The sequence below is a fragment of the Methylobacterium sp. Leaf88 genome, from assembly GCF_001422795.1.
Taxonomy (GTDB): Bacteria; Pseudomonadota; Alphaproteobacteria; order Rhizobiales; family Beijerinckiaceae; genus Methylobacterium.
Genome location: NZ_LMMK01000024.1, coordinates 1 through 111,406, shown reverse-complemented (window position 1 = coordinate 111,406; position 111,406 = coordinate 1). Strand labels below are relative to the sequence as shown.

At 69.6% G+C, this 111,406-nt stretch carries 113 protein-coding genes and 1 tRNA gene; 50 read left to right on the top strand and 64 right to left on the bottom strand.

The features are described 5' to 3' along the window. Positions 1–110: 110 nt before the first annotated feature. The 18 genes from ASF20_RS14865 to ASF20_RS14780 form a co-directional block, all read right to left on the bottom strand. Positions 111–455 (bottom strand): DUF1467 family protein, encoded by a 345-nt coding sequence (locus tag ASF20_RS14865; RefSeq protein ID WP_056214639.1) that lies wholly within the window; start codon positions 453–455, stop codon positions 111–113. Continuing rightward, the gene (mce, locus tag ASF20_RS14860) at positions 452–856 is read right to left on the bottom strand and encodes a methylmalonyl-CoA epimerase (RefSeq protein WP_056214637.1); all 405 of its coding nucleotides are present in this window, start codon (positions 854–856) and stop codon (positions 452–454) included. Before mce ends, ASF20_RS14865 begins: the two co-directional genes overlap by 4 nt. A gap of 274 nt (positions 857–1,130) precedes the next feature. Beyond that, positions 1,131–2,804, bottom strand: a complete 1,674-nt coding sequence (locus ASF20_RS14855; RefSeq protein ID WP_056214634.1) for a ribonuclease J — start codon at positions 2,802–2,804, stop codon at positions 1,131–1,133. A 14-nt stretch (positions 2,805–2,818) separates the two neighbouring features. Then, positions 2,819–3,598 (bottom strand): biotin--[acetyl-CoA-carboxylase] ligase, encoded by a 780-nt coding sequence (locus tag ASF20_RS14850; protein ID WP_056275252.1) that lies wholly within the window; start codon positions 3,596–3,598, stop codon positions 2,819–2,821. Between the two features lie 4 nt (positions 3,599–3,602). Beyond that, positions 3,603–5,045, bottom strand: a complete 1,443-nt coding sequence (gene nuoN / locus ASF20_RS14845) for an NADH-quinone oxidoreductase subunit NuoN (protein WP_056275249.1) — start codon at positions 5,043–5,045, stop codon at positions 3,603–3,605. Between the two features lie 12 nt (positions 5,046–5,057). Continuing rightward, complete coding sequence (locus ASF20_RS14840) at positions 5,058–6,581, bottom strand: NADH-quinone oxidoreductase subunit M (RefSeq protein WP_056214623.1); 1,524 nt, start codon at positions 6,579–6,581, stop codon at positions 5,058–5,060. Between the two features lie 31 nt (positions 6,582–6,612). Continuing rightward, positions 6,613–8,706 (bottom strand): NADH-quinone oxidoreductase subunit L, encoded by a 2,094-nt coding sequence (gene nuoL / locus ASF20_RS14835; RefSeq protein ID WP_056275247.1) that lies wholly within the window; start codon positions 8,704–8,706, stop codon positions 6,613–6,615. A gap of 148 nt (positions 8,707–8,854) precedes the next feature. Further along, positions 8,855–9,160 (bottom strand): NADH-quinone oxidoreductase subunit NuoK, encoded by a 306-nt coding sequence (gene nuoK / locus ASF20_RS14830; RefSeq protein ID WP_055947368.1) that lies wholly within the window; start codon positions 9,158–9,160, stop codon positions 8,855–8,857. Positions 9,161–9,203: 43 nt separating this feature from the next. After that, positions 9,204–9,824, bottom strand: coding sequence for an NADH-quinone oxidoreductase subunit J (locus tag ASF20_RS14825; protein ID WP_056214617.1), 621 nt, complete (start codon positions 9,822–9,824; stop codon positions 9,204–9,206). A gap of 217 nt (positions 9,825–10,041) precedes the next feature. Then, positions 10,042–10,530 carry an NADH-quinone oxidoreductase subunit NuoI gene (nuoI, locus tag ASF20_RS14820; RefSeq protein WP_056275243.1) on the bottom strand — a complete coding sequence of 163 codons (489 nt, stop codon included), beginning with the start codon at positions 10,528–10,530 and terminating at the stop codon, positions 10,042–10,044. 24 nt (positions 10,531–10,554) lie between these two features. Next, complete coding sequence (nuoH, locus tag ASF20_RS14815; RefSeq protein ID WP_056275240.1) at positions 10,555–11,577, bottom strand: NADH-quinone oxidoreductase subunit NuoH; 1,023 nt, start codon at positions 11,575–11,577, stop codon at positions 10,555–10,557. 12 nt (positions 11,578–11,589) lie between these two features. Then, complete coding sequence (gene nuoG / locus ASF20_RS14810; RefSeq protein ID WP_056275237.1) at positions 11,590–13,671, bottom strand: NADH-quinone oxidoreductase subunit NuoG; 2,082 nt, start codon at positions 13,669–13,671, stop codon at positions 11,590–11,592. 45 nt (positions 13,672–13,716) lie between these two features. Next, complete coding sequence (nuoF, locus tag ASF20_RS14805; RefSeq protein WP_056275233.1) at positions 13,717–15,018, bottom strand: NADH-quinone oxidoreductase subunit NuoF; 1,302 nt, start codon at positions 15,016–15,018, stop codon at positions 13,717–13,719. A gap of 1 nt (position 15,019) precedes the next feature. Beyond that, the gene (nuoE, locus tag ASF20_RS14800) at positions 15,020–16,123 is read right to left on the bottom strand and encodes an NADH-quinone oxidoreductase subunit NuoE (RefSeq protein WP_056275230.1); all 1,104 of its coding nucleotides are present in this window, start codon (positions 16,121–16,123) and stop codon (positions 15,020–15,022) included. Positions 16,124–16,142: 19 nt separating this feature from the next. Beyond that, positions 16,143–17,333, bottom strand: a complete 1,191-nt coding sequence (locus tag ASF20_RS14795; protein ID WP_056275227.1) for an NADH-quinone oxidoreductase subunit D — start codon at positions 17,331–17,333, stop codon at positions 16,143–16,145. Between the two features lie 16 nt (positions 17,334–17,349). Continuing rightward, positions 17,350–17,997 carry an NADH-quinone oxidoreductase subunit C gene (locus ASF20_RS14790; protein WP_056275226.1) on the bottom strand — a complete coding sequence of 216 codons (648 nt, stop codon included), beginning with the start codon at positions 17,995–17,997 and terminating at the stop codon, positions 17,350–17,352. Between the two features lie 15 nt (positions 17,998–18,012). Next, positions 18,013–18,600: an NADH-quinone oxidoreductase subunit B gene (locus ASF20_RS14785; protein WP_056214588.1), complete on the bottom strand. Its 588-nt coding sequence runs from the start codon at positions 18,598–18,600 to the stop codon at positions 18,013–18,015. A gap of 60 nt (positions 18,601–18,660) precedes the next feature. Beyond that, complete coding sequence (locus ASF20_RS14780) at positions 18,661–19,026, bottom strand: NADH-quinone oxidoreductase subunit A (protein ID WP_056275223.1); 366 nt, start codon at positions 19,024–19,026, stop codon at positions 18,661–18,663. A 425-nt stretch (positions 19,027–19,451) separates the two neighbouring features. Between ASF20_RS14780 and ASF20_RS14775 the strand changes: the two genes are divergently transcribed. Next, on the top strand, positions 19,452–20,585 hold the full coding sequence (locus tag ASF20_RS14775) for a glycosyltransferase family 4 protein (RefSeq protein ID WP_056275220.1): 1,134 nt from the start codon (positions 19,452–19,454) through the stop codon (positions 20,583–20,585). Between the two features lie 160 nt (positions 20,586–20,745). Continuing rightward, positions 20,746–23,076: a glycogen debranching N-terminal domain-containing protein gene (locus ASF20_RS14770; protein WP_056275218.1), complete on the top strand. Its 2,331-nt coding sequence runs from the start codon at positions 20,746–20,748 to the stop codon at positions 23,074–23,076. A 189-nt stretch (positions 23,077–23,265) separates the two neighbouring features. Here ASF20_RS14770 and infC read toward each other — a convergent pair whose 3' ends face one another. Together infC and ASF20_RS14760 are read right to left on the bottom strand one after the other, a co-directional pair. Further along, positions 23,266–23,787, bottom strand: a complete 522-nt coding sequence (infC, locus tag ASF20_RS14765; RefSeq protein WP_238280755.1) for a translation initiation factor IF-3 — start codon at positions 23,785–23,787, stop codon at positions 23,266–23,268. Between the two features lie 186 nt (positions 23,788–23,973). Continuing rightward, the gene (locus tag ASF20_RS14760) at positions 23,974–25,206 is read right to left on the bottom strand and encodes a glycosyltransferase family 4 protein (protein WP_056275217.1); all 1,233 of its coding nucleotides are present in this window, start codon (positions 25,204–25,206) and stop codon (positions 23,974–23,976) included. Positions 25,207–25,389: 183 nt separating this feature from the next. Here ASF20_RS14760 and ASF20_RS14755 point away from each other — a divergent pair, with 183 nt between their 5' ends. Continuing rightward, positions 25,390–26,181: an alpha/beta hydrolase gene (locus tag ASF20_RS14755; protein ID WP_056275215.1), complete on the top strand. Its 792-nt coding sequence runs from the start codon at positions 25,390–25,392 to the stop codon at positions 26,179–26,181. Here ASF20_RS14755 and ASF20_RS14750 read toward each other — a convergent pair. Further along, the gene (locus ASF20_RS14750; protein ID WP_056214573.1) at positions 26,168–26,452 is read right to left on the bottom strand and encodes a DUF1150 domain-containing protein; all 285 of its coding nucleotides are present in this window, start codon (positions 26,450–26,452) and stop codon (positions 26,168–26,170) included. The genes ASF20_RS14755 and ASF20_RS14750 overlap by 14 nt on opposite strands. Positions 26,453–26,526: 74 nt before the next feature. Then, a complete protein-coding gene (locus ASF20_RS14745; protein ID WP_056214570.1) occupies positions 26,527–26,964 on the bottom strand; it encodes an Hsp20 family protein in 438 nt (145 codons plus the stop codon). Positions 26,965–27,546: 582 nt separating this feature from the next. Here ASF20_RS14745 and ASF20_RS14740 point away from each other — a divergent pair. The 7 genes from ASF20_RS14740 (at position 27,547) to ASF20_RS24645 (ending at position 31,667) form a co-directional block, all read left to right on the top strand. Continuing rightward, a complete protein-coding gene (locus ASF20_RS14740; RefSeq protein ID WP_244472724.1) occupies positions 27,547–27,948 on the top strand; it encodes a Tat pathway signal protein in 402 nt (133 codons plus the stop codon). Between the two features lie 60 nt (positions 27,949–28,008). After that, complete coding sequence (locus ASF20_RS14735; protein WP_056214567.1) at positions 28,009–28,698, top strand: MotA/TolQ/ExbB proton channel family protein; 690 nt, start codon at positions 28,009–28,011, stop codon at positions 28,696–28,698. A 118-nt stretch (positions 28,699–28,816) separates the two neighbouring features. Further along, complete coding sequence (gene tolR, locus ASF20_RS14730) at positions 28,817–29,311, top strand: protein TolR (protein ID WP_056275214.1); 495 nt, start codon at positions 28,817–28,819, stop codon at positions 29,309–29,311. A gap of 3 nt (positions 29,312–29,314) precedes the next feature. Then, entirely contained in the window at positions 29,315–30,415 is a 1,101-nt protein-coding gene (locus tag ASF20_RS14725) for a TonB family protein (protein ID WP_056275212.1), read from the top strand. 21 nt (positions 30,416–30,436) lie between these two features. Further along, positions 30,437–30,967, top strand: coding sequence for a hypothetical protein (locus ASF20_RS14720; RefSeq protein WP_056275211.1), 531 nt, complete (start codon positions 30,437–30,439; stop codon positions 30,965–30,967). A 158-nt stretch (positions 30,968–31,125) separates the two neighbouring features. Beyond that, on the top strand, positions 31,126–31,437 hold the full coding sequence (locus tag ASF20_RS14715; protein ID WP_056275209.1) for a hypothetical protein: 312 nt from the start codon (positions 31,126–31,128) through the stop codon (positions 31,435–31,437). An 89-nt stretch (positions 31,438–31,526) separates the two neighbouring features. Then, positions 31,527–31,667, top strand: coding sequence for a hypothetical protein (locus tag ASF20_RS24645; protein WP_181259622.1), 141 nt, complete (start codon positions 31,527–31,529; stop codon positions 31,665–31,667). An 18-nt stretch (positions 31,668–31,685) separates the two neighbouring features. Here ASF20_RS24645 and ASF20_RS23430 read toward each other — a convergent pair whose 3' ends face one another. Further along, complete coding sequence (locus tag ASF20_RS23430; RefSeq protein WP_056381226.1) at positions 31,686–31,931, bottom strand: hypothetical protein; 246 nt, start codon at positions 31,929–31,931, stop codon at positions 31,686–31,688. Positions 31,932–32,104: 173 nt separating this feature from the next. Between ASF20_RS23430 and flaF the strand changes: the two genes are divergently transcribed. Beyond that, positions 32,105–32,464, top strand: a complete 360-nt coding sequence (gene flaF / locus ASF20_RS14710) for a flagellar biosynthesis regulator FlaF (RefSeq protein ID WP_056214542.1) — start codon at positions 32,105–32,107, stop codon at positions 32,462–32,464. Positions 32,465–32,546: 82 nt separating this feature from the next. Here the strand turns inward: flaF and ASF20_RS14705 are convergent, their stop codons facing one another. After that, positions 32,547–32,954 carry a flagellar biosynthesis repressor FlbT gene (locus ASF20_RS14705; protein ID WP_056275207.1) on the bottom strand — a complete coding sequence of 136 codons (408 nt, stop codon included), beginning with the start codon at positions 32,952–32,954 and terminating at the stop codon, positions 32,547–32,549. A 243-nt stretch (positions 32,955–33,197) separates the two neighbouring features. On the opposite strand from ASF20_RS14705, the gene ASF20_RS14700 reads away from it, so the two are divergent. Further along, positions 33,198–34,862 (top strand): flagellin, encoded by a 1,665-nt coding sequence (locus tag ASF20_RS14700; protein ID WP_056275205.1) that lies wholly within the window; start codon positions 33,198–33,200, stop codon positions 34,860–34,862. Positions 34,863–34,977: 115 nt separating this feature from the next. Here ASF20_RS14700 and ASF20_RS14695 read toward each other — a convergent pair whose 3' ends face one another. From ASF20_RS14695 to ASF20_RS14675, 5 genes are all read right to left on the bottom strand, one after another. Beyond that, positions 34,978–35,373, bottom strand: coding sequence for a hypothetical protein (locus tag ASF20_RS14695; protein WP_056275203.1), 396 nt, complete (start codon positions 35,371–35,373; stop codon positions 34,978–34,980). Between the two features lie 148 nt (positions 35,374–35,521). Next, entirely contained in the window at positions 35,522–36,634 is a 1,113-nt protein-coding gene (gene modC, locus ASF20_RS14690; protein WP_056214526.1) for a molybdenum ABC transporter ATP-binding protein, read from the bottom strand. A 4-nt stretch (positions 36,635–36,638) separates the two neighbouring features. Then, positions 36,639–37,340 (bottom strand): molybdate ABC transporter permease subunit, encoded by a 702-nt coding sequence (gene modB, locus ASF20_RS14685; RefSeq protein ID WP_156648092.1) that lies wholly within the window; start codon positions 37,338–37,340, stop codon positions 36,639–36,641. 22 nt (positions 37,341–37,362) lie between these two features. Further along, on the bottom strand, positions 37,363–38,184 hold the full coding sequence (gene modA / locus ASF20_RS14680; protein WP_056275202.1) for a molybdate ABC transporter substrate-binding protein: 822 nt from the start codon (positions 38,182–38,184) through the stop codon (positions 37,363–37,365). A gap of 85 nt (positions 38,185–38,269) precedes the next feature. Then, a complete protein-coding gene (locus tag ASF20_RS14675) occupies positions 38,270–38,473 on the bottom strand; it encodes a hypothetical protein (RefSeq protein ID WP_156389705.1) in 204 nt (67 codons plus the stop codon). A 131-nt stretch (positions 38,474–38,604) separates the two neighbouring features. Here ASF20_RS14675 and ASF20_RS14670 point away from each other — a divergent pair, with 131 nt between their 5' ends. From ASF20_RS14670 to ASF20_RS14650, 5 genes are all read left to right on the top strand, one after another. After that, complete coding sequence (locus ASF20_RS14670; protein ID WP_056275201.1) at positions 38,605–39,543, top strand: 50S ribosomal protein L11 methyltransferase; 939 nt, start codon at positions 38,605–38,607, stop codon at positions 39,541–39,543. A gap of 22 nt (positions 39,544–39,565) precedes the next feature. After that, positions 39,566–41,392, top strand: coding sequence for an aminopeptidase P family protein (locus ASF20_RS14665; RefSeq protein ID WP_056275199.1), 1,827 nt, complete (start codon positions 39,566–39,568; stop codon positions 41,390–41,392). Between the two features lie 154 nt (positions 41,393–41,546). Beyond that, positions 41,547–43,724, top strand: a complete 2,178-nt coding sequence (locus tag ASF20_RS14660) for a protein-disulfide reductase DsbD domain-containing protein (RefSeq protein WP_056275197.1) — start codon at positions 41,547–41,549, stop codon at positions 43,722–43,724. Positions 43,725–43,896: 172 nt separating this feature from the next. After that, on the top strand, positions 43,897–45,129 hold the full coding sequence (locus ASF20_RS14655; protein ID WP_056275196.1) for an MFS transporter: 1,233 nt from the start codon (positions 43,897–43,899) through the stop codon (positions 45,127–45,129). A gap of 177 nt (positions 45,130–45,306) precedes the next feature. Further along, positions 45,307–45,885, top strand: coding sequence for a hypothetical protein (locus ASF20_RS14650; RefSeq protein WP_056275194.1), 579 nt, complete (start codon positions 45,307–45,309; stop codon positions 45,883–45,885). A 24-nt stretch (positions 45,886–45,909) separates the two neighbouring features. On the opposite strand, the gene tolB is transcribed toward ASF20_RS14650, so the two are convergent. The 4 genes from tolB to tolQ all read right to left on the bottom strand — a co-directional run bounded on the left by tolB (position 45,910) and on the right by tolQ (position 50,030). Continuing rightward, positions 45,910–47,229, bottom strand: a complete 1,320-nt coding sequence (gene tolB / locus ASF20_RS14645; protein ID WP_056214500.1) for a Tol-Pal system beta propeller repeat protein TolB — start codon at positions 47,227–47,229, stop codon at positions 45,910–45,912. 165 nt (positions 47,230–47,394) lie between these two features. Continuing rightward, positions 47,395–48,828, bottom strand: coding sequence for a cell envelope integrity protein TolA (gene tolA, locus ASF20_RS14640; RefSeq protein WP_056275191.1), 1,434 nt, complete (start codon positions 48,826–48,828; stop codon positions 47,395–47,397). Between the two features lie 11 nt (positions 48,829–48,839). Further along, a complete protein-coding gene (locus tag ASF20_RS14635; protein WP_056214495.1) occupies positions 48,840–49,286 on the bottom strand; it encodes a biopolymer transporter ExbD in 447 nt (148 codons plus the stop codon). A gap of 27 nt (positions 49,287–49,313) precedes the next feature. Next, positions 49,314–50,030 (bottom strand): protein TolQ, encoded by a 717-nt coding sequence (tolQ, locus tag ASF20_RS14630; RefSeq protein ID WP_056214491.1) that lies wholly within the window; start codon positions 50,028–50,030, stop codon positions 49,314–49,316. Between the two features lie 394 nt (positions 50,031–50,424). Here tolQ and ASF20_RS14625 point away from each other — a divergent pair, with 394 nt between their 5' ends. Beyond that, positions 50,425–51,678, top strand: coding sequence for a methyl-accepting chemotaxis protein (locus tag ASF20_RS14625; protein ID WP_200927235.1), 1,254 nt, complete (start codon positions 50,425–50,427; stop codon positions 51,676–51,678). A gap of 51 nt (positions 51,679–51,729) precedes the next feature. Here the strand turns inward: ASF20_RS14625 and ybgC are convergent, their stop codons facing one another. Then, complete coding sequence (gene ybgC / locus ASF20_RS24155; RefSeq protein ID WP_056275188.1) at positions 51,730–52,176, bottom strand: tol-pal system-associated acyl-CoA thioesterase; 447 nt, start codon at positions 52,174–52,176, stop codon at positions 51,730–51,732. A gap of 342 nt (positions 52,177–52,518) precedes the next feature. Between ybgC and ASF20_RS14615 the strand changes: the two genes are divergently transcribed. Next, entirely contained in the window at positions 52,519–55,272 is a 2,754-nt protein-coding gene (locus ASF20_RS14615; protein ID WP_056275186.1) for an EAL domain-containing protein, read from the top strand. Between the two features lie 124 nt (positions 55,273–55,396). Here ASF20_RS14615 and ruvB read toward each other — a convergent pair whose 3' ends face one another. After that, on the bottom strand, positions 55,397–56,398 hold the full coding sequence (gene ruvB, locus ASF20_RS14610; protein ID WP_056215338.1) for a Holliday junction branch migration DNA helicase RuvB: 1,002 nt from the start codon (positions 56,396–56,398) through the stop codon (positions 55,397–55,399). 276 nt (positions 56,399–56,674) lie between these two features. Between ruvB and ASF20_RS14605 the strand changes: the two genes are divergently transcribed. Next, a complete protein-coding gene (locus ASF20_RS14605; RefSeq protein WP_056275666.1) occupies positions 56,675–57,229 on the top strand; it encodes a Uma2 family endonuclease in 555 nt (184 codons plus the stop codon). 40 nt (positions 57,230–57,269) lie between these two features. On the opposite strand, the gene bfr is transcribed toward ASF20_RS14605, so the two are convergent. From bfr to ruvA, 3 genes are all read right to left on the bottom strand, one after another. Beyond that, positions 57,270–57,767 carry a bacterioferritin gene (gene bfr, locus ASF20_RS14600; protein WP_056214475.1) on the bottom strand — a complete coding sequence of 166 codons (498 nt, stop codon included), beginning with the start codon at positions 57,765–57,767 and terminating at the stop codon, positions 57,270–57,272. A 62-nt stretch (positions 57,768–57,829) separates the two neighbouring features. Further along, positions 57,830–58,099, bottom strand: coding sequence for a (2Fe-2S)-binding protein (locus ASF20_RS14595; protein ID WP_056214472.1), 270 nt, complete (start codon positions 58,097–58,099; stop codon positions 57,830–57,832). Between the two features lie 259 nt (positions 58,100–58,358). Then, positions 58,359–58,976, bottom strand: coding sequence for a Holliday junction branch migration protein RuvA (ruvA, locus tag ASF20_RS14590; protein ID WP_056275662.1), 618 nt, complete (start codon positions 58,974–58,976; stop codon positions 58,359–58,361). 172 nt (positions 58,977–59,148) lie between these two features. Here ruvA and ASF20_RS14585 point away from each other — a divergent pair, with 172 nt between their 5' ends. Beyond that, on the top strand, positions 59,149–59,805 hold the full coding sequence (locus tag ASF20_RS14585; RefSeq protein WP_056275660.1) for a YceI family protein: 657 nt from the start codon (positions 59,149–59,151) through the stop codon (positions 59,803–59,805). On the opposite strand, the gene ASF20_RS14580 is transcribed toward ASF20_RS14585, so the two are convergent. Together ASF20_RS14580 and ruvC are read right to left on the bottom strand one after the other, a co-directional pair. After that, positions 59,789–60,559 carry a hypothetical protein gene (locus ASF20_RS14580; protein ID WP_056275184.1) on the bottom strand — a complete coding sequence of 257 codons (771 nt, stop codon included), beginning with the start codon at positions 60,557–60,559 and terminating at the stop codon, positions 59,789–59,791. The two genes, ASF20_RS14585 and ASF20_RS14580, sit on opposite strands and share 17 nt — an antisense overlap. A gap of 82 nt (positions 60,560–60,641) precedes the next feature. Further along, on the bottom strand, positions 60,642–61,208 hold the full coding sequence (ruvC, locus tag ASF20_RS14575) for a crossover junction endodeoxyribonuclease RuvC (protein ID WP_056214464.1): 567 nt from the start codon (positions 61,206–61,208) through the stop codon (positions 60,642–60,644). A 345-nt stretch (positions 61,209–61,553) separates the two neighbouring features. On the opposite strand from ruvC, the gene ASF20_RS14570 reads away from it, so the two are divergent. Together ASF20_RS14570 and ASF20_RS14565 are read left to right on the top strand one after the other, a co-directional pair. Continuing rightward, positions 61,554–61,748, top strand: a complete 195-nt coding sequence (locus ASF20_RS14570) for a hypothetical protein (RefSeq protein WP_056275182.1) — start codon at positions 61,554–61,556, stop codon at positions 61,746–61,748. A gap of 49 nt (positions 61,749–61,797) precedes the next feature. Further along, positions 61,798–63,264: a methyl-accepting chemotaxis protein gene (locus tag ASF20_RS14565; protein WP_056275180.1), complete on the top strand. Its 1,467-nt coding sequence runs from the start codon at positions 61,798–61,800 to the stop codon at positions 63,262–63,264. Positions 63,265–63,278: 14 nt separating this feature from the next. Here the strand turns inward: ASF20_RS14565 and ASF20_RS14560 are convergent, their stop codons facing one another. Next, positions 63,279–64,025: a YebC/PmpR family DNA-binding transcriptional regulator gene (locus ASF20_RS14560; RefSeq protein WP_056214451.1), complete on the bottom strand. Its 747-nt coding sequence runs from the start codon at positions 64,023–64,025 to the stop codon at positions 63,279–63,281. A gap of 227 nt (positions 64,026–64,252) precedes the next feature. Here ASF20_RS14560 and ASF20_RS25005 point away from each other — a divergent pair, with 227 nt between their 5' ends. Then, positions 64,253–64,480 (top strand): hypothetical protein, encoded by a 228-nt coding sequence (locus ASF20_RS25005; protein ID WP_056214448.1) that lies wholly within the window; start codon positions 64,253–64,255, stop codon positions 64,478–64,480. A 9-nt stretch (positions 64,481–64,489) separates the two neighbouring features. Here the strand turns inward: ASF20_RS25005 and ASF20_RS14550 are convergent, their stop codons facing one another. The 4 genes from ASF20_RS14550 to ASF20_RS14535 are packed head-to-tail and all read right to left on the bottom strand — an operon-like array spanning position 64,490 to position 67,905. Continuing rightward, positions 64,490–65,242: an HAD-IA family hydrolase gene (locus ASF20_RS14550; protein ID WP_056214443.1), complete on the bottom strand. Its 753-nt coding sequence runs from the start codon at positions 65,240–65,242 to the stop codon at positions 64,490–64,492. Next, positions 65,236–65,922: a ribulose-phosphate 3-epimerase gene (gene rpe, locus ASF20_RS14545; RefSeq protein ID WP_056214440.1), complete on the bottom strand. Its 687-nt coding sequence runs from the start codon at positions 65,920–65,922 to the stop codon at positions 65,236–65,238. Before rpe ends, ASF20_RS14550 begins: the two co-directional genes overlap by 7 nt. A 31-nt stretch (positions 65,923–65,953) precedes the next feature. Beyond that, positions 65,954–66,814 (bottom strand): phosphoribulokinase, encoded by an 861-nt coding sequence (locus ASF20_RS14540; RefSeq protein WP_056214436.1) that lies wholly within the window; start codon positions 66,812–66,814, stop codon positions 65,954–65,956. 29 nt (positions 66,815–66,843) lie between these two features. After that, positions 66,844–67,905 (bottom strand): class 1 fructose-bisphosphatase, encoded by a 1,062-nt coding sequence (locus ASF20_RS14535; protein ID WP_200927234.1) that lies wholly within the window; start codon positions 67,903–67,905, stop codon positions 66,844–66,846. Between the two features lie 307 nt (positions 67,906–68,212). Between ASF20_RS14535 and ASF20_RS14530 the strand changes: the two genes are divergently transcribed. After that, positions 68,213–69,169, top strand: coding sequence for a LysR family transcriptional regulator (locus ASF20_RS14530; RefSeq protein ID WP_056275178.1), 957 nt, complete (start codon positions 68,213–68,215; stop codon positions 69,167–69,169). Next, a complete protein-coding gene (locus ASF20_RS14525; protein WP_056275177.1) occupies positions 69,166–70,389 on the top strand; it encodes an FAD-dependent oxidoreductase in 1,224 nt (407 codons plus the stop codon). Before ASF20_RS14530 ends, ASF20_RS14525 begins: the two co-directional genes overlap by 4 nt. On the opposite strand, the gene ASF20_RS14520 is transcribed toward ASF20_RS14525, so the two are convergent. Next, a complete protein-coding gene (locus ASF20_RS14520; RefSeq protein WP_056214425.1) occupies positions 70,386–70,724 on the bottom strand; it encodes a helix-turn-helix domain-containing protein in 339 nt (112 codons plus the stop codon). The two genes, ASF20_RS14525 and ASF20_RS14520, sit on opposite strands and share 4 nt — an antisense overlap. A 285-nt stretch (positions 70,725–71,009) precedes the next feature. Between ASF20_RS14520 and ASF20_RS14515 the strand changes: the two genes are divergently transcribed. The 8 genes from ASF20_RS14515 to ASF20_RS14490 all read left to right on the top strand — a co-directional run bounded on the left by ASF20_RS14515 (position 71,010) and on the right by ASF20_RS14490 (position 75,756). After that, a complete protein-coding gene (locus ASF20_RS14515; protein ID WP_056214419.1) occupies positions 71,010–71,519 on the top strand; it encodes an META domain-containing protein in 510 nt (169 codons plus the stop codon). 129 nt (positions 71,520–71,648) lie between these two features. After that, complete coding sequence (locus ASF20_RS24145; protein WP_156389704.1) at positions 71,649–71,822, top strand: hypothetical protein; 174 nt, start codon at positions 71,649–71,651, stop codon at positions 71,820–71,822. A gap of 255 nt (positions 71,823–72,077) precedes the next feature. Further along, positions 72,078–73,055, top strand: coding sequence for a cysteine synthase A (gene cysK / locus ASF20_RS14510; protein WP_056214417.1), 978 nt, complete (start codon positions 72,078–72,080; stop codon positions 73,053–73,055). A 206-nt stretch (positions 73,056–73,261) separates the two neighbouring features. Continuing rightward, positions 73,262–74,530, top strand: coding sequence for a DUF2254 domain-containing protein (locus ASF20_RS14505; protein WP_056214413.1), 1,269 nt, complete (start codon positions 73,262–73,264; stop codon positions 74,528–74,530). Positions 74,531–74,553: 23 nt separating this feature from the next. Then, entirely contained in the window at positions 74,554–74,790 is a 237-nt protein-coding gene (locus ASF20_RS14500) for a hypothetical protein (RefSeq protein ID WP_156389703.1), read from the top strand. Between the two features lie 2 nt (positions 74,791–74,792). Beyond that, the gene (locus ASF20_RS14495) at positions 74,793–75,056 is read left to right on the top strand and encodes a hypothetical protein (protein ID WP_056275174.1); all 264 of its coding nucleotides are present in this window, start codon (positions 74,793–74,795) and stop codon (positions 75,054–75,056) included. A 4-nt stretch (positions 75,057–75,060) separates the two neighbouring features. Next, positions 75,061–75,219, top strand: a complete 159-nt coding sequence (locus ASF20_RS24640) for a hypothetical protein (RefSeq protein WP_200917592.1) — start codon at positions 75,061–75,063, stop codon at positions 75,217–75,219. A 198-nt stretch (positions 75,220–75,417) separates the two neighbouring features. Then, complete coding sequence (locus ASF20_RS14490; protein ID WP_244476441.1) at positions 75,418–75,756, top strand: hypothetical protein; 339 nt, start codon at positions 75,418–75,420, stop codon at positions 75,754–75,756. Positions 75,757–75,766: 10 nt separating this feature from the next. On the opposite strand, the gene ASF20_RS14485 is transcribed toward ASF20_RS14490, so the two are convergent. After that, a complete protein-coding gene (locus tag ASF20_RS14485) occupies positions 75,767–75,997 on the bottom strand; it encodes a tautomerase family protein (RefSeq protein WP_056214407.1) in 231 nt (76 codons plus the stop codon). Positions 75,998–76,356: 359 nt separating this feature from the next. Between ASF20_RS14485 and ASF20_RS14480 the strand changes: the two genes are divergently transcribed. Further along, a complete protein-coding gene (locus ASF20_RS14480) occupies positions 76,357–77,268 on the top strand; it encodes a methyltransferase domain-containing protein (RefSeq protein ID WP_056275172.1) in 912 nt (303 codons plus the stop codon). Between the two features lie 128 nt (positions 77,269–77,396). Here ASF20_RS14480 and ASF20_RS14475 read toward each other — a convergent pair whose 3' ends face one another. Next, positions 77,397–78,524: an acyltransferase gene (locus tag ASF20_RS14475; protein WP_056275170.1), complete on the bottom strand. Its 1,128-nt coding sequence runs from the start codon at positions 78,522–78,524 to the stop codon at positions 77,397–77,399. Between the two features lie 419 nt (positions 78,525–78,943). Between ASF20_RS14475 and nhaA the strand changes: the two genes are divergently transcribed. Further along, the gene (gene nhaA, locus ASF20_RS14470; protein ID WP_056275167.1) at positions 78,944–80,158 is read left to right on the top strand and encodes a Na+/H+ antiporter NhaA; all 1,215 of its coding nucleotides are present in this window, start codon (positions 78,944–78,946) and stop codon (positions 80,156–80,158) included. 275 nt (positions 80,159–80,433) lie between these two features. Here nhaA and ASF20_RS14465 read toward each other — a convergent pair. From ASF20_RS14465 to ASF20_RS14445, 5 genes are all read right to left on the bottom strand, one after another. Beyond that, positions 80,434–80,508, bottom strand: a tRNA-Val gene (locus ASF20_RS14465). A 14-nt stretch (positions 80,509–80,522) separates the two neighbouring features. Continuing rightward, positions 80,523–82,259 (bottom strand): iron ABC transporter permease, encoded by a 1,737-nt coding sequence (locus ASF20_RS14460; protein WP_056275165.1) that lies wholly within the window; start codon positions 82,257–82,259, stop codon positions 80,523–80,525. 202 nt (positions 82,260–82,461) lie between these two features. After that, a complete protein-coding gene (locus tag ASF20_RS14455) occupies positions 82,462–83,499 on the bottom strand; it encodes an extracellular solute-binding protein (RefSeq protein WP_056275163.1) in 1,038 nt (345 codons plus the stop codon). Positions 83,500–83,635: 136 nt separating this feature from the next. Beyond that, the gene (locus tag ASF20_RS14450; RefSeq protein WP_056275161.1) at positions 83,636–84,727 is read right to left on the bottom strand and encodes an ABC transporter ATP-binding protein; all 1,092 of its coding nucleotides are present in this window, start codon (positions 84,725–84,727) and stop codon (positions 83,636–83,638) included. Beyond that, positions 84,724–85,440 (bottom strand): alpha/beta hydrolase, encoded by a 717-nt coding sequence (locus ASF20_RS14445; protein ID WP_056275160.1) that lies wholly within the window; start codon positions 85,438–85,440, stop codon positions 84,724–84,726. Before ASF20_RS14445 ends, ASF20_RS14450 begins: the two co-directional genes overlap by 4 nt. Before the next feature lie 96 nt (positions 85,441–85,536). Between ASF20_RS14445 and ASF20_RS14440 the strand changes: the two genes are divergently transcribed. Together ASF20_RS14440 and ASF20_RS14435 are read left to right on the top strand one after the other, a co-directional pair. After that, positions 85,537–87,783: a primosomal protein N' gene (locus ASF20_RS14440; RefSeq protein ID WP_056275158.1), complete on the top strand. Its 2,247-nt coding sequence runs from the start codon at positions 85,537–85,539 to the stop codon at positions 87,781–87,783. Between the two features lie 53 nt (positions 87,784–87,836). Beyond that, positions 87,837–88,196 (top strand): STAS/SEC14 domain-containing protein, encoded by a 360-nt coding sequence (locus ASF20_RS14435; RefSeq protein WP_056214370.1) that lies wholly within the window; start codon positions 87,837–87,839, stop codon positions 88,194–88,196. 195 nt (positions 88,197–88,391) lie between these two features. On the opposite strand, the gene ASF20_RS14430 is transcribed toward ASF20_RS14435, so the two are convergent. The 8 genes from ASF20_RS14430 to ASF20_RS14395 all read right to left on the bottom strand — a co-directional run bounded on the left by ASF20_RS14430 (position 88,392) and on the right by ASF20_RS14395 (position 94,577). Beyond that, positions 88,392–88,787 carry a hypothetical protein gene (locus tag ASF20_RS14430; protein WP_056214366.1) on the bottom strand — a complete coding sequence of 132 codons (396 nt, stop codon included), beginning with the start codon at positions 88,785–88,787 and terminating at the stop codon, positions 88,392–88,394. A gap of 211 nt (positions 88,788–88,998) precedes the next feature. Next, on the bottom strand, positions 88,999–89,994 hold the full coding sequence (locus ASF20_RS14425; RefSeq protein ID WP_056275157.1) for an asparaginase: 996 nt from the start codon (positions 89,992–89,994) through the stop codon (positions 88,999–89,001). Between the two features lie 14 nt (positions 89,995–90,008). Beyond that, complete coding sequence (locus tag ASF20_RS14420) at positions 90,009–90,215, bottom strand: Trm112 family protein (protein WP_056275153.1); 207 nt, start codon at positions 90,213–90,215, stop codon at positions 90,009–90,011. Between the two features lie 27 nt (positions 90,216–90,242). Continuing rightward, positions 90,243–90,911, bottom strand: coding sequence for an LON peptidase substrate-binding domain-containing protein (locus tag ASF20_RS14415; RefSeq protein WP_056214355.1), 669 nt, complete (start codon positions 90,909–90,911; stop codon positions 90,243–90,245). A 28-nt stretch (positions 90,912–90,939) separates the two neighbouring features. After that, the gene (gene trxA, locus ASF20_RS14410; protein WP_056275151.1) at positions 90,940–91,839 is read right to left on the bottom strand and encodes a thioredoxin; all 900 of its coding nucleotides are present in this window, start codon (positions 91,837–91,839) and stop codon (positions 90,940–90,942) included. A gap of 184 nt (positions 91,840–92,023) precedes the next feature. Then, positions 92,024–92,509, bottom strand: a complete 486-nt coding sequence (locus tag ASF20_RS14405; protein ID WP_056275655.1) for a hypothetical protein — start codon at positions 92,507–92,509, stop codon at positions 92,024–92,026. Positions 92,510–92,574: 65 nt separating this feature from the next. Next, entirely contained in the window at positions 92,575–93,552 is a 978-nt protein-coding gene (locus ASF20_RS14400; RefSeq protein WP_056275149.1) for a glutathione S-transferase family protein, read from the bottom strand. Between the two features lie 44 nt (positions 93,553–93,596). After that, positions 93,597–94,577: a hypothetical protein gene (locus ASF20_RS14395; protein WP_082487536.1), complete on the bottom strand. Its 981-nt coding sequence runs from the start codon at positions 94,575–94,577 to the stop codon at positions 93,597–93,599. A gap of 133 nt (positions 94,578–94,710) precedes the next feature. On the opposite strand from ASF20_RS14395, the gene ASF20_RS14390 reads away from it, so the two are divergent. From ASF20_RS14390 to ASF20_RS14375, 4 genes are all read left to right on the top strand, one after another. Continuing rightward, positions 94,711–95,241 (top strand): 2'-5' RNA ligase family protein, encoded by a 531-nt coding sequence (locus ASF20_RS14390; RefSeq protein ID WP_056275147.1) that lies wholly within the window; start codon positions 94,711–94,713, stop codon positions 95,239–95,241. Between the two features lie 90 nt (positions 95,242–95,331). Beyond that, positions 95,332–96,105 carry a phosphatase PAP2 family protein gene (locus ASF20_RS14385; protein WP_056214342.1) on the top strand — a complete coding sequence of 258 codons (774 nt, stop codon included), beginning with the start codon at positions 95,332–95,334 and terminating at the stop codon, positions 96,103–96,105. 94 nt (positions 96,106–96,199) lie between these two features. Continuing rightward, positions 96,200–96,571, top strand: coding sequence for a hypothetical protein (locus tag ASF20_RS14380; RefSeq protein ID WP_056275145.1), 372 nt, complete (start codon positions 96,200–96,202; stop codon positions 96,569–96,571). A gap of 132 nt (positions 96,572–96,703) precedes the next feature. Beyond that, positions 96,704–98,026 (top strand): Gfo/Idh/MocA family oxidoreductase, encoded by a 1,323-nt coding sequence (locus ASF20_RS14375; protein WP_056275143.1) that lies wholly within the window; start codon positions 96,704–96,706, stop codon positions 98,024–98,026. Between the two features lie 39 nt (positions 98,027–98,065). Here the strand turns inward: ASF20_RS14375 and ASF20_RS14370 are convergent, their stop codons facing one another. After that, positions 98,066–99,496, bottom strand: coding sequence for a TAXI family TRAP transporter solute-binding subunit (locus ASF20_RS14370; RefSeq protein WP_056275142.1), 1,431 nt, complete (start codon positions 99,494–99,496; stop codon positions 98,066–98,068). Positions 99,497–99,577: 81 nt separating this feature from the next. Between ASF20_RS14370 and ASF20_RS14365 the strand changes: the two genes are divergently transcribed. From ASF20_RS14365 to ASF20_RS14355, 3 genes are all read left to right on the top strand, one after another. Then, positions 99,578–100,195, top strand: a complete 618-nt coding sequence (locus ASF20_RS14365; RefSeq protein WP_056275140.1) for a RecX family transcriptional regulator — start codon at positions 99,578–99,580, stop codon at positions 100,193–100,195. A gap of 123 nt (positions 100,196–100,318) precedes the next feature. After that, complete coding sequence (locus ASF20_RS14360; protein WP_056275138.1) at positions 100,319–101,533, top strand: putative DNA modification/repair radical SAM protein; 1,215 nt, start codon at positions 100,319–100,321, stop codon at positions 101,531–101,533. A gap of 1 nt (position 101,534) precedes the next feature. Continuing rightward, complete coding sequence (locus ASF20_RS14355; protein WP_056275136.1) at positions 101,535–103,016, top strand: UdgX family uracil-DNA binding protein; 1,482 nt, start codon at positions 101,535–101,537, stop codon at positions 103,014–103,016. A 4-nt stretch (positions 103,017–103,020) separates the two neighbouring features. Here ASF20_RS14355 and ybaL read toward each other — a convergent pair whose 3' ends face one another. Further along, on the bottom strand, positions 103,021–104,835 hold the full coding sequence (gene ybaL, locus ASF20_RS14350; RefSeq protein WP_056214315.1) for a YbaL family putative K(+) efflux transporter: 1,815 nt from the start codon (positions 104,833–104,835) through the stop codon (positions 103,021–103,023). Between the two features lie 346 nt (positions 104,836–105,181). Here ybaL and ASF20_RS14345 point away from each other — a divergent pair, with 346 nt between their 5' ends. The 4 genes from ASF20_RS14345 to polA are packed head-to-tail and all read left to right on the top strand — an operon-like array spanning position 105,182 to position 110,156. Beyond that, positions 105,182–106,339, top strand: a complete 1,158-nt coding sequence (locus ASF20_RS14345; RefSeq protein WP_056275133.1) for a YihY/virulence factor BrkB family protein — start codon at positions 105,182–105,184, stop codon at positions 106,337–106,339. Positions 106,340–106,384: 45 nt separating this feature from the next. Further along, positions 106,385–106,681 (top strand): nucleotidyltransferase domain-containing protein, encoded by a 297-nt coding sequence (locus ASF20_RS14340; RefSeq protein WP_056275132.1) that lies wholly within the window; start codon positions 106,385–106,387, stop codon positions 106,679–106,681. Next, positions 106,671–107,015: a HepT-like ribonuclease domain-containing protein gene (locus ASF20_RS14335; RefSeq protein WP_056275129.1), complete on the top strand. Its 345-nt coding sequence runs from the start codon at positions 106,671–106,673 to the stop codon at positions 107,013–107,015. Before ASF20_RS14340 ends, ASF20_RS14335 begins: the two co-directional genes overlap by 11 nt. Before the next feature lie 48 nt (positions 107,016–107,063). After that, positions 107,064–110,156 (top strand): DNA polymerase I, encoded by a 3,093-nt coding sequence (gene polA, locus ASF20_RS14330; protein WP_056275127.1) that lies wholly within the window; start codon positions 107,064–107,066, stop codon positions 110,154–110,156. Between the two features lie 94 nt (positions 110,157–110,250). On the opposite strand, the gene ASF20_RS24140 is transcribed toward polA, so the two are convergent. Further along, complete coding sequence (locus tag ASF20_RS24140; protein WP_156648086.1) at positions 110,251–110,406, bottom strand: hypothetical protein; 156 nt, start codon at positions 110,404–110,406, stop codon at positions 110,251–110,253. 173 nt (positions 110,407–110,579) lie between these two features. On the opposite strand from ASF20_RS24140, the gene ASF20_RS14325 reads away from it, so the two are divergent. Beyond that, positions 110,580–111,296, top strand: coding sequence for a DUF4142 domain-containing protein (locus ASF20_RS14325; RefSeq protein ID WP_056214300.1), 717 nt, complete (start codon positions 110,580–110,582; stop codon positions 111,294–111,296). Positions 111,297–111,406: the final 110 nt, after the last annotated feature.

Below are 111,406 nucleotides of genomic sequence, written 5' to 3'. Positions count from 1 at the left end.
TCCGTTCTTCGCGGGGGCAGCGACGCGCCCGGTCTGGAAGACGACGGCGGCGTGACCTTACATCCGTGCGCGGGCTCACGTCCGGTTCGACCGGACCACGCCGAACCCCCTCAGAGGCCGGCCAGCTCAAAGACCTGGATCGCCACCAGGAAGACGACGCTCGCCAGGAGCGAGGTCAGGATCGCCTTCTCGCGCAGGCGCGGGACGGCGGGCGCCCCGGGATCCTGGCCGGGCACGATCCGCTCCGGGTCGGTCTCCACCTGGTTGCGGAGGGGCAGGATGACGAAGAGCAGGGTCCACCAGACCACGAAGTAGAGGGCGAGCGCGCCGAACACCGAGAGCTTGAACAGGCCCACCGCGAGGGCGACCACCCCCGCGAGCACCACCACCATCACGCCGACGGTGCGCAGGGTGGAGGCTGCCAGGGCCTGGAGGACGGCGCCCATCCGGCTCAGACCTGTTCCAGCTCGACGAGGGTGCCGAGGAAGTCCTTCGGGTGGAGGAAGAGAACGGGCTTGCCGTGGGCGCCGATCTTCGGCTCGCCGGTGCCGAGGACGCGCGCGCCCTGGGCCTTGAGCTTGTCGCGGGCGGCGATGATGTCGTCGACCTCGTAGCAGACGTGATGGACGCCGCCGTTGGGGTTGCGCTCGACGAAGCTCTCGATGGGCGAGCCCGCGCCCAGCGGCGCCATCAGCTCGACCTTGCTGTTGGGCAGGTTGACGAACACCACGGTGACGCCGTGCTCGGGCTGCGGCAGCGGCTCCGTCACGGTGGCCCCGAGGGTGTCCCGGTAGATGGCGCAGGCAGCGTCGAGATCGCGGACCGCGATGGCGACATGGTTCAGGCGTCCGATCATGGTGTCCTCCCCTTCCTTCCCTCAATCCCGACTGCCACCCCTCCCCCGTCGAAGCGGGCGATATCGATAGCACCGCGGCGTCATTCCGGGGCGCCGCAGGCGAGCCCGGGAATCCAGAGCTGCCGACGGTGCCGGACGCGACGAAACCTATGGTTCTGGATCCCGGGCTCCGCTGCGCGGCCCCGAGATGACGGTGTGCTGCGCGCCGACGTCCCGCGCAACCCACCCGCATCGGCGACACCCCTCCCCCGCAGAGGGGGGGAGGGTTCGCCCATTAGACCTCGACCACCTGCACGTGGCAGGCGGGCTTCTTGCCCCAGACCTCGTTCACCGCGGAGCGGATCGCGCGGTCGACGGCCTTCTCGACGCCCTCGGCGTCCTTGCGCTTGGGCTTCGACAGGCCCGAGAGCGTGCGCGACACGCACTCCACGACGACGTCGAGCATCGCTTGGCCGGTCCGGCCGCGATTGGGCAGGCCGATGATGTCGATCGCGGGCTCGCCCAGGATCTCGCCCTGGACGTCGATGGCGATGGCCACCGAGACGAGGCCAGCCTGCGAGAGCTTGCGGCGCTCGGGGATGGCCCGGTCCTTGGCGTCGATCAGGACGTTGCCGTCCTTGAACAGGCGCCCGGCCTTGACGTGGTCGACGATCTCCGGCGTGCCGGGCGCGAGGCGCACGACGCTGCCGTTGCGGGCCTTGACGATGTTCGGAACGCCCTGGTCCCGGGCGAAGCGGGCGTGCTCGTCGAGGTGCAGCGCCTCGCCGTGGACCGGGATCGCGGTCTGCGGCCGGGTCCAGGCATACATCTCCGCCATCTCGTCGCGCCGGGGGTGGCCCGAGACGTGGACGAGCTTGGTGCGGTCGGTGACCACCTCGATGCCGGCATTGACGAGGTCGTTGATGATCGCGCCCACCGCCCGCTCGTTGCCGGGGATCGCCCGCGAGGAGAAGATGACGCGGTCGCCGGCGGCGAGGGTGATGTCCGGATGGTCGTCGCGCGAGACGCGGGCGAGGGCGGCCCGCTCCTCACCCTGCGAGCCGGTGAGCAGGGCCACGACCTTGTCGCGCGGCAGGTAGCCGTAGCTGTCCGACGACCGGAACTCGGGCAGCCCGTCGAGGAAGCCGCACTCGCGGGCGACCGCGATGACCCGGTCCATGGCGCGGCCGACCGCGACGACCTCGCGGCCGCAGGCCTGGGCGGCCTCGGCCACGGCCCGCATGCGCGCGACGTTGGAGGCGAAGGTCGTCACCGCGACCCGGTGGGGGGCGTCGGCGATGAGCTCGCGCAGGGTGGCGGCGACCTCCGCCTCGCTCGGGGAACGCCCCTCGCGCACGACGTTGGTCGAATCGCTGATCATCGCCAGGATGCCCTCGTCGCCGAGCGCCCGGAAGGCGGTCTCCGAGGTCACGTCGCCGAGGATCGGGGTCGGATCGAGCTTCCAGTCACCGGTGTGGAGCAGGAGGCCGTGCGGCGTCCGGATGGCGACCGCGTTCGACTCGGGGATCGAGTGCGAGACCGGCACGTACTCGATCTCGAACGGACCGACCTGCACCCGGCGGCCGGCCTGGATCTCCTTGAGGATCACCTTGGGCGCGCCCGGCTCGCTGAGGCGGCGGGCCTCCAGAAGGTTCTTGGCGAAGCGCGTCGCGTAGACGGGCGCCTTGAGCTTGGGCCACAGCTCACCGATCGCGCCGATATGGTCCTCGTGCGCGTGGGTGATGAAGATGGCGAGGAGGTCGTCCTTGCGCTCCTCGATGAAGCTGAGATCCGGGAACATCAGGTCGATGCCGGGGAATCCCTCCTCGCCGGCGAAGCCCATGCCGCAATCGACCATGATCCATTTGCGCCGCTTCGGGGGGCCGAAGCCGTAGAGCGCCGCGTTCATGCCGATCTCGCCCACGCCGCCGAGCGGCACGAAGACGAGTTCGTCTTGCCCTGTCGTCATTGTCCGTCCAAACCTCAAGCCGCCGTCGCGGCCGTTCCCAGATGCACCTCGCCCGCCGTCACGGTCCGTCGCGTCCCATCCTCCGATCGGACCACGAGCCGCCCTGCCTCGTCGATCGTCTCGAAAATTCCTTGTACGGACGTGTCGCCCATGCGCACCGAAACCGGCGCGCCGATTCCGGCCGCGTCCGCGATCCAGCGCTCGCGGATCCTCGCGAATCCGTGGCCACACGCCCAAAGCCGCGCGGCGTCGACGATTCCATCCGTCAGGTGGACGAACAGATCCTCGGCGCGCGTGTCGTACTGCATCTGCCTGAGGCACGTGGCGCGATAAGGCAAGCCCTGCGGCGTCGCAGCGACATTGACACCGAAGCCCATCACCACCGCGCGGCGCCCGCCGGGCCGGCTCTCGGCCTCCAGCAGGAGCCCCGCCAGCTTGGCGCCCGAGGCCAGGACGTCGTTCGGCCACTTCAGGCGGCACCCGGTGACGCCGGCCGCCGCGAGGGCGGAGACCAGGGCGAGGCCGGCGACGAAGCCGAGGGTCGGCACCTGGCCGGGTTCCACGTCGTCCACGGGCCAGAGCAGGCTCGCGGTCAGGTTTCCGGGCTCGGACAGCCAGCTGTTGCCGCGCCGGCCCCGTCCGGCCTCCTGCCGCCGCGCCACCACCCAGAGCGGCCCGGCCTCGCCGTCGCGGAAGCGCGCCAGCGCCTCGGTGTTGGTGGAGCCGAGGCTTTCGTGGACGTGGAGGCGGTGCCCCTCCCCCCGCGCCCGGGTGCCGAGGACGTAGCCGCTCAAGGACCTAGAACAGCGACTTGGCGGCGGCACCCGCAGCGCCGACGATGGGACCCGGCACGATCCCGAGCAGCACCACGACCAGGCTCGCCAGGGCGAGGACGATGCGGGCCCCCGGCGGCATCGGCTCGTAGGCGGCGACCGGCTCGTCGAAATACATCACCTTGACGAGGCGCAGGTAGTAGAACGCGCCCACCACGCTGGTGACCACGCCGATGATCGCCAGGGCGACGAGGCCCGATTTGATGGCCGCGAGGAAGACGTAGTACTTGGCGAAGAACCCCGCCAGCGGCGGGATGCCGGCCAGCGAGAACATCATCGCGGCGAGGCAGAAGGCCATGACCGGATGGGTGCGCGACAGCCCGGCGAGGTCGTCGACGGATTCGAACATCCGGCCGCCGCGGCGCAGCGACAGCAGCACCGCGAAGGCCCCCAGCGTCATCGCCAGGTAGATGATCATGTAGACGACGACGCCGCTGATGCCCTCCTGCGAGCCGGCGGCGAGGCCCACCAGGGCGTAGCCGACATTGCCGATGGAGGAATAGGCCATCAGGCGCTTCAGGGAGCGCTGGCCGATGGCGGCGAAGGAGCCCAGCGCCATCGAGGCGATCGCCACGAAGACGATGATCTGCTGCCAGATCGCGGTCACGTCCGGGAAGGCGCCGATGAAGAGGCGCACCGTCATCGCCATGGCGGCCATCTTGGGCGCCGAGGCGAAGAAGGCGGTCACGGGGGTCGGCGAGCCCTCGTAGACGTCGGGCGTCCACATGTGGAACGGCACCGCCGCGAGCTTGAAGGCGACGCCGGCCGCCACGAAGACGATGCCGAGCACGATGCCGAAGCCCGCGGTGCCGTCCAGCGCCGCGACGATGCCGGGGAACGAGACGGTGCCGGTGAAGCCGTAGACCAGGGAGGCGCCGTAGAGCAGCATGCCCGAGGAGAGCGCGCCGAGGACGAAGTACTTCAGCCCGGCTTCCGTCGACTTCAGGTTGTCGCGATGGAAGGCCGCGATGACGTAGGCGGCGAGCGACTGCAGCTCAAGGCCGAGATAGAGCGCGATCAGGTCGTTGGCCGAGGCCATGACCATCATGCCGATGGTGCAGAGGATCAGCAGGATCGGGAACTCGAACCGGTCGATGCGCTCCCGCTGGAAATAGTTGCGCGAGAGCAGGATCGTGGCCGCAGAGCCCAGCAGGATCAGGGCCTTCATCACCTTGGAGAAGTTGTCGACGATGAAGGAGCCGTTCAGGGTCGTGACCTTGGCGCCCGACTGGGACATGACCGCGAACAGCGCCACCACCAGCAGGATCAGGGCCCCGACGTTGACGCCCTCGGCGGAGCGCTCGCCCCGGAACGCACCGTAGAGGATCAGCACCAGCACGCCGACGCTGAGGATCAGCTCCGGCAGGGCGGGCCCGAGCGCGGGCAGGACGATCTGAGCGGCGTTCATCGGGTCAAGCCTTCAGCGCGACGCGGGCGGCAGGGTGGCCGCGGCGGTCTGCGTGTTCGAGAGCGCGGTCCGCATGCTCTGCATCAACGCGTCCGTGGAGGGCGCGAAGGTGTCGAGCACGGGGGCCGGGTGGACGCCGTAATAGATCGTCAGGGCGACGAGCGGCGCGATGATGATCTTCTCGCGCAGGTCCAGGTCGAGGATGCCCTGCAGGTTGGGCTTCTCGAGCTTGCCGTAGATCACGCGGGCATAGAGCCAGAGGGCGTAGCCGGCCGACAGGATGATGCCGAAGACCGAGAAGAACGCCACCGTCGGGTTGGCCCGGAAGGCGCCCATCATGGCGAGGAACTCACCCACGAAGCCGGAGGTGCCGGGCAGGCCGACATTGGCCATGGTGAAGACCATCATGGCCGCCGCGTAGAGGGGCATCCGCTTCACGAGGCCGCCATAGGCCGCGATCTCGCGGGTGTGCATCCGGTCGTAGACCACGCCGACGCAGAGGAAGAGCGCGCCCGACACGATGCCGTGCGAGATCATCAGGAACAGCGCGCCCTGGATGCCCTGCTCGTTCATCGTAAAGAGACCCAGCGTCACGAAGCCCATATGCGCCACCGAGGAGTAGGCGATGAGCTTCTTGATGTCGGTCTGCATCAGGGCGATCAGCGAGGTGAAGATGATCGCGATCACCGAGAGGGCGAACACCATCGGGGCGAAGGCGTGGCTCGCGTCCGGGAACATCGGCAGCGAGATCCGGATGAAGCCGTAGCCGCCCATCTTCAGGAGGATGCCCGCCAGGATCACCGAGCCGGCGGTGGGCGCCTCCACGTGCGCGTCGGGCAGCCAGGTATGGACCGGCCACATCGGCATCTTCACCGCGAAGGAGGCGAAGAAAGCCAGCCAGAGCCAGGTCTGCAGTTCCACGGGGAAGCGGGTGTGCAGCAGGGTCGGGATGTCGGTGGTGCCGGCGTGCCAGTACATCGCCATGATGGCGAGCAGCATCAGCACCGAGCCGAGCAGGGTGTAGAGGAAGAACTTGAAGCTGGCGTAGATGCGCCGCTTGCCGCCCCAGATGCCGATGATGAGGAACATCGGGATCAGGCCGGCCTCGAAGAACAGGTAGAACAGCACCAGGTCGAGGGCGCAGAACACGCCGATCATCGTCGTCTCGAGGACGAGGAAGGCGACGAAGTACTCCTTCACCCGGACGTTCACCGAGAGCCACGAGGCGCCGATGCAGAACGGCATCAGGAAGGTGGTCAGGAGGATCAGCGGCATCGAGAAGCCGTCGACGCCGAGCTTGAACCGGGTGGCCTCGCTCAGCCAGGCATGGGTCTCGACGAGCTGGAAGTTCGCCGTGGTCGCGTCGTAGCGGCCCCAGGCCACCAGCGAGAGCAGGAAGGTGGCGAGCGTGGTGATGAGTGCGGCCCAGCGGGCGTTGCGCTTCGCGGCTTCCGTCTCCTCGCCCAGGGTGAGGATGAAGGCCGCGCCGCAGAGCGGCACGATGAGCAGGCCGGACAGGATTCCGAGGCCTAACATGAGCGGGCGCTCCGATACGTGACGGCGGCCATCAATGGGCGACCTTGGGCAAGCCGGTCAGCATGTACCAGCTGATGAGGGCGGCGACGCCGACGAGCATGACGAAGGCGTAGTGGTAGACGTAGCCGGTCTGGAAGCGGACCACGCCGCGGGTCACGTCGAGGACGCGGGTGGCGATGCCGTCCGGGCCCATGCCGTCGATGACGCGGCCGTCGGCCTCCTTCCAGAGGAACTTGCCGAAGTCCTTGGCCGGGCGGACGAAGATCCGGTCGTAGAGCTCGTCGAAGTACCATTTGTTGAGGAGGAACCGGTACAGGCTCGGCTGCTGGGCGGCGAGTTGGCCCGGCAGTTCCGGCCGGCGGATATACATCCAGTAGGCCAGCACGAAGCCGATCAGCATCATGATGAAGGGCGAATAGGCCACCAGCGCCGGCACCGCGTGGATGTCGTGCATGATGTGGTTGTCGGGGCCGTGGCCGAGGGCGTGGCCCCAGAACGAGTCCATGCCCTCGCCGATGAACCGGTTCTTGAAGATCAGGCCGGCGAAGAGCGCGCCGAAGGCCAGGATGCCGAGCGGGATCGTCATCACCAGCGGGCTCTCATGCGGGGTGTGCGCATGGTCGTGGTGCTCGATGGCGCTGTGCGAGGCCGGCTCGACGTCGTGGCCGTGATCGTCATGGGCGACGCCCTCGTGGTGGCCCGGGGCGCCGTCGGCCTGGGTCGAGGCGGCGGCATGCGCCACCGCGTGGGCGTCGTCGTGGTGCGCCCCGTGGCCGGCCCAGCGGGCCGGTCCCTCGAAGGTCATGAAGAACAGGCGCCAGGAATAGAACGAGGTCATCAGCGCGGCGACGACGGTGCAGATGAAGGCCAGGGTGTGCCCGGGCCGCGTCGAGGCGTAGGCCGCCTCGATGATGGCGTCCTTCGAATAGTAGCCCGCGGTGAAGGGGAAGCCGATCAGCGCCAGGGTGCCGATGGTCATCATCGCCGAGGTGAAGGGGATGTAGCGGCGCAGGTTCCCCATGTTCCGCATGTCCTGCTCGTGGTGCATCGCGTGGATGACCGAGCCGGCCCCGAGGAACAGCAGCGCCTTGAAGAAGGCGTGGGTGAAGAGGTGGAAGACGGCCGCCGAGTAGGCGCCGACGCCGAGCGCCACGAACATGTAGCCCAGCTGCGAGCAGGTCGAGTAGGCGATCACGCGCTTGATGTCGTTCTGCACGAGGCCGATCGTGGCCGCGAAGAACGCCGTGATGCCGCCGATGACCGTGACCACGACGAGGGCGTTGGGGGCGAGCTCGAACAGCGGCGACAGGCGCGCCACCATGAAGACGCCGGCTGTCACCATGGTGGCGGCGTGGATCAGCGCGGAGACGGGGGTCGGCCCCTCCATCGCGTCCGGCAGCCAGGTGTGCAGCAGGAACTGGGCCGACTTGCCCATGGCGCCCATGAACAGCAGCAGGCAGGCGAGGGTCAGGGCGTTCCAGTCGTAGCCCAGGAAGTGGAAGGTCGCGTCCTTGATCTCGGGCGCGCGGGCGAAGATGCCGTCGAAGGCGATCGAGCCCGTCAGCACGAAGACGAGGAAGATGCCCAGCGAGAACCCGAAATCGCCGACGCGGTTGACGATGAAGGCCTTCATGGCCGCGGCGTTGGCGGAAGGCTTCTCGTACCAGAACCCGATCAGCAGGTAGGAGGCGAGGCCGACGCCCTCCCAGCCGAAGAACATCTGCACGAGGTTGTCGGCCGTCACCAGCATCAGCATGGCGAAGGTGAAGAGCGACAGGTAGGCGAAGAAGCGCGGCCGGTGCGGATCCTCCTCCATGTAGCCGATGGAATAGAGGTGCACGAGGGTCGAGACCGAGGTCACCACCACCAGCATGATCACCGTCAGGGTGTCGATGCGGAAGGCCCAGTCGACCACGAGGTCGCCGGCGGTGAACCAGGTGGCCACCTGCACGCGGGTGGCGTGCTCGGTGCCCGGCACCTCGAGGAAGGCGCCCCAGGACAGAAGCGCCGAGAAGGCGAGGAGGCCGGTGGTGATGCCCTCGCTGAGCTTCGGGCCGAGCTGGCGGCCGAACAGGCCGGCAAGCAGCGCGCCGACGAGCGGGAGGAAGACGATCGCGTGATACATCGCTGGCTTGTCCGGCCTCCTGGGTGCGCCCGGTCCCCGCGCGCTGCGCGGGGAGCCCGAGCGGCGCCCTGTGGGGTTCGTGTCACCGCCCCGGCGGCGCGCGCACCGCGCTGCCGGGCGTCGAATCGGGTGGCGTCGCGGTCCCGCGTCAGCCCTTCATCATGTTGACGTCCTCCACCGCGATCGAACCGCGGTTTCGGAAGAACACGACGAGGATGGCGAGGCCGATGGCCGCCTCCGCCGCCGCGACCGTCAGCACGAACAGGGCGAAGACCTGGCCGGTGATGTCGTTGAGGTGGGTGGAGAAGGCGACGAGATTGATGTTCACCGCCAGCAGGATCAGCTCGACGGACATCAGGATGACGATGACGTTCTTGCGGTTCACGAAGATGCCGAGCACCCCCAGCGTGAACAGGATCGCGGCGACCGTCAGGTAATGGCTCAGGCCGATCATCGGATGTGGCTCCCGGTCTCTGCCGTTCGAGGTCCGCCGGCCATCAGACTTCCACGCCCTGGCGCGAGGGCACCTTGCGGGTTTCCACCGCCATGGTCTGCGTGCGCGCGTTCTGGACGGCGATGTTCTGGCGCTTGACGCCCGGTCGGTCGCGCAGGGTCAGCACGATGGCGCCGATCATCGCGACGAGCAGGATCAGGCCGGCGAGCTGGAAGAAGAAGACGTAGTCCGTGTAGAGCACCCGGCCCAGCGCTTGGGTGTTGGTCACCGCCTCGGCGCTGGCGACCGGACCGAGGGGCGCCTGCACGAGGCCCGGATCGATGGTCCAGGAGCCCACCACGAGCAGCAGCTCGATCAGGAAGACCGCGCCGATCAGCGCGCCGATGGGCAGGTATTGCTGGAAGCCCTGGCGCAGCTGGGCGAAATCCACGTCGAGCATCATCACGACGAACAGGAACAGCACCGCCACCGCGCCGACGTAGACGACCACCAGGATCATCGCCAGGAACTCGGCGCCCATCATCACGAACAGCCCGGCGGCGTTCACGAAGGCCAGGATGAGGAAGAGCACGGAGGCCACGGGATTGCGCGAGGCGATCACCATGAAGCCCGAGGCGATGGTCACACCTGCGAACAGGTAGAAGAAGGCAGCGGCTGCACTCATGCGATTCTAGAGATCAGCCGTCCCGAGGACGGCCCCTTCTGCCGAAATTGTGCCACGGCCCACCAGCCGCCCGTCTATAGAACCCGCCCCTGCGGCGCACAACCGCCTCAGCGGGGTCCGGCCGACTCCGTGGGAACGGAATCGCCCCTGATGTCTCATCCGCGGGCCGCGCGAAGGATGCGCCCGGCAAGAGGATCCGCCCGGCGGGAGCGCGCGCTCAGCGGTAGGGCGCGTCCACCGCGAGGTTGCGGGCGATCTCGCGCTCCCAGCGGTCGCCGTTGAGGAGGAGCTTCTCCTTGTCGTAGAGGAGCTCCTCGCGGGTCTCGACCGAGAACTCGAGATTCGGCCCTTCCACGATGGCGTCCACCGGGCAGGCCTCCTGGCACATGCCGCAATAGATGCACTTGACCATGTCGAGGTCGTAGCGGGTCGTGCGGCGGGTGCCGTCGTTGCGGCGCGGGCCGGCCTCGATGGTGATGGCCTGGGCGGGGCAGATCGCCTCGCACAGCTTGCAGGCGATGCAGCGCTCCTCGCCGTTGGGGTAGCGGCGCAGGGCGTGCTCCCCCCGGAAGCGCGGGCCGCGATGGCCCATCTCGAAGGGGTAGTTGATCGTGGCCTTCGGCTTGAAGAAGTACTTCATCGCCAGGACGAACCCGGACGCGAACTCCTTCAGCAGCAGACCCTGAGCGACCTGATCGAGCTTCATGGCTCGGATCTCCGTGAGGGGTTGTCAGGCGCCCGGCGCGAGGCCGGTGAGCTTGAGGACAAAGGCGACGACGATGACCGAGACCAGCGAGAGCGGCAGGAACACCTTCCAGCCGAGGCGCATGAGCTGGTCATAGCGGTAGCGCGGCACCATGGCCTTCACCATGGCGATCATGAAGAAGAGGAAGCTGGCCTTGAGGGCGAACCAGATCAGGCCCGGCACCCAGGTGAAGGGTGCGAACGGGATCGGGGAGAGCCAGCCGCCGAGGAACAGCACCGTGCCCAGCGCGCACATGGTCATGATGGCCACGTACTCGCCCAGCATGAACAGCAGGTACGGCGTCGACGAATACTCGACCATGTAGCCGGCCACGAGTTCCGATTCGGCCTCCGGCAGGTCGAAGGGCGGGCGGTTCGTCTCGGCCAGCGCCGAGATGAAGAACACCACGAACATCGGGAACAGCCAGAGCCAGTACCAGCCCAGGATGCCGAGGCTGGTGTCCTGCGCCATGACGATGCGCGAGAGGTTCAGGGAGCCCGCGCAGAGCAGGACGCAGATGATGACGAAGCCGAGGGAGACCTCGTAGGAGATCATCTGCGCGGCAGACCGGAGGGCACCCAGGAAGGCGTATTTCGAGTTCGAGGCCCAGCCGCCCATCAGGACGCCGTAGACGCCCAGCGACGAGATCGCGAAGATGTAGGTGATGCCGACGTTGAGGTCGGCGATGGCCCAGCCCTCGGCCAGGGGAATCACCGCCCAGGCGGCCAGCGCCAGGGTGGCGAAGACCAGGGGCGCCAGCAGGAACAGCGCCTTGTTGGCGCCGGCCGGGATGACCGGTTCCTTCAGGACGAATTTCAGGAGATCGGCGAAGGACTGGAACAGGCCCCAGGGCCCGACCACGTTCGGGCCGCGCCGGAGCTGCACCGCCGCCCAGATCTTGCGGTCGGCCAGCAGCGCGTAGGCGATGAAGACGAGCAGCAGCGCCAGCAGCACGAAGCTCTTGAGCGCCAGCAGCAGGACGGTGCCGAGGACTTCCCAGAAGGTCATCGCAGGAGATCCTTATTCGGCCGCTTCGAGGCCGCGCACCCGGGCGAGGCTCGAACACTCGGCGAGCACCCGCGAGGCGCGGGCGATCGCGTTGCTGAGGTAGAAGTCCGGCACCGCCGCGCTGAAAGCGGTTCGGGTCGGCTCGCCGCCGAGACCCGACAGGGTCTCCACGGTGGCCACCGCATCGCTCGGGGCGATGGCGTCGAGGGCGGCGAAGTGCGGATGCTCGGCGTAGAGCGCCCGGCGCAGGGCCCCCAACGAATCGAACGGCAGGCGCTTGCCAAGCACGTCGGACAGGGCGCGCAGGATCGCCCAATCCTCGCGGGCATCCCCCGGCGGGAAGCCGGCGCGGTTGGTAGTCTGGACCCGGCCCTCGAGGTTGACGTAGGTCGCACTCTTCTCTGTATAGGCGGCCCCCGGCAGGATGACGTCGGCCCGCGTGGCGCCCTGGTCGCCGTGCGTGCCCTGGTAGATCACGAACGCACCCGGTCCCACCGCGACCTCGTCGGCACCGAGATTGTATACCACGTCGAGATTACCGCCGTTCGCGATCCCGGCGAAGTCGAACCCGCCCTCCCCCGGCACGAAGCCGAGATCGAGGGCGCCGACCCGGGCCGCCGCGGTCTGAAGCACGCCGAAGCCGCTCCACGCGGGCGTCACGGCGCCGATGTCCCGGGCGAGCGCCGCCGCCGCCGCGAGGATCGCGGCGCCGTCCGGCCGCGCCAGCGCACCGGTCCCGACGATCACCAGGGGCCGGCTCGCCCCCTTCAGCGCCTCGGCGAAGCTGTGCTGGCCGGAGGCGAGGTCGGCCAGGGTCTCGGGTCCGGCGCCCAGGTAGGTGTGCGGATAGGTCAGGTCGACGGGCTCGCCGATGAGGCCCACCGCCAGGGGACCCATGCGCCAGCGCTTGCGGATGCGCACGTTGAGGAGCGAGGCCTCCAGGCGCGGGTTGGTGCCGATGAGGAGAATCGCATCCGCCTCCTCGATCCCGGCGATGCCGGTGCCGAGGGTGTAGGCGGCCCGGCCCCAGGCCGGATCGATCGCCTCGCCGGCCTGTCGGCAGTCGAGGCTCGTCACCCCGAGGGAGGTCATCAGCGCCTTCAGCGCGTAGATCTCCTCGACGCCGGCGAGATCGCCCACCACCGCGCCGATGCGCTTGGGGTCGGTGCCCTTCACCTTCGCCGCGATGGCGGCGAACGCCTCACCCCAGGACGCAGGGCGCAGGCGGCCGTTCTCCCGCAGGTAGGGCCGGTCGAGGCGCTGGGTGCGCAGACCATCCACCGCGTGGCGGGTCTTGTCGGAGATCCACTCCTCGTTGATTCCCTCGTGCACGCGCGGCTCGATCTGCATGACCTCGCGCCCGCGGGCATCGACCCGGATGGCGCAACCGACGGCGTCCATCACGTCGACGGATTCGGTCTTCGACAGCTCCCACGGCCGCACCTCGTAGCTCTGCGGCTTGTGGACGAGGGCGCCCACGGGGCAGAGGTCGGCGACGTTGCCCTGAAGCTCTGAGCCCATGGCGGATTCGAGGTAGCTCGTGATCTCCATGTCCTCGCCGCGCCCGATAGCGCCGAGATCCGGCACGCCGGCGACCTCCGCCAGGAAGCGGACGCAGCGGGTGCAGTGGATGCAGCGGTTCATGGCGGTCCGCACCAGCGGGCCGATGTACTTCTCCTCGACGGCGCGCTTGTTCTCCCCGTAGCGGGTCGAGTCGACGCCGTAGGCCATTGCCTGGTCCTGCAGGTCGCAATGGCCGCCCTGGTCGCAGATCGGGCAGTCGAGCGGGTGGTTGATGAGGAGGAACTCCATAACCCCCTCGCGGGCCTTCTTCGTCTGGCCCGAGCGCGTCAGCACCTCCGGCGGCTCGCCGTTGGGTCCGGGCCGGCAATCCTTCACTGCATAGGCGCAGGAGGCCACCGGCTTCGGAGCGCCCTTGAGCTCCACGAGGCACATCCGGCAATTGCCCGCGATGGACAGCCGCTCGTGGAAGCAGAAGCGCGGAATTTCCGCGCCTGCGGCCTCGCAGGCCTGGAGCAGCGTGTACTCCGCCGGAACATCGACCTCGGTGCCGTCGACGACGATCTTGGTCATGCGTGGGTCTCGGTCTCGAAACTTAAGGGCGGCGCGAGGGGCGGATCACTCCGCCGCCATCGGCACCGGATCGGAATGCGGGTTGGCGCTGTAGCGGTCGATGCGCTTCTCGATCTCAGGACGGAAGTGCCGGATCAGACCCTGGATCGGCCAGGCGGCCGCGTCGCCGAGCGCGCAGATGGTGTGACCCTCGATCTGCTTCGTCACGTCGAGGAGCATGTCGATCTCCCGGCGCTGGGCCCGGCCCTCCGCCATGCGCAGCATCACGCGCCACATCCAGCCCGTGCCTTCGCGGCAGGGCGTGCACTGGCCGCAGGACTCGTGCTTGTAGAAGTAGGCGATGCGGGCGATCGCCGAGACGATGTCGGTGGACTTGTCGAGCACGATGACCGCCGCCGTGCCGAGGCCGGAGCCGAGGTTCTTGAGCGTGTCGAAGTCCATCTTGGCATCGATGATCTGCTCGGCCGGGACCAGGGGCACCGAGGAGCCGCCGGGAATCGAGCAGAGCAGGTTGTCCCACCCGCCACGCATGCCGCCGCAATGCTTGTCGATGAGTTCGCGGAAGGTGATCCCGAGTTCCTCCTCGACGTTGCAGGGCTTGTTGACGTGGCCCGAGACGCAGAACAGCTTGGTGCCGGTGTTGTTCTTGCCACCGAGGCCGGCGAACCAGGCGCCGCCGCGGCGCAGGATGGTGCCCGCCACCGCAATGGATTCGACGTTGTTGACCGTCGTGGGGCAGCCGTAAAGACCCATATTGGCGGGGAATGGAGGCTTCAGGCGCGGCATGCCCTTCTTGCCTTCGAGGCTCTCCAGCAGCGCCGTTTCCTCGCCGCAGATATAGGCGCCGGCGCCGTGGTGGACGTAGATGTCGAAGGGATAGCCGTGGACATTGTCCTTGCCGACGAGGCGGGCCTCGTAAGCCTCGTCCACCGCCCGCTGGAGGGCGTGCTTCTCGGCGACGTACTCGCCGCGGATGTAGATGTAGCAGGCATGCGCGGCCATCGCGAAGGATGCCAGCATGCAGCCCTCGATCAGGAGATGCGGATCGTGCCGCATGATCTCCCGGTCCTTGCAGGTGCCCGGCTCGGACTCGTCGGCATTGACCACGAGGTAGTGCGGACGCCCGTCGGACTTCTTGGGCATGAATGACCACTTAAGGCCTGTGGGGAAGCCAGCGCCGCCACGGCCCCGCAGGCCCGACTGCTTCATCTCGTCGATGATCCAGTCGCGGCCCATTTCCAGCAGGAATTTGGTGCCATCCCAGGCGCCGCGCTGCTTGGCGGCCTCGAGCCCGGGAGAATGCAGGCCGTAGAGGTTCGTGAAGATGCGATCCTGATCGGCGAGCATGTCAGTTCCCCTTCTTTGGGGCGGAAAACCCGGGTGTCTCCGGCCTCGTCGTTGAAACCTTCGTCGATGAGGCCTCGGTGCCGGCCGACTGAGGGTCTTTGACGTCCGCGCTGGCACCCGTGGCCGCTGGCTGGGGCGGTGGCTCGTTGCGCGGCAGGCTCGACTGGGTACCGGCTTCCGCACCTGCGGCTTCAGACTTCGCGATCATCTCCGGAGCCGGCGCGGTCGGCGAGGCTGGCTGCGCCGTCGAGTTCGTCCCGTCGGCAGCATCCATCTTATCGCTCGCCCTCACGGGAGACTCTCCGGCCGCAGCCCGCTGGGCAGGCCCGTCGGTCGCCGGCGTCCCGACGGCCCGACCCGCATCGGGACGGGCGGGCTTCGGGTCGCCGGCGGCGCGCTGTTCGGACGAAGCCGCCTCGGCCTTGCCCTGCTCGCTGCCACCTTCGGCCTCTTTCTGCTCGAAGCGCTTGCGCCAGGTTCCGACGCGCGATCCGTCAAACAGGTTCGCATCGGTGAGTGTATCGGCGCCCCCGAGCGGCTCGGACGAGGTCCGTCCGACTTGCGAGCCGACCTTCACCGGCCGGCCAGCGGCGAGGTCGTCCATCAGCTTGCCGAGGAGGTCGGGTGTCAGGTCCTCGTAGTAATCCTGATTGATCTGCGCCATCGGAGCATTGCAGCAGGCGCCCAGGCACTCGACCTCGAGCCAAGAGAAGTTACCGTCAGCACTCACGTGGCCGGGCGCTCCGAGACGGTGGTGCAGGTAGTCCTTCAACTCGCGCGCGCCACAGGAATCACACGGCACGGTCCCGCAAAGCTGGATCCAGAACCTGCCGACCGGCTCCAAGGCGAACATCGTGTAGAAGGTCGCGACTTCGAGCACGCGGATATGCGGCATGCCAAGTTCGTCAGCCACCGCCTCAATGGCCTTCTGCGGCAGCCAGCCGCCATTCTGCTCCTGCGCCTTCCAGAGCAGCGGGATCACCGCCGAGGCCTGACGGCCCTCAGGATACTTCTCGATTTGGCCCTTCGCCCAATCAGCGTTCTCGGACGAGAACGTGAAGGTGGCGGGCTGCTCGGCAGCGGAGGCGAGTCTGCGGTTGGCCATCAGTTTCGAACCTTGATCCTCACCGGTCCACTTCGCCGAACACGATGTCCAGGGTGCCAAGCACGCAGGACACGTCGGCCAGCATGTGGCCGCGGCACATCCAGTCCATCGCCTGAAGGTGGGCGAAACCCGGAGCGCGGATCTTGCAGCGGTAGGGCTTGTTGCTGCCGTCGGCGACGAGATAGACGCCGAACTCGCCCTTGGGTGCCTCGACGGCGGCGTAGACCTCGCCGGCCGGCACGTGGAAGCCTTCGGTGTAGAGCTTGAAGTGGTGGATCAGCGCTTCCATCGAGCGCTTCATCTCGCGGCGTGGCGGCGGAGCGATCTTGCCGTCCGTAGCTGAAATCGGCCCCTGGCCTGCCGGCTGGCGCAGCTTGATGCAGCACTGCTTCATGATCTTCGCCGATTCGCGCATCTCTTCCATGCGGATGACCTGGCGATCGTAGGTGTCGCCGTTCTTCCCCACGGGGATGTCGAACTCCATCTCCTCGTAGGCCTCGTAGGGCTGCGACTTGCGCAGGTCCCACGGGATGCCGGAACCACGGACCATCACGCCGGAGAAGCCCCAGGCCATCGCCTCGTCCACGGTGACGATGCCGATGTCGACGTTGCGCTGCTTGAAGATGCGGTTGCCCATGACGAGGTTGTCGAGATCATCGACAACCTGCAGGAACGGATCGATGAACGCTTCGATGTCGTCGATCAGTGCGGGCGGCAGGTCCTGATGGACGCCACCGGGCCGGAAGTAGTTGGCGTGGAGCCGAGCGCCCGATGCACGCTCGTAGAAGATCATCAGCTTCTCACGCTCTTCGAAGCCCCAGAGCGGCGGCGTCAGGGCGCCGACATCCATGGCCTGCGTGGTGACGTTGAGAAGGTGGGAGAGAATGCGCCCGATCTCGCAGAACAGCGTGCGGATCAGCTGCGCCCGCCGCGGCACCTCGAGCCCGAGCAGCTTCTCGATGCCGAGGCAGAAGGCGTGCTCCTGGTTCATCGGCGAAACATAGTCGAGCCGGTCGAAGTAGGGCGTCGCCTGGAGGTAGGTCTTGTGCTCGATGAGTTTTTCGGTGCCACGATGGAGCAGGCCGATGTGGGGATCGACCCGCTCTACGATCTCCCCGTCGAGTTCCAGCACGAGGCGCAGCACGCCGTGAGCCGCCGGATGCTGCGGTCCGAAATTGATCGCGAAGTTGCGGATGTTGTGCTCGGTCATGGCCTCGCTCCGCTGCTCAAGCCGACGTCTTCTCATCGCCCGGGAGCACGTACTCGGTGCCCTCCCACGGCGAAAGGAAGTCGAAGTTTCGGAATTCCTGGGTGAGCTTGACCGGCTCGTAGACCACGCGCGCTTCGTCCTGGTCGTAGCGGACCTCGACGAAGCCGGTGAGCGGAAAGTCCTTGCGCAGGGGGTGCCCTTCGAAGCCGTAATCAGTGAGAAGCCGACGCAGGTCCGGGTGGCCCGAGAACAGGATGCCGTAGAGGTCGTAGGTCTCACGTTCGAACCAGTTCGCGGCCGGAAAGACCTCGATTACGGAGGGCACCGGCGTCTGGTCGTCGGTCTGCACCTTCAAGCGGATCCGGGAATTATGGCGCAGCGAGAGCAGGTGATAGACCACGTCGAACCGCTTCTCCCGGGCCGGATAATCGGCGCCGCAGATGTCGATGAAGCAGCGAAAGGCGCAGGTTGGGTCGTCGCGCAGGTAGGTCAGCGCGTAGACGATGTCGCTGGCCTGCACCACGAGGGTGAGTTCGCCGAAGGCGATGGTGCGGGAGACGATCGCGGGCCCGAGCGCACAGGCGACATGGTCGCTGATCCGCTGCAGGGCGCCGACGCCGGACTCCGGCGCGGTATGGGCAAGGATGCTGATGCCATTGGTCATGCCGGGCGTCCTTCCTCAGCGCTCGATCGTACCAGTGCGGCGGATCTTCTTCTGGAGCAGGAGCACGCCATACAGCAGCGCCTCGGCCGTGGGCGGGCAGCCCGGGACGTAAATATCCACCGGCACCACCCGGTCGCAGCCGCGGACCACCGAGTAGGAATAATGGTAGTAGCCTCCGCCGTTGGCGCAGGAACCCATCGAGATGACGTAGCGAGGCTCCGGCATCTGGTCGTAGACCTTGCGCAAAGCCGGAGCCATCTTGTTGGTCAGCGTGCCGGCGACGATCATCACATCGGACTGACGCGGGCTCCCGCGTGGCGCAAATCCGAAGCGCTCGCAGTCGTAGCGCGGCATTGACATCTGCATCATCTCAACGGCGCAGCAGGCGAGGCCGAAGGTCATCCACATCAGCGAGCCGGTGCGGGCCCAGTTGATCAGATCATCCGTGGACGTGACGAGAAATCCGCGATCGGCGAGTTCGTCGTTGATCGACAGGAAGGTCGGATCATTGGCGCCGATCGGAAGGCCCGTGCTGGGATCGATGATGCCCTTGGGGGCCTGGGCGATCGCCGGGGCGCGGGAGAGGTCGGGGCTGAAGGCCATCGGTTTCTCGGGATCAGGCTTCGGATGGGCGGACTTCGTGGACGGCGCGATTCGGGAACACTAGTCCCATTCGAGGGCGCCCTTGCGCCACTCGTAGACGAAGCCGACGGTCAGAACGCCGAGGAAAGCCATCATCGACCACATGCCGAACCATCCAAGCTCACCGAAGGAGATTGCCCACGGGAACAGAAACGCGACCTCGAGGTCGAAGATGATAAAGAGGATCGCGACGAGGTAGAAGCGCACGTCGAACTTCATGCGCGCGTCGTCGAAAGCATTGAAGCCACACTCGTAGGCCGACAGCTTTTCCGGATCGGGGTTATTGTAGGCGACCAGGAAGGGCGCAACCAGCAGGGCCGCAGCAATGAACACAGAGACGCCGATAAAGACGATGAGGGGCAGATAGTCTGCCATCAGGCCGGACATGCGGGACCTCTCGTATTGGCAGGCGATTGCGACGCCTTCGACGCCTTAGGCCACATGGAATTGCTCCAATGCCAGACTGCGCCGGCGCGAGGCTTAGACGACCCCCCGGAGTGAAACAAGGGCATCGTGCGTCGCACAAAATCGGCCATGCGCCTGAGGTAGTTCTTCCCCCGTTCCGAACAACACGACCGATGCGCGCAGGGGGTCGTTCGGCCGGTTTCCTACAATTCCTGCCATGGACTTGTCTGGCATGCCAGACGGCATCGAACGCGGGGATAGCGGGGACATCTTAGTCCGTTTGTCAGAGAGTTCTGGCGTAGCTCAAGGGCCGGGAACCATAACCTTGGCCGTCCGTTTCGTTCATGTCCCACTCAGGCCGGATCGCGTTAGGTCGGCGCAACATTCGACCTCATAGGAGACGCTTCGTGCGCATTGCCCAGATTGCTCCGCTTTCGGAGGCCGTACCCCCGAAGTTCTATGGTGGTACCGAGCGCGTGGTGTCATGGATCACCGAGGAACTGGTCCGCCAGGGCCACGATGTGACTTTGTTCGCTAGCGGTGATTCGGAGACCTCGGCCAAGCTTGCAGCCTGCACGCCCGAGGGCCTGCGCCTCCTCGGCTATCGGGATCACACTGCGAGCCACCTTGCCATGTTGCACCACGTGCACAAGCGAGCGCACGAGTTCGATATCCTCCACTTCCACATCGATCTGCTTCAGTATCCGATGTTCGAAGATCTAAATCACAAATGCCTCACAACGATGCACGGGCGCCTCGACGTGCCGGACTTCATGCCGGTCTACCGCACCTTCACGGGTATGCCTCTGGTGTCGATCTCGGACAATCAGCGTGATCCGATGCCCGAGAACGTCAACTGGCTCTCGACCATCCACCACGGTCTTCCGGCCCAGAACTGCCCGTTCTATCCGGAGTCGAAAGGCGGCTACCTTGCCTTCCTCGGCCGCATCTCCCCGGAAAAGCGTCCCGACCGTGCGATCGAGATGGCGATCCGTTCCGGCATACCGCTGAAAATCGCCGCAAAAGTCGACAAGGCCGACCAAGATTATTGGGACGAGGTCATCGAGCCGATGATCCACCATCCCCTCGTCGAGTTCATCGGCGAGATCAACGAGGAGCAGAAGAAGGAGTTCCTCGGCAACGCCCTCGCCCTTGCCTTCCCGATCGACTGGCCGGAGCCCTTCGGCCTCGTGATGATCGAGGCGATGTCGGCCGGCACGCCGGTCATCGCTTTCCGGAACGGTTCCGTGCCGGAGGTGATCGCGGATGGTGTCTCTGGCGTCCTGTGCGACTCGATGGATGACGCGGTGGCGGCGGTCCACGCAGTGAAGTCGATGAGCCGTACTGGCGTGCGCAGGCACTTCGAAGGTAATTTCACCGCCGAGTGCATGGTGCGTAAGTACGTGGCCGCCTACGAACGATTGCTCGCCGGCGCGAACTCGGTGATCAAGCTACCGCATGCCGGCGCTTTCTCCTCGCATTATGGCGAGATGAACGGCTCCGCCCTGCCCCAGATCTCCGTCGCTGCGATGCCTGCCTGATACTGTCCGAGCCGGGCCCCGCCCGGCATCGGATTTGCTCGCCGCCGAGCAGGCTGGCGCCGCAAGATTGCCGCACTACCTCTGCCACTGAGGGCCGCCGCGCCGCATCATGCGACCGGCGGCCCTTTTGATTCGACACCCATTTCGGAGACGCTCAGGCATGGCAGCGGATACACTGAAGGCGACCTCCGAGCCCGCGACCGAAACGCGGATTCCCCGGGGCTTCCAGGATGCCGACGAAGTCCTGCCGCAATATCACATCGAGGCGCAGACCTCACTTGTCGAGCGCCCGCTGCGCTCGCTGAAATACGGCGAGGCTTTCGCGGTTCTCGACAGCTACGGCGATATCGGCGTGCTCCCCGGTCCCGAGGGCCTCTACTTCCAAGACACGCGCTACCTCTCACGTCTGCATGTCACCATCGAGGACCAGCGACCGCTGCTGCTGTCCTCGGTGATGCAGGACGACAACGGCGCGCTCAGCGTCGACATGACGACGCCCGACATCCGCATCGATGCTCATGACGAGACCACGATCCCCCGCGAACTGATCGCGATCGAACGCACCAAGTTTCTCTTCAAGGGCGCGTGCTACGATAGGATCGGCCTCCGCAACTACGATTCCCGGCACTGGCATCTGAAGGTTGCCGTCACCTTCGACGCCGATTTCCGGGATCTCTTCGAAGTGCGCGGCATGGACCGCCCTGTGCGCGGCAAGCGCAGCGTTCAGGTGGCGAGCGAATCCGAGGTCCAGTTTCGCTACGCCGGCCTCGACGAGGTCGTGCGCACCACGAGCCTGCATTTCGGGCCGACGCCCAAGCACATCGAGCCGGGCCGCGCCGAGTTCGTCGTCTCCCTGCCGCCAGGCGGACGCGCTTCGCTGTTCCTGAGAGCGGTCTTCGAATCACACCGCGCCTTCACCAGCGCTCCCGCTGCCGAGCGGGTCGGCGAGGATGCAGCAGCCGGCCTGTCGCGCGCCGCAGGGAGTTCCGCTGCTCCGCGCCACCCGAAGGGTCTCGCCGAGGGTGTCATTTTCGCTCGGGCCTATCGCGACTCCCGTCGCGACCTGCGCCAGCTCACTGCCGGCATCACGACGATCATCTCGTCGAACGACCAGTTTAACGAAGCCGCCTGTCGCGCTACCGCCGACCTCTACATGCTGGCAAGCCGGACGCCGGAAGGCATCTACCCCTTCGCGGGCATTCCCTGGTACTCCACGGTATTCGGGCGCGACGGGATCATCACCGCCATGATGGCGCTTTGGATCGACCCGAACTTCGGGAAGGGCGTCTTGCGCTACCTCGCCTCGACCCAGGCCCAGGCCGTCGACCCGGCCGCCGACGCGCAGCCCGGCAAGGTTCTGCACGAAACCCGGCGCGGTGAGATGGCCATGCTCGGCGAGGTGCCGTTCCGGCACTACTACGGCACCATCGACGGCACGCCGCTCTTCGTGATGCTGGCCTGGGAGTACTATGCCGTCACCGGTGACCTGGAGACAATCTCGGGGATCTGGCCTGCTCTGGAACTCGCCCTCACCTGGATGGACGAGTACGGCGACCGGGACGGCGATGGGTTCGTTGAGTATGCCCGCGACACCGACAAGGGCCTTGAGAACCAGGGCTGGAAGGACAGTCACGACTCCATCTTCCACACCGACGGCAATCTGGCGAAGGGCCCTATCGCTCTCTGCGAAGTCCAGGGCTACGTCTATGCCGCCAAGAACGGGGCGGCCAAGCTCGCCTCGCTCCTGGGCCATGACACCCTGGCGCAGCGTCTCGGCGAGGAGGCGCAGACCCTGCGCGACAATTTCGACAAGGCATTCTGGTGCGAAGCGATCGGCACCTACGCCCTCGCCCTCGACGGCGAGAAGCGGCAATGCGCCGTACGCTCGTCCAACGCCGGCCATGCGCTTTTCACCGGCATCGCGCGGCCAGAGCGTGCAGCGAGCGTCGCTGCCAATCTCCTGTCGAAGGACGGCTTCAACGGCTGGGGCGTGCGCACGATCGCCCGCGGCGAAGCTCGCTACAATCCGATGTCGTACCACAACGGCTCGATCTGGCCGCACGACAACGCATTGATCGCCCTCGGACTGGCGCGTTACAACCTGAAGCCGGAAGCGTCGCGGATCTTCGAGGGCATGTTCGACACGGCTCTCTATCAGGATCAGAAGCGGCTGCCGGAGCTGTTCTGTGGTTTCATGCGACGCCACCAGCGCGGCCCTGTCTCCTACCCCGTAGCCTGCTCGCCGCAGGCCTGGGCCGCAGCGGCGCCGTTCGCCTTCCTGGCGGCCTGCCTCGGGTTGGAGATCGACCACGACCGTAACCGGGTCCGCTTCCGCAATCCGACCTTGCCGCCGTTCCTCGACGGCGTCTCGATCTTCAACCTGAAGATTGGCACCTCACGCGTGGACCTGCGCCTGCAGCGCTACGGCGAGGACGTCACGGTCAATGTCCTCCGGCGGACCGGCGATGCGCAGATCTCTCTGCTGAAGTAGGCCTCGAAGAGCGGGCGGCATTCGCGCGAATGCCGCCCGCTGGGCGAAAACGCTCTCTACTTGGAAGACCGCTGGTTGACACACCGACGCGTCGTCGACCGGATTCATGCAGGCGTGGAAAACAATAAACACCGCCTGCCGAGAGGAAGGCGGTGCATTTTCTGTGTCAGGCGCTCAGCCGAGAGCTGCTCAGCGCGGAGCCAGAATCATGATCATCTGGCGGCCCTCGAGCATCGGCTCGCTCTCAACCTTAGCGATCTCCTGGGTCTCGTTCTTCACCCGCTCGAGCAGGCGCAGGCCGATGTCCTGGTGGGCCATCTCACGGCCGCGGAAGCGCAGAGTCACTTTGACCTTGTCGCCTTCCTCAAAGAACCGAATTACGGCCTTCATCTTTGTATCGTAGTCGTGCTTGTCGATCCCGGGGCGGAGTTTGATCTCCTTGACCTCGACCGTCTTCTGCTTCTTGCGCGCTTCGTTCTGCTTCTTCTGTTCGTTGAAGCGGAAACGGCCGTAGTCAAGAAGCTTACAGACGGGAGGGACGGAGTTCGGTGCGATCTCGACGAGGTCGAGACCCGCCTCCTCGGCCATGGCGATGGCGTCGAAGAAGGCGACGACGCCACGGTTCTGTCCGGTGTCGTCGATGAGCTGCACTTCGCGGACGCCGCGGATGTCCCGGTTGGCGCGCGGCCCGTCCTTCTGCGGGGCCGGCATAGCTCTCATAGGTCTACGAATGGCTTTGGTCTCCTAGTGAAACGACGAAACGGCAGCCCGCGAACTCAAACCCCGTTTGGGGTCGATCCTGGCCACCCATCGCTCGCGAAATTCGGTGCGACACCTTGGCTGAACTCTCGTGCAAGTCAACACGGTCGTCGCAGTTTGGTTCATTGGACGCAGCGATCACCCGCGTGCGGCCACGGCCCGGCTGACGATGAGGTCGGCATAGACGGCAAGTGTGTCGCCGACCATGCCTTCGAGGGAGAAGTGCGCCTCGACATGCGCTCGGCCGCGCCGGGTCATCGCATCGCGCGCGCTGGCCCCTAGGGACAGGGCGTCCGACAGAGCGTCGGCCAGAGCACCGGCATCACCCGGCGGAACTCGCCATCCCGTCCGCTGGGCCGGCGGAACTTCGGGAGGTGCCAACACCGTTTCCGGCACGGCTCCAAGATCCGACACCACCACAGGGGTGCCCAGGGCCTGGGCCTCCACGGCGGAACGGCCGAAAGCTTCGGGCTCCACGGATGGTACCGCCACGACGGAGGCCGCCCGGAAGGCCGCCGGCATATCAGTGCAGTGCCCAACCCGGTGCACAATCGCCTGAAGGCCGCGCGCCGCGATTAACGCGTCGAGCTCGCGCTCGTAGGCGACGCGTCCCTGCGGATCGCCGGCGAGGACGATGGCAACGTCGGTGATGCCGCGATTGCGCATCAGCGCCGCCGCCTCGATCAGGACCCGCTGACCCTTCCAGCCCGTCAGCCGCGCGGCGAGCAGCACCACGCGCTCATGCGGGGCGACGCCCCAGGCACGGCGCAGGGCTTCGACCCGCGCCGGCAAGACCGCCGCGGGCGCAAACTGCGCCAGATCGGTGCCGCGATGGATGACCCGAACCCGGTCGCCCGCCTGTTCCGGGTGCAGGGTGCGGATCAGGTCGGCCGTGTAGTGCGAGTTGGCGATGACCACGTCACCCCGTGCCATCACGGAGTTGTAGAGGACTTTTACCCCCGTACGGCCGGAATAGCTGCCGTGATACGTCGTCACGAAGGGAAGCTTCACGCGGCGCGCGGCACCCAGGGCGACCCAGGCCGGGGCCCGCGAGCGAGCGTGGACGACGTGCACGCCCTCGCGTCGGCACAGGCGGGCGAGGCGCCCCACATTTACGGCCATGGCAAGCGGATTCTTCGAAGCCGCCGGAAACGGGAGCCAGATGCCGCCCTTGGCCTGCAATTCGCCGATCAAGCGGCCGCCCTCGGTGGCCACCAGCGCCCGGGCGCCGGCCGCAGCCAAGGCGGCGGCGACATCGACGGTGGTGCGCTCGGCGCCGCCGGCATCGAGCTCCGGAATGATCTGCAAGATGGTCGCCCCTGCGAGCGGCGCACGCTCGGACGGAAAGCTGCCGCGCACGTCGCCGTTCATGACGGGCAAGCCGGAATGGCCCACGGCCCGGGATCGAAGCTCGGGTCGCGTACCCAAGGAAAACAGCGTCCGTCTTGCGTGTCGGTCATGGCCGTGAGCTTGAACGCCGCGCTTTACGGCCCGGTAAACGAAATGCAAAGGCGATGCGTTCAGTTCGATGCATCCCAGGGCAAGGGTTAACGAATGACGTCTGCGCAGGATGGGGCGCTGGAGTTCCTTGAGGTCGGGACCGGATCGGCGGCACGGCAGATCGCAGTGCGACGGAGAGCCGGCGAAGGCCCTCCACTGGTCTGGCTCGGCGGCTTCCGCTCAGATATGGGCGCCACCAAGGCGATGACGCTCGATGCCTGGGCCAAGCGGCAGGGCCGACCTCTGGTTCGGTTCGACTACACTGGCCATGGCGAATCGACCGGCGTGTTCGCCGAGGCCACGATCTCAACTTGGCTCGCGGATGCACAGGCGGTCGTTGCTGCCTACGCGCCCGAGAACCCGATCCTGGTGGGTTCGTCGATGGGCGGCTGGATCGCATGCCTGGTGGCCTGTGCGCGCGCAGGCAACCGCCGGACGGCGCCGTCAGGCCTTGTCCTCATCGCGCCGGCCCTGGATTTCACCCAAAGCCTCCTCTGGGACCGGTTCACGCCAGAAATCCGGGCGCAGATAGAACGGGACGGCGCCTGGCTTCGGCCAAGCGCCTATGATCCGACGCCGGTCCCGATCACTCACGCGCTCATCCAAGACGGTCAGCGCCATTGTCTGCTCGGAGCGAACTTCGATCCCGGCTGCCCGGTCCATATCCTGCAAGGCATGGACGACCCCGACGTTCCCTACACGCACGCCCTGCGCGTGGTGGAGAGGCTTCCGAAGGCCGGCACCCTCCTCACCCTCATCGCGGACGGCGACCATCGTCTGTCCCGGCCGCAGGATCTGCAACGGCTTCTGACGACGGTCACCGAATTCCGGGTCAGTGCAGACTGACCGTGTAGAGGTCGTTGGCGGCCGCATTGGCCACCACGGCATCCCGAGAGTCGGCGAGCAGGATCGGTGCACCGCTGGCCGAGAGAAGCGCGAACAGGTCAAGACCAGGCGTCAGGTCAGGTGCCTGCGGAAAGATGCGCTTTACCTCGTCGGAGCGGATCGCGCGCACATAGGCGATATGTCCTTCGCCGAGCGCAGCGAGATCAGCCACATTGAAGTCGGCCGGGTCGAGATCGGCCTGGGTGAGCGGATTGGTGTTGAACTCGGTCATGGACTGCCCTCCTTCTTGGCAGAGCGGTACACCGGGAACGGGCCCGGCGGTCGATGTGAGCCGAAGCCCTGGCATCAGGCCTCGTCGCGGGACGCGATGGCAATCTTGCGGACGATTCTGTCCGGCTCCGGCCGAGTTAGGTCGATCGACAAGAGACCGTTCGAGAGATCGGCGCCCATCACCTCCATGCCGTCCGCGAGCAGAAATGCGCGCTGGAACTGACGCGCAGCGATACCGCGGTGCAGGAACTGCCGGGTCTTGTCGTCCACCTGCCGGCCACGCACCACCAGCTGGCTTTCCTCCAGCATCACGTCGAGCTGATCGCGGGTGAACCCCGCGACAGCCAGAGTGATGCGAAGGCGCTCCGGCTGATGCTCGGTCCGCGCCAGACGCTCGATATTGTAAGGCGGATACCCATCGTTGGCGGCCTTCGACACCCGGTCGAGAGCCTGTTCGATCTCATCGAATCCGAGGAGAAAGGGATGTCCAAACGGAGAGGGCCGAGTCGTCACGAACGCATATCCTTCCAGCGAAGCCCGAAACAGAGTTTCATGAGGCACTTCGGTGATCGGGGCCCGCCTTCGCAGCACCCCTCCCGGCATTCGATCGCCGGTCTTCGCGATATGGAGGCGGGCTCGGAAGGCATCAAGGGCGAGGCCGCCCCGACACATTGCCCCATCAGCCTTCGAGCACCCGTTAGCCCCTGAGGGCTCAGGCGCTTTCGGCATCCAAAGGCGGGACGGTTCGGCAGATCGCAAGCTAGACCGCTTCTGTGTCCCGAGTAACAGTTTGGAATTCCTCTGATATTCCGCCCTGCGCTTGATCTGCGGTCGCGTCCTCGGATATGCCCACCCCGCGTAGGGCAGTCCCTGGATCGTGGTTCTCAGACCGCGCGCTGGGGTGCTCACCGAAATCGATGCCGGGCCAAGCAGGGCTGTCGAGACATCCTGTCGAGACACGCGATCGCGCTGGAATCCGGTTGCGTCGCGCTGAGCGACGGTACTTTAGCGGGAGTGCGCGGCGTGAGCGAAGACGGGTCCTTGCGTAGGAATAAGACCATCGTGGCGAAGCATGTCGTTGCCGGCCTCGCGTCCCTGGCGATACTCACGAGCCTCGCCGCACCGGTCACCGCGCAGGACGGCAAGACCGCGCCGATCAAGCTGGAACTCAATCGCCTGGAACCCGCCGGCGACGCCTGCCGCACCTATCTTCTCGTGGACAACAGCCGCGGCCCAGCGTTGAAATCCCTGAAGGTCGATCTGTTCGCCTTCGATACCGAAGGCATCGCCCAGAAGCGCCTGTCCGTGGAGCTGGGACCGGTGCAAGACCGCAAGACGATGGTCCGCCTCTTCGACTTCCCGGGGATCGCCTGCCCAAAGATCGGTCGCCTGCTCCTCAACGACGTCCTGGCCTGCGAGGGCGGCGAGGCCAGCCGTGAGACCTGCCTCGACCGCATTGAGACCGAGAGTAAGACCTCCGCGGCCTTCGTGCGCTAATCAGCGCATTCGAGATCCGATATCGAAGCCCGCACACCGTACGCACTGAGAGAGACCATCATGGACCCGACCGCAGCGCAGGCCGAAGTCACGCACGACTTTTCCTTCATCGGACTGTTCCTGCAGGCGGATCCGATCGTGAAGGGCGTGATGATCCTCCTCGTGATCGCCTCGATCGCGTGCTGGACCGTCGTCTTCGAAAAGATCGTCCGGATTGCCGCCGCCAAGCGTCAAGCCAAGGCGTTCGACGTGCTGGTGCGGTCCGGTGGAGCGCTCGAATCATCCGGCGGCGGCATGGACGCTCAGATCATGGGAGCGGCCGCAGAGGCTTGGCGGGATCAGGATTCCAGCGAGACCCGGGCCGAGCGGCGCGACCGCATCGAGCGCGCGATGCGCGCGGCCCTGACCAGCCGGATCAAGCGTCTGCAAACCGGCCTGCCTCTCCTGGCCACCGCTGGCTCGACGGCGCCCTTCATCGGGCTGTTCGGGACGGTCTGGGGCATCATGAATTCCTTCTCGTCCATCGCCAAGAGCCAGGACACCTCGCTGGCGGTGGTCGCCCCAGGGATCGCCGAAGCCCTGTTCGCCACGGCCATCGGCCTCATCGTCGCGATCCCTGCCGTGATGGCCTACAACAAGCTTATCAACGATGTCAGTCGGATCCAGTCCAGTTTCGTCTCCAGCATCGGCATTCTCGGCAATCGCCTCGCCCGCGACCGAGCCGTGCATGGCCGTGCCGCCGCCGAGTGAACGCTCCTACCTGACCAAGGCACGCTCCGGCGCCGCGCGAGCGCCGATTCCTGACAGCAACCTGTGCGGCGGACCGGCCTGATCGCCCTTCGCCCTGGCCCTGGAGGGCCGCTTCACGATGGCAATGGGTTCGATCCGCGCCGGCGGCAGCGATGACGATGATGGTCTCGACGCAGCGCCGATGTCCGAGATCAACGTCACCCCGATGGTCGACGTTATGCTCGTGCTGCTGATCATCTTCATGGTGGCCGCTCCCCTGATGACCACGGGCGTGCCTGTGCAGTTGCCCAAGACCACCGCCCAGAAAGTCGCCCAGGCCAAGAAGCCGCTCGAGATCTCCATCGACAAGGACGGAAGGCCCTACCTCGCCAAGGAAGAACTCACGCCGGATGCGATCCTGCCCCGCCTGCGCGCATTGGCGGCCCAGGACCCGACCCAGGTGATGCTGGTGCGTGGCGACCGCGACGTGCCCTATGGCAAAATCATGGAGGTGATGGGCCTCGTCGGCCAAGCCGGCTTCACGAAGGTCTCGTTGATCGCCCAATCGCCCGGCGGTGCGCTGCCCGCTTCGCCGGCCGCCGCTCCGGCCCCTGTCAGCGGAACGCCGCAGTAATCCATGAACGCCCTGCATCCCAACAGCGCCTTCGCGACACCGGTCGAACCGGAACAGCGCGGTCCGTCCGGGCTCGCCGCGGCGTTCCTCGTTGCGCTGGCCCTGCACCTCGCAGCGCTGGTCGGCATGGCACTGTTCGGCACGGCGCCAACCGCGCCTCCGGGCGAGAATATCGTGACGATCGATCTCGCCCCGCAGATGACAGAGGCGAACACCCAGGCGCCCGCCGAGCAGGCAGCCCAGGCACCCGCCCCGCCTGAAGCGAATCCGGTGGAAACGCCAGAGGCGGTTCCGGTCACGAAACCTCTTGAGACGACCGAGGTGGCGCCGCCCGAAGCCACCGTCCCGCCGCCGCCGGACGCGGCACCGGTCGCCCCCGAAGCCACCACCATGGCCGAGCCGCCTGAGGCACCGGTCACGCCTCCGCCCGAAGCGGTCGTCGAACCGCCGCCGGAGGATCAGGTCATCACCTCGACGGGACAGGAAGCGCCCGCCCTGGCGCCGCCCCCGCCCACGATCGCGGAGGCTCCCAAGCCTTTAGAGGTGGAGAAGCCGAAGCCGGATATGGCCAAGATCCTCGAGGCCAAGCGTGAGGCGAAGCGGAAGGCCGATCGCGAGGCCCGCCTGAAGGTCGAACAGGAGGAGCGCCGCGAGGCCATCGCCGAGGCCCGTCGCGAAGCTGCCAAGGAAGCCAAGGCAAAGGCTGCCAAGGAGGCTGCACGCCGCGCGGCGGCCGCGGCGAGCGAAGGGCGTGCCCAGCAGAATTCGGCTTCCGCTTCGCGGCAGAGCAGTGCGGGCTCAGCCGCTGGCGGGAACGATCCGAATGCGCTCAGGGCATGGCAAGGCATGCTGAGCTCGGCGATCCGGGGGCGAATGAACGCGAATGCGGCGGCTGGCACCAGCGGCGGCGTGGCCGTCGTTCGGTTCACGGTGTCCCGCTCCGGTCAGGTGCTGAGTTCGGGGCTGGCGAGCAGCAGCGGCGTCGGCGCCATCGATAGCGCCGCCTTGGCGACCGTTCGTGGCTCACTCCCCGCAGCACCCGCCGGGATCAGTTTGAGCAGCCTCGCCGTTACCGTGCCGCTGCGCTTCAGTCCCGGACGCTGATCGCGGCGCGGGCAGCCAACTGTGGCCGTGTGGTTCACCAGCGACACGCATTTCGGCGATCCGCGCATCCTGCGGATCGACAAGCGGCCCTACGCCGATCTTGCGACACACGACGCCGCACTCATCGCCGCCTGGAATACGGTCGTCGGGCCCGAGGACGACGTCTGGCACCTCGGCGACTTCGCCCTCGGTTCCTCCGACAGCCGCATTGCCGCGATCCTGGGAAGCCTGTCAGGCACCAAGCACCTCATCATCGGAAACAATGACGGGGCCGGGACACTGCATGCGCCCGGATGGGCTACGATCGCCCATTATGCCGAGATTACCATCGATGCGCGGCGCTTGGTACTCTGTCACTACGCGTTCCGGACTTGGAACGGAATCGGTCGCGGTGCCGTCAACCTGCACGGTCACTCGCACAACAAGTTGAAACCGATTCCCCGGCAGTACGATGTCGGTGTCGATGCGCAGGGCCCCGCCCCGATTTCTCTGGCCGCAATTCTGGTTTCCCGGCGCCGGCGGACGACGCCATGGGCCAGCGTGGAACCTTAACGACAGGTTCGCCGTTTCTGGAACCTGCACGCGATATGAGTGCTGCTCCTCCGATGCAACATCGGAGAGTTCAGTACTGATCTTGCGGACACTTTCGAACGCTCGATGAATTCTGTTCACCGGCGGCACGTCCAAGTGTCCCCATCTCAGGTGTCCCCATGCGTCAACCCCTTCAACTGACTCTTGCCGCCGGCCTTGTGATGGCTCTCGTGACGCCAGCCCTCGCCGCCCCCGCCTGTCTCGACGCGCAACGCAAGATCGATGAGGCCAATGCCCTCCGCTACCAGTTCCGTCAGGAGGCGCGGATCGGCCATCACGACCGTGCCTGTGACACCCTTGACGAGATCGGCGACCGTTATGCCGATGCGCGTGATGCATTCGAGGACTGCGGCGCTGGCGTCGTCGCCATCGATCTGCGCAGCGAGTCGCGGGCTCTTCGGGCGGCCAAGCGCGCCAATCGTTGCGATTGATGGGGTGTGGGCCCGCACGCCCGCCCGCCAAGCTTCGTTTCACTGTCAACCCGCATGCGACAGATGAGTCGCCGCTAAGGTCAGCCATCATGAACACCACCGCCGCCCTCGACCTGAAGACCACAGATCGCAGCTTCTCCACCGGCCCCTCCTTCGCGGCCGCCCTCTGCGGGTTCGTCAGCACCACCGTGGCGACCACGATGGTGATGTTCCTGATCAGCAGCCTCTGAGTCTTACAGATCGTTCTCTCAGGGAGCGACGAACCAGAACCGTCGCTTTGAGAACAGCATGTCCGGTTGTCCTACCGTCGCGGTCTGACGGCATGGCGGATCTGGGCGAGATGCCTCCGGCGTCTTCGCCGATGGCATCAACAGCGCAGTGGACACGGGAAAAAGGCCCAGCTTGGCCTGCACGACCGGTTGGCGGACGGCGGAAATCGTGACGAGCCCGACCAGCAATCCGCCCGCGACAGTGCCCAGAATGAAATTCATCATGGTGGCGGTAATCCAACACCCTGCGCGTGATCCGCGTGGGCGCGCGCTCTCCGTCGTCGCATATCCGGGCATGATTACGGCACGGCGTGATATTACGGTCCCTTAACAATCGGATGCCTAAGTTCGGCCCGCGCCCCGAATCGGGTCTGCACACCTTGAGGGAGGATCGAGCGATGTCGTACGGGGCCAGCGCCTATGCCCGGGTTGCACAGACTGCACTGTCGCCGCGCGAGGCAGAGGCTGCCGTCTTGATCAAGGCTGCGACACGTCTGCAGGCGATCCAGACCGATTGGACCAATCAGTCCCCTGCCCTGAACGACGCCCTGAACTTCAATCAGAAGGTCTGGACCATCATCGCCGGAGCGGCCACGGCTCCCGAGAGCCCGTTGCCGGTCGAGATCAAGAACAACATCGCGGAACTCTCGACCTTCGTCTTCAAGCGGATGATCGACACGCTGATCGAACCGAGAGCCGAGAAGCTCTCCGCCCTCATCAGCATCAATCAGAACATCGCCGCCGGCCTGCGCATGTAGCTTCCGAACCACAAGCCTCCATCGAAAGAGCCCGCCGCTGGGAAGCGGCGGGCTCTTTCGATTCAGCCTCGGTATCCCTGCATCAACCGCGGGACGCCGTGGGCGGTGCCAGCCGCTCGGCCAGCGATTGCTCGTAGTGGATCAACTCCTTGCAGCGCTTCAGAGCACGATAAAGGTCGCGCTCGGCGATGAAATCATGGATGTCGCGCAGGTAGGGCGCCATGCTGGGCGCTGCCGCGATCAGGGCATTGGCCTGCGTGATGAAGAGATCCTCTGTCTCCGAGGTCACCTCGGCGAGGTACATTACCGTGAGGGTGAGATAGAGGCGCTTGCAGGCGGTGTCCGCCTCGCTCTCCAGGATGATGTCGCTCTCGCGCAGAAACTTCGTCACGGTCTCGATGACGAAGCTGGAACGCCGTGAGCCGTTGCGAATCGCGGTGCCCCCGATCAGCAGACGTTCGAACGGCTTCAGTTCGATCTTCAGGGGCATGGCGATCCTCGTTGCTAACCTCACAGGCATATTGGCCGGCCTTGGTTAACAGGATCTCAATAACGATCCCGACCCACACCGTCAACATATTGATAAAAAACATCTTTTTCAAAATCGATGGCAATTGATCTTTCCCGTCAAGCTTTCGTTCGACGCGTGTCTTAAGTCGATCGCAACGGATGGGTGCTCATGTGACCTTGCCTCCAAAAACGGAGGCGCACCGATCAGAATGGATCGAACAGCATGTCCTCAGGCATCACCCTTACCGCCGCGACCCGCCAGAACCTGCTCTCGCTGCAGGGCACGGCCGACCTTCTCTCCAGCACCCAGAACCGGCTCTCGACCGGCAAGAAGGTCAACTCGGCCCTCGATGACCCGACGAGCTTCTTCACCTCGCAGTCGCTGTCCGGCCGCTCGGGCGATCTCGGCTCTCTCCTCAACGGCATTTCGAACGGCGTCCAGACCATCCAGGCCGCCAACCAGGGTATCACCTCGATCCAGAAGCTGGTCGACTCCGCAAAGTCCACCGCCAACCAGGCACTGGCCGACAAGAGTGCTGTCTCCAGTGGAACCCCTGCTACTGCCGCAATCCTCACAGCAGTGACTGGCTTTCAGGGCACCACCACGGCTGCCACCGATGGTACGCAAGACTTTTCGGGCACCCGCAACGCCACTTTCACTCTTGGTGACGGGACCAACACCACTACGATTACGCTTGATGCGACGACTCTGAGCGGTGTTACCAGCAATGTTTCGAAAGCGACTGCCGACGACGTTGTGAAGGCGATCAACAATCAGCTTGCCAACGATACGACCAATCCGGCAGCGGTCTCCGCGTCCAAGACCACCGACGGTCGTATTGTCTTCACCTCGACGGCAACGGGTTCGGCAGCCTCCGCGGTTGTCACCAACACCGCTGGCAACGAAGTGGATATCGGGTTCGGCACGGCGGTCGCTGCGCAGACTGCCACGGGTGCCGCTGCTAAGAGCACGGCAACCGCTGCGATCGCAGTTGCCAATACGGCTGTAGCGACGACCCTTGATCTCTCCGGCGCCAACACGGCTGCGTTCAACATCCAGTTGGGCAGCGGTCCGACCAAGACTATCACGGTGGCGGCAGGTGCGACACCCGCTGCGACGACGAAGACCGAGATCCTTGCCTCGATCAACAGCCAGCTTTCATCTGATACTGGCTTCAAGGGCCAGGTCACTGCAAGCTTCGACACCAACAACAAATTGACCTTCACGTCGACTGCGACCGGCTCATCTCAGAAGATCACCATCGACAACTCCGCCGGCGGCAACACGGACCTCGGCTTCGGCGTTGCCGGTACCACGACCAAGGCTGTCGTCGCCTCGGGCTCTGGTTCGGCCAGTGGTACGAACTCTACCCGGACTGCGCTGGCCAAGCAGTTCAACGACCTGTTGACCCAGATCACGCAGCAGGCCCAGGACTCCAGCTACAACGGTATCAATCTGCTGTCCCGCTCGGGCAGCGATCCAAGTGAGAACTCGCTGAAGGTTACTTTCAATGAGACCGGTTCTTCGAGTATCACGATTGCCGGCGCGAAGCTCGACGCCGATGGTCTGGGTCTCAACTCCATCACCGGCGGCTTCCAGTCGGATGATGAGATCAACTCGGCCCTGACGGCCATCACTGCCGCCACCAGCCAGCTTCGCGCCCAGTCCTCGACCTTCGGCTCGAATCTCACGGTGGTGCAGAACCGTCAGGATTTCTCGAAGAACCTGATCAACATCCTCGACACCGGCTCGGCCAACCTGACGAACGCGGACCTCAACGAGGAAGCCGCCAACTCGCAGGCCCTGTCGACCCGCCAGTCGATCGGCATCTCGGCCCTCTCGCTCGCCAACACGGCGCAGCAGGGCATCCTGCAGCTCCTCCGCTAAGGGGAAGCCGGCCGCCGGCCTTCGGGCCGGCGGCTTTTTTCAGGGTTGAGTGGACGTCAAAAAAGAAGGCCGGGGCGCACCGCCCCGGCCTTCTCTTCGTTTCGCTCGCTGCAGCTCAGGCGGTACGGTCGAAGGGGCGGGCCACGGGCTTGGCGCGGGCCTCGGCGGCCTCCGCATAGGCGCGGGCCTTGAGCACCACCGGGTCGGGCAGCTGCACCACGACGTCGCCCGAATTCGGATCCACCTCCTGGTAGACCACCGCCTTGGTGTCCTGGTCGATCCGGATGCGTGGCTCCATCACGATTTGGGTCGCCTTCGCGTCCTGCTCGGGCGTGGGTGTCCGGACGGTGCCGGCGCGCGGATCGGCTGCCGGGTCTAGGCTGCGAATCTCCACCCGCACGGCCGGTGCGAGGGGCGCCGGGGCCTGAACGGGCTGAACCGGGGGACTGGGAGCCGGCGTGGCGCCGGTGACGCGGGCCGGAAGCACGGCGCCGAGGCTAGTGATCGACATGGCACGCTCCTGTTCGCGGCTTTCGCGGTCTCCAGCCAGACAAGGCTTGCAGCGTGAATGGGATCTTAAGGAATCGGTTCCGCCACCGGCTTCTTGGCCGACAGGCTCAAGGCAATGCCAAGGCGACGCATCGAATCTTAACGATCGGTCAGATCTCGACGGCGCCGGCCGCCCGTCCCATCCCGTGCGGATCGAAGGCGACGCTCTTGACGATGGCGAAGACCGGCCGTCCGGGGACGAGGCCGAGTTCGTGCACGGAGGCGCGGGTCAGGCGTGCGGAGAGCACGGCGCCGCCGCAATCCACCTCCACCAGCACCGTGCCGTCCGCCTGAGGATGCAGGGCAAGGACTTGCCCGCTCAGGCGATTTCGGGCGCTCAAGCCGATGGGCTCGTCGAGGGAGAGCAGGACGTCGCGGGCGGGAACGTGGACGCGGATGCCGGTGCCGACCGCCCGGTTGAGGCGCGGCACGAGGAGGCGCCCGGCCCGCCCGGAGAGGAGCGTCAGGCCGGAATTCGGGGCGTCGGCCTCCACCACCATGTCGAGGAGGGCGCCGGCTTCGGCTGCGTGGAAGGCCCCGAGATCGCCCCGGCGCAGGATGCCCTCGGCGGGTCCGGCGGCAGCGACGCGGCCCCCTTCGAGCACCACGATGGTGTCGGCGAGGCGCGCCACCTCGGGCACCGCATGGCTGACGTATACCAAGGGGATCGCGGCCACGTCACGCAGGCGCTCGATCAGCGGCAGGATCTCGGCCTTGCGCTCGGCATCGAGGGCGGCGAGCGGCTCGTCCAGGAGCAGGAGGCGGGGCCGCGACAGCAGCGCCCGGCCGATCGCCACGCGCTGGCCCTCGCCGCCGGAGAGTCCGGCCGGCCGCCGGTCGAGGAGGTGGCCGATGCCCAGGAGCGCGATGACCGCCTCCGGTTCCAGGCCGGCTCTGTCCCGGCGGCCGCGGGCGAACCAGCGCCCGTAGGCGAGGTTCTGCCGGACCGAGAGGTGGGGCATCAGCCGCGCCTCCTGGAAGACGGTGCCGATGCGGCGGCGATGGGCGGGCACCGCGCGGCCGCGCTCGGTGTCGAGCAGGGTCTCGCCGTCGAGGGCGATCCGACCCCGGTCGGGCCGGGCCAGACCGGCGAGGCAGGCGATCACCGTGCTCTTGCCCGAGCCCGAGCGGCCGAACAGGGCGGTAAGGCCCGGCGGAGCGGTGAAGGCCACGTCGAGGCGGAAGGCGCCGCGCGCCAGGGCGAGATCGACCGCGAGCGTCATCGGCTCACCCCGCCCCGATCCGGCGCCCGACCCGGCGGGCCAGGAGTTCGGAGACCAGCAGCGCCGCCATCGAGATCGCCACGGAGACCAGGGTGAGGCGCAGGGCCCCCGCCTCCCCGCCGGGCACCTGGGTCAGGGTGTAGATCGCCGAAGGCAGGGTCTGAGTCTCCCCGGGAATGTTCGACACGAACGTGATGGTGGCGCCGAATTCGCCCATCGCCTTCGCGAAGGCCAGCACCGCGCCGGCCAGGACCCCCGGCAGGGCGAGGGGCAGCGTCACGGTGAGGAAGACCGCGCAGGGTCCGGCGCCGAGGGTCGCGGCGGCCTGCTCGACGCGGGCATCGACGGCCTCCAGGGAGAGGCGCATCGCCCGCACCATCAGGGGAAAGCCCATCACCGCGCAGGCGAGCGCCGCCCCGGTCCAGCGGAACGAGAGGACGATGCCGAGATCGGCCAGGACGGCCCCGAAGGTCCCGCGCCGGCCGAAGGCCATAAGCAGGAGATAGCCCGTCACCACCGGGGGCAGGATGAGGGGGAGATGGACCAGCCCGTCGAGGAGCGCCCGTCCGGGGAAGCGCCGACGCGCCAGCACCCAGGCGACGGCCAGCCCCGGGCCGAGGCTCGCCAGGGTGGCGACGCCGGCCACGCGCAGGCTGAGGGCGATGGCGGACCATTCCTCCGGCGAGAGGCCGAGCCGGTCCAGGATCGCGGCGCTCAAGGCCGGACGATCAGGTCCGGTCCTCGGCGCCGATCACCGAGAAGCCCTGGCGCTCGAAGAACACCCGGGCGGCGGGGCTGCGCAGGTAGGCGAGAAGCGCGGCCGCATCCGGGTTGGTCGACTCCTTCGTGAGCGCCACGGGATAGATCACCGGCGGGTGGCTCGCGGCCGGGAAGGTGGCGACCACCCGCACGCTGGGGTCGGAGACCGCGTCGGTGGCGTAGACGATGCCGAGCGGCGCCTCGCCGCGGGCCACGAGCAGGAGGGCCGCCCGCACGTTCTCGGCCTGAGCGAGGCGGTCCTTCACGCCCTCCCAGGCGCCGAGGCTCTCCAGCGCCGCCTTGCCGTACTTGCCGGCCGGGACCGCCGCGACGTTGCCCATGGCGATGCGACCGTCGCCCAGCGCCTTGGCGAAGGTCGCGGCGAGGTCGGGGCCGGGCTTGAGCGCCAGGGCAACGGGCGAGTCCTTGGGGGCGATCAGCACGAGAGCGTTGCGCAGGAGGTTCGAGCGGGTGCCCGGCTTGAGGCCGTCCTTGCCCGCCACGTCATCCATCCAGGCGAGATCGGCCGAGAGGAACAGGTCGGCCGGCGCCCCGGCCTCGATCTGCTTGGCCAGCGCGCTGGAGGCCGCGTACGAGATCCGGGCGGTCTTGCCCGTCTCCGTCGTCCAGGCGGCGGTGGCCGCGTCGAGGGCGTTCTTCAGGCTGGCAGCGGCGAAGACCACCACGGGGGCTTCGGCCCGCACGGGCGTCTCGGCCCGCGCCGGCGTCACGCCGGCCCAGATCGCCAATCCCAGCACCGCCCCGAGCCACGTCCGCCGCGTCGGAATCATCGATCAGCCCTTCGTCTGCGGCCGGCACGACCCGGGAAGGCCGCCGGCGCCGGAGCCGCCATAGCACGGATCGGGGCGGGGCTCGTCAGGCGCCCCGCTCTTCGTCCTCGACGGGCGGACGCTCCGAGCGGTGCAGACGGCTCAGGAGCACCAGCATCGGTCCGGGCAGGGGTCCCGTCAGCGTCTCGGCATCGGTGAAGCCCCCGCGATCGCGCACGAGGCGACGGCGGGCCTTGGACTTTTCCGCGAGAACGACCGGCGTTCGTCCGCCGGCTCTTCTGATTTTCATACGCACAACGCACGCTCCGACATCGACGCGAGCCTGGAGAAGCCACAGCAAACGCGGATCCGGCGGTTCCGTTCCGGCCAAGCTTGCGCGCTAGGTGGCGGCGGGACGTCGCGGGTGATAGAGCCCCGATCATGCTCGAAGGCCTGCCTCCCCACCGTCCGACCCATGTGCTGCGCCTCCTCACCGACGAGGGGTCGGCGCGCGCGATGACCGACCTCCTCGGCGAGATGTTCGACCCGACCCAGACGGCCGTGGCCGCCTTCGAGGCAGAGGACGGCCGGACCTGGCGGCTCGAGGCCTACTTCGCCGATGCGCCCGACGAGGCGATGATCCGCGACCTGATCCGCCCCGTGGTCGGCGCGCAGGCGGACGTCGCCACCTTCGAGACCATCGACCAGCAGGATTGGGTCCGCGCCTCCCTGGAGGGCCTGAAGCCCGTCCGGGCCGGCCGCTTCCTCGTCCACGGCAGCCATGACCGCGACACGGTCCGGGCCAACGACCTCGCCATCGAGATCGAGGCGGCGCTGGCCTTCGGCACCGGCCATCACGGCACGACGCTGGGCTGCCTCCGGGCCTTCGCGGGGATCCTCAAGCGCGGGCGCCCGGCCCACGTGCTCGACGTCGGCACCGGCACCGGCATCCTCGCCTTCGCGGCGGCGAAATACCTGCACACGCCCGTCATCGCCGGCGACCTCGATCCGGAGGCGGTGACCACCGCCATCGGCAATGCCCGCCTCAACGGCCTCGGGCCGGTCCTGCGGCTCTACCAGGGGCCGGGGGTGCGCCACCCCCTCGCCGACCGGCCGCGCCGCTTCGACGTGGTCTTCGCCAACATCCTGGCGCGGCCCCTGAAGGGGCTGGCGCCCTCGCTGACGGCGGTCGTCGCCGACCGCGGCGTGCTGATCCTCTCCGGCCTCATCGAGCGCGACGTGCCGGGCGTCCTCTCCACCTATCGGCACCGGGGCTTCCACCTCGCCCGGCACGGGCTGATCGAGGGCTGGGCGACGCTGGTGCTCACGCGCGGCGGCGCGGCGGCGCGCCCGCGCCGGACGCGGTTGCGGCCCCTCTGAGCCCGGCGTAACCCTGGGCGCCATGACCCGCGCCCGCTTCCAGACCTTCGACGATCCGAGCCACCGCCACGGGGCCGACCGCATCCGGGCCCTGCGCGCGGCCCTGCGCGACGCCGGCCTCGACGGCTTCGTGGTGCCCCGCGCCGACGAGCACCAGTCCGAATACGTGCCGCCCCAGGCCGAGCGCCTGGCCTGGCTCACGGGCTTCACCGGCTCGGCCGGCACCGCCGTGATCCTGTCCGAAGAAGCCGCCCTCGTCGTCGACGGGCGCTACACCCTGCAGGCGCCGGCCCAGGTCGACACCGCCCTCATCACCCCGGTGCCGCTCGCCGAGACCAGCGTCGCGGCCTGGATCGGCGCCCACATCAAGGCCGGCCAGGTGCTGGCCTACGATCCCTGGCTGCACACCCCCGACAGCGTGGCACGCCTGGAGCGCGCAGTGGCCAGGGCCGGCGCGCGTCTGCAGGCGGTGGACCGGAACCCCGTCGACGCGGTCTGGACCGACCGGCCGGGGCCGCCGGCGGGGCCCGTCGTCGCCCATCCGCCGGAGCTCGCCGGCGCGTCCGCCGCAGACAAGCTCGCCCGCATCCGCACGGCCCTGGCCGAGGCGGACGACGCCGCCCTGGTGATCTCCGATCCGCACAACCTCGCCTGGGCGTTCAACCTGCGCGGCAGCGACGTGGCCTACACCCCCCTGGCGCTGGGCTACGCCCTGGTGCCGCGGGACGGCCGCGCGGCCCTCTACCTGACCTCGCCCGCCGTGAGCCCGGAGCTGCGCGCCGCCCTCGCGCCGCTCGCCGACCTCCACCCGCGCGCGGCCTTCGCGGACGGCCTCGCGGCGCAGGCGGCGAACGCCGCGCGCCTGCGCCTCGACGCCGCCACCGCCGCATACGCCCTCAAGCAGCGGGTCGAGGCGGCCGGAGGCGTCGCCGATCTCGGCCCCGACCCGATCACGGCCATGAAGGCGGTGAAGAACGCGGCGGAGATCGCCGGCACCCGGGCGGCGCATCTGCGCGACGGCGTCGCCGTGACCCGCTTCCTCGCCTGGCTCGCGGACCAGGGCGAGACGCTGACCGAGATCGCCGCCGTGGAGGCCCTGGAGGATTTCCGCGCCGCGGGCGGCCTGCTGCGCGACGTCTCGTTCCCGACGATCTCCGGCAGCGGCCCCAACGGCGCCATCGTCCATTACCGGGTCAGCCGCGAGACCGACCGGCGCATCCGGCCCGGGGAGCTGTTCCTGGTGGATTCCGGGGCGCAATACCGCGACGGCACCACCGACATCACCCGGACGGTGGCGATCGGCACGCCCTCCGAGGCGATGCGCGACCACTTCACCCGCGTGCTCCGGGGGCATATCGGCATCGCCCGGGCGGTGTTTCCGAAGGGCACGACGGGCGCGCAGATCGATGCCTTCGCCCGCCTGCCCCTCTGGGAGGCCGGCCTCGACTTCGACCACGGCACCGGCCACGGCGTGGGGTCCTTCCTGTCGGTGCACGAGGGGCCGCAGCGCATCGCCAAGACCGGAACGGTCGCCCTCGAGCCCGGCATGATCCTCTCCAACGAACCGGGCTACTACCGGCCCGGCGCCTACGGCATCCGCCTGGAGAACCTCGTCCTGGTCGAGGCCCGCGACGTGCCCGGCGGCGAGCGCCCGATGCTCGGCTTCGAGACCCTGACGCTGGCGCCCTTCGACCGTCGCCTGATCCGCCCCGAGCTCCTGAGCCCGGAGGAGACGGCCTGGATCGACGCCTATCACGCCCGCGTGCGGGAGGCGCTGGAACCGGACCTCGACGGGGCGACGCGGGCCTGGCTGGCGGCGGCGACCCGGCCGATGGCGGCGTCGGTCTGACCCCGGCCCGGCCGGAGCGCCGGACGGCCCTTGCGACCATCCTGCGCCTTTCGGCGGCGCGGAAAGGCGGGGACAAGGGATCTCGCGGCTTCGCGATTTTGCGCTCCGGCCGAACGGACGTAACCTGCCCGCCTCCATCTCCGAACAGGATTCTATGATCCGGCTTCTCGCCCTGGCGCTCGCGCTGTTCGGCCTCGCTCTGCCCACCGCCTCCGCGCAGGGCTTCAAGGTGCCGGCCGACCTCGTGAAGGCGAGCCTCGTCGGGGAGCCCGCCGCGATCCGGCCGGGCGAGCCCTTCACGGTGGGGATCCGCTTGGTGATGCGGCCGCACTGGCACGTCTACTGGCGCAATCCCGGCGATTCCGGCCTGGCTCCGGAGGTCGCCTGGACGCTGCCGCCCGGGTTCTCGGCGGGGCCGATCCAGTGGCCGAGCCCGAGCCGCATCCCGGTCGCCCACCTGATGAATTACGGCTACGAGGACGAGGCCGTCCTCCTGGCGCAGGTGACCCCGCCGGCCACGCTGGCCTCGGCCAAGCCGGTGACGCTCCAGGCCAAGCTGACCTACCTCGTCTGCGAGCGCGAATGCGTGCCGGGCTCGGCCGAGCTGCGCCTGACCCTGCCGGTGGCGCAGACCGGCACCAGCACCGGCGTCGCGCCCGGATCGATGATGCTGTTCGAGGCCGCCCGCGCGGCCCTGCCCGCGCCCGCCCCCTGGCCGGTGCGCTACGGCGCCGAGAACGGGCGTCTGCAGGTGCACCTCGCCGCGCCGGCCGGGCTCGCGGCGTCCGACGTCGCCTACTTCCCCTATGCGGAGACCGCCATCGAGAACGCGGCGCCCCAAGAGGCGCGCAGCGACGCGGATGGGCTGCACATCGACCTGGCCCGCGGCGACGCCACCGCAGCGGCCCCCGCGACCCTGCCGGGGGTGCTGACCTTCGCGGAGGCGACGCCGGACGGACCCGTGCGCCGCGCCTACGCCGTCGGGGAGGCCCCGGACGCCACCGCCGTCGCGACGGCCTCGGCCGCGACCACGAACGCGGCGATGGCGCCCACACCCGCGCAGGCCCCGGCCGAGAGCCTGACCCTCTGGAGCGCGGCCGGCCTTGCCTTCCTGGGCGGCCTCCTCCTCAACCTGATGCCCTGCGTCTTCCCGGTCCTGTCCATCAAGGTCCTGAGCCTCGTGCGGCATTCCGGCGAGCCGGCGGGCCGGGTCCGGCTGCACGGCCTCGCCTACACGGCGGGCGTGCTCGCGTCCTTCCTGGCCCTCGCCGGCCTGCTGATCGCCCTGAAGGGGGCCGGCGCCGGCATCGGCTGGGGCTTCCAGCTGCAATCGCCCCTGGTGGTGGCGGGCCTCGCCTACCTGCTGCTCGCCATGGGACTCAGCCTGTCGGGCGTCGTCCATCTCGGCGCCGGCATCGCGGGCCTCGGGGACGGCCTGACCCGGCGGGCCGGCCTGGAAGGCTCGTTCTTCACCGGAATCCTCGCCACCGTGGTGGCCACCCCCTGCACCGCCCCCTTCATGGGCTCGGCGGTGGGCTTCGCCCTGACCCAGGAGGCCGGCGTGAGCCTCGCGGTCTTCGCGAGCCTCGGCCTCGGCCTCGCCCTGCCCTTCCTCGCGCTGACGATCTGGCCCGCGGCCCTGCGGCGGCTGCCCCGCCCCGGCGCCTGGATGGACACCCTGAAGGGGGCGCTGGCCTTCCCGATCTACGCCACCGTGGCCTGGCTGGTCTGGGTGCTGTCGCAGCAGGTGGGCTCGGCCGGGCTCCTCGCCGCCCTGGTCGGCCTCGTCCTCGTGGGCCTCGCCGCCTGGGCCTGGGAGCGCGGGCACGGGGCCGGCCCGGCCGGCACCTGGGTCGCGCGCGGCACCGCCGTGGCGGCGCTCGCCGCCCTCGCGATCCTCACCCTCGGCCTCGACCGGGACCGGGCGGGGGCCGACGCCGCGCAGGCCGATGGCAGCGCCTTCACCCAGGCGCGCCTCGACGGGCTCCTGGCCCAGGGCAAGCCGGTCTTCGTGAACATGACGGCGGCCTGGTGCATCACCTGCCAGGTGAACGAGCGCGTGGCCCTGCGCGCCGAGGCGGTCCAGGCCGGGCTGAAGGCGCGGGGCATCACCGCCCTCAAGGGCGACTGGACCAACCAGAACCCCGAGATCACCCGCCTGCTGGAGCGCCATGGCCGCAGCGGCGTCCCGCTCTACCTCCTCTACGCCGGTGCGGGCGAGCCCACGGTCCTGCCCCAGATCCTCACGCCCGGCCTGGTGCTGGAGGCCCTGCAGGCGGTGCCCCTCGCGGCCGCGGACCGGAGTGCGGCCCTGACCGAAGTGCGGCCCTGACCGAAGTGCGACCCTGACCGAAGTGCGGCCCTGACCGAAGTGCGGCCCTGACGAAGGTCTCCGCCGGCGGGCCGGTCGCGCCGCGGACGGTCGAGCCCCGTGGCTGCACGGTTCAGTCCGCCCCGTCATCCTTGCGCTTGACGCGCAAACCGCCCTGCCCCAGCACGGCCGCATGAGCACCGATGCCGCGCCGCGCTGGGACGTCTTCCGCAACGGCGATTTCCGCCTCTTCGGAGCGGCCCGCTTCCTCACCGGCCTCGCCTTCCAGATGCAGGCGGTGGCGGTGGGGTGGTTCGTCTACGACATCACCCGCTCGGCCCTGGCCCTGGGCCTCGTGGGCCTGGCGAGCTTCCTGCCCGCCATGCTCTCGGCCCTGGTGACGGGCCACGTCGCCGACACCTACGACCGCCGCCGCGTGGCGGCCCTGGCCTACGCGACGCTGGCGTCGGCGGATCTCGGCCTGCTCCTGGCGGCCTGGCTCGGCACCACGACCCTGTGGCCGATCTACGGGCTCGTCGTCGTGATCGGCACCTGTCGCGCCTTCGCCAACCCGGCCCTGCAGGCCCTGCTGCCGACCCTGGTGCCCCGCCCCCTGTTCGGCTCGGCCATCGCCTGGAACGCCTCGCTCTGGCAGAGCGCCTCGATCCTCGGCCCGGCCACCGGCGGCTTCCTCTACGCCCTCGGGCCGGCGGTGGTCTTCGGGGCGGCCGCCGTGAGCTTCGCGCTCGCCAGCACCCTCATCCTGGCGATCCGGTTCCGGCCCGCCCCCATCGCCGAGCGCCCGCCCGTGACCTGGGAGACCCTCTCGGCCGGCCTGACCTACATCCGCACGCATCCGGTGGTGCTCGGCGCCATCAGCCTCGACCTCGTGGCGGTGCTCCTCGGGGGCGCCACCGCCCTCCTGCCGATCTTCGCGGCGGAAGTGCTGCACGTGGGCCCCCTCGGCCTCGGCGTCCTGCGCAGCATGCCGGCGGCCGGCGCCGTGCTCACCGCGATCGCCCTCGCCTACCGGCCGCTGCAGCGCCGGGCCGGCCTGCGCATGCTCCAGGCCGTGGGGATCTTCGGCCTCGCCACGGTGGGCTTCGGCCTCTCGACCTCCCTGCCCCTCTCCATGGCCTGCCTGTTCGTCACGGGGGCGGCCGACATGATCAGCGTGTTCGTGCGCCAGACCTTCGTGCAGGGCGAGACGCCCGATTCCATGCGCGGCCGGGTCTCGGCGGTGAACTCGGTCTTCATCGGCGCCTCGAACGAACTCGGCGAGTTCGAATCCGGCACCCTGGCGGCCCTGATCGGGGCCGTCCCGGCCGTGGTGGCGGGCGGCCTCGCCACCCTCCTCGTCGCGGCGCTCTGGGGCCGGGTGTTTCCCGCGCTGCGGGCCCGGGACCGGCTCGTGCCGGCGGAGTGAAGGGCGGATCTATCCCTTAGCCGCCCGATTCGCTGCACACCAGGGATAAAGCCTGCGTAAACAGTGCCTTACACGATGTCTCGGAGCCCCGTTGCCGATCCATCGCGCCGGCACGGCCGAGCTTTTCGACATGACAGCGGCCTGCACGCAGGCGTAGAAATCCTGCAGGAGGCTGCAATGGCTGACATCAAGGTGGTTGCAGGAAATTGCGGAAAAGGCAGAGGCACCTATGAGTCGGGCGTTCTGACCAGCCCGGACGGTGTCGAGCGCTCCGTCGAGAGCATCCTCGCCGTCGAGGCGCACGGAGAAATCGCGGGCACCCGGAACTGGGGCGGGCAACTTCTCGAAGGTCTGAAGGGAAGCCTCGCCCTCGCATCGAACATCGATCTGAGCGGCACGGCGCTGCTCGCCGCGACCGCCCTGACCTCGGTGTCGGCCGAGGAATCCCAACCTCAGACGCTGCTGGAAATCACGTTCCAGGACGCAGGCCTGCTGATCGCCCTGGCCGACCCGCGGCTTCCGGCGCTGATCAGCAACGATCGGGAAGTACTGCGACGGGGGTTCGCTCGGGCCTCACAGCGGGTGACCCAGACGGTCGACGGACCGGGACACGCGGATTCGTCCCTGGCGACGACGGCGAGCGAGGCGGCTCAGGCGGCAGTCGGTGCCGTTCAGGCCGTGACCGGCGCCGCCGGCGCATCGCTGAGCTCGGCTTTCAGCTTCGTGCGCCGAACCACGGGCTACGAGCGCGGCTGACACGGCCGCCGCGCGCGTCCCGTCCTACTTCCCCGACAGCAGCGGCGACCAGGTCGGGTCCGAGGCGTAGGACGGGGTCGGGACCGGCTGCTCCACCTTGCCGGTGATGTCGACCATGTAGAGCTTGCCGCCGCCCTGGCCGCCCGGATCGCGGAAGAACAGCACGTACTGGCCGTTCGGCGCGAAGGTCGGGCCCTCGTTGTGGAAGCCTTCCGTGAGCACACGCTCGCCCGTTCCGTCCGGCTTCATCACGCAGATGGCGAAGCCGCCCTTGCGCTGGCGCGTGAAGGCGATGAGGTCGCCGCGCGGCGACCAGGCCGGCTGCGAGGCGGAGCCCTCGCCGAAGGAGAGGCGGGTGGGCGTCCCCCCCGAGGCGCTCATGACGTAGATCTGCTGCGAGCCGCCGCGATCGGACTCGAACACGATCTGGCTGCCGTCGGGCGAGAAGGTCGGCGAGGTGTCGATGGCATTGCCGTTGGTGACCGGCGTCTGTGCCTTCGAGGCGAGGTCCATGATGACGATGTCGGCGTTGCCGCCCTCCTGGACGCTCATCACGAGACGACGGCCGTCGGGGGAGAAGCGCGGGCTGGTGCTCATCGAGCCGGACTTGCCGAGGGCCTGCCGGCTGCCGGTCTCGAGGTTGATGACCTGGATGCGCGGCTGCTGGCCGGTGGTCTGGGTCATGAAGGCGATGTCCTGGGTCGCCGGCGAGTAGCGCGGCGCGACCACGGCGTTGTCGCCATTGGTGAGCGCCCGCACGTTGGCGCCGTCCTGGTCCATCACCATCAGGCGCTTGCGCCGGTTTTCCTTCGAGCCGGACTCGTCCACGAAGGCGATGCGGCTGTCGAACCAGGGGCCGAGGCCGGTGATCTTGGTGTAGACCGCGTCCGAGATGAGGTGGCCGGTGCGGCGTGCATTGGCCGGATCGGTGCCGTATTGCTGGCCGGTCATCTGCTGGCCCGAGGTGACGTCCCAGAGGCGGAACTCGACCTTGAGCTTGCCCGAGGCGTCACGCGCCACCCGCCCGGTGATCAGGGCCTGAACGCCCGCCGCCTTCCACTTCTCGAAACCCGGGACCGCATCGAAGCCCGGGGCCTCGGGGAACTTCGCTTTCTCGACGGGCGTGAAGTAGCCCGACCGGCGCAGGTTGTTCGTGACCACGCTGGAGACGAGGAGGCCCAGGCTCGGATCCCCCGAGAAATCCGTGACCGCGATCGGCATCGGCTGGAACGACCCGCCGCCGATGCGCAGGTTGAGCTGCGCCGCAGCCGGGTTCAGGCCGCACAGGACGAGGGCCAGGAGGGCGAGGAGCGACGTCAGGCCCTTGGGAAGACTGGGATGCATGATCGATTCCGTGGTCGTGGGAATGCGAGGATCGTCGATGTGGTCGGAGGGGAGCGTGGCTGCGGATCTGCGCCTGTCCTGGCGGATCGGGCCGAGGGCTTGCCTCGACCCCCGTGAACGCCGGGCATCCGCACGCTTCGACGCGGTCACGCTCCGACGGGCCTATCACACCCGCGAGAACTCGAACTCCGCGTTGATGGCTTTCCAGTCGTTGTAATACGGCGCGTACTGGGCCGGGATCTTGTAGGGCGCGCAGCGACGCACGGCGCGCTGAGCCGCCTCGGCGATCGACCGATCGACCGCGTTGGCGCCGCCCCGCATGATGCGCGGTTCGGAGGTCAGCGTGCCGTCCGGATTGAGCCGGATGTCGAGCATCGGCAGCACCACGCCTTGGGTGGCACCGGGCGGCGCCACGTAACAGCGCTCGATCTGCTGCTGGAGCATGCCCACGAGGGCATCGCGCAGGGAGGGCGACAGGCGCTGGGCGTTGCCGGAGGCCGCGCCCAGGGATGCGGTGCGCTGCACCTCGCGGCCGGTGGCGCCGGTGGATTGCGAGGGCGCCTTCGAGGCGAGGAGCGAACGGATGTCGCCCGCGCTGAACTTGTCGGCGAGTTCGGCCTGCTTCTTGGCCTTCGCTTCCCCATCCGCCTTCGCCTTGGCGTCGGCCATCGCCTTGGCCTTCGCCTTGGCGGCGGCCTCGGCCTTGGCCTTCGCGGCGGCCTCGGCCTTGGCCTCGGCGTCCGCCTCCGCCTTGGCTTCGGCGAGCTCCTTCTGACGCTCGGCCTCCGCCTTGGCTTTCGCCTCCGCGACCGCCTTCGCCTTGGCCTCGGCTTCCTTCTCGGCCTTCGCCTCGGCGTCGGCCTTCGCCTTGGCCTCTGCCCGTGCTTTGCGGGCCGCCTCCGCCTTCGCCTCGGCCTTCGCAGCCTCGACCTTGGCGGCGGCTTCGGCCTTGGCCTCGGCTTCCGCCTCCTGCTTCTCGATGAGTTCGGCGAGTTGCTCGCGCTTGACGGCCTCGGCCTTGGCCTTCGCGGCGGCGGCTGCCTTGGCTTCGGCCGCCGCGGCTTTGGCCTCGGCAGCGGCGGCAGCTTTCGCCTCGGCAGCGGCGGCAGCCTTCGCCTCGGCGGCGGCGGCGGCCTTGGCTTCGGCGGCGGCCGCAGCCTTCGCGGCGTCCGCCTTCGCGGCCTTTTCCGCCGCTTCGGCCTTGGCCGCTTCCGCCTTGGCGGCTTCGGCCTTGGCGTCCTGCGGATCGGGCTCGCTGGAGCGCAGCGGCATCTCTTCGGCGCTCGCCACCTTCATGTCGGCGGGGCGCTTCGGCGGGGCCGGGGCATCGACCTTGGCGTTCTCGGGCTCGCGCTCCTCGAACTTTTCGGCGACGCGGTCGGCACGCGGCTTGGCGTTGGGCTGGGGCGCATCGGCGTTGCGCTCGCCCTTGGTCAGCTCCGAATATTGCTGCTCGGTCATCACCTCGACGGGCACGCCCTCCTGCGCGTCCGGTAGGGCGGGCGCCGCCACCGAGAGCAGGGCGACCGTCAGCAGGCCGACATGCGTCGCCGCCGAGACCCAGACGCCCGGTTCACTGCGCTTGAAGGGAATCCGCACCGCCGGGCCCGCTACTTCTGGTCCGGCTCGGTGACCAGGGCGACCTTCTTGAAGCCGCCGCCGGTCACGATCGCCATCACCTGGGCGACGCGGCCGTAATCGACCCGCTTGTCGCCACGCACGAACACGCGCTCCTCGAAGCCGGCCTTCGAGCTCTCGGTGAGCTTCGGGACGATGGTGTCGTCGGAGAGTTCGCTCTCCCCGAGGAAGACCTGGCCCGACTGCCGGATCGACAGGGTCACGGGCTTGGTGTCGGAATTGAGCGGGCTCGCCTTGGATTGCGGCAGGTCGAGGGGCACGCCCACCGTCATCATCGGCGCCGCGACCATGAAGACGATCAGCAGCACGAGCACGACGTCGATGAACGGCGTCATGTTGATCTCGTTGATGGCCGCGTGCCGGCGTCCCCGCCGACGCCGTCCGCCGCCACCCTGCGCTGCTCCGTGGGCCATGCCCATGATCGTTCCTCGGGTGTGGGGGTGGGGTCAGGCGACGAGCGAGAGGCGCTCGTCGATCTGCCGCGAGAGGATGGCGGAGAACTCGTCGGCGAAGCCTTCGAGGCGCGACTGGTTCTTGGCCACCGTGGACTGCAGCTTGTTGTAGGCGAGCACCGCCGGAATGGCGGCGAACAGGCCGATGGCGGTGGCGAACAGCGCCTCGGCGATGCCCGGCGCCACCACGGCCAGCGAGGTGTTCTTGGAGGCGGCGATCGACGTGAAGGCGGTCATGATGCCCCAGACCGTGCCGAACAGGCCGATATAGGGACCGGCCGACCCGATGGAGGCGAGGAAGAGCAGGCGCGACTCGAGGCGCTCGACCTCGCGCTGGATCGTCACGTCCAGCACCTTGTCGATGCGCTGGGACAGGCTCTGGATCTGGCGCCCGGAGCCCTCGAAGGAGCGCTTCCACTCGCGCATCGCGGCCACGAACAGAGCGCCCTGCCCCACCGGCTGCCGGTCGTTGAACGAGCGATAGAGCTCCTCCAGGGAGCGGCCGGACCAGAAGGCCTCCTCGAAGGCGTCCATCTCGGCCTTGGTGCGGCGGAACAGGAGGGTCTTGTCGACGATGATCGACCAGCACCAGATCGAGGCCCCGATCAGCCCGAGCATCACGATCTTGACGACGAAATGCGCCTGCAGGAACAGGCCGAGCAGGGTCATGTCGGGGGCCGGCATCGCCTGCATGGCATCGGCTGGGTTCATGACATGATCCTCGAAAAACCCCGCGCGGAGCCGTCACGGAACCGGTGGTCCGTCCTGCGCGCTTCAACCGGAACTTTGAGCGATTTCAAGGCTCAATGGCCCGCGAATCTGTCGAAAGTATGAGCCGGCCGTGTGCAGTGCACCCGTCCGGCCCGAGGGCAGTTAAGCACCCGGCAGGGTTAACATTCCCTTGCGGCCCGCGCGGGCGGAGCCCCGGAGGGGGCCGAGGGATCGGGATGTCCGCCGAGCGTCCTCGGCGAAGGCCGCCGGAGAACAACATTTGTCCAGAGGCTGAACACGAACGGCTCAACTGCGCTTTAACGAAATTTTAAGCATCATCACAGATAAAACTAGATCATTGCTATCGAAGACCAAATTCCGGCGGGTCGCTACGATGAAAACCCAGAGAACGATACTGGACGCATGGCGCCGCCCCCACGCCGAGAACCGGGCCAAGGTCTCGCCGCAGATGGATCTGGAAGCAGTCCTCGATGCGCTGCCGGTCAACGTGCTCGTCGTCGATCCCGTGAGCGCGAACATCACGTTCGCCAACCGGCGCAGCATCGAGACCATGCACGCGCTGCGGCAAGACCTGCCCCAGGACGTCGATCCCGACCGCATGGTCGGAACCTCGATGGATGTGTTTCACAAGAACCCCCAGCACCAGCGCAGCATCGTGGCGGACCCGTCGCGCCTGCCCTGGCACACGAAGATCCGCCTCGGCCCCAAGACGCTCGACCTGCATGTCTCGGCGGTGATGGCGCAGGGCGCCTACATCGCCGCCGTCCTGTCCTGGGCCGACGTGACGCCATTCGCCGACGCGATCACGGCCTTCGACGGGGCCATCCGGGCGGCCCTCGACGGCGCCGGCGGTGCCACCGACACCCTGCGCCACGCGGCCAACCAGGTCCTGGAGAAGACGGGCGAAACCTCCGCGGCCGCCGCGACGGCGTCGCGCGGCGCGTCCGGCACCTCGGCCAACGTCCGGACGGTGGCCCGCGCCGTCGAGGAACTCAACACCGCCAATGCCGAGATCACGCAGCAGATGGACCGCTCCCGGTCCGTGACGGGCGAGGCGGTGGAGGAGGCCCGCGAGGCGGTGACGCGCGTGCGCGCCCTCAGCGAGAATTCCGGTCATATCGGCCAGGTCGTCGGGATGATCGGGCAGATCGCCAGCCAGACCAACCTCCTCGCCCTCAACGCGACCATCGAGGCGGCCCGCGCCGGGCCGGCCGGGCGCGGCTTCGCCGTCGTGGCCAGCGAGGTCAAGGAACTGGCGGCCCAGACCGCCCGGGCGACGGACGACGTGTCCCGTCAGGTCGCGATGATCCAGGCCGCGACGACGTCCACGGCCTCCACCATCGAGCGCATCGCCGGCATCATCGGGAGGATCGACGAGAGCGCCATCTCCATCGGCTCGGCCGTGGAGGAGCAGTCGGCCACCGCCACCGAGATCCGCCGCAGCGTCGAGGAAGCCTCGGGCCGGACCGAGACGGTGAGTTCCAGCGTCGCCGCCGTCGCCACGAGCGCGACGGATTCGGCCGACGCGGCCCAGAGCATGCTGCGCGCGACCGCGGATCTCAATCGCGAGATCGAGGCGGTGGCGGGCGCGGTCAAGCTCTTCCTGGGCGAAGTCCGCAAGATCTGACGCGGACGCGGCCACCTCCGGGCGCGGGACCGGACGTCGGCACAGGCCCCGCTACGATGACCGGGGCGTGGGATCGGGGTCGTCGCGCTCCGGGGACAGGAGCCGCCGCAGGCTGTCGGGCAGGCGGATCGCGCGACCGTCGCGCACGCAGGCGACGACGACCTCGGCCTTCACCAGCACCGCGCCGTCCCGCCGGACCTCCTGGGCGAGGTGCATCGAGGCGCCCTTCATCGCGGTCGTCCAGGTCCGGACCTCGAGGAGGTCGTCCATCCGCGCCGGCTTGGCATAGTCGATCACCATGCGGCGCACGACGAAGTGCATTCCGGCCGCATCCCGGTGCAGGTCGGACTGGTCGCCCGCGAGCCCGCGCAGGAGTTCGGTGCGTCCCCGCTCCATGAAGCGCAGGTAGCTCGCGTGGTAGACGAAGCCCGAGAAGTCGGTGTCCTCGTAATAGACGCGCACCGCGAGGGCGTGCACGCCGGGTTCGGGCTGGGTCAACGTGGCGGCTCCCGGATTCGTGATGAACGCCCCCCGCGGCCCGCAGACCGCCCGCCGAGGCCTCCGCGACGGGGTGCGCAGCGTCCGCGAGCGGTGGGCCGCTCTAGCAGATTCCGAGGGGCGAGCAACGCGGTCCCGCGGGAGGCTGCGCGTCGACGGCGCGGGTTTCGGCGCGGGCGGAGCAAAGATTCCGCCGGAAAGCACGGACGGAAAATTAAGGCGTTCCCACGTTGATCCACCGGAAGGCGCTGGAGCGCCGAGCACTTGGCGCCCCCCCGGGAAGCAACGCCGAGTCGCTCCGGGGCGATGTCTGTGCCGCCGTGGCGGTACAAGGATAGGAACATGCTTACGGCCAGCGTTCGGAAGCGATCGGCTCATCTGATCGCCCTGGCGAAAACCCTTCACGCCGGCTCCATCGTGCTGCTCGCATCCGCGGGTGGTGTTCTCGGCTTGGCGATCGCCGCGGGGGCGGGGCTCTTCATCGCGGACCTGCACGGCCGGGCCGTCGCCGATACCGAGCAGAACCTCGTCAGCCTCGCCACCGTCCTGGCGGATCAGGCCGACCGGGCCCTGCAGGCGATCGAGCTCGTGCAGGACGCCCTCATCGACGAGATCCGCGCCGCCGAGATCGCCACGCCCGCGGCCTTCGCGGCCCAGGTCTCGACGCGCGCCATGCACGAGTCCCTGCGCGCCCGCACGGCGGCCCTGCCCCAGGTCAACGCCGTCACGGTGGTCGATCACACCGGGACCCTGCGCAACTTCACCCGGTTCTGGCCCATCCCGGACGTCAACATCGCCGACCGGGCCTACTTCAAGGCCCTGGCCTCGGACCCGCTGCTCCAGCGCTTCGTCAGCGAGCCGGTGCAGAACCGCGGCAACGGAACCTGGACCCTGTACATCGCCCGCAAGATCTCCGCCCCGGACGGGACGTTCCTCGGGCTGGTGCTCGGCGCGGTGGAGCTGGAGTACTTCGCCGGCCTCTACGGCCAGATCGCGCCGCAGCCCGATTACGTGATCTCGCTGTTCCGCACCGACGGCGTGCTGCTGGTGCGCCATCCGCATCGGGACAACGCGATCGGACGCGGGTACACCACGACCGGGGCCGCCCTGATCGCCCTGCAGAACAAGGCCGGCGGCGTCACCCGGACCGTCAGCCCGATCGACCAGCAGGACCGGCTCATCGCGACCCGGGCCCTCTCGACCTATCCGGCGACCCTGAGCGTCAGCCGCACCACCGCGGCGGCCCTGGCGCCCTGGCGCCGCCAGGCCACGGTGCTGGGCGCGGCCGCCGGCCTCCTCGACCTCGGGCTCGTCGGGCTCTTCGTGCTCGGCCGGCGCCAGGCCGGCGGCCAGGAACGGCTCCTGCGCGCGGAGGAGCGGGCCCGCAGCGAGCACGCGCTGCGCACGCAATATGCCCGCTTCGGGGTCGCCCTCGACACCATGACCCAAGGGCTCTGCCTGTTCGACCAGGACAACCGGCTGATCGTGATGAACGCGCGCTACGTCGCGCTGCACGGCGTCCCGCCGGACCTGCGCCAGCCCGGCACGACGCTGGCGGCCATCCGGTCCTATCTCACGGCGAGCAACGGCGATCGCGCTCCGCCCTGGCCCGCCCCGGAGGAGGCCGCGCGATCGCCGGCCTCCTTCACCTGGGATCTCGCCGATGGGCGGGCCATTGCCGTCAAGCACGTTCCGATCCGGGGCGGCTGGCAATGCACGCACGAGGACGTCACGGAGCGCCGCCGGAGCGAGGCGCAGATCGTCCGGATGGCGCGCCACGATGCGCTGACCGGATTGCCCAACCGGGCCTTCCTGCGCGAGCACATGGCGGGCGTGCTCGCCGGCCGCGGCGGCAGGCGGACGGCGGTGCTCTACCTCGACCTCGACGGCTTCAAGGGGGTCAACGACACCCTGGGTCATCCGGCCGGGGATGCCCTCCTGTGCCTGGCGGGGCAGCGCCTGCGGGAATGCCTGCGCCCGTCCGATTTCGTCGCGCGCCTGGGGGGCGACGAGTTCGCCATCGTGCAGTCCGGGATCGTCGCGCCCGGGGAGGCGGCCGATCTCGCCGCGCGCCTCGTCGCGATGCTCCAGATGCCCTTCGCGGTCCAGGACCGGGAGATCGTCATCGGCACCAGCATCGGCATCGCCCTCGTGGAGCCGACGGACACCGAGAGCGACGCCGTCCTGCGCCGTGCCGACGTGGCCCTGTACCAGGCCAAGGCGGCGGGCCGGGGCACCTGGCGCTTCTTCGAGACCGACATGGACGTGGACATCCAGCGCCGGCACCAGCTCGGGACCGAGCTGCGGCGCGCCTTGGCGGCCGGGCAGTTCGAGCTGCACTACCAGCCCCTCGTCGCGGCCGGGACCCGGACCCTCAAGGGCTTCGAGGCGCTGCTGCGCTGGCGCCATCCCCAGGAGGGCCTGATCGGTCCGGCGACCTTCATTCCCCTGGCCGAGGAGATGGGCCTGATCCGGTCGATCGGCGCCTGGGTCCTGGCCCAGGCCTGCCGCGACGCGGCGATCTGGCCGGACACGCTTACGATCGCCGTCAATCTCTCCTCCGTGCAGTTCCTCCGCGGCGACCTCGTCGAGGACGTGACGCGGGCGCTGATCGGCGCCGGACTCGTGGCGAGCCGGCTGGAACTGGAGATCACCGAATCCGTGCTCCTGCGCGACCACGCCGACACCTTCCGGATCCTGCATCGCCTGAAGAGCCTCGGTGTCCGGATCGCGATGGACGATTTCGGCACGGGCTATTCGAGCGTCAGCTACCTGCGCCGGTTTCCCTTCGACACGCTCAAGATCGATCAGTCCTTCGTCCGCACCCTCGGGCAGGACGGGGGCGCCATCGCCATCGTCCGGGCCCTGGTGGGCCTCGGCAAGGCCTGCAACATGGGCGTCGTCGCCGAGGGCGTCGAGACGGCCGAACAGGCCGCCCTCCTCGAGGCGGAAGGCTGCGACGCGCTGCAGGGCTTCCTCTTCAGTCGGGCCCGGCCGGCGCCCGACCTCACGGACATCCTGACCCGCCGGACCTTCGCCCCGCCGGATCGCGCGGACGCGCGGTCCGACCGGACGCACCAGCGCGACGCGGCCTGATACGGGGTCCGCTCGAGCGAAGCGGGCCCGGATCGGCAAGCCCGCGCGGCGCTCGAGCGAAGCCCAAATCCGCCATCCCGTAGGGATCGGAAGGATTTGGTACGATCCCTCGGCCGCACGCCGTTCAGGCGTCCGGGTCGCCGGCGTTGAACAGGCCGAACTGCCCGCTCGGTTCGCGCCGGGGCTCGGGAAAGCCCATGTGGCGGAAGGCGTGGGGCGTGAGCATGCGCCCGCGCGGGGTGCGCTGGACGAACCCCTTCTGGATCAGGAACGGCTCGATGATGTCCTCGATCGCGTCGCGGGGCTCCGACAGCGCGGCCGCGATGGTCTCGATCCCGACCGGCCCGCCGTTGAAGGAGCTCGCGATCATCGTCAGGTACTTGCGGTCCATCACGTCGAGGCCCGCCGGATCGACGTCGAGGAGTTGCAGCGCCCGGTCGGCGATGGCGCGGGTCACCGTGGGCGCATCGGCCACGATGGCGAAGTCGCGCACCCGGCGCAGCAGCCGCCCGGCGATGCGGGGCGTCCCCCGGGCGCGCTTGGCGATCTCGTTGGCGCCCTCCGGCGACATGCCGAGGCCGAGCACCCGGGCGCCCCGGCTGACGATCAGCTCGAGCTCGTCGACGTCGTAGAATTCCAGCCGGATCGGAATGCCGAACCGGTCGCGCAGGGGCGTGGTCAGCAGGCCGGCGCGGGTGGTGGCCCCGACCAGGGTGAACTTGGGCAGCTCGATCTTCACCGAGCGGGCGGCCGGCCCCTCGCCGATGATGAGGTCGAGCTGGTAATCCTCCATCGCCGGATAGAGGATCTCCTCCACCGCCGGATTGAGGCGGTGGATCTCGTCGATGAAGAGCACGTCGCGCTCTTCCAGGTTCGTCAGCTGGGCGGCGAGGTCGCCCGCCTTGGCGATGACCGGGCCGGAGGTGGAGCGGAAGTTCACCCCGAGTTCGCGGGCGACGATCTGCGCCAGCGTCGTCTTGCCGAGGCCGGGCGGCCCGACGAACAGCACGTGGTCCAGGGCCGAACCGGTCTTCTTGGCCGACTCGATGAAGATGCTCATGTTGGCGCGCGCCGCCCGCTGTCCGATGAATTCGGACAGGCTCAAGGGCCGGATCGACTGCTCCAGGTCGTCCTCGCGCCGCTCGGGCGTGAGGAGCGATTCGGGAAGCGGATGGAGGGTCGGCGATTTGGGCGCCGATGCCTTCGAGGTGGGTCTCGCAGGTTTGCTCACACGGATTCTCGGTGGGGGCCGGGGCCAGCGTCCATCATCTGTTCTCCTGGCGGATGTCGCATAACGGCGCCGTTCGCGCTACATTCCCGTCGCGGCGCAGGGCGTGTGGGGCGCTGGTTCGTCGCAGGCGGAGAGCTTCCCGTGGGCGGTGCGTCGCAGGAATTCGAACGGATGGCCCTCGACGACTTCGAGGAGTTGCTGGCCGATAAGCCCCGTAACGAGCGCTGGGAGCTGATCGGGGGACGCGTGGTCCGGATGATGGTCGGCGCGCGCTGGGAGCATGCGCGGATCGTCCAGAACATCGCCCTGGGCCTGGAAGTCGGTTTTCGCGCGAAGGGATCGTCCTGCCAGACCTTCACCGAAACATTCTACATGAAGAGCAAAACCCTGGAGGCCGCGATGCTTCCGGATGTGCTCGTCGTCTGCGGCGACATCGAACCAGGCGCAACGTCTGTTGAGAATCCCACGGTCCTGGTCGAGGTGCTCTCGCCTGGGACCGAGGCCCGGGATCGCTTCGAGAAGTGGGCCGTCTATCAGCAGCTCGCCTCACTTCAGCACTATGTGCTGGTGGCGCGGGACCGGCCGCATCTCGAGGTCTTCGACCGCATCGAAGGACGCTGGAGCGGGTATCGGGTGATCGATGGCCTCGATGAGGTCCTCGATCTTTCGACGATCCAGGCGGTGCTGCCCCTGCGCGATATCTACTTTCGGGTCCTATCCGTTTGAGCGCCGGGCCTCGAAGCCCGGCGCCCCATCATTCCTACCTTTATTCGGCTTCGGGAGCGATCGGCTCCAGGCCGCCGATGTGCTTCTGGGCGTAGAGGGGCAGGCCGATCTGGCCGATCAGCTCCAGCTGCGTCTCGAGGAAGTCGATATGGCCCTCCTCGTCCTCGGCCAGATCCTCGAACAGGCGCTTCGACACCCGGTCGTTGATCGAATCACAGTACTTGGCCGCCTCGAGGTACAGCGCGCGCGCCTCGTTCTCGGCGGCGAGATCGCACTCGATGATCTCCTGGACATTCTGACCGATCCGCAGGGGATCGAGTTCCTGCAGGTTCGGGAAGCCGTCGAGGAACAGGATCCGGTCAACGAACCGATCCGCGTGGTTCATCTCCTCGATGGATTCCTTGCGCCAGAACTTGGCGAGCTCGATGTAACCCCAGTCGTTGAGCATGCGGAAATGGAGCCAGTACTGGCTGACCGCCGTGAGCTCGCTGCGCAGTCCCCGATTGAGGTACTCGACGACCTTCGCATCACCCTTCATCCGCCCAATCTCCCTTGAGGCACGTTAAGCCGGAGGGGAGCTTCAGCACCCGGAATGGGCGCTCAGGCGGCGATCCCCTCCTCCGCAGCCTGGACCTTGACCAAACTACAGGAGCTCGCGCAAGTCGCCGTGCACGCATGCGCGGCCTCATCGCGGGCATTTTCGAGGGCGTTCTGCAGGATGCCGCGGATGGTCCGGGCGCAGCGCCCGCATTTCGGGCTGCACCCGAGGCAGGCCTGGACCTGGGCCGGCGTGCGCGGACAATCCGGGCCGCGATGCAGGCAGGCGCGCACCGCGCGATCGGACAGGACGTTGCAGGAACAGACGATCATGCGGGACCGTGACTCGTGCGTGGCTCGCGTGTCGGGTAGAGGCCGCCGGGTGGGGGTTTCACCCGGCCACTTCGTCGAATCTGAGGCGGTGTTGACGCCAGAGCGCAAAAGCTGAGCCCGTGCATCGGATTGGCGCGTAGATTAGAATAATTGAAAACTGCTTTACTTTCAGCAGGTTAGCTGTCTCCTTCCAAACTGGCAACGGGAATGGCGAGCGTCAAGGGCACAATTCCGTCGCGCCCCAACGATCGACGGGCCGTCACCGGGCGAGTTCGCGCAATCCCAGCCGGATGAGGGTCTTGGCCTCGGCGCCCTCGCCCGCGTTCTTGAGGGCCTCGGCGATCGCCGCGGAGGCCTGGACCGGGGCGTAGCCGAGATTGACCAGGGCCGAGATGGCGTCGGCGACGGGCTGCGGCGCCGTGCGGGCCTCGACCGCGCCGGACAGCGCGATCACCGCGGGATCGATGGGCGCGAAGGCCGGGGCCTTGTCCTTGAGTTCCGCCACGAGGCGGGCGGCGAGGCGCGGGCCGACGCCGGGGGCCCGCGCCACCGAGCCCTTGTCGCCCATGGCGATGGCCGAGGCGAGGGCCCCGGGCTCGAGCACCGAGAGCAGGCCGAGGGCGACCTTGCTGCCCACGCCCTGCACGGTCTGGAGCAGGCGGAACCACTCGCGCTCGGCATCCGAGCGGAAGCCGTAGAGCCGGATCATGTCCTCCCGGACATGGGTCTCGATGGCGAGGTCCGCCGCCTCGCCGATGCCGGGCAGGCGCTGGAGCGTCCGGGCGGAGCAGTGGACCACGTAGCCGACGCCCTGCACGTCGAGGATCACGAAATCCTCGCCATAGGAATCCACCACGCCCTTCAGCTTGCCGATCATCGCCTCGCCCATCCCTCGCGCCGCCGGATGCCCATCCGTCGGCGGATTGCCTACAGGCCGGCGCGCCCGAGCGCCATGTGCTCCGTCGCGACGGCGGCCGGCCCGCCTTGAGGCCGCGCGGCGTTCGTGAAATCAAAGGCGCCCTGCCCGACACACACGGATGACCGTCTCGATGCGCCAGACCGCGCTGCTCCTCGCCTCCGGGCTCCTGTTCACCGCCGGCGCGGCCCGGGCGGCCGAGACGCCGGCACCGGCACCGACCCCGCCGGCACCGGCCACGCCGGCCGCGCCCTCCAGCGATCCGACCCAGGTGCGTCCGGGCGCCTACGTGCTCGATTCCGCCCACGGCAAGATCACCTGGTCGGTGAGCCACCTCGGCTTCTCGACCTATTACGGCCAGATCACCGACGTGACCGCGCAGGCGGTGCTCGACCCGAAGGAGCCGGCCAAATCCACCCTCACGGTCACCATCGGCACCGACAGCGTCAACGGCCTCAACGACCGGCTCAACCAGCACCTCAAGGCGCCGGACTTCTTCGACACCGCAAAGTTCCCCAAGGCCACGTTCACCGCGACCAGCATCGAGCCGACGAGCCCCGCCACCGCGCGGGTCAACGGCGACCTGACGCTCAAGGGGGTGACGCGGCCGGTGGCCTTCGACGCCACCTTCAACCAGGCCGGGATCAACCCGGTGAACCAGGCCTACACGGTCGGCTTCGACGGACGGGCGGTGATCAAGCGCTCGGATTTCGGCATCAACGCCTTCCTGCCGCTCCTCGGCGACGAGGTGTCCCTGCGGCTCGAGGGCGAGTTCAAGGCCGTGGAGTGAGGCCGCGCCCCGACGGCCCCAGGCGCCGGTAGATCGCGGCGAGGAGGGCCGTCACCAGGACGAGCAGCGCCATGTCGATCAGGCTGGAGGCGAGGATCCGGACGGCCAGGACGACGGGGGGCAGGTCGGCCCCGGAGCGCTCGGGCGCGTGCAGCATCCGGTCCACGAGGCCGAGCGGCAGGATCGTGGCCACGAGGATCACGCCGATTCGGGCGGCCGATCCACGGGTCATCGCGAGCACGCCGCGCAGGGTCGCCTCGGGGGCGCCGACCGCCAGGGCCGGCGCGAGCAGGCTTGTCCAGATCTGCAGGAGCAGGAGGGCGATCCAGGCGAGCAGGCCGACGATCAGCGGACCCGGACCGAGCCGCTCCGGCGCGAGGCCCCGGTCCAGCACCCCGCTGACCAGGAGCCAGAACAGCTCGAGGGCGAGGAAGTCCTGGAACGGCCCCGCCCGGCCCGCCACGACCGCCCGCACGGAGCCGTCGGCCCCGAGGAGGAGCCGGAACATCGCCATCCAGTAGGGGGCGAGCAGGATCGTGCAGAGGCCGTCGACCAGGAAGAGGTCGTCCTGGAAGCGCGCGGGACGCGTCGGGTCGCCCATCAGCGTGTGGGCCGCCTCCTTGGCCAGGACGACGAGGAACGCCGCGGTGGTCGCCGAGCCGAGGGCGCGGATCGCCGGAAGCGCGGACCGCACGCCCTCCCGCAGCGTCTCGCCGACCGGCAGCGCCGGCCGCGTCGTTCCCTGGTGGGCCATTCCGTTCGATCTCCGCCCCGCGCGCGCGTCGCGCACAGAGGCACTGCACAAGCGCCCGGGCGGAGTCCAGGGCGCGGCGCGGTCAGGTGCGCGCCAGGGCCGCCGCGATGCGGGCCGCCGCCAGGCTGCTCGTCCCGGCCACGGGGGCGTGCTGGCGCTTGAGGGCATGGGCGCCCCGGTGGCTGTTGTGGGTGATGGCGATGGCGAGCGCATCCGCCGCGTCGGCCACCTTGAACTCGGCCTTCGGCAGCAGGAACTTCACCATGGCCTGGATCTGGACCTTGTCGGCATGTCCCGAGCCCGCGACCGTCTTCTTGATCAGGTTGGCGGAATACTCGAACACCGGCATGCCGGCGAGCGCCGGGACCAGCAGCGCCACCGCGCGGGCATGGCCGAGCTTCAGCGTCGCCTGCGCGTCCTTGTTGACGAAGGTCTCCTCGACCGAGACCTCGTCCGGCTGGAAGGCCCCGACGATGCGGGTGATGCCCTCGTAGAGCTCGCGCAGGCGCAGGGCGAGCGGCAGGTCCCCGTCCGAGGTGACGACGCCGCAATCCACGTAGGCGAGCTTGGTCCCCGTGGCCGTGACGACGCCCCAGCCGGTGCGCCGCAGGCCCGGATCGATGCCGAGGATGCGAACGGGAACGGTCATGCGGACTGGGTCATGGCTGGCGCGGCTCCGGGCGCGAAGATCGCGCCGTCCGAGCGTTAGGGACATACCGTGAACGGAGCGTTATGCCAATCCGCGCCGCGGCGATGGCGGCCGCGGTGGCGCGACGGACCGAACAAACCCGTCGCAAGGAAATCCGGACCTCTCGTCGGACCAAACGGACGCGATGCGTCCGCGCGGGGCGGTCGTTACGAAGGACGCGGATCGATCGGACGAGACAGGCAGACCGGCGCGGGGACCTCCCCGATCCCAGACGGCCCTGTAACCGCTCCTTAGACTGTTCGCCCGTATTCTCACAGGACACCATTCAGGCGGACGGGTTTCCTCGTGATCGACGCCCAGGCCCATCGCCCGAACCGGCTCCGCGGACCCGTGGCGATCCTCGCGACCCCGATCCTGCCGGCCGGTCTGGCGGCGCGCGCCGGATCCTCCGACCGCGTCTCCCGGCTCGACGCGTCCGGAGCCCGGCTCGTCCCCGACGCCCGGTTCGCGACGGGCTGCACGCCCGCCTCGCGAACCTGATCGCTCCGACCCGAAGACCCCGACGCTCCCCTCTGGATCCGACCCGGCGATGACGACCCTCGACACCCTTCGGCAGCGTTTCGGCCGCTTCCTCATCGGCCTCCTCTGGCTGCACCTGCCGATCGTCGTGCTCGCCGCCTGGATCGCCGGCAATCCGATGCTGGTGCCGGTGTCGGTCGCCGGCGCCCTCGCCGGCCTCAGCACGCTGATGTGGCGGCGCTCCGCCATCGGCCCGGCGACCCGGCTGGTGAGCAGCCTGTCCCTGATCGGCATGGCCGCGATCCTGCTCTCGGCCTTCGCCGGGCATCCGTGGCAGGTCGACCTGCACATGTATTTCTTCGCCGGCCTGGCGGTGATCGTCGCCTGGTGCGACTGGACCATCCTGGTGGCCTGCGCCGCCGCCGTCGCCGGGCACCACCTCACCCTGAACCTCGCGATGCCGGCCCTGATCTTCTCCGGCGCCGCCCAGCGCTCGGACCTCGCCCGCGTGATGCTGCACGCGGTCATCCTGATCCTCGAAACGGGCGTGCTGGCCTGGGTCGCCCGCACCCTCGCGACGGCCTTCGCGGCGCAGGCGGCCTCCGAGGGCGCCATCCGCGCCCAGATGGAGCGCATGCAGGCTCTGGAATCGGAGACCGCGCTGGCGCGGGAGGGCGCCGATGCGCAGCGCAGGGCCGCCCTGCGGCAGACCGCCCGGTCCTTCGAGTCGACGGTGAGCGGCATCCTGAGCCGGGTCACGCAGGCGGCGGGGGCGCTGCAGGGCAGCGCGCAGACCATGACGGGAACGGCAGAGGGCACGGCGGGGCGCGCCGGGTCCGTGGTCGGCACCGCCGAGATGGCCGCGCAGAATGTCGGTCGGGTGGCCGGTGCGGCCGAGGAACTCGGCGCCACCGTCGCGGAGATCGGCCGGCAGGTCGCGGATTCGGCCCGGATGGCCCAGGGCGCGGTGGGGCAGGCCGATGCCACCGGCCGCCTGGTTCACGCCCTGAGCACGGGCGCGGCCCGGATCGGGGACGTCGTCGGCCTGATCTCGGGCATCGCCGGCCAGACCAACCTGCTCGCCCTCAACGCGACGATCGAGGCGGCACGGGCCGGCGAGGCCGGTCGCGGCTTCGCCGTTGTAGCGGCCGAGGTTAAGGAACTCGCCAGCCAGACCGCCCGGGCGACGGAGGAGATCACGCAGCAGATCCACGCGATCCAGGGGACGACCGGCGAGGCGGTGACGGCCATCGAGGCCATCGCCGCGCAGATCCGCACCATGAGCCGGACCGCGGACGCCATCGCGGCGGCGGTGGACCAGCAGGGCTCCGCGACCCGGGAGATCATCCGCAACGTGGGCGCGGCGGCGACCGGCACGGGGGCGATCACCGACACCATCGGGGGCGTCGCCCAGTCGGCCGAAGCGACGGGTGCCGCGGCCGCCTCGGTTCTCGTCTCGGCCTCCGCGCTGGCGCAGGAGGCCGATCAGCTCGGCACCGAGGTGAACCGCGTCCTCGAAACCCTGAAGGCCGCCTGACGGGCCGGCTTCGATCAGCCCTGGAGCTTCTCCATCAGGGCGTCCGAGAGCGCGAAGTTCACGAAGACGTTCTGGACGTCGTCCTGGTCCTCGATCACCTCGACGAGGCGGATCAGCTTCTCGCCGGTCTCGTCGTCGACCTCGATGGTGTTCTGCGCCTTCCACACGAGGGCCGTGCGGCGCGGCTCGCCGAAGCGGGCCTCCAGGGCCTTCGAGACCTCGCCGTAGGCCTCCTGCGCGCAGGTGATCTCGTGGCCGGATTCGTCCGAGCGCACGTCGTCGGCGCCGGCCTCGATGGCAGCCTCCAGCATGGTGTCGGCATCCGCCACCTTGGCGTCGAACTCCACCACGCCGACATGGTCGAACATGAAGGAGACGGCGCCCGTCTCCGCCAGGCTGCCGCCCGACTTCGTGAAGGCCGAGCGCACGTCGCTGGCCGTGCGGTTGCGGTTGTCGGTCTGCGCCTCGACGATCAGGGCGGCGCCGCCGGGGCCGTAGCCCTCGTAGCGGATCTCGTCGTAGCTCTCCGCATCGGCCCCCTGCGCCTTCTTGATCGCGCGCTCGATGTTGTCCTTGGGCACGTTCTCGGCGCGGGCCGCGATGATGGCGGCGCGCAGACGCGCATTCATCGCCGGGTCCGGCAGCCCGAGCTTGGCCGCGACGGTGATCTCGCGGGCGAGCTTGCCGAACAGCTTCGAGCGGACCGCGTCGACGCGGCCCTTCCGGTGCATGATGTTCTTGAACTGGGAATGGCCGGCCATGACGTGACCCTAGACTGGTAGGAACGAGACCGGATCGCGGGGGCCAGGTGCCGGGGCCATGTGCAGGGGCCATGTGCCGGGGCGGCGGGTCCGCGAAGCCGGACGGAAACGGGGTTGGCCGGCTTATAGGCCGCGGGCCGCGCCCCTGACAACGCTGCGCCGCAGCGTGCGCGGCCGCGGGCGGTATCCCCCATGGCTATCCGGGGGACAGGGACTATCCTGGGGCGATGACACAGCAGGCCATCGATCGGGCACGGCCCGAAAGCTCCGGCAGGGATTTCCGCGCCCGGCCCGGGCCGGACGCGCAGACCCATCGGGACGCGCCGACGACACCGCGCTGGCTCAAGCTCGGCCTCGCGGGCGCGCTCGGGATCGTCGCCGGCGCGATGCTGTTTCCGACCCGCGCCGAGGGCGCGCCGCCCGGACGCGGCGGGACGCGGCGCCCCGGGCCCTGACGTCCGCTGTCAGCCGGTGACCCGCGCGTGCCAGTCGCGCAGGGCGGCCACGGTCACGACGCCGTCCGGCCAGGCATATCCGGACAGGTGCCGGTGGGGTGCGCCGGGCTCGCCGAGATCGGAGACCGCCGAGAACGCCCCGTCGAGGCGGTGGCTCTCGGTGTAGCGGCTGCGCGTGGCGATCACCGGCAATCCGGCATCGAGGGCCGAGCGGATGCCGGCGGCGGAATCCTCGAAGGCGATCGCCTCCGAGGCCGAGACCTCGAGGCGCGCGAGCGCGAGATCGAAGACGTCGGGGGCCGGCTTCTTGCGCGGCGCCTCGTCGCCGCAGGCGATGACGTCGAAGGGGACGTCGCCCGCGGGAAAGTTGATCCGCAGCAGGGTGTCGACGTTGGGTCGGCTCGTCGTGCTGGCCACCGCGAGCTTGAGCCCGGCCGCCCGCGCCTCCGCGATCAGGCGGCCCACCCCGGGGCGCAGGGCGAGGCTGCCGCCCTCCACGAGGTCGCCATAGCGCCGGGTCTTGCGGTCGTGGATGTCGCCCAGGCGCGGGCGCAGGGTCTCGACCGCGTCGGCGTGCTCGGTCTCGACGTAGTGGCGCAGGCGTTCCTTGCCGCCCATCACCGTCAGAAGATCGGCGTAGCGGGCCGGGGACCAGGACCAGGGCAGGCCGAGATCCGCGAAGGCGCCGTTGAAGGCCTGCCGGTGGAGGTCCTCCGTCTCGGCGAGCGTCCCGTCGACGTCGAAGATCAGCGCCCTCAGCATGAGAGGGGACCGCCCCCGACCGCCGCAGCGCCCGCGCGGATCGCCGCGATCCGGTCCGCGTAGCCGGCCGGCCCGCCCTTGAACACGGCATTGCCGGCCACGAAGGCGTTGGCGCCCGCGCGGGCGGCCAGGGCCACGGTCTCGGGGCCGATGCCGCCGTCGACCTCGATGTCGATCGCGCGGCCGGCGGTCATCGCCCGGATCCGCCGGATGGTCTCCAGGGTCGAGGGAATGAAGCTCTGGCCGCCGAAGCCCGGATTGACCGTCATCACAAGGACGAGGTCGACGAGGTCGAGGAGCGGCTCGATCGCCGAGGCCGGCGTCCCCGGATTGAGGGCGATGCCGGCGCGCTTGCCCAGATCCCGGATCGCCTGGAGCGAGCGGTGGATGTGCGGGCCGGCCTCCACATGCACCGAGATCGCATCGGCGCCGGCCTCCGCGAAGGCCGCGAGGTAGGGATCGGCCGGGGCGATCATCAGGTGCACGTCGAAGGGCTTGGTCGAGTGCGGCCGCAGGGCCTTGATCACCGCCGGGCCGAAGGTGAGGTTGGGCACGAAGTGTCCGTCCATCACGTCGAGGTGGATCCAGTCGGCCCCGGCCTCGGACACCGCGCGCACCTCCTCGCCGAGCGCGGCGAAATCCGCCGAGAGGATCGAGGGCGAGATGATCGGGCCGTTCATGGTGGGTTCCTCCGGAGCCTCGTGACCGCGCTCAGGCCATGCGGCGCTTGCGCTCGACGAGCTGCATGATGATCGGGGTCAGGATGAGCTGCATGGCAAGGTCGAGCTTGCCGCCCGGGATGACGATCGAATTGGCGCGGCTCATGAAGGAGCCCTGGATCATCGAGATCAGGTAGGAGAAGTCGATGCCCTTGGGGTCCTTGAAGCGGATCACCACCAGCGATTCGTCGGCCGTCGGGATCCAGCGGGCGATGAAGGGGTTCGAGGTGTCCACCGTCGGCACCCGCTGGAAGTTGATGTCCGTCCAGGTGAATTGCGGGCAGATGGTCTGCACGTAGTCGGGCATCCGCCGCAGGATCACGTCGGTGACGGCCTCGGTGGAATAGCCCCGGAACGAGCGGTCCCGGTGCAGCTTCTGGATCCACTCGAGATTGATCACCGGCACCACGCCGATCTTCAGGTCGGCGTAGCGGGCCATGTCGACGTTGTCGTCGACGACGCAGCCGTGCAGGCCCTCGTAGAACAGCAGGTCGGATCCCGGCGCGAACGCCTCCCAGTCCGTGAAGGTGCCGGGCTCGGTGCCGTAGAGCGCCGCGTCCGCCGCATCGTGGGCGTAGTGCCGGGTGCGCCCGCCCCCGGATTCGCCGTAGGTGCGGAAGACCTCCTCCAGCTCCGGCAGGAGATTGGCGCGCGGCGCGAAGTGGCTGAGGTTCGGCTCCGCGACCATCATGCGGCGCATGGTGTCGCGATCGTAGGCGTGAAACGCATCGCCCTCGATGTAGACCGCGCTCACGTCCTCGCGGCGGAAGATCTGCTCGAAGGTGTTGCGGACCGAGGTGGTCCCGGCCCCCGAGGAGCCGGTGACCGAGATGATGGGGTGACGCGCCGACATCTGTGTGCGTGCTGTCCCGTGCGGGCGCGCTAGCTGCGCATCAGGCCGCGCTGCCCGAACAGGGGCGAGCGACCGGCGGCGGCGTTGCGGCCATCGTAGTACTTGGCCACGCAGGCGACCTCGTCGAGGGAGCCGAAGATCAGCGGCACGCGCTCGTGGATGCCGGCGGCGCGGATGTCGAGGATCCGACGCTCGCCGTCGATGGCCCCGGCCCCCGCCTGCTCCATCAGCATGGCGATCGGGGCGGCCTCGTAGAGGAGGCGCAGGCGGCCCTGCGCGTAGCCCTTCCGGTTGTCGCCCGGATAGAGGAACACGCCGCCGCGCAGGAGCACGCGCTGGGCGTCCGCCACCAGCGAGCCGAGCCAGCGCATGTTGAAGTCCTTGTCCAGCGGGCCTTCGGAGCCGCGCAGGCAATCCTCGATATAGGCCTTCACCGGGCCGTCCCAGTTCCGGGCGTTCGAGGCGTTGATCGCGTATTCCTTGGCCGCGGCCACCACCTCGATGCGCGGATGCGTGAGGCGGAAGGTCCGCGTCGCCCGGTCCAGGGTGTAGATCTGGGTGCCATGGCCGAGGGTGATCACCAGGGAGGTGGCGGGCCCGTAGGTGACGAAGCCGGCGGCGATCTGCTCGGAGCCCGGGGTGGTGAAGGCGGCGATCGAGTCCGCGGCACCGGCCACGACCGGGCGGATGCCGAAGATCGAGCCCACCGCCATGTTCACGCCGATGTTCGACGAGCCGTCGAGGGGATCGATCGCCACCGCGAGGGGGGCGCCGGGATTGAGCGGCATCATGCCCTCGGCCTCCTCCGAGGCCACCACCGCCACGGGGGCGCCGCGCAGGGCTTCCGTGAAGCGCTCGTGCGCGAGGACGTCGAGGGCCTTCTGGACGTCGCCGTCGCTGTTGTGGTCGCCGGTGGCGGCGAGGTCGGCACCGCCGAGCATGCCCCGGCCGATCACCTCGCTGACATCGACCGCCGCTTCGGCGCAGGCCGCGATCACGGCCGCCGCGTCGGCGAGCCGCCCATCGGCCGCCACGGTCTTCGCGAGGCAGTCCGCCAGGGTGGACCCGAACTCCAGAGACACCGTCGACATGAATGTCCGTCCTTCTTCCATTCCTGGCCGGGGGTCCGGCCGACTTGACTGCCCGGGTCGACTTGATTGCCCGAGCCGTCTCGGCTGCCGGCCGCCTTGCCGTCCCGGAGGTTCGGCCTGCCCGACCGTGACGTCTCAGGTCGGAGCGCCGCCCGGGACCGACCCGCCCTCGCATCCTGCCCTTGGCACGAGTGCCCCCGCGGGCACCAGTGCCCGCGGCGCATCCATGCCGCGCAGGCCCCTATGGTATCACCGAAAGAATTCTGAAAAAACTTGCGAGCGATTCCAAAAAAACTAGAAAAGCCTGATGCGCAACCTCTCTCTCAAACAGCTCCAGGCGGTCGCCGCCGTCGCCCGCCTCGGCACCATGACGCGCGCCGCCCAGGAGCTCAACGTCACTTCGGCCGCGCTCTACGCCCGCATCCGCCAATTGGAGGAGGAGGCGGGCCTCATGCTGTTCGACCGGACGCCCACCGGGCTGAAACCCACGGATGCGGGCCGCGAAATGCTCTGGGCGATCAACAGCATCAACACGGTGCTGGAGACCTGTGCCGACCGTCTGGAAACCCTGAAGGGCGGCAGCAGCGGTCGCGTGGCGATGGGCGTGGTCTCCACGGCCAAGTACTTCGCCCCGGGCGTGATCGCGGGCTTCATCGGGCTGCACCCGGCGGTGGAGATCAACCTCACGGTGGGAAACCGCGGCAACATGGTCGAGGCGCTGCGCAACTACGAGATCGATTTCGCCATCATGGGGCGTCCGCCCCGGGATTTCGCCATCGAGGCCGAGATCTTCGGCCCGCACCCCATCGTGATCATCGCCGGCCCGCATCACCCCCTCGTGGGCCGAACCGGGCTGACCCGGGCCGAACTCGCCCAGGAATCGTTCCTGGTCCGCGAGGAGGGCTCGGGCACGCGCACGGTGTTCGAGGAGTTCATGGCCGGGGTCATGATCAAGCGGGCGCGGCTCGGCATCGATTCCGGCTCGAACGAGACCATCAAGCAGGCGGTGATGGCGGGGCTCGGCATCGCCCTCATCTCCGCCCACACGGTGGCGGCCGAGCTCGAGAGCGGGCGCCTCACGGTCCTCGACGTCCAGGGCCTTCCGATCCGGCGCGACTGGTACGCGGTGCGCCGGGCCGACAAGGTGCTCGGGCCCGCGGCGGCGGCCTTCTGGGACTACATCGCCCAGGATGGCGGGCGCTGGCTGCCCCAGCTCCGGCTGTCGCCGAACCCCTCCCCCGTCACCGCGGAGTTCGAGGCATGAGCGCGGCCGGTGTCGTCATCGTCGGCGCCGGCCAGGCCGGCTTCCAGGTCGCGGCCTCCCTGCGCGAGGCGGGCTTCACCGATCCCGTCACGCTCCTGGGCGACGAGGGCCTGCCCTATCAGCGGCCGCCCCTGTCGAAGGCCTACCTCGCCGGCAAGACCGATGCGGTCGGCCTGTGCCTGCGACCCGCCGCCTACTTCGACGAGCACCGCATCGCGCGCCGATCCGGCGTGTCCGCCACGGCGATCGACCGGGCGGCCCGGCAGGTGCGCCTCAGCGACGGCGCCACCCTGGCCTACGATCACCTCGTCCTGGCCACCGGCGCGCGCAACCGGAGGCTGCCGGTGCCGGGCGCCGACCTGCCGGGGGTGCACCAGTTGCGCTCCCTGGCCGACGCCGATGCGCTGAAGGCCGCCCGCGGGGCCGCGCGCGCCATCGCCATCGTGGGCGCCGGTTTCATCGGGCTGGAATTCGCCGGCCTCTGCGCCGGATCCGGCCGCCCCGTGACGGTGATCGAGGCCGCGGACCGGCCCATGGCGCGGGCGGTCTCGGCCGAGACCGCCGGGTTCTTCACGCAGGCGCACAACGCTGCCGGCGTCACCTTCGCGTTCGGGGCCGGGGTCCAGGCGCTGGAGGGCGAGGCGGGCCGCGTGGCCCGGGTCCGGCTCGCCGACGGATCGGCAATCGATGCCGATCTCGTCCTCGTCGGCATCGGCGTCGTCCCGAACCAGGACCTCGCCGAAGCGGCGGGCCTCGCCGTCGGCGACGGGATCCACGCCGACCCCTTCCTGGCGACCTCCGATCCGGCGATCTCGGCCCTGGGCGACTGCGCCCGCGTGCCGAGCCGCTTCGCGGACGGGCAGCCCGTGCGCATCGAATCGGTGCAGAACGCCGTGGATCAGGGCCGGTGCCTCGCCGCCCGGCTCACCGGACGCCCGGTCGCCTACGCGGCCGTGCCCTGGTTCTGGAGCGACCAGGGCCCGCACAAGCTGCAGATCGCCGGCCTGACCCGGCCCGACGATGCCAGCGTCGTCCGCCCCACCGAGGGCGGCCTGTCGGTGTTCCGCTTCCGCGACGGGCACCTGAGCGGCGTCGAGACCGTGGACCGGCCCGCCGACCACATGGCGGCCCGGCGCATCCTGGGCCTCGGCCTTCCGCTGACGCCGGAGGCGGCCGCCGATCCGGCCCGGGACCTCAAGGCGCTCGTCAAGGGCGCCTAACGGTCGTTCTCGGTGTTGAGGGCGTCCAGCCGCGTACCCTCGCCGCGTCCCTGCCCGCTGAGGCGGACCCCGTCCGACCCACCCTCCTGGCTGAACACCACGCCATGGGTCATGAACGTGCTGCGCAGGGCCTCGATCTGGCCGGAGGGCTGCTCCCGGCCGCCCGATTCGAAGTCGCGCACGAAATCCGCTCCGAGCCCGAGCCGGCCCGCGAGATCGGCCTCCGACCAGTTCAGAAGAGCGCGGGCCGCCCTCGACTGCGCCGGGGTGATGGTGTTCGGACCCGCGGCCTCGGGCTGCAATCCGCTTGGGGTTCCCTCGTCCGATCCCGTCACCGCATCAACTCCCTGCTCTATGCTCTGCCGGTCAACGGAAACCCGGCCGGTTCGTTCAACGCAAACCGGTCCGCCGGCCGGTTAACGGGGGATCGCGGCGGCGTCCCGTCGAATCCCGCGCCCGCGGCCTTGACCATATTTGTGCTGGAATCTTATCCGATTGGCCGCAGGGCCCGTCCTGTTCCGAGCGGTTCCGTGCGCACCAGCCGCGCCGAGCGCCGAGACAGGCCGGCAGGGTTGCAACGTTCGACGCGACGCGAAGCGCGCTTGTGAGGGGGCCAGACGATGAGAGCGATCCGAATCGCCATGGTGGCCGGCGCCATCGCGGCCGGGGCCATGACGGGAGCTATGACCACGGCGGCGACCGCCCAGATGGGGAACAACGTCACGGGCTTCGGCCGCGAGGGCCGCGAGAAGCCCGAGAAGAAGCAGTACGTTCCGGCGGCCAAGCCCCAGGAAAAGATCTTCCCCCTCGATGCCACCTGGACGGCTGTGAGCCTGAACGGCAAGCCCTTCGGCGGCAACGACCGCCCGAGCTTCACCATCGACAAGCAGTACCGGGCCCGCGGCTACGGCGGCTGCAACACCTTCGCGGCCACCGCCTTCCCGCTCAAGGAGCAGCACCTCGCGGTCGGCCCGCTCGCCCTGACCAAGAAGCCCTGCGACAAGGGCCTCGGCGCTAGCGAGCAGGACTTCTTCATCGCCCTGCGCACCGCCGGGCAGTGGGACCTGGTCGGATCTCAGCTGGTGATCAAGAGCCAGAAGGGCGAGCTGCGCTTCGACCGCGCCCTCTGAGCCGTCCGACGGTTTTAAGCTTCCATTGACGACGATCCGCGGTCGCGGCCGCGGATTTACCCGCCCTTCAAGCCCCACCGTGCCTCCTGAGCCCGGCCGCCGAGCGTTTCGGCGGATGGGGAGAACGCGATGGGCACCAGGGTGGAATGGACCACCGGCAGCAACGGCCTCCGGCCCGGGCTGCGCGAGGAGACCCGCTACACCTGGCCCCAGGGGCTCCATGCGGGCGCCGCGATGATCGTCACCGCCAGCCCGGTCGTCGCCACGATGGTGATGCTCTGCGCCGCCCTGTTGACGCACTGATCCCGGCCGCGCGCCCGGCAGATCGCCGGACGAAGAAATAACTTCTCCATTTCTCGACCACCGCAGGTGAAGACTACTCCAAGTCGGCAGCTTCGTTGCCGACGGAGAAGGATTGTCTTTGATCTTGGGTCTTTGTCGATTGCCTCGACAGAAACGACACGATATCTCCCGGCCCTGAGTTCGTTCCAGGCGGGATCCGGCACGCCCTTGCGCCGGCCTCCGGGACGCAATCCGCACGCTGTTCAGGAGAGATCTATGGCCGAGTCCCAGAGCCCCGCCTCGCCCCGCACGCCGGGCCACGGCCACATCTTCGGCTCGATCACCGAGACCATCGGCAACACGCCCCTGGTCCGTCTCAACCGGATCACCAAGGAGCACGGGGTCGATGCCGAGATCCTGCTCAAGCTCGAGTTCTTCAACCCGATCGCGAGCGTGAAGGACCGCATCGGCGTCAACATGATCGACGCCCTCGAGGCCTCCGGCAAGCTGAAGCCCGGCGGCACGCTGGTGGAGCCGACCTCCGGCAACACCGGCATCGCCCTCGCCTTCGTGGCGGCCGCGCGCGGCTACCGCCTCATCCTGGTCATGCCCGAGACCATGTCGCTGGAGCGCCGCAAGATGCTGGCCTTCCTGGGCGCCGAGCTCGCCCTGACCCCCGGCCCGCAGGGCATGAAGGGCGCCATCGCCAAGGCCGAGGAACTCCTCAACGAGATCCCGGGCGCGATCATGCCCCAGCAGTTCTCGAACCCGGCCAACCCCGAGATCCACCGCAAGACGACGGCCGAGGAGATCTGGAACGACACCCAGGGCCATCTCGACGCCTTCGTGGCCGGCGTCGGCACGGGCGGCACCATCACGGGTGTCGGCTCGGTCCTGAAGCCGCGCCTGCCCGGCCTGAAGATCGTCGCCGTCGAGCCCACCGACTCGCCGGTCATCTCCGGCGGCCAGCCCGGGCCCCACAAGATCCAGGGCATCGGCGCCGGCTTCATCCCCGACAACCTCGACAAGTCGATCATCGACGAGGTCATCACGGTCTCGAACCAGGAGGCCTTCGACACCGCGCGTCAGCTGTCGCGTCTCGAGGGCATTCCCGGCGGCATCTCCACCGGCGGCAACGTGGCCGCGGCCCTGAAGCTCGCCGCACGCCCCGATTTCCGCGGCAAGCGCATCGTCACCGTCGCCTGCTCCTTCGCCGAGCGGTACATCTCCTCGGCCCTGTTCGACGGCCTCTGATACGGGGTCCGCTCGATCGAAGCGGTGCCCGGATCGTCGAACCGGCGCGGCGCTTGATCGGAGTCCAAGTCCGCCATCCCGTGGGAATCAAGCGGATTTGGGATCAGAACCGCACGGGCGCTCCGGGCCTCGCTCCCGGAGCGCCCGAAGGTCGCGTATCCGGCTCGCGAGCCCTGCCCCGCGAGGCTCGCCCGAGAGCCGCCGTCATGTCCACCGCCCTCTATGCCCTCCGCCGCTGGGGGCGGCGCCCCTTCATCCGCGTCGGCGCCTTCAGCGTCGGCGGCGTCGGGGCCGCCCTGGTCTCGGCCGTCCTGGCGCCGATGGTGCCGGCGGACCTCGGCGCCTCGATCGGTGCGGACGCCGTCGACCAGATCCTCTCCGTCCTGGCGACCAGCATGCTGCCGGTGGCGACGTTCTCGCTCTCCACCATCGTGCAGGCCTATGGCGGGGCCACCAACACCGTGACGCCCCGCGCCGTGACCCTGCTGATGCGCGACACCCGTGCGCAGACGGCCGTCGCGAGCTTCATCGGCGCCTTCGTCTACAGCGTCGTCGGCCTCATCGCCCTCAAGACCCATGTCTACGGCAGCCAGGGACGGGTGATCCTGTTCGGCCTGACCCTGCTGGTCCTCGTCAGCGTGGTGGCGACGCTGGTGCGCTGGATCGACACCCTGTCGCATCTCGGCCGGGTCGGCGAGACCATCGGCGCCATCGAGGCCGCGGCCGGCGATGCCCTGGGGCGGCGCGCCGCGGCGCCCCATCTCGGCGGCCTGCCCTGGCAGCCGGCACCGCCCGGCGCGACCCGGATCGCCGCCGCAGCGACGGGCTACGTCCAGCACGTCGATGCGGCCCGGCTCGACGCGCTGGCCGGGGCCCACGGCCTCACCCTCCACCTCGCGGCCCTGCCGGGCGCCTTCGTCCACCCCGGACGCCTCCTGGTGGCGGTCGATGGCGCCGTCGACGACGGCCTGCGGGACCGGATCACCGAGGCCTTCGTCGTCGGCGACCGGCGCAGCTTCGACGACGATCCGCGCTTCGGGCTCATCGTCCTCGCGGAGGTGGCCCAGCGCGCCCTGTCGCCGGCGGTCAACGATCCCGGGACGGCCGTCGCTGTCATCGGCACCCTGGTGCGCGTGCTCGGCCTCTGGGACGCGCGCCGCGCCGTCGCGCCCGAGGCGCGAATCTATCCGCATCTGCGCGTGCCCGGCCTCGGCGCCGACGACCTTCTCGCGGATGCCTTCGACCCCATCGCCCGCGACGGCGCGTCGGACGTGACGATCGGCCTGCGGCTGCAGAAGGCCCTCGCCGCCCTCGCGGATCTCGGGAGTCCGGCCGTCCGGGCGGCCGCCCACGCGCAGGCCGACCTGGCCCTCCTGCGCGCCGAGGCGGCGCTGCCGCTCGAGGCCGACCGGGCCCGCCTTCGCGAGGCCCGTGCCGCCTGGAGCGAAGCAACCTCGGGGCTGGCGCCGGGTTGAGCCTGCAACAGCAGGAGGACATCATGACCGACGAGCCGCGCGCGGGCAGCGCGCCGAAGGAGATGGACGCCGACCGCCACGCCGGGACGCCGACGCAGGGCGCGCCCCCCGGATCCGAGCCTGCGGTGCAGGGCGGCGAGGCGCCCCCCGCGACCCTGGAGGAGATCGGCGCGGCCGCGCGGAAGACCGAAACCTCGGGCGCGGCCCGCGAGGCCATCGACCGCGCCACCGCGCCCAACGGCCAGGATGCGGGGGCGTAGGCATGCCGAACGATCACATCCCCATCGTGGGCACGCGCAAGCCCGATTCCGATGTCGGAAAGCCCGGCGACCCGGCCGTCGCCGGCGGCGGCCAGTCGGCCGATCAGGCCGCGATCACCCGGCAGGGCCCCGGCGGTCAGACGGATACGGCCCGCAACGCCGCCTGGGACGGCGCTCCGAAGGGGCGCAATCCCACGCCGGCCGGCGGTTCGTCCGACGGACAGTCCGACCGGCCCCGTTCCCCCCCTGCCACCCCCGAGGAGTGACGCGATGACAGGCTCCGACGACAAGGATCCGCCCAAGGACAAGCCGGCCAACACGGCGCCGGACGCGGTGATGGATCCCAACGAGAAGACCGACGGCAAGCCCGGAAAGGGTCCGAAGGGCGGTGCGCAGCCGGACGGCGAGACCGATCCTGGCGGCGGCTAGGACACGTCCCCCGGCCGGCGGGCCTGGGTCGGACGCTGCGCGAGCCTGAACCCGGCTCCTGGGTTCGGGCCTTCGTCGCCCGGCGCGGCGGAAATGCCGCCGTCGGAACTCAACGAACTGGTGAGAAACGCGCGGTATACAGGGCCTGACATGCGCGACGCGCGTCGAAGTCGCGCGATCCAGACAGGGAGATTGCGGGTGAGTGCCGCTCCAGCGTCATCGATCCGGGCCGGGGCGCCCCCCGACCGGCTGCCCGAGCTGTCGCGGCTGGCCGCCCTCTTCGCGCGGACCGTGCTCGACGCGCAGATCCAGGGCCGTCCCGTCCCGGACGACCAGATCCGCTTCCTGCTCGATGCGGCACTGCTCCTGAACGAGTACGGCGCCGAGCTGCCCTCTCCCCTCGATCAGATCATGCAGGATGCCAGCGCACCGAAGGCCCCCGAGCCGTCGGCCGACCAGCCGGCGCCGGACGCCCGGGACGACGATGCCGGCCGCCTCGCCTGGCTGCTGCGCCCGTTCCAGGGATCGAAAGGATGAGGGCCGGGGCTCAGGGCAGGGTGTAGCCCGGCTTCTTGAACAGGGTCTCGGGCCGGCCGACGATCTCGGGGCGGTAGACCTGCGCCTCCCAATCCGCCTGGGCCACGTCCTCGATCGACACCGAGATCGCCCGCTCGGCGGTTCCGGCACTGGCCATCAGGGCGGCCGCGATGGCCTCGGCCATCTCCGTCTTCTCGGCGTCGGTCTTGCCCGGGTACATCTTCACGGTCACGTGCGGCATGGCGATTCGGTCCTGACGGCGGCTGGACGGACGGGAGACCGCCCGTCGCGGGGTCCATGCCAGGACGGGGGCGGGCGGACAAGGTCCGGATGCTCCCGTCCGCGGCCTCGTGCCGATCGGAAGGTCCGGCATCGACCGGTCCGTGATGTTGGGCCCCTGATGCTCCGACCTCCCTGCGACCGGATGCGGGACGGGAAACGGGCCCTCCAGCAAGGGCGCCGATCGCCGACACAACCCTGATTCATGTCTTCAGCCAGAACGCTCAGCGCAGGTTGTACGAGATCGCGGACGGGTTCATGGTCACCCGGAATCAGGCCGCTCCGGCGGTAGCGCGATTCTCCCAAGTGGACCGAGGGACCATGAACTATCACGGCTACCTGGACAAATTCGCGGTCGTCGGACGATGCCTGTATGCCGAGGGCTGGGCCAACAGCTTTCAGCCGGAACTGTATTATGATGGCGCGTTACTGAAGACCGAGCATCAGACCGTCCTGCGGCCGGACCTTGTGACCGTGTTCGGACCGGACTCCGTCAATTGGGGCTTCGTCCTCGTGGCCATCGTCCCCCACCTACACGTCGATCGGACGAAGTTCACGCTGCGATTCAGCGAAGGCTTCGTCTTGAAAGACCCGTCCGGAGGGTTCTCCAACTCTGGCGATCGGCTTTTCCAGGTGATGGTGGATCGCTTCTGCGGGGAAGTTGCCGAGCGTCGGGGAAGCATGCTGGAGATCGGCAGTCGGGCGCGCAGCGGCGTCAGCTACCGTTCCTGGTTTCCGGCCGACATCGAACACCTGGGAATCGACATCACGGATGGGCCGAATGTCGACACCGTCTGCGATGCGCATCATCTCAGTCGGCGCGTCGACCGAACCTTCGACTTCGCTTTCTCCATGGCGGTGTTCGAACATCTCCTCATGCCGTGGAAAGTGGCATTGGAGATGAACAAGGTGCTTCGTCAGGGCGCCCTGGGGCTCATCATCTCGCACGCCGCGTGGCCCCTGCACGAGGAGCCCTGGGACTTCTTCCGCTTCTCGAAGGAGAGTTGGCGGGGTATCTTCAACGCACATACCGGCTTCGAGGTCGTGGACGCGCAGTATCGCTATCCTGCCTCCATCGTGCCGGACTACATCAACGATACGAATTTCCAACAGATGAGTCTTGGGCCGACCTACCTCCTCAGCGGATGCATCATCCGGCGAACCGGTCCCGCACGGGTGGAGTGGAACGCGGAGGTCGCGGATGTCTACGACTTATCCTACTCGCATGCCTGAGATGGCCCGTCGGGCAGGCCGAGCGCCATCACCCGGGGCGCGCCTCCCCGGCGCAACCGTTCTCCGGGAGGGATCGTCCCGCTGACGGACAGGGCAGAGGGCCTCGCCGCGTCGCCCCGGCGGCGGGCTCAGATCTCGGAGCGTCCGAGCAGCGGAGCGACCGGGGGGCGCGCGTCCCGCCCTGCGTCGGAGGTCGACAGGAGGTGGCGACGGATGACGTGGCGGCCCAGCGCGATGGCGGGCGCTTCGATCCAGCGATAGACCAGCGCCGCGACCGCGACGGTCGCGAGTGCCGTCGTGGCCGCGAACAGGTGGATCGGGACGACCGGCGCGTACCCGGCCAGCGCATGCTCGAGCACCCCTTGGACCACCGGCCCGAACAGGTAGATCGAGTAACTGATGGCGCCCAGGTAGGTGAACAGCCGCCCCTCGATGCGCAGCGTCAGGGACAGCAGGGCGAACAGCGCCATCGCGGCCCAGTAGGTGACGAGGTACTTCACCCAGTTCTCGTGAAAGCCCATGTCGCGCCCGTAGGCCAGCACGGACGCCAGCGGGATCGCACAGACGAGGGCGCCGGTGACCACGGCGAGCGCGGTGCCCCAGCCCGGCCGGCGCTCGAGGACGTGGTAGCGCAGGCAGAGTCCCCAGAACATCACCGCCAGGGACAGGGGCACGGCCACCGGGAATTTCCGCTCGAGGACGAAGCGCAGGGCGGCGAGGCCGAGGGCGGCCGCGATCAGGGCCAGGGCCGACAGCACGACGCCGACGGCATCGTCGAGACGCCCGAGGACGAAGAGCCCGACGCAGAGGCCGTAGAAGATCAGCTCGATCTGCAGGGTCCAGTACAGGGCGATGATGTTCTCCACGCCGAGGAACTGCTGGAGCATCGTGATGTTGGCGGGCACGAGCACGGCGGGGATGTCACGGCCCGGCCACACGAACAGGACCAGCAGCCCGCAGGGGATCGAGAGCCAGTAGGCGGGGTAGAGGCGGAAGAACCGCGACACGGCGAAGGCGAGGATCGGCCGGTCTCCCGCCTTGAACAGCGAGAAGGGCACCACGAAGCCCGACACCGCGAAGAACAGCGTCACGGCGATCTTCCCGACATCGATGTACTCGGTCAGCCCGGACAGGACGAGGCGCTCGAGGGGAAACGGACCGAGCTGCGTCTTCAACCCGAACTCGACGGTATGGGCGTAGATGACCGCCAGGGCGGCCAAACCACGGATCGAGTCGATGCTGTGCAGGCGGCGCATGGCGACAGTCGGTGTTGCGCCCCGATCATCGAGGGCCCTGCAGGGATTGCAGGTGGCGTCCGTTTCGACAAGGTCCTTCGCGCCCCTTGGTAAACGCACCGCGCGTCTTGGCAGGGTCCTGCGTCCGGGAGAGATTGCGGACGACCCACGCTTTCTCTGAACGCAACTGTCCTCGGGGACCCAGCACAGGACAAGCGCCAGGGATGGATACGTGCATTCCAAGTATCCCGGAGCTCAAGGACCCGGGAGACAGAGCCGAGGAGGCCTGGAGCGATGGGGCGTGGCCGAGGGCCGTTCGGGGGATCCGGCATGCTCGCGCCCCACGAGCCTCGGCGCAGGGGGACGGGGGCGCCGAGGCGTTCATCGCTTCACCGGCGGCCGCGGTTGTGTCCCGGCCCAGGTGTCGTAAGGAAAGGACCATGCAAGCTCCTGCCCCGCTCCGCCGGCCGTTCTCGGCCTTCCGGTCGATGCTCACCTCCGAGGCGGGCGGCGGCCTCGTCCTGATGGCGAGCGCGGTGCTCGCCCTCGTGGTGGCGAATTCGCCCCTGGCGGAGCGCTACTTCGCGGTCCTGCAGACCAAGGTCGGGGGCTTGAGCGTCCTGCACTGGATCAACGACGCCCTGATGGCGCTGTTCTTCCTGCTCGTCGGTCTCGAGATCAAGCGCGAGATGCTGGATGGACGCCTGCGGACCTGGCCGGACCGGATCCTGCCCGGCCTCGCCGCCCTCGGCGGCATGGCGGCGCCGGCCCTGGTCTACGTGGCGGTGAACCGGCACTCGCCGGAGACCCTCCGCGGCTGGGCGATTCCCGCCGCCACCGACATCGCCTTCGCCCTCGGCATCCTGGCCCTGCTCGGCTCCCGGGTGCCGGTCTCGCTCAAGGTGTTCCTCACCGCCCTGGCGATCCTCGACGACCTCGGCGCGGTGCTCATCATCGCGCTGTTCTACACCGCCGACCTGTCCCTGCCGATGCTGGGCGGGGCGGCCGCGACCCTGGCGGTGCTCTACGGCCTGAACCGGGCCGGCATCAGCCGCCTCGCGCCCTACCTTGTCCTCGGCGCGGTGCTGTGGGTCTTCGTCCTGAAATCCGGGGTGCACGCCACGGTGGCGGGCGTGCTCCTGGCCCTGACGATCCCCCTGCGGCTCAGCATCGGCCGGCCGGACGATCCGACCTCGCCCCTGCACCGGCTGGAACACGCGCTCCATCCCTGGTCGGCCTACCTGATCCTGCCGATCTTCGGCTTCGCCAATGCGGGCGTGTCGCTGGCGGGCTTCACGCCCGCGATGCTGCTCGACCCCGTGACCCTCGGGGTCGCCCTCGGTCTGGTCGTCGGCAAGCAGCTCGGCGTGTTCGGCTTCGTCCTCGCGGCGGTGAAGCTCGGGCTCGCCCAGCGGCCGGCGGGGGCCGGATGGATGCAGGTCTACGGGGTCTCGCTCCTCTGCGGCATCGGCTTCACCATGAGCCTGTTCATCGGCCTCCTGGCCTTCGCCGACGCGCCGGACCTCGAGGCCGAGACCAAGGTCGGCGTGCTGGCCGGATCGATCGTCTGCATGGCGGCCGGCGCCCTCGTCCTGCTGGTCGCGCCCCGCCGCCGGGTCGGAGCTCCGAAGACCCGATCCGTCGAGGTCGCCTGAGACGCCCCGAGCGCTCCCGGATCCCGCACCCGAGCGTCGCGGGGCGCGCGGAAAGCGTCGGCCCCCGTCCCGGTCGTCGCCCCTGGGGGCGGCCTGAGGAAGAGGGGAGCCAGCCATGCCCGTCCTCGTCGCCGCGGGCGTCCCGAACATGGTTCAGGCGGGGGCGAGCCCCTCGTCGCGGGCGTGTCCTGGCCCGGCGGCGCCATGGGCGGCCTCGGACTCGTGTCAGTGTTTGGGATTGGGTCGTCGAAGCGGCGGGGAGGCTTCGAGGGAAATGGTGGGCGCGACAGGGATCGAACCTGTGACCCTTCGCGTGTGAAGCGAATGCTCTCCCGCTGAGCTACGCACCCGGACCGAGGGCCTTCTAGGGCGAGGGGCGCGGCCGCGTCAAGCGCTGATCGGCAGGTTCTGCGCCGGCTTCGCGGCGCGGGGTCCCGAGGCGGAGCAGGATCACCACCGGCACGAGCCCGACGGCGACGATGAGGAGGGCCGCCACCGTACCGTCCTCGTAGGTGCCGCGCGCGGCCTCGCCGTAGAGATGGGTCGCCAGGGTCTCGACGTTGAGGGGCCGCAGCAGCAGGGTCGCGGGCAGTTCCTTGACGCAGTCCACGAAGACCAAGAGCGCGCCGCTGAGCACCGCCGGCCAGGCCAAGGGCAATTGGACCCGCCACAGGGTCGCGCCCGGCCCGCGCCCCAGCATCCGCCCGGCATCGGGCAGGCTGCGGGGCACGCGGGCCAGTCCGGCCTCGCAGGTGCCGATGCTGACCGCGAGGAAGCGGACGAGGTAGGCGGTGACGAGGGCCCCGCCGGTGCCGAGGCCGATCAGCGCCGGGGCGACGCCGAAGAGCCGCGTCGTCCCCGCCGACAGAGTTGCGTCGGCCCAGGCCAGGGGCCCGAGGAGACCGATGGCCAGGATCGCGCCGGGGAGCGCGTAGCCGAGGCTCGCCACCCGGATCAGCGCCTCGCCCCAGCGCCGGGCGACGAGGCGCGGCCCCGCCGCCACCACGAAGCCCAGGGCGGCGGCGATCACGGTCGCGGCGCCGGCATACAGCAGGGTGTGGCCGATCTCCGCTAGGATCGTCTCCGGCAGCCCGCTGCGCCACACCCGACGCAGGGCGGCCTGCACGAGGTAGGTCGCGGGAATCGCGAAGCCGACGGCCACGGGCACGAGGCCGAGGGCCAGGGCGGCCGCTGCGCGCAGGCCCCTCAGCCGCTGCCGGGCGAGGCGGCGCGGGCGCTGGGCGCCGCTCGAGAAGCCGCGCCCGGCCCGGGCCCAGCGCTCCAGGGCCACCAGGGCGACGACGGCCACCAGCATGACGAGGGCGATCTGGGCCGCACCGGCGAGATCCGAGCGGTTTACCCAGGTAGCGTAGACCTGGACCGTCAGGGTGCGCACCCCGAGGAATTCCGCCGCACCGATGTCGTTCAGGGCCTCCATCAGGGCGAGGCTCGCGCCCAGGGCGATGGCCGGCCGCGCCATCGGCAGGGCGACCCGCAGGAAGGTGGCGGAGGGCCGACGCCCGAGCATCCGCGCCGCCTCGATGAGGTTGGCGGCCTGCATCAGGAACAGGGCCCGGGTCGGCAGGTAGACGTAGGGGTAGAGCACGAAGCCGAGGAGCAGGATGCAGCCGGGCAGCGAGCGGATCTCCGGCAGCACGAAATCGCGCGGGCGGGCATAACCGAGGAGGTCGCGCAGGGTGGTCTGCACCGGGCCGATCGGGTGCATCAGGTCGAGATACGCGAAGGCGACGATGTAGGTCGGCACCGCCATCGGCAGGAGCAGCCCGGCCTCCAGCAGGCGCCGGCCGGGGAAGTCGTAGGCCGCCACGAGCCAGGCGGAGCCCGCCCCCAGCACCACCACCAGCACGCCCACCCCGGCGAGCAGCAGGGCGGTGTCGCGCAGGGCCTGGGGCAGCACGTGGGCGACGAGGTGGGGCCAGAGCGCGGCGCCGCCCGCCCCCGCTCCGCTTCCGTCGCCCGCCGCGAACAATAGGGCGACGACCGGGCTCAGCACCAGGGCGCAGAGCAGCAGGGCGGCGGCGCCCCAGGCGAGGCCGCGGGGATGGGCGATGGGCGGGAGGGCGGGGGCGACCCCGGTCATGCTGGTCTCAAGGGCGTTTTCCGTTGGATCGGCCGACGGTGTGGGCGCTCCTTCCGCAAGGACCGACCGGCTCGCGCGCCGTAGCGGTCATGCGCGCGTCCCTCTCCCCTCCGCGGGAGGGGGTGGCCCGCGTCGGCGGGTCGGGTGGGGGAGCGACCGCTCCGGAGGGGGCGCCCCCTCACCCGCCTGCGCCGCAGGCTCCTCAGTTGTCGAAACCCACCGTGTCGAGGAGGAGGCTCGCCGCCTTGCGGTTGCGGGCGATCTCGACGAGCGGCACGGAATCGATGGTTAGGGGCCCCAGCGCCGTGAGGAGCGGGTCGATCGGCGCGCCGGCCTTCACCGGATACTCGTAATCGGCCTTGGCGTAGAGCCCCTGGGCCTCGTCGGAGACGAGGTATTCGAGGAGCTTGACCGCCTCGTCGCGGTTGGGGGCGTTCCTGGCCACCACCGCGCCGGAGATGTTCACGTGGGTGCCGCCGCCCGCGAAGGTCGGCATCACCACCTTGATGCCCTCTCCCCACGTCCGCTGCTCGGGGCCGCCGCGGCCGGAGCGCATCAGGCCGACATAGTAGGAATTGCCGAGGCCGATCCTGCAGGTGTCGGCGAGGATGTCGCGGGCGACGTCCCGGTCGCCGCCGGCGGGCTTGCGGGCGAGGTTGGCCTTCAGGGCCCGCAGCCAGGCCTCGGTCTTCTCCGGGCCGTGCTTGACGAGATAATGGGCGATGAGCGCCGTGTTGTAGGGGTGCTGGCCCGCGCGCAGGCAGAGGCCGCCCTTCCAGGTCGGGTCGGCCAGCCCCTCGTAGGTGATGGCCGTGAGGTCGGTGAGGTCCTTGTCGGCGTAGAGCACCCGGGCCCGCATGGAGAGGGCGAACCAGCGGCCCTCGGCGTCGCGCAGGGTAGCGGGCACCGCCGCCTCCAGCACGCCCGAGCGCACCGGCTGGGCGAGGTCGCGGTCGACGAGGTCGATGAGGTTGCCGACATCCACGGTCATCAGCACGTCGGCCTTGGCACGGGCGCCCTCGGCCGCCACGCGCTCGGCGAGGCCCTTCTCGACGAACACCGTATTGACGGTGACGCCGCTCTTGGCGGTGAAGGCGTCGAGCAGGGGCCGGATCAGGCCGGGTTCGCGGGTGGTGTAGAGGTTGACCTCGGCGGCCGACGCCGTCCCGACGAGGGCCGCGAGGGCCAAACCCGTCAACGCGCAGCCAGCGAACCCGATTGCCTTGATCCCACCCGCCATGGCCGACACCCTTCCGTCAGAACGTGGCGGGTGTTCAGAAGCATCGGCGAGAAAAACACAAGCGCGATGTTTTGGACTTAAAACAATTCGAAACTATTGCCCCGGATCGAACGCAAGCTCGGCCCGGGCCTCTGTTTTAATCCATCTCGTTCGCAAAAATAAACCCTCGGTCCGGATCGAGGCTCAGGCCGACCGCATCCCCCGGCTCGCGCGGGTCGTCCGCCGGCACGGGCAGGTGCAGGGGCTCGGGCAACCCGTCCGCCGACAGGCTCAGGAGGGCGGCGGCCCCGAGGAAGCGGCGCGCCCGCACCACGGCCCGAAGGGACGCCCCCGGCGCGCCGAGGCGGATCGCCTCCGGGCGCAGGCACAGGGTCACGGCGGCACCCTCGGCGTGGCCCGGCGCGGGAACCTGGCCGAACGGCGTCGCCACGGTGCCGGAGCGGCAGGTCCCGTCGATCTCGACGAGGTCGCCGAAGAAGCGGGCGGCGAAGCGCGTGGCAGGGCGGCAATACAGGTCCGGCCCGGTGCCGACCTGCACGATGCGCCCCCGCCGCATTAGGGCGATGCGGTCGGCGAAGCCCAGGGCCTCCTCGGGGTCGTGGGTGACGAGGAGCGTCGTGGCGCCGCTGGCGCGCAGGACCGCCAGGGTGTCGTCGCGGACCCGGTCGCGGGTGCGCCGGTCGAGGTTCGAGAAGGGTTCGTCGAGGAGGAGGACGCGCGGCCCCGGGGCCAGGGCGCGGGCCAGGGCCACGCGCTGGCTCTCGCCGCCCGAGAGGGTGCCGGGATAGCTCTTGGCCCGGTCGGCGAGGCCGACCTGCTCCAGCCGCGCCTGCACCAGGGCGCGGGCCTCGGCGGCGGACCTGCCCTGGAGGCTTTTGCCGTGAAGGCCGAAGCGGACGTTCTCCGCCACGGTGAGATGCGGAAACAGGGCGTAGTCCTGGAACATCAGCCCGACGCCGCGCGCCTCCGGCGGGACGCCGCGGCCGTTCTCGCTCAGCAGGGCGCCGTCGAGGCGGATCGTCCCGGTCTCCGGCTGCTCGAGGCCGGCGATGGCCCGCAGGAGCGTGCTCTTGCCGCAGCCGGAATCACCGAGAAGGGCCAGGATCTCGCCGGGCCGGACCTGGAAGGCGATGTCGGCGAGGGCCTGCACCGCGCCGAAGCGCAGGCCGATGCCACGCAACTCGAGGCGCGGCGGCACGGGGTCGGGCGGGGGCGCGTCGAGGCTCATGCGCGCCTTGTGTCACCGCGGGCGGACGGCGAAAACCCTCCGGTGCGCAGGAAGCGCAGGGTCTCGGCGATGACCGCGGGATTGCGCATCATCAGGCCGTGGCTGGTCGGCAGGGTGATGTGGTCGGCCATCCCGGCGACCCGGGTGCGCGCGACGGTGACCCGGCCGTCATCGGGACCCGGCAGCATCAGCCAGGATTCCAGGGGATAGAGCGTGCGGTCGCCCGCGATGATCCCGAGGGGGAAATCGACGGGGCCGAGGCAGTTGCGCAGGCTTTCGTCCGGTTTGGTGGTCAACTGGGCGCCGGCCGGGCCGAAGACCCGGCGATAGGCGCGCAGGGTGTGAAGGCGGTCGGCGACCTCGCTGCCACCATTCGGCGGCCCCAGCATCACCACCCGTCCGAGATTGGCCGGCCGGCCTTCGCGAAGCCAGGCCCGGGCGAGCAGCCCGCCCATCGAGTGGGTGACCACGTGGAGGGTCCGTACCCGGGCCGCGAAGGCGGCGACGGGCGGTCCGATGATGCCTGCGAGATCCGCGAGATCCGCCTTGCGGGAGGGATAATCGAGGTTCAGCGTCACGAACCCGGCGGCCCGGACGGCGCGCTCCAGCCGGGCCAGGGACGCGGCCCGCCGGGCGAGGCCATGCAGGAGCAGCACCCCCTCGGGGGCCGGATCGCCGGCCGTGCCGGAGGCCGGGGGTTCGGGTCCGTCCATCCTGGGGCGCCTCCGGGCGACGATCGGCGGCACGGCGGTCGCGCATTGCCTCCGGCATGCTTATATTCCGGTTATGTTCCGTCAAAGCCCCGCCCGATGCCCTGCGTCGCCGAGATCCTGATCCCGCTGGCGCTGGACAGCGCCTACAGCTACGCCGTGCCGGCCGGGCTCGACCTCTCGGTCGGCGAGGTCGTGCAGATCCCCCTCGGGCCGCGCGAGACGGTGGGGGTGGTGTGGGGCGTGCGCCAGAGCCCCGGCGGCTCGAACCTGCGGCCGGTGACCGGCCGGGTCGACGTGCCGGCCCTGCCGGACGCCTTGCGCGAACTCGTCGACTGGCTCGCCCGCTACACCCTGGCGCCGAAGGGCTCGGCCCTGGCCATGGCCCTGCGGCTGCCCGACGAATCGGCCCTGAGCGAGACCGTGCGGGTCGGGGTGCGGGCCTCCGGCAAGGCGCCGTCCCGGCCGACCGCCGCCCGCACCAAGGTGCTGGCCGTGGCGGCGGATGGGGCGATGCGGGGCAAGAGCGCGCTCGCCAAGGAGGCGGGCGTTTCGTTGAGCGTGGTCGACGGCCTGATCGACGACGGCGCCCTCGAGGCCCTGGCCCTGGCGCCCGAGCCGGTCGCCCTGCCGCCGGACCCGGACCACGCCCGCGTGCCCCTCTCGGAGGCGCAGGAGGCGGCGGTGCGGGAGCTCGTCGCGCTGATGAACCCCGGCCCCGCCGAGCCCGCGCCGACGGACGCGATCGGCGATCCCCTGCCGGCCGACGGCAAGGTCGCGCCGCCCGGCGTGGCGCACAAGGCGCCGACCGTGCTGCTGGAGGGCGTCACCGGCTCGGGCAAGACCGAGGTGTATTTCGAGGCGGTGGCCGATTGCGTCCGGCGCGGCCACCAGGCGCTGATCCTGATGCCCGAGATCGCCCTGACGGCGCAGTTCCTCGACCGCTTCGCCGAGCGCTTCGGCGTGCGTCCGGCGACCTGGCACTCGGGCGTCGGGGGCAAGCGCCGCGAGCGCATCCGCACCGGGGTCACGGCGGGCGAGATCGCCGTGGTGGTGGGCGCCCGCTCGGCCCTGTTCCTGCCCTTCGCGGATCTGGGGCTCATCGTGGTCGATGAGGAGCACGAGGCCGCCTACAAGCAGGAGGACGGGGTACATTACCACGCCCGCGACATGGCGGTGGTGCGCGGGCGGATCGAGAACTGCCCGGTGGTGCTGGCCTCGGCCACCCCGTCGATCGAGACGCGGGTCAATGCCGAGCGCGGGCGCTACCTCCGGGTCGCCCTGCCCGAGCGCTTCGGCGGCCGGCGCCTGCCCGACATCGCCGCCATCGACATGCGCGCCGACAAGCCCGAGCGGGGCCGCTTCATCGCCCCGGCCCTGGTGGCGGCGGTGCGCGAGACCGTGGAGTCCGGCGACCAGGCCCTGCTGTTCCTCAACCGGCGCGGCTACGCGCCCCTGACCCTGTGCCGGGCCTGCGGCCACCGCTACCAGTGCCGCAACTGCTCGACCTGGCTGGTGGAGCACCGCTTCCGCCGGGCCCTGGTCTGCCACCAGTGCGGCTATGCCGAGCGGCGCCCGGATTCCTGCTCGGAATGCGGCACCTTCGACAACCTCACCCCCTGCGGCCCCGGGGTGGAGCGCATCGCCGAGGAGGTGGCCGAGCTCTTCCCGGACAAGCGCGTCATCGTGCTGTCGAGCGATTTTCCCGGCGGGGCCGAGCGCCTGCGGGCCGAGCTCCAGACCGTGGCGGAGGGCGGCTGCGACATCGTCATCGGCACGCAGCTCGTGGCCAAGGGCCACAACTTCCCGCACCTGACCCTGGTGGGCGTCCTCGACGCCGATATCGGCCTGACCTCCGGCGATCCCCGCGCGGCCGAGCGCACCTTCCAGCTGCTGCAGCAGGTCACCGGCCGGGCCGGGCGCGGCGAGAAGCCGGGCCGCGCCCTGCTCCAGACCTACCAGCCCGACCATCCGGTGATCGCGGCGCTGCTCTCGGGGGATTCGGAGCGCTTCTACGAGGAGGAGATCGGCGCCCGCGAGGCCGCCGGCCTGCCGCCCTTCGGCCGGTTGGCCGCCCTCATCGTCTCGGCGAACGAGCGCGAGGTGGCCGAGGCCCACGGGCAGGCCCTGGCGCGGGCCGCCGAGCCGCCGGAGGGCGTGATGGTGCTGGGGCCGGCCGAGGCGCCGCTCGCGCTGATCCGCGGGCGCTACCGCTTCCGGCTTCTGGTGAAGACCGAGCGCACCGTCGACCTGCAGACCTACCTGCGCGAGTGGCTGGCGCGGGGCCCGAAGGTTCGCGGCAACGTGAAGGTCGCCATCGACGTGGACCCGCAGAGTTTCCTATAACGCTGGCCCGACGTTCGCTTGGGTAGCGTTCGATCCCCTGAGGAGTGCCCCACGTGCTGACCTACACCAAGAAGCCGGATTCGAGCGTCGCCGAGATCGTGGTCGACGGACAGATCACCGATGCGGACATGAACACCGTCATCACCGCCATGCAGGCCGACCTCGACAAGGGCGGCAAGATCAAGCTCCTGGAAGACGTGCGCGACTTCAAGGGCATGGAGCCGGCCGCGTTCTTCAAGGACCCGCGCTTCGGCCTCGCCATGATGAAGGGCGTCAGCCACGTCGCCCTGGTGACCGACGCCTCGTGGCTGCGGATGATCGCCGACACCTTCGGCAAGGTCTCGCCGGCCCAGATCAAGACCTTCGACCGCGCGCATATCGAGGAAGCGCGCCAATGGCTCGCGGCCGCCTGAGGCCCTGACCCGACGGCCGGGACACGCATCCGGCCGGCTCGTCCCTCTCCCCCCCTGTGGGGAGGGGTGAGGCGCGGGGGCCCTTGGGCCCCGTCCACCGCGGATCGACCGCCGGTCGCGGTCGTCCACAAGCGCGACGAGAGTCCCTTCAGGCCCGCGATCCGCCGGGGAAGCGGGCCGCGTCCGGCTCGAACCCTACTCCGCCTGGGCGGTCCGGGTGGTGTGGCGTCGGGCCGTCCAGCGGCCCGAGCACAGGGAGGAGACCTTCCAGGTGCCGCCGCCGCTCTGGGCCTGGAGGCGGCCCGAGACCGCACCCGAGGCGGTGCCGTTCGAGACGTTGAGGCCGACCGTGCCGTCCGGCCCGACGCGGCCGTTCAGGGTGGCGCCGGCCGCCGCGGAGGTGAGGCGCACCTGCCCCTCCTGCACCGACACCGCATAGGTGTAGCGGCTGTCGCAGACCATGCCGCTCTCGGTGACCAGTTCCACCGACCAGGCCCCGTTGAAGTTTCCGCCGTCGCGGGCCGCGGCCGGGATCATCGCGGGCGAGGACAGGCCGGCTCCGAGCGCCAGAACCACCGCAACTTTGGACATACATCATCCTTCGGCAAAACAGCGTCCGTCCGAGCCGCAGCCACAGGATGGCGCACCGGCGGTTCAAGCAGACGATCAAGTGAGAGTGCGCTGAGCATACCCGCCGAAGCGGCAGGATTGTGACAAGCGCCGCAATCGATGGATGAGACTTATTGCCGAACGTGTCTGAACAGGCCATGACCATGGCCCAGGACCAAGCCGAAGCTTGGCGTTACCGGTCGTAATACGCTTGCAATGCTTGGCGGTCCCGGGTGATCGGCAGGGCGAGGAGCGCCAGGACCCGGGCCTTGTCCGGCGAGAGGTCGTCGGCGAAGACCGCGCCGGCCGCCCGCAGCGTGCTGCCGCCGCCCTTGAAGCCGTAGACGGGCAGCGCCCGGCCATGCGGGACCTGGCTCGCCACCACGATGGTGACGCCGGCGGCGATGGCCTCGACCACCGCGTCGTAGAGGGCCTCGTTGACGTTGCCGAAGCCGTAGGCGGCAACCACCACGCCCTCGGCCCCGTCCGCCACCGCGTGGCGGAGCTGGCGCCCGTCGTCACCGGCCGCCATCGCCACGAGCGCGACCCGGGCGAGCCGCTCGGGGAGCGGCAGGGTCTGGCGCCGCAGGGGCTTGCGGGCGAACACGACCCGGTCCTCGTCCACCTGCCCGAGGAAGCCGGCCTCGCCGGAATTGAAGGTCTCGACGTTGTTGGTGTGGGACTTCCGCACCGCGCGGGCGGCGTTGATGTTGTGGTTCAGCGTCACCGTCACCCCCAGCCCACGCAGATCTTCGCGCGCGCCCTGGGCCAGGATCTGGCGGACCGCATTGAGGAGGTTGCGCGCGCCGTCGGCATCCGCCTCGGAGGCGTTGCGCTGGGCGCCCACCATCACCACCGGCTTGTCGCTCGCCAGCGTCAGATCGAGGAAATAGGCGGTCTGGTCGAGGGTGTCGGTGCCGTGCAGGACGATGGCGCCCGCGATGTCCGGCCGCGCCAGCAGGTCCGCCACCGTGCGGCTGAGGCCGGGCCACAGGTCCGGGCCCATATAGGCGCTCGGCACGTTGGCGAACTCCACCACCGCGATCCGGGCGAGGTCGGCCAGGCGCGGCACCGCGGCGGCGAGGTCGGCCCCCGTCAGGGCGGGCACCGGGGCCCCCGTGACGGGATCGTGCTTCATCGCGATGGTGCCGCCGGTGGCGACGAGGGCGATGGTCGGGCGATCGGTCATGCCGGCGCGGCCGATCAGTCGGTGAGCGCCCGCGCCTCTTCCGGCAGCATGATCGGGATGCCGTCGCGGATCGGATAGGCGAGGCGGGCGGAGCGGCTCACCAGTTCCTGGCGGCCGGCATCGTATTCGAGGGTGTCCTTCGTCAACGGGCAGACGAGGAGCTCGAGGAGCTTGGGGTCGACGCGGGTGGCCTCGACGGGGCCCAGGGTGTCATCGGCCATCTGGGGCGTATCCTTCGCGGGAAAAAACTATTGCAGCGTGGGCTCGGAGCCCGACCCGCGCACCAACTCCATTTCGGTCACCGCAATCAAGACCTCGGCCCGCGTCTTGAGGTCCGGCGCCTCCAGCATGGCCTGCTTCTCGCGGGCGCCGAAGGGACTCATCATGCAGAGGGCGTTGACGAGGGCCTCGTTGGGCGCCTCCTCGATGCCGGCCCAGTCGACCTTGAGGTCGTTGACCTCGACGAAGTCGCGCAGGGCCTTGAGCACGCCCTCCCGGTCCACCGCCGCCTCACCCGCCCGCGCCTCGAAATCCGTGGCGAAGTCGTCGTAGGAGACCTGGCAGCGGCGGTAGCGGGTGGTGGTGGCGAGCTCACTCTCCACCCGGAACCGGGCGATGCCGGTGAGCGAGATGAGGTAGCGCCCGTCACCGGTCTCGGCGAACTGGGTGATCCGCCCGGCGCAGCCGACGCGGAAGAGTTTCGGCGTCATCGGCGACGAGCCCGCCTCCACGTCGGGCTGGATCATGCCGATGATCCGGTCGTTCCGCAGGGCATCGTCTATCATGGCGAGGTAGCGCGGCTCGAAGATGTTCAGCGGCATCTGTCCGCGCGGCAGCAGCAGCGCACCGGGCAGCGGGAAGACCGGAATCACTCCGGGGCAGTCGGCCGGTCCCTTGTAGCCCGCATGCGTGCTCATCGTGTTCCCCTGCGGTTCGTTCGCGGCCTCACGCGAAGACGAGCGACGACAGGCGTCGCCGCCCGCGGATCGAGGCCTTGTCCATCAGGCCCCAGGCCTCGAAGAAGGTGAGGAGCTGCTTGCGCGCCGCGCCCTCGTTCCAGGTGCGGTCCCGGCGCTCGATCTCGATGAGCTGGTCCACCGCCTCGTCGCGCAGGTTGCGGCCGTTGAGACCGAGCGCGAGGTCGAAGCGAGCCTGGAAATCGTTCGGGTCTGCCTCGATCCGGGCCTGAAAGGTACCGAGGTCGCCCAGGGCCGCCGCCTGTTCGGCGAGCTCGATCGCCGCGCGCACGCTGGCGAGGCCGGCATGGGACGCCGTCTCGGGCGGCGCCATGGCGACGAGCTCCTTGGCGTTCTCGATGTCGCCGGCGTCGAGCTGGATCTTGGCCAGCGCCGCGATCGCGTCGACGTTCGCGGGCTCCTCGGCGAGCACGGCGGCGTAGAGCTGCGCGGCCTGCGCCACGTCGCCGACCCCGAGGAGGGCCTCGGCCTCGGACAGGGCCTCCTCGATCGGCGTCGGACCGGCAGGGCCGGCCAGGCGCGTGATGAAGTCCTTGATCTGGGCCTCGGGCACCGCGCCCATGAACCCGTCGACCGGCTGCCCCTTGTCGAACGCGATCACGGCGGGGATCGACTGGATGCCGAGCTGGCCGGCGATGGAGGGATGCTCGTCGATGTTCATCTTGACGAGCTTCACCTTGCCGGCGGAGCCGGCGACCACCTTCTCCAGCACGGGGGCGAGCTGCTTGCACGGGCCGCACCACGGGGCCCAGAAGTCGACGAGCACGGGCTGCTGCATCGACTCGGCGATGACGTCCTGGCGGAAGCTCGCCGTGGTCACGTCCTTGGTGGGGGTGGGGCCGCCCGGCACCGGCGCATCGTTCAGCATAACGTCCTCGAGGCCTTCGTTTGGATCCGTCGGAGGGTCCGGGTCTGTCCACCCGTTCCGTCCTGCGTCAAGAGATGGGAACTCCGCGCGCTCGGACCAGAGCGGACGTCCACACGCAATCGCCCCCGGGTCATCGGCGGATCCCGCTTCGACACGACCCACCCACCGGAGGAAGCCCGCGCTCCTAGCGGGGGGCGCTGCCGCCGGCCTTGCCCGCATCCGGTGCCTTGGCATCGGTCACGAAGACACCCTGGTAGGTTCCCTTGGCGGCGTTCGCCTCGCAGGTGATCGTCGTCTTGCCCGGCTCCGGGGTGCTGAAGGCGCAGGAGCCGACGGCGACCAGGGGGCCCTGGACCACGCCGTCCTTGGTGGTCTCGCTCGGGATCACGAGGTTGATCGGCTGGAGCGGGTCGGTCTCCTCCGTCCGCTCCTGCTGGGCGCCGTTGCCGCTGAAGCTCAGGGACCGGCCCTCGGCAGCGAAGTCGAAGCTCGTGCGGTTGCGCGAGACCGTGTTCATCAGGGTGTTCTTGCAGGTGGCCGAGACGTCCTGGCCGGCGATCACGAGCTTCTCGCAGCGCCCCTCGAGCTTGACGGCCGTCTGGGCGAAGGCGGGCGCGGCCGTGAGCAGCGGGGCAGCGAGAAGGACGAGGCGGGTGGTCGAGAGGCGCATCATGATTCCGATGTAAGGCTGCGGGTCGGTTCGTCGAGGGGCTGCGGGCGCGCAGGGCTCCGGGCTCAGGCGGGAAAGCGGGCGGCGCGGTCGTTCGGGGCGTCGAAGTCGAGGGCCGGCCCAAGGGGCACGATCCGGGTCGGATTGATGGTCGGGTGGCTCTCGTAATAGTGCCGCTTGATATGGGCGAGGTTCACCGTGCCGGCGACCCCCGGCAGGGCGTAGAGGTCGCGCAGATAGTTCGACAGATTGGGATAGTCGGCGATGCGCTGCCGGTTGCACTTGAAATGCCCGACATAGACGGCGTCGAACCGCACCAGGGTGGTGAACAGGCGGAGATCCGCCTCGGTCAGCCGGTCGCCGCAGAGGTAGCGCGCCGTGTCGAGGCGGGCCTCCAGGGCGTCGAGTTCGGCGAACAGCGCGGTGAAGGCCTCCGCGTAGGCGGCCTGCTCGGTGGCGAAGCCCGCCTTGTACACCCCGTTGTTGACGGCGTCGTAGACCCGGGCGTTGACCGCGTCGATCGTGCCCGCGAGGTCGGCCGGGTAGAGGTCCGGCCCGGCGGTCCCGAAGGCGCCGTTCAGCATCCGGATGATCTCGGCCGACTCGTTCGACACGATGGCGGCGCGCTGCTTGTCCCACAGCACCGGCACGGTGACGCGGCCGGTGAAGCCGGGATCGTTCTTCAGGTAGACCTCGTAGAGGCGGGTCGCGCCGTTGACCGTGTCGGGCGTGGCGCCGGGCGAATCGCCGAAGACCCAGCCCTCCGCGCCCATGTGCGGATCGACCACAGAGACCGAGATCGCCGCCTCCAGGCCCTTCAGGGCCCGCACGATCAGGGTGCGGTGGGCCCAGGGGCAGGCCAGCGACACGTAGAGGTGGTAGCGCCCGGCCTCCGCCGGGAACCCGCCCTCCCCGCTGGGACCGGGGGATCCGTCGGCGGTGATCCAGTTCCGGAACTTGGCGTCGGTACGCTTGAAGCGGCCGCCGGTCTCCTTGGTGTCGTACCAGGTATCCTGCCAGACGCCGTCGACGAGCAGCCCCATGATCGTTCCCTCCCGCGTTTGCGTGTCCGCGGAAAGATGGGCGCTCAGGCCTCGGCGGACAGCCCCTCCGGCGCGGGGGCCTCGGCCGGGGGGGCCGCGACGGCGGGCGCGGCGGCCGCGAGGTGCTCGCCCTTCTGGTAGGTCGCGATGTCGAAGGTGTCGTCCGGCAGGCGCGTGACGAAGCGCTCGGCCATCTCGAAGACCAGGAGGTCGGGCCGCACCCGCTCGACGTAGCCCCAGTCGATGCTCGACGACCAGACGAAGTGCACCTCGCGGAAGCTCTCCGCCAGGATGCCGGTGAGCATGATCGGCGCGAAATGCGCGTAGGAATCGCCGAACAGCACCAGGGTGCGCGGATCGACGTCCGGCCGGTCGTTCCGGAAGCAGACATGGGCGCCCACATGGAGATCCGGGGCGCGGCCGGCGGCCTCGTAGGCGGCCACGAGCGGGCTCGCGTAGGTCCGGCGGGCGTCGCGGTCGAGCACCGCATGGCTCGCCGTCTCGATCGGCTTCTCCGGAATCTTCTCGCCCAGATCGCGCACCCGGGTGGTCTCGTAGCGCTCGCGGGCATCGAGATCGGCCGGGGGCACCGCGCCGCAGGCCCGCATCAGCACGCCGTAGGCCAGCCGGCAGCCCTCGTAGTTCCAGTGCGTGTCGGTGCGGTAGTAGAGCGGCACCGCGCCGTCGCGCGCCGCCCGCATCGGCGCCAGCAGGTCGACGTAGTGGGGATTGTTGATCAGCCGCCGGGCCAGCACGCGGGTGGGCGCCTGGCGCGGATCGAAGCGCAGATCCTGGGTCCGGTCGTCGTAGACCGACAGCTTCTCGGGCACGACGACGTGCACGTAGCGGATGCCAAGCGCCTGGGCCCGGGCGGCCCGCGCCGCGACGAGCTTGACCCAGCCGCGCAGGCGCCACCACCGGGACAGGCTGGCGCGATACTGCTCGAGGACACCGTTCGTGCCTCCGATCAGGAAGAGCCAGCCCTCGCGCCCCACATGGACGATTTCCCGGTGTTTGCGCCGCATCGGGGCTCTCTACCCGGCCCGGACCGCCCTGAACAGGCCGGGCGGCGGCGGCCACGCCGCGGACCGTGGCGGCGCCCGGCCCTGGACGCAGCCCCCGCCCGCGCCATCTCCCTGCCTCACGCCGGATCGGACCATGACAGACCACACCCCCACGCCCGACCCGCTGATCCTCACCCTGGGGATGGATCCCGACACCTTCGCGCGGTTCGACGGCCTGCGCCGCCGGCACTTCCCGCAGGCGCTGAACCACATCCCGGCCCACGCGACCCTGTTCCACCACCTGCCGGGCCCGAGCGAGCCGGGCATCGTCGAGACCCTGTCGGCGATGACCCGGACCCAGGCGCCGCCGGAGGTGGCGGTGACCGGCCTGCGCTTCACCGGGCGCGGCGTCGCCTACGTGCTCGCCTCCGACGCCCTCTCGGCCTTCCGGGCGCGGCTCGCCGACCCGTTCGAGGCTTTGGGCGAGGGCCTGACCGCGCAGGATCGGCAGGGCTGGCGCCCGCACGTCACGGTGCAGAACAAGGTCGATCCCGGCACCGCCCGGACGCTGCACGCCGAGCTGGAGGCGGATTTCACGCCCTTCCGGTTCACGGCGCCGGGCCTTCTGCTCTGGCGCTACCTCGGCGGTCCCTGGGAGCGTCGCGCCAGCTTCGCGTTCGGGTAACGCCGCGTCCGCCCGGATGGAGGACGCCCCGCCGATCCGCTATGCCGGGAGCCCCCAGCCCCCCATCGACCAGTTCGCGAAGACGCCCGCATGAAAGCCCTGCCCTCCGGCTACCGCAACAATCCGCTCGTCACCCGGGCGAACGCCCTGCGCCTGGCCCTGCGCCTGAACGAGGTCGGCCCGGTCCTGGCGCTGCTGGCGGTGAGTCTCCTCGGCTACGGCTTCTTCGCCCTGGCCAACGAGGTCGGCGAGGGCTCGACCGCCGCCCTCGACCGCAAGATCCTCCTCGCCCTGCGCAATCCCGCCGATCTCTCCGACCCGATCGGGCCGCGCTGGCTCGAAGAGACCATGCGCGACATCACCGGGCTCGGCAGCGTCTTCACCATCGTGTTCGTGACGGCAGCGGCCTGCGCCTATCTGGCGATGACGGGGCGCCGGCGCATCGCCGTCTTCGTGGTCGCGGCGATCGGCGGCGGCGAGATCGCCTCGACGGTGCTCAAGATGTTCTACCAGCGCCCCCGCCCGGACCTCGTGCCCCACGGGATGGAGGTGTTCACCGCGAGCTTCCCCAGCGGCCACGCCATGATGTCGGCCATCGCCTACCTGACCCTGGCGAGCCTGATCGCCCGGGTGGACCGCCAGCGCGGGGTGAAGATCCTGGTGCTCATCGTCGGGGTGTCGATGACGCTGCTGGTGGGGCTCAGCCGCATCTATCTCGGGGTGCACTGGCCGAGCGACGTGGTCGCCGGCTGGTGCGTCGGAGCCGCCTGGGCCGCCCTCTGCTGGTTCGTCGCCCTGGTTCTGCAGCAGCGCGGCGACGTCGAGGCCCCGACCCGTCACGGGGAGCCGGAGCGGACGCCTTAACCCTACCGGACGATGAATCGCTCCGGCGCTTTCGCCCACCGGCACCGGGAGGCCACAACCCTGTTACCCCAATGCCACTTCTGAAGAGGGTCACATGGGTTCGATCACCCGCGAGCGTCGACAGGGCAACCGGCTGCGGAGCCTCCTCGGCGCCGAGATCCGCATCGCCCCGCACGCCTCCGACACGGCCTGCCTGATCCGGGACTGCGGTCCCGATGGCTTGCGCCTCGCGCTCAGCGACGGCGTGCCCCTGCCGGAGATTTTCACCCTCCATATCCGCAAGACCCGGCAGACGCGGCCGGTACGCCTGATCTGGCGGGGCGACGATTGCGTCGGCGTCCAGTTCGTGCCGGACCCGCCCGCCGCGGTGCCCATCCCCATCGGCCTGATGCGCGATCTTCGGGCGGCGCGCTCGGAGATCGCGTCCCTGCGGGCCCGCCTAGCTGCGCGGGGCGACGGGGCCTGAGGGCGGCAGCGGTCCGGTGGCGCAGGCCGTCGGATCGCCGGAACCGCGTTTCTCGCCGTGACGTTCCCGAAGAAGCAGGCCGGCGGTTCTCCATCCGCGGCCCCTGTCCCGCCGGAACCGACAGCGAGCTTCATGACGGATGACATCCCCCTCTCCCGCCGCAACGTCCTGCGCGCGGGCAGTGCGACCCTGACCGGCCTCGCCCTCGGGGCGACGGGCGCGGGCGCGGGCGCGGGCGCGCAATCGGGCCCGCCCGGCCCCTCGGTCCCGGCCGATACCGGCGCGGTGCAGGGCGGCAAGGTCATGTTCCCGAACTGGCGCGGCCCCGGGGACCGGGCGCCCCCGCCGCCCCCCGCCCCGATGCCGCCGGGCCAGCGCGTTGGCTTCGCCATCGTGGGCCTCGGACGCCTCAGCCTGGAAGAGATCCTGCCGGCCTTCGGCGAGACGAAGCGGGCCCGCGTGGTCGCTCTGATGTCGGGCACCCCCGCCAAGGCGAAGCTCGTGGCCGAGCAGTACGGGATCGCGCCGGAGGCGGTCTACGGCTACGACGAGTGGGACCGCCTCGCGCAAAACCCCGCGGTCCAGGCCGTGTACGTGGTGACGCCGAACGCCGTCCATCGCGGGGACGTGCTGGCCGCGGCCAAGGCCGGCAAGCACGTGCTCTGCGAGAAGCCGATGGCGAATTCCTCCGCCGAGGCCCGGGACATGATCGCGGCCTGCGCGGCGGCCAAGGTCAAGCTGATGATCGCCTATCGCTGCCAGTACGAGCCCTACAACCGCGAGGTGGCGCGTCTCGCCCGCTCCGGCGAGGTCGGCCGGACGCGCCTGATCCAGGCCTTCAACGGCCAGACCACCGGCCTGCCCCAGCAATGGCGCCTGAAGAAGGCCCTGGCCGGCGGCGGTGCCCTGCCGGATATCGGGCTCTACTGCCTGAACGGCGTGCGCGCCCTCACCGGCGAGGAGCCCGTCTCGGTGGAGGCACAGATCCATTCGCCGGAAGGCGATCCGAAATTCGCCGAGGTCGAGGAGTCGGTCTCCTTCACCCTGCGCTTCCCCTCGCAGGTCATCGCGCAGTGCCTGACGAGCTACGGGGTTCACGAGTCGCGCCGGCTCCAGGTCCATACCGACCGGGCCGCCATCGACCTGCAGAACGCCTTCGCGTATCGCGGCCAGCGCCTGGTGATCGCGCGACCGGACGGGCAGGCGGAATCGCAGGACACCCGCATCCTCGCGCAGAAGAACCAGTTCGCCCTGGAGATCGATCACATGGCGCGCTGCATCCAGGAGGATCGGCGCCCGCGCACCCCCGGCGAGGAGGGCCTGCAGGACCACGTGCTGATGGAGGCGATCTACGAGGCGGCCCGCACGGGCCGGCCCGTCACGGTCGGCCCGCCGCCGGGCGCACCGAGCGGCCTCGACGTCACCCGCGGCCCCGAACTCGACGCGGCGGGCTGATCCCGGGCGTCCGCCGCGTCGCGATCGGGTCTCGGCCGGCTACTCCGCCGCCGGCGTGTGGAGCGAGAGGAGGCGGGCCGTGCGGGCGTGGTCCACCGCCCGCCCGCTCTCGATGTCACCCGCGCCGAGATTGCGGCGCTCGTCGTTGATCGCCGCATGGACCGCGTCGATGGCCAGGATGAGGGCGCTCACGGTGCGGTTGTCGATGTTGCGCTCGCGGGCATGCTGGACGACGTCGGCCACAAGGTCGTCGGTCTCGCGCACGAGGCCGTCGAGGTCGGCCTTGCCGGTGGCGGCGCGCACCTCGCGCAGGATGTCGAGGAGCCGGTCGAGGACGATGTCGATGCGCTCGCGCCGCTTTCGGGCGAGGCGCTGGGCGACCCAGGCGACACCTGAGCCGACGGTGCCGCCGAAGAACGCCAGCAGGTAGATGTAGTCCTCGTAGCGCTCGAACATCGTCTGCTGTTCGCGCTCGAAGTAGTCCACCGCGCCGGGATGATTCGGCAGGCGAGCGCTCGTGGCCGCGACGGTGGAATCGAAATCCGGCGCCTTCATCAGGTTGGCGATCGGCGCCAGAGGCGCCAGCTTCGAGCGCCACTCGAACAGGTGCTGAGTCACCGAGGCGACCGTGAAGCGGCTAACGCCGCCGCGGGCCATCAGCCGGTAGGAGGCGCCCACCGTCTTCACGTCCTCGTCCGGGCGCTTCGGGCGACCGCCGAAGGTGCCCGCCGGGATCGTCACGGATTGCAACTCGGGCATCCGCTGGATGATCGCCCCGCCATCCGGCACAGAGACGAAATTGATCTTCTTCTCGGCCGAGGCCGCCTCGACGGCACGCACCGTCGAGATCGCCGCCTTCGAGGCCGGAGCGGCGATGACCGCCACCGCGTCGACGCGGCCCTCCGCGATGGCGCTGGTGACCTCCTGGGGGGTGAGCGGCACGAGGGCGATCCGGGCCGGGCCGAGCCCGGTTTCGGGGACCGGCTCGGCCGCCGGCTGGGCGGAGAAGTCGTAGAAGGCGAGGAGGTTCGTCAGGAACGGCATGTCGGCGGCGTGCCGCTCGACCACGCCGAGGCGCTTGCGCGCGAGGTCGGGGAAGTTCTCGATGCCCGCCGCTTCCGGCGCGGCGATCAGCAGGGCCTCGTCGTGCAGGATCGCCAGGGTGAGCCCGTTCTCGGGCAGGAGGACGTCGGGCCGAACCACGGCGAGGTCGGCCTTGTTGCGCTGGAGCGCCTCCGCGCTGTCGCGCACGTCATCGTAGAAGTTCAGCTTGAGGCGGACATCCTCGCGACCGCGGGCCAGAGCCTGGGCGTAGGTCTGAAGCAGGGTCGCCTCGGCGCCGTCCCGGGGACCGACCGCCACGGTTAGGGTGGTGGGACGCGACAGGTAGACCAGCATCCCCGCCACGACGGCGAAGCCGAGCGCCAGAAGGACGAGAAGCCACTCGCGTCTCACGAGAAATGCCGGCATGGCAGGAACGAGCCTTTGTCCAGCGGGATCACCATATCTGCGAGACCGACCCCCGAACCCCGTCCGGATCGTGAAGAACCGATGACACCGCGAAACGTTGCGTCCCGCCGCCCCACCGGAGCCGCACCGGATGACCGGGCCGAGGTCAAACCGCCCCCGCCCGTCACCCCCGCCTATCTCGAGCGGGCGGCCCTGCATTACCTCGAACGCTACAGCGCCTCCGTGGCGATGCTGCGGCAGACCTTGAAGCGCCGGGTCGACAAGCGCTGCCGCCTGCGCGGGGAGGAGGCGAGCGCCTTCGCCGAGGCGATCGAGGCCACGGTCGCCCGCGCGGTCGGCGCCGGCCTCGTCGACGACGCCCGCTTCACCGCCGGGCGCCTCGCGGCCCTGCGCCGGCGCGGTGCCTCCGCCCGGGCCCTGTCGGCCAAGCTCGCCGCCAAGGGCGTGTCGCGCGAGCAGGTGGCGAGCGCGATGGAGGCCGAGCGCGAGACGGCGGAGGCGGGCGTCGACCTCGAGGCGGAAGCGGCCCGGGCCTATGCCAAGCGGCGGCGCCTCGGACCCTGGCGCCGGCCCGGGACGCGCGAGGCCCATCGCGACCGGGATCTCGCCGCCATGGCCCGCGCCGGCTTCCCGTACGGCCTCGGCCGACGGGTGATCGAGGCCGATCCCGACGCCGAGCCCCTCGACCACGAGGCTTAGCTCCGGGACCGGGCTCCGGGCTTTGGTTCCCAGCTATAAGGCTGCGACATCGCGGCGGCGGAGAAAGCCCGAATCCGTGCGCGAAAACTTGAACGAAGCGCGAACGAGGCGCATTTCTCACCGATGGACGAAATGCTCGCGAAGAAGCTGCGCATCCTCGCCGATGCCGCCAAGTACGACGCCTCGTGCTCCTCGTCCGGGGCGCCCAAGCGCACGGCCGGCAAGGGCGAGCTCGGCTCGACCACCGGCGCCGGCATCTGCCACGCCTATACGCCGGACGGGCGCTGCATCTCGCTCCTGAAGATCCTGCTGACGAATTACTGCCTGTTCGACTGCGCCTACTGCGTGAACCGGCGCTCCTCCAACGTGCAGCGGGCGAAGTTCTCCGTCGAGGAGGTCGTGACCCTCACGGTGGAGTTCTACAAGCGCAACTACATCGAGGGCCTGTTCCTCTCGTCGGGCATCATCAAGTCGCCCGATCACACCATGGAGCTGCTGACGCGGGTGGCGAAATCGCTGCGGCGCGATCACGGCTTTCGCGGCTACATCCACCTGAAGTCGATCCCGGAGGCGAGCCCCTGGCTGATCGAGGAGGCGGGCCTCTACGCCGACCGTCTGTCGATCAACGTCGAGCTGCCCACCGAGGCGAGCCTGGAGCGCCTGGCCCCCGAGAAGGACGGCGCCGTCATCCAGAACGCCATCGCGCAGATCGGCGAGCGCATCGCCGAGGCGAAATCCGAGAAGCGCCGGTTCTCGCCGGCCGGGCAGTCGACGCAGGTCATCGTCGGGGCCGACGCCACCACGGACGAGGCGCTGATCCGCAAGAGCGCCCTGCTCTACGGCTCCTACAACCTCAAGCGGGTCTACTACTCGGCCTTCAACCCGATCCCGGACGGGTCCACCATCCTGCCGCTGACCGCGCCGCCGCTCCAGCGCGAGCACCGCCTGTACCAGGGCGACTGGCTGCTGCGGTACTACGCCTTCACCCCCGACGACGTGGCCGACGCCACCGAGGACGGGATGCTCTCCCTCGACATCGACCCGAAGCTGGCCTGGGCCCTGAAGCACCGGGCGCGCTTTCCCGTCGACGTGAACGCCGCCGACCGCGAGATGCTGCTGCGGGTGCCGGGCCTCGGCGCCCGGGCGGTGGACAAGATCATCCGGGCCCGCCGGCACACCCGCCTGCGCCTCGACGACGTCGCCCGCCTGACCTCGGCCCTGAAGCGGGCGCGGCCCTTCCTCATCGCCGCCGACTACCATCCGGCGGGCGGCCTCACCGACCGGCTCGACCTGCGGGCACGGCTCGCCGACCCGCCCAAGCAATTGTCGCTGTTCTAGGATGGCGGGCGCACACCGATCGGCTCCTCCCTCCCCCGCGGAGGGGACAGGGTTCGGGCGCGGCGCGCTCGAAGCCGTCGACCTCTCCCCGGGCGCCGACCTCGAGGGCTTCCGGGCCGCGGCCCGTCGCCTCGCCGGCCGGGGCATCCCGCCGAAGCGGGTGCTGTGGTCCATCGGCGAAGCGTCCGGGCTGTTCGGGGCGCCGCCCCCCGCGCCCTCGGAGGAAGCTCCCTTGAGCCTGCCGCGCGGGGTGGGCGAGATGGTCGCCCGGGTGGTGCTGCACCGCGACCCTGAGCGCTACGCCCTGCTCTACGATCTGATCTGGCGCATCCAGCGCGGCGAGCGGCGTTTGCTGGAGATCTCGAGCGACCCGCTGGTCCATCGCCTGGAGCGGATGCGCAAGGCCATCGCCCGCGACCTGCACAAGATGCACGCCTTCCTGCGCTTCCGCCGCGTGGAGGGCGATGGGCCGGAGCGCTTCGTCGCCTGGTTCGAGCCGGACCACCACATCCTGGGGGCCGCCGCCCCGTTCTTCGTCGATCGCTTCCGCGGACTGGACTGGACCATCCTGACGCCGGAGGCCTCCGCCCGCTGGGACGGCGATGTCCTCGCGTTCGGACCGCCAGGGCGACGCGAGGACGCGCCGGCACAGGACGGATTCGAGGCCGGCTGGCGCGATTACTACGAGAGCACGTTCAACCCCGCCCGGACGAACCTCGCCGCGATGCGGGCGGAGATGCCGAAGAAGTACTGGCGCAACATGCCCGAGACCGCCGCCATTCCGGGCCTCGTCCGGCAGGCGGCGGCGCGGACCGGCGCCATGATCGAGAGGACGCCGCAGATGCCGGTCAAGCGCAATCCCGCCCGGGCCGTCGCGGCCATGGCGGACCAGGCCCCGGATTCGCTGGAGGCGCTCAACGCCATCATCCGGCGCTCGGAGCCGCTGGTCCCCGGCGCGACCCAGGCCGTCCTCGGCGAAGGACCGCTGGGCGCGTCCATCGCCTTCGTGGGTGAGCAGCCGGGCGACCAGGAGGACCGCCAGGGGCGCCCCTTCGTCGGCCCAGCCGGGCAACTGCTCTCACGGGCGATGGCCGAGGCCGGGATCGTGCGAGGCGAGGCCTACCTCACCAATGCGGTCAAGCACTTCAAATTCGAGGAGCGGGGCAAGCGCCGCATCCACCAGAAGCCCACCGCCGGCGAGGTCAGCCACTATCGCTGGTGGCTCGACCGGGAGCTCGATTTCGTCGCGCCGAAGCTCGTGGTGGCGCTCGGCGCCACCGCCGTGCTGGCGCTGACGGGCAAACAGATCCCGATCACCCGGGCGCGCGGCCCGGCGGATTTCGAAAAACCCTATGCGGGGTTCATCACCGTGCACCCGTCCTACCTGCTGCGCCTGCCGGACGAGGCGAAGGCGGAGGCCTACGCGGCCTTCGTGGCCGATCTCCGCCGCGTCCACGACCTCGGGCGCTCCCTGGCCGCCTGACGCCTCACGCCCCCTCCTCCTTGTGGGGGCGCAGCTCCGGCGTGACCTGGTCGATCGCGGTCTCGATGGGGGCGGAGCGGCTCTCAACCCGGGTGCTGTCGACGAAGATGCGGGCCTCGCCCTCCTTCAGGCCGAGGCTGCGCAGGGCGTAGAGAGTCATGCCGAAGGCCAGTTCGCGCTCGGCCATCAGCACGAGTCCGACGCCCTGCTCCTCGAAGTGGCGGCGCTCGCCGTCGTTGTGGGTGCGCACCAGGGTGTCGATGCCGGGATGGATCTCCCGGGCGAGCTCGACGATGCGCCGCGTCGTGTGGGCCTCCGGGGTCGCGACCACGATCAGGCGGGCCTGGGCGATGTCGGCGGCCTGCAGGATGCCCGGCGCCGTGGCGTCGCCGAACACCGCCTCGATGCCCTCCTGGCGCAACTCCAGGACCCGGCGGCGGTCGCGGTCGAGGACGATGTAGGGCAGGTCCCAGGCCTTGAGCGCCTGGCCGATGGTACTGCCGACCCGACCATAGCCGATGAGGATCGCGTGGCCCCGATGCGGCGGGCTCTCGCTGGTGACCGCCAGGGCCGCGGCGCCCTGGCGCTCGAAGCGGGCGGCGAGGGCCGGACGCTCGGCGACCTTGCGGCCGACCCAGTCGGTGAGCGCGAAGAACAGCGGGTTGAGGGTGATCGACAGGATGGCGCCGCCGAGGATGAGGTCGCGCCCCTCCTCCGGCAGGAGCTTCAGAGATAGGCCGAGGCTGACGAGGATGAACGAGAACTCGCCGATCTGGGCGAGGCTCGCCGCGATGGTGAGCGCGGTGCCCAGCGGATGCCGGAAGGCCAGCACGATCGCCACCGCCGCCAGGGACTTGCCGATGAGGATGACGCCGAGCACCGCCAGCACCGAGAGCGGTTCGCGGATCAGGATGCCGGGGTCGAACAGCATGCCGACCGAGACGAAGAACAGCACCGCGAAGGCGTCCTGCAGCGGCAGGGAATCGGCCGCCGCCTGATGGCTGAGGTCGGATTCGGCGAGCACCATGCCGGCGAAGAAGGCGCCGAGCGCGAACGAGACGCCGAAGAGCTCCGCCGAACCGAAGGCGATGCCGAGCGCCAGGGCCAGCACCGCCAGGGTGAAGAGCTCGCGCGAGCCCGTGCGTGCCGCCTGGTCGAGGAGCCAGGGCACGAAGCGGCGCCCGCCCACCAGCATCACGGCGGCGAAGATCCCGACCTTGGCCAGCGTCAGCCCCAGGGTCAGCCAGATGTTGCCGTCCCCGGCATGGTGCGCGACGCCCGCCCCGTCGCCCCCGAGGGAGGGGGCCAGCGCCGGCAGCAGCACGAGGGCCAGCACCATGGCCAGATCCTCGACGATGAGCCAGCCCACCGCGATGCGGCCCTTGTCGCTGTCGAGGAGCCGACGCTCCTCGAGCGCCCGCAGCAGCACCACCGTGCTCGCCACCGACAGGGCAAGGCCGAAGACGAGCCCCGCCCCGAGGCCCCAGCCCCAGGCCAGCGCCAGCGCGCCGCCCATGGCGGTGGCCGCCAGGATCTGCACGATGGCGCCCGGCAGCGCGATGGTGCGCACCGCCATCAGGTCCTTGATCGAGAAATGCAGGCCGACGCCGAACATCAGCAGGATCACGCCGATCTCGGCGAGCTGGCCGGCGAGCTGGCTGTTGCCCACGAAGCCCGGCGTGTAGGGGCCGACGAGGACGCCCGCGAGGAGGTAGCCCACGAGGGGCGGCAGGCGCAGGCGCTGCGCCAGCATTCCGCACACGAAGGCCAGCACGAGGCCGAGGGCGATGATGGCGATCAGCTCTGTCGCGTGCGGCACGGGTCGGGAGTCTCCGGGTCGAGGTTTTGGGGTCGAGGTCTGGGGCTCCCTCGGCCGTGCCGCGTGGCGCCCGCGAGGGCAAGCCGCGATCGGCCCTGACGTCCAGGCTGGCCCCGAAATTCCGCACCGCGCGTCGCTTCGCGTGCCCCGACGCACAACGTCGGCCCTCGGACGGGGGTTTCGCGGAATAAATCCGGCTGGGCCGCCGCGTCGCCCGCGCTCGCTTTTCAATGAACCGGAAGGAAACTCTTGGCCGTCACCTCCCGTTGTCGAACCAACGTTTGTTGCGTCGAGCAACGCCAGCATCACCTTGCGATTACGATTCCTTCGGCGGAACGGACGATCGATGACCTCACCGAACGAGCATTCGACTGCACCCAATGCAGTCGAGACCCGAAATTCGACCCTCTGGACCGTGGCCCTCGCCACCGCACTTCTCGGCTTCGTCGCGCTCCCGCGTCGGGCCGGAGGGACGGCACCGGCCCGGGCGATGCCGAAGGATCCGGCCCGCCAGCCCTCCCCGTCCCATGCCGGCACCGAGGCCCGCCGGGTGGCCAGCGCCGAGCCCGAGCGCGGCCGCGGCGCGCGCACGCCGTCCGACATCCCGGCGAAGGGCTGGAAGGATATCGGGATGCGGGCATTCCACGACGTCTCGGAGAACAACATCATCTCGGTCGCAGCCGGCGTGACCTTCTACGTGCTCCTGGCGATCTTCCCCGCCATCGCCGCCCTGGTCTCGTGCTACGGGCTCGTGGCGGACGTGGCCACCATCAACGAGCACCTGCAGAGCCTGCAGGGTGTCATCCCCTCCGGGGCCCTCGACATCGTCGGCGAGCAGGTCAAACGCATCGCCGCCAAGGGCGACACCACCCTCGGCTTGACCTTCTTCACCGGCATCGTGCTGTCGCTGTGGAGTGCCAACGGCGGCATGAAGGCGGTCTTCTCCGCCCTGAACATCGTCTACGAGGAACGCGAGACGCGCAGCTTCGTCTGGCTCAACCTGCGCTCGCTGGCCTTCACGGGCGGCGCGCTGCTGTTCATCATCCTGGCGCTGGTCGGGATCGTGGTGGTGCCGGCGGCGATCAACATCATCGGGCTGAGTTCGGAGGCCTGGTACATCGCCCTGCTGCGCTGGCCGGTGCTCCTCGCCGCGGTGCTCGGCGGCCTCGCCCTGCTCTACCGCTACGGCCCGAGCCGCGACGCCCCGCGCTGGCGCTGGGTGACCTGGGGCAGCGCCCTGGCCGCCGTGGCCTGGCTCATCACCTCGCTGGGCTTCTCCTGGTACGTGGCCAATTTCGGCAAGTACAACGAGACCTACGGCTCGCTGGGTGCCGTGATCGGCTTCATGACCTGGATCTGGATCTCCACCACGATCGTGCTCATCGGCGCCGAGATCAACGCCGAGATGGAGCACCAGACCGAGGCCGATACCACCCGCGGCCCCGAGCAGCCGCTCGGCACCCGCGACGCCCGGATGGCCGATACGGTGGGGGCGGCGACGTGAGGGGGAGCCCTTCAGCTCAAGTCTGATTTCGAGTACGGTCGCGGTATGGATCGCAGCACCGCCCTCGAGATTCTTCGCGCGCACGAGGCCGAGTTGCGCGAACGGGGCGTTCTGCATGCCGCCCTATTCGGTTCCGTCGCGCGTGGCGAGGCGCATGCGGCAAGCGACCTCGATGTCATGATCGACATCGACGAGACCACCATCCGGGATGTCTACGGGTACGTCGGCGTCGTCGGGTTCATCGCCGATCTGTTCCCTGTCGAAGTGGATGTCGCAACCCGCTCGATGCTGAAGCCTCACGTACGCCCCGGAGCCGGGCGCGACGCGATCCATGCTTTCTGAGCGGGGCCGCCGCGCCCTGCTCGGCATCATCGAAAATGTTGAAGCGGCTCAGGATTTCACTGCGGACCTGAGCTTCGAAGATTTCGCCAGCAACCGGCTTCTACTCTACGGCGTGACGCGCTGCCTGGAGATCATCTCGGAGGCGAGTCGGCGCGTCGACGAGGAAACCCGACTCCGGAACGTCCATATCCCATGTCGGCAGATCGCGGACTCGGGGAACGTCTATCGGCATCGATATGAGCGTGTCTCGGCAAAGCTTTTGTGGGGGACCGTCCATGAGGCATTGCCTGACCTACTCACGGTATGCCGGAACGAACTACGGGCCGACCAATGATCTTCGCGGCGACGTCGCCATTTCCCCCCTCCTTTCGTTGATCGATCGATGACCGCTGCCTCCTCCGAAAAGCCCGTCGGCCCCGGCGATCAGCTCATCCTGGTCGACGGCTCGTCGTTCATCTTCCGCGCCTACTTCCAGTCGATCAACCAGGACCAGAAGTACAACACCCGGCCGTCGGACGGCCTGCCCACCGGGGCGGTGCGGCTGTTCTGCACCAAGATCGCCCAGTTCGTGCAGGAGGGCGCGGCCGGGGTGATGCCGACGCATCTGGCCATCGTGTTCGACAAGTCGGAGGGCTCGTTCCGCAAGGAGCTGTTTCCCGACTACAAGGGCCACCGGCCGGACGCGCCGGACGACCTCAAGCGGCAGATGCCGCTGATGCGCGATGCCGTGCGGGCCTTCGGCCTGCAGCCGATCGAGCTCATCCGCTACGAGGCCGACGACCTCATCGCCACCTATTCGCGCCAGGCCGAGGCGCGGGGCGCCGGCGTCATCATCGTGTCCTCCGACAAGGACCTGATGCAGCTCGTCGGCCCCCTGGTGCGGTTCTACGACTTCGAGTCCGGCGCCAAGGGCAAGCCCGGCTACCGGCCCGAGCGCAACCTCGACCGCGAGGCGATCATCGCCAAGTGGGAAGGCCTCACCCCCGAGCAGATCGGCGACGCCCTGGCGCTGATCGGCGACGCCTCGGACAACGTGCCGGGCGTGCCCGGCATCGGCCTGAAGACGGCGGCCGCGCTCATCAAGGAATACGGCAGCCTCGACGCGCTGCTCGATCGCGCCGCCGAGATCAAGCAGCCCAAGCGCCGCGAGACCCTGCTCGCCAGCATCGATCAGGCCCGGCTCTCGCGAAAGCTGGTGGCGCTGGAGGAGAATGTGCCCCTCCCGGTGCCGCTGGACGACCTGCGCCTGCCCAAGCCCGATCCGCAGAAACTCGTCGGCTTCCTCAAGGCGATGGAGTTCAACACCCTGACCCGGCGCATCGCCCAGATGCTCCACGTGGACCCGGAGGCGGTGCAGCCCGACCCGGCGCTGCTGCCGAACCGCGAGCCCGCGCCCGACGCCCCGTTCTTCCCCGATGCCCACGGTGATCCCGTGCCGGTCGATCCCGAGACCGCGTCCGGCGCGCCGAGCGGCGAGGTCGATCCCTTCGCCGATCTCGGCCTGCCCGACGTCGCGCCCAAGCCCCGCGGCCCCTCCGAGCCGACCCCCGCCGGCCTCGTGGCGGCGCGGGCGGCGGAGGCGGTGAAGCCCTTCGACACGGCCGCCTACGAGACGATTCAGTCCGTCGAGCAACTCGACGCCTGGATCGCCGAGGCCGAGGAGGCCGGCGTCATCGCCGTCGACACCGAGACGGATTCGCTGGACGCCAACCACGCCAACCTCGTGGGCGTCTCCCTCTGCGTCGCGCCGGGACGGGCGGCCTACATCCCGCTCCGGCACCAGGAGCCCGTCAAGGGCGCGGACGGAGACCTGTTCGGCGACGCCAAGGCGGCCTCGGAGGCGTTCCAGCCGGCGGCGGGCCAGATCGACGCGAAGGTGGTGCTCGAGCGCCTGAAGCCGCTCCTTGAAAATCCCGGCGTGCTGAAGGTCGGCCAGAACCTGAAATACGATCTCGCCGTCCTGTCCCGCTACGACATCCGCGTGACGCCCTTCGACGATACCATGCTGATCTCCTACGTGCTCGATGCCGGCAAGGGCGGACACGGCATGGACGAGCTCGCCCGCCGCCATCTCGGACACCAGCCCATCACCTTCTCGGACGTGGCCGGCACCGGCCGGGCCAAGATCACCTTCGACCGGGTGGCGCTGGACAAGGCCACCGCCTACGCGGCCGAGGATGCCGATGTCACCCTGCGCCTCTGGCGGATGATGAAGCCGCGGCTCGTGGCCGAGAAGCGCGTCGCCGTCTACGAGACCCTGGAGCGCCCGCTCGTGCCGGTGATCGCCCGGATGGAGGGGCAGGGCATCCGCGTCGACCGCAACATGCTGAGCCGCCTGTCCGGCGACTTCTCCCAGATCCTGGTGCGCCTGGAGGAGGAGATCCAGGAGGATGCGGGCGAGAGATTCCAGGTCTCCTCGCCCAAGCAGATCGGCGACATCCTGTTCGGCAAGATGGGCTTGCCCGGCGCCAAGAAGACGCCCTCGGGCCAGTGGGCGACGCCCGCGACCCTGCTCGAGGAGCTGGCCCAGGCCGGGCACCCCCTGCCGAAGAAGATCCTCGAATGGCGCCAGCTCGCCAAGCTGAAATCCACCTACACGGATTCGCTGCAGCAGCATGCGGACCGCGAGACCGACCGGGTCCACACCTCGTTCTCGTTGGCCGCCACCACCACCGGCCGGCTCTCCTCCTCCGAGCCGAACCTGCAGAACATCCCGATCCGCACGGAAGAAGGGCGCCGCATCCGCCGCGCCTTCGTGGCGGCGGAGGGCAACCGCCTGATCTCGGCCGATTACAGCCAGATCGAACTGCGCCTCCTCGCCCACATCGCCGACATCCCGCAGCTGCGCCAGGCTTTCGCGGACGGCATCGACATCCACGCGGCCACCGCCAGCGCGATGTTCGGTGTGCCGCTGGCCGAGATGACCGCGGACCTGCGCCGGCGCGCCAAGACCATCAATTTCGGCATCATCTACGGCATCTCGGCCTTCGGCCTCGCCGACCGCCTCGGCATCGGCCGCGAGGAAGCCGGGGCCTTCATCAAGCAGTATTTCGAGCGCTTCCCCGGCATCCGCGCCTATATCGACGACACCAAGCGCCGGTGCCGGGATCTCGGCTACGTCACCACCCTGTTCGGCCGGGTCTGCCACTACCCGCAGATCCGCTCGAATAACCCCAACGAGCGCGCCTCCGTCGAGCGTCAGGCCATCAACGCCCCGATCCAGGGCTCGGCCGCCGACATTATCCGCCGGGCGATGATCCGCATGGAGGAAGCGCTCCGGGCCGAGCGTCTCAACGTGCGCATGCTCCTGCAGGTGCACGACGAGCTCGTGTTCGAGGCGCCCGAGGACGAGGTCGAGAAGGCCCTGCCGGTGATCACCCGTATCATGGTCGACGCCCCCGCCCCCGCCCTGACCCTGCGGGTGCCCCTGGTGGTCGAGGCCCGGGCCGCCCTGAACTGGGAGGAAGCGCACTGAGAGGTGCCTCGCTCCGCCTCGGGTCCGGCCGAGGCCGGCGGCGAGATCGGCGACACGGACCAGGAGCCGGTTTGGCGGCGATCCGTACGACGGGCTAGGCCCCCCGGTTGATCCGCAGCTGCCGCGCGACGGTCGGTCCGTCGAACCGGTAGTGGACCATGGCGTCCGAGTCGCCGGTCTTGATCGCGGAGGGCGGCGCGCTGCGGTGCCCCGCGCCGGCGGACGCGACATCCGACGGGCGCACCGGCATGCCCCCCTCGGGGAACGGGGCCGCTTTGGAGTCGGGCGGGCGGAATGACACCCCTTCGAACGCAATGCTCCAATGCGACGCAGGGTGGAACGCCCGCTTGGGCCGCGTGTTGCCGCACCACAAACGATCAACAAGAACGGCGCCGTTCGGGCGCCCCGGAAAGAGACCCTGCCATGACCAAGTCCCTCCTCGCCGCCCTCGGCCTGTCGGTCGCCGCCCTCGCCACTCCGGCGCTCGCCCAGGAGCCCCTGTCGTTCCGCGTCGCGCCGCAATTCGGCGACAACCAGCCGACCGTGACCGACACCTCCGACTTCCGCGCCGCGGCGCTGCGCTCGGATGCCGTCAGCATCGAGTCGAGCCGCATCGCCCTGGAGCGCTCGCGCAACCCGCGCGTCCGTCAGTACGCCCACAACGTTCTGGTCGAGCGTAAGGCCACCACCCAGGCGCTGCTGCCCGAGGGCACCTCGCTGACCGCCGGCGGCACCGTCGTGTCCGACACCCAGCCCTTCGAGACCCGCCTCGACAACCCGATCGGCGTCGTCCTCGCCCCGGTGACGATCTCGGCCACCATCGCCCAACGCGTCGTGGGCGGCGTCCTCGGCGGCGTCGGCCTCGTCGACAACAGCCCCTCGGAGCCGGGCCGCCGCGTCGCCATCGGCGCCGAGGGCCAGGGCCGCATCGACCGTCTGAAGTCCGCCCGCGCGGGCCGCGACTTCGACCGCACCTACGTCGACCAGCAGGCCAACTCGGACGCCCGCACCCTCGGCCTCTACGCGTCCTACGCCCGCAACGGCGACAACGCGCAGGGTCGTGAGTTCGCCAACCAGGCGCTGCCGTACATCGCTGGCGAGCACGCCCACTCGGCCAACCTCGCCGACCGGATCAACTGACCGGCACGCCCACGTTGGAATGAGAGAGGGCCGCCCCGTGGGGCAGCCCTTCTCTATTGGGTGTTTCAGGTCAAGAGGGATTATCGCCAACCTGCTCTCGTCCGTGTTGG

Coding starts and splice junctions, on each gene's coding strand:
- ASF20_RS14360 (WP_056275138.1), top strand. CDS start 100,319: ATGGACGAAATGCTCGCGAAGAAGCTGCGCATCCTCGCCGATGCCGCC.
- ASF20_RS14395 (WP_082487536.1), bottom strand. CDS start 94,577: ATGCGGCGCAAACACCGGGAAATCGTCCATGTGGGGCGCGAGGGCTGG.
- ruvA (WP_056275662.1), bottom strand. CDS start 58,976: ATGATCGGCAAGCTGAAGGGCGTGGTGGATTCCTATGGCGAGGATTTC.
- ASF20_RS14785 (WP_056214588.1), bottom strand. CDS start 18,600: ATGGCCTTCAGCCCCGACCTCTCCCGCGCCCCGGCGATCGCCCAGGCC.
- ASF20_RS14565 (WP_056275180.1), top strand. CDS start 61,798: ATGACGACCCTCGACACCCTTCGGCAGCGTTTCGGCCGCTTCCTCATC.
- ASF20_RS14415 (WP_056214355.1), bottom strand. CDS start 90,911: ATGAGCACGCATGCGGGCTACAAGGGACCGGCCGACTGCCCCGGAGTG.
- nuoI (WP_056275243.1), bottom strand. CDS start 10,530: ATGAAGCTCGATCAGGTCGCTCAGGGTCTGCTGCTGAAGGAGTTCGCG.
- tolB (WP_056214500.1), bottom strand. CDS start 47,229: ATGCATCCCAGTCTTCCCAAGGGCCTGACGTCGCTCCTCGCCCTCCTG.
- ASF20_RS14340 (WP_056275132.1), top strand. CDS start 106,385: ATGGATCGCAGCACCGCCCTCGAGATTCTTCGCGCGCACGAGGCCGAG.
- ASF20_RS14585 (WP_056275660.1), top strand. CDS start 59,149: ATGCGCCAGACCGCGCTGCTCCTCGCCTCCGGGCTCCTGTTCACCGCC.
- ASF20_RS14655 (WP_056275196.1), top strand. CDS start 43,897: ATGAGCACCGATGCCGCGCCGCGCTGGGACGTCTTCCGCAACGGCGAT.
- flaF (WP_056214542.1), top strand. CDS start 32,105: ATGTCGTACGGGGCCAGCGCCTATGCCCGGGTTGCACAGACTGCACTG.
- nuoE (WP_056275230.1), bottom strand. CDS start 16,123: ATGGCCAACCGCAGACTCGCCTCCGCTGCCGAGCAGCCCGCCACCTTC.
- ASF20_RS14725 (WP_056275212.1), top strand. CDS start 29,315: ATGAACGCCCTGCATCCCAACAGCGCCTTCGCGACACCGGTCGAACCG.
- ASF20_RS14705 (WP_056275207.1), bottom strand. CDS start 32,954: ATGCCCCTGAAGATCGAACTGAAGCCGTTCGAACGTCTGCTGATCGGG.
- ASF20_RS24640 (WP_200917592.1), top strand. CDS start 75,061: ATGACAGGCTCCGACGACAAGGATCCGCCCAAGGACAAGCCGGCCAAC.
- ASF20_RS14345 (WP_056275133.1), top strand. CDS start 105,182: ATGACCTCACCGAACGAGCATTCGACTGCACCCAATGCAGTCGAGACC.
- ASF20_RS14635 (WP_056214495.1), bottom strand. CDS start 49,286: ATGGGCATGGCCCACGGAGCAGCGCAGGGTGGCGGCGGACGGCGTCGG.
- ASF20_RS14695 (WP_056275203.1), bottom strand. CDS start 35,373: ATGTCGATCACTAGCCTCGGCGCCGTGCTTCCGGCCCGCGTCACCGGC.
- bfr (WP_056214475.1), bottom strand. CDS start 57,767: ATGAAGGGTGATGCGAAGGTCGTCGAGTACCTCAATCGGGGACTGCGC.
- ASF20_RS14450 (WP_056275161.1), bottom strand. CDS start 84,727: ATGAGCCTCGACGCGCCCCCGCCCGACCCCGTGCCGCCGCGCCTCGAG.
- ASF20_RS14700 (WP_056275205.1), top strand. CDS start 33,198: ATGTCCTCAGGCATCACCCTTACCGCCGCGACCCGCCAGAACCTGCTC.
- ASF20_RS14515 (WP_056214419.1), top strand. CDS start 71,010: ATGAGAGCGATCCGAATCGCCATGGTGGCCGGCGCCATCGCGGCCGGG.
- nuoN (WP_056275249.1), bottom strand. CDS start 5,045: ATGAACGCCGCTCAGATCGTCCTGCCCGCGCTCGGGCCCGCCCTGCCG.
- ASF20_RS14605 (WP_056275666.1), top strand. CDS start 56,675: ATGGCCCTCGACGACTTCGAGGAGTTGCTGGCCGATAAGCCCCGTAAC.
- ASF20_RS14455 (WP_056275163.1), bottom strand. CDS start 83,499: ATGGCGGGTGGGATCAAGGCAATCGGGTTCGCTGGCTGCGCGTTGACG.
- modA (WP_056275202.1), bottom strand. CDS start 38,184: ATGATTCCGACGCGGCGGACGTGGCTCGGGGCGGTGCTGGGATTGGCG.
- ASF20_RS14420 (WP_056275153.1), bottom strand. CDS start 90,215: ATGGCCGATGACACCCTGGGCCCCGTCGAGGCCACCCGCGTCGACCCC.
- nuoG (WP_056275237.1), bottom strand. CDS start 13,671: ATGACCAAGATCGTCGTCGACGGCACCGAGGTCGATGTTCCGGCGGAG.
- ASF20_RS14375 (WP_056275143.1), top strand. CDS start 96,704: ATGACGGATGACATCCCCCTCTCCCGCCGCAACGTCCTGCGCGCGGGC.
- ASF20_RS14670 (WP_056275201.1), top strand. CDS start 38,605: ATGCTCGAAGGCCTGCCTCCCCACCGTCCGACCCATGTGCTGCGCCTC.
- ASF20_RS14735 (WP_056214567.1), top strand. CDS start 28,009: ATGGACCCGACCGCAGCGCAGGCCGAAGTCACGCACGACTTTTCCTTC.
- ASF20_RS14385 (WP_056214342.1), top strand. CDS start 95,332: ATGAAAGCCCTGCCCTCCGGCTACCGCAACAATCCGCTCGTCACCCGG.
- ASF20_RS14445 (WP_056275160.1), bottom strand. CDS start 85,440: ATGGACGGACCCGAACCCCCGGCCTCCGGCACGGCCGGCGATCCGGCC.
- ASF20_RS23430 (WP_056381226.1), bottom strand. CDS start 31,931: ATGATGAATTTCATTCTGGGCACTGTCGCGGGCGGATTGCTGGTCGGG.
- ASF20_RS14500 (WP_156389703.1), top strand. CDS start 74,554: ATGACCGACGAGCCGCGCGCGGGCAGCGCGCCGAAGGAGATGGACGCC.
- ASF20_RS14650 (WP_056275194.1), top strand. CDS start 45,307: ATGGCTGACATCAAGGTGGTTGCAGGAAATTGCGGAAAAGGCAGAGGC.
- ASF20_RS24645 (WP_181259622.1), top strand. CDS start 31,527: ATGAACACCACCGCCGCCCTCGACCTGAAGACCACAGATCGCAGCTTC.
- ASF20_RS14615 (WP_056275186.1), top strand. CDS start 52,519: ATGCTTACGGCCAGCGTTCGGAAGCGATCGGCTCATCTGATCGCCCTG.
- ASF20_RS14365 (WP_056275140.1), top strand. CDS start 99,578: ATGACACCGCGAAACGTTGCGTCCCGCCGCCCCACCGGAGCCGCACCG.
- ASF20_RS14795 (WP_056275227.1), bottom strand. CDS start 17,333: ATGACCGAGCACAACATCCGCAACTTCGCGATCAATTTCGGACCGCAG.
- ruvC (WP_056214464.1), bottom strand. CDS start 61,208: ATGACCGTTCCCGTTCGCATCCTCGGCATCGATCCGGGCCTGCGGCGC.
- nuoH (WP_056275240.1), bottom strand. CDS start 11,577: ATGACCTTCTGGGAAGTCCTCGGCACCGTCCTGCTGCTGGCGCTCAAG.
- ASF20_RS14855 (WP_056214634.1), bottom strand. CDS start 2,804: ATGACGACAGGGCAAGACGAACTCGTCTTCGTGCCGCTCGGCGGCGTG.
- nuoL (WP_056275247.1), bottom strand. CDS start 8,706: ATGTATCACGCGATCGTCTTCCTCCCGCTCGTCGGCGCGCTGCTTGCC.
- ASF20_RS14595 (WP_056214472.1), bottom strand. CDS start 58,099: ATGATCGTCTGTTCCTGCAACGTCCTGTCCGATCGCGCGGTGCGCGCC.
- ASF20_RS14660 (WP_056275197.1), top strand. CDS start 41,547: ATGATCCGGCTTCTCGCCCTGGCGCTCGCGCTGTTCGGCCTCGCTCTG.
- rpe (WP_056214440.1), bottom strand. CDS start 65,922: ATGAACGGCCCGATCATCTCGCCCTCGATCCTCTCGGCGGATTTCGCC.
- infC (WP_238280755.1), bottom strand. CDS start 23,787: ATGCCGGCCCCGCAGAAGGACGGGCCGCGCGCCAACCGGGACATCCGC.
- ASF20_RS14400 (WP_056275149.1), bottom strand. CDS start 93,552: ATGGGGCTGCTCGTCGACGGCGTCTGGCAGGATACCTGGTACGACACC.
- ASF20_RS14790 (WP_056275226.1), bottom strand. CDS start 17,997: ATGACCAATGGCATCAGCATCCTTGCCCATACCGCGCCGGAGTCCGGC.
- ASF20_RS14335 (WP_056275129.1), top strand. CDS start 106,671: ATGCTTTCTGAGCGGGGCCGCCGCGCCCTGCTCGGCATCATCGAAAAT.
- ASF20_RS14485 (WP_056214407.1), bottom strand. CDS start 75,997: ATGCCGCACGTGACCGTGAAGATGTACCCGGGCAAGACCGACGCCGAG.
- ASF20_RS14755 (WP_056275215.1), top strand. CDS start 25,390: ATGACGTCTGCGCAGGATGGGGCGCTGGAGTTCCTTGAGGTCGGGACC.
- ASF20_RS14840 (WP_056214623.1), bottom strand. CDS start 6,581: ATGTTAGGCCTCGGAATCCTGTCCGGCCTGCTCATCGTGCCGCTCTGC.
- ASF20_RS14390 (WP_056275147.1), top strand. CDS start 94,711: ATGACAGACCACACCCCCACGCCCGACCCGCTGATCCTCACCCTGGGG.
- ASF20_RS14460 (WP_056275165.1), bottom strand. CDS start 82,259: ATGACCGGGGTCGCCCCCGCCCTCCCGCCCATCGCCCATCCCCGCGGC.
- ASF20_RS14355 (WP_056275136.1), top strand. CDS start 101,535: ATGGCGGGCGCACACCGATCGGCTCCTCCCTCCCCCGCGGAGGGGACA.
- ASF20_RS14380 (WP_056275145.1), top strand. CDS start 96,200: ATGGGTTCGATCACCCGCGAGCGTCGACAGGGCAACCGGCTGCGGAGC.
- ASF20_RS14425 (WP_056275157.1), bottom strand. CDS start 89,994: ATGACCGATCGCCCGACCATCGCCCTCGTCGCCACCGGCGGCACCATC.
- ASF20_RS14550 (WP_056214443.1), bottom strand. CDS start 65,242: ATGCTGAGGGCGCTGATCTTCGACGTCGACGGGACGCTCGCCGAGACG.
- ASF20_RS14770 (WP_056275218.1), top strand. CDS start 20,746: ATGGCAGCGGATACACTGAAGGCGACCTCCGAGCCCGCGACCGAAACG.
- ASF20_RS14535 (WP_200927234.1), bottom strand. CDS start 67,905: ATGTCGACGGTGTCTCTGGAGTTCGGGTCCACCCTGGCGGACTGCCTC.
- ASF20_RS14560 (WP_056214451.1), bottom strand. CDS start 64,025: ATGGCCGGCCATTCCCAGTTCAAGAACATCATGCACCGGAAGGGCCGC.
- ASF20_RS14505 (WP_056214413.1), top strand. CDS start 73,262: ATGTCCACCGCCCTCTATGCCCTCCGCCGCTGGGGGCGGCGCCCCTTC.
- tolR (WP_056275214.1), top strand. CDS start 28,817: ATGGCAATGGGTTCGATCCGCGCCGGCGGCAGCGATGACGATGATGGT.
- ASF20_RS14625 (WP_200927235.1), top strand. CDS start 50,425: ATGAAAACCCAGAGAACGATACTGGACGCATGGCGCCGCCCCCACGCC.
- nuoF (WP_056275233.1), bottom strand. CDS start 15,018: ATGCTCGCCGATCAGGATCGCATCTTCACGAACCTCTACGGCCTGCAT.
- ASF20_RS14750 (WP_056214573.1), bottom strand. CDS start 26,452: ATGACCGAGTTCAACACCAATCCGCTCACCCAGGCCGATCTCGACCCG.
- ASF20_RS14530 (WP_056275178.1), top strand. CDS start 68,213: ATGCGCAACCTCTCTCTCAAACAGCTCCAGGCGGTCGCCGCCGTCGCC.
- tolQ (WP_056214491.1), bottom strand. CDS start 50,030: ATGAACCCAGCCGATGCCATGCAGGCGATGCCGGCCCCCGACATGACC.
- ASF20_RS14715 (WP_056275209.1), top strand. CDS start 31,126: ATGCGTCAACCCCTTCAACTGACTCTTGCCGCCGGCCTTGTGATGGCT.
- ASF20_RS14540 (WP_056214436.1), bottom strand. CDS start 66,814: ATGTCGGCGCGTCACCCCATCATCTCGGTCACCGGCTCCTCGGGGGCC.
- ASF20_RS25005 (WP_056214448.1), top strand. CDS start 64,253: ATGACACAGCAGGCCATCGATCGGGCACGGCCCGAAAGCTCCGGCAGG.
- modC (WP_056214526.1), bottom strand. CDS start 36,634: ATGACGCTCGCGGTCGATCTCGCCCTGGCGCGCGGCGCCTTCCGCCTC.
- ASF20_RS14675 (WP_156389705.1), bottom strand. CDS start 38,473: ATGAAAATCAGAAGAGCCGGCGGACGAACGCCGGTCGTTCTCGCGGAA.
- ASF20_RS14760 (WP_056275217.1), bottom strand. CDS start 25,206: ATGAACGGCGACGTGCGCGGCAGCTTTCCGTCCGAGCGTGCGCCGCTC.
- trxA (WP_056275151.1), bottom strand. CDS start 91,839: ATGCTGAACGATGCGCCGGTGCCGGGCGGCCCCACCCCCACCAAGGAC.
- ASF20_RS24145 (WP_156389704.1), top strand. CDS start 71,649: ATGGGCACCAGGGTGGAATGGACCACCGGCAGCAACGGCCTCCGGCCC.
- ASF20_RS14495 (WP_056275174.1), top strand. CDS start 74,793: ATGCCGAACGATCACATCCCCATCGTGGGCACGCGCAAGCCCGATTCC.
- ASF20_RS14430 (WP_056214366.1), bottom strand. CDS start 88,787: ATGTCCAAAGTTGCGGTGGTTCTGGCGCTCGGAGCCGGCCTGTCCTCG.
- ASF20_RS14480 (WP_056275172.1), top strand. CDS start 76,357: ATGAACTATCACGGCTACCTGGACAAATTCGCGGTCGTCGGACGATGC.
- ASF20_RS14525 (WP_056275177.1), top strand. CDS start 69,166: ATGAGCGCGGCCGGTGTCGTCATCGTCGGCGCCGGCCAGGCCGGCTTC.
- ASF20_RS14370 (WP_056275142.1), bottom strand. CDS start 99,496: ATGCCGGCATTTCTCGTGAGACGCGAGTGGCTTCTCGTCCTTCTGGCG.
- nuoK (WP_055947368.1), bottom strand. CDS start 9,160: ATGATCGGCCTGAGCCATTACCTGACGGTCGCCGCGATCCTGTTCACG.
- ASF20_RS14325 (WP_056214300.1), top strand. CDS start 110,580: ATGACCAAGTCCCTCCTCGCCGCCCTCGGCCTGTCGGTCGCCGCCCTC.
- ASF20_RS24140 (WP_156648086.1), bottom strand. CDS start 110,406: ATGCCGGTGCGCCCGTCGGATGTCGCGTCCGCCGGCGCGGGGCACCGC.
- nhaA (WP_056275167.1), top strand. CDS start 78,944: ATGCAAGCTCCTGCCCCGCTCCGCCGGCCGTTCTCGGCCTTCCGGTCG.
- cysK (WP_056214417.1), top strand. CDS start 72,078: ATGGCCGAGTCCCAGAGCCCCGCCTCGCCCCGCACGCCGGGCCACGGC.
- ASF20_RS14665 (WP_056275199.1), top strand. CDS start 39,566: ATGACCCGCGCCCGCTTCCAGACCTTCGACGATCCGAGCCACCGCCAC.
- ASF20_RS14405 (WP_056275655.1), bottom strand. CDS start 92,509: ATGCGCCTCTCGACCACCCGCCTCGTCCTTCTCGCTGCCCCGCTGCTC.
- ASF20_RS14475 (WP_056275170.1), bottom strand. CDS start 78,524: ATGCGCCGCCTGCACAGCATCGACTCGATCCGTGGTTTGGCCGCCCTG.
- ASF20_RS14440 (WP_056275158.1), top strand. CDS start 85,537: ATGCCCTGCGTCGCCGAGATCCTGATCCCGCTGGCGCTGGACAGCGCC.
- ASF20_RS14580 (WP_056275184.1), bottom strand. CDS start 60,559: ATGGCCCACCAGGGAACGACGCGGCCGGCGCTGCCGGTCGGCGAGACG.
- ASF20_RS14825 (WP_056214617.1), bottom strand. CDS start 9,824: ATGAGTGCAGCCGCTGCCTTCTTCTACCTGTTCGCAGGTGTGACCATC.
- ASF20_RS14780 (WP_056275223.1), bottom strand. CDS start 19,026: ATGTCCGGCCTGATGGCAGACTATCTGCCCCTCATCGTCTTTATCGGC.
- mce (WP_056214637.1), bottom strand. CDS start 856: ATGATCGGACGCCTGAACCATGTCGCCATCGCGGTCCGCGATCTCGAC.
- polA (WP_056275127.1), top strand. CDS start 107,064: ATGACCGCTGCCTCCTCCGAAAAGCCCGTCGGCCCCGGCGATCAGCTC.